At 70.4% G+C, this 98,042-nt stretch carries 101 protein-coding genes; 42 read left to right on the plus strand and 59 right to left on the minus strand.

The window, feature by feature from the left end:
- Positions 1-165: 165 nt before the first annotated feature.
- The 6 genes from ABT004_RS10905 to ABT004_RS10930 all read right to left on the minus strand — a co-directional run bounded on the left by ABT004_RS10905 (position 166) and on the right by ABT004_RS10930 (position 4,475).
- Positions 166-453 carry a hypothetical protein gene (locus ABT004_RS10905; protein WP_351334269.1) on the minus strand — a complete coding sequence of 96 codons (288 nt, stop codon included), beginning with the start codon at positions 451-453 and terminating at the stop codon, positions 166-168.
- 42 nt (positions 454-495) lie between these two features.
- Entirely contained in the window at positions 496-687 is a 192-nt protein-coding gene (locus ABT004_RS10910; RefSeq protein WP_351334042.1) for a hypothetical protein, read from the minus strand.
- On the minus strand, positions 684-2,084 hold the full coding sequence (locus ABT004_RS10915; protein ID WP_351334045.1) for a DUF2637 domain-containing protein: 1,401 nt from the start codon (positions 2,082-2,084) through the stop codon (positions 684-686). Before ABT004_RS10915 ends, ABT004_RS10910 begins: the two co-directional genes overlap by 4 nt.
- Positions 2,081-2,707 carry a WhiB family transcriptional regulator gene (locus tag ABT004_RS10920; RefSeq protein ID WP_351334048.1) on the minus strand — a complete coding sequence of 209 codons (627 nt, stop codon included), beginning with the start codon at positions 2,705-2,707 and terminating at the stop codon, positions 2,081-2,083. The genes ABT004_RS10915 and ABT004_RS10920 overlap by 4 nt, the downstream gene beginning before the upstream one ends.
- Before the next feature lie 146 nt (positions 2,708-2,853).
- Complete coding sequence (locus ABT004_RS10925; RefSeq protein ID WP_351334050.1) at positions 2,854-3,543, minus strand: zinc finger domain-containing protein; 690 nt, start codon at positions 3,541-3,543, stop codon at positions 2,854-2,856.
- A 5-nt stretch (positions 3,544-3,548) separates the two neighbouring features.
- Complete coding sequence (locus ABT004_RS10930; RefSeq protein ID WP_351334052.1) at positions 3,549-4,475, minus strand: helix-turn-helix domain-containing protein; 927 nt, start codon at positions 4,473-4,475, stop codon at positions 3,549-3,551.
- A gap of 712 nt (positions 4,476-5,187) precedes the next feature.
- Between ABT004_RS10930 and ABT004_RS10935 the strand changes: the two genes are divergently transcribed.
- A complete protein-coding gene (locus ABT004_RS10935; RefSeq protein WP_351334055.1) occupies positions 5,188-6,051 on the plus strand; it encodes a helix-turn-helix transcriptional regulator in 864 nt (287 codons plus the stop codon).
- Between the two features lie 35 nt (positions 6,052-6,086).
- Here ABT004_RS10935 and ABT004_RS10940 read toward each other — a convergent pair whose 3' ends face one another.
- The 3 genes from ABT004_RS10940 to ABT004_RS10950 are packed head-to-tail and all read right to left on the minus strand — an operon-like array spanning position 6,087 to position 8,865.
- Positions 6,087-7,277, minus strand: a complete 1,191-nt coding sequence (locus tag ABT004_RS10940; protein ID WP_351334058.1) for an amidohydrolase family protein — start codon at positions 7,275-7,277, stop codon at positions 6,087-6,089.
- A 17-nt stretch (positions 7,278-7,294) separates the two neighbouring features.
- Positions 7,295-8,476, minus strand: coding sequence for an MAB_1171c family putative transporter (locus tag ABT004_RS10945; RefSeq protein WP_351334060.1), 1,182 nt, complete (start codon positions 8,474-8,476; stop codon positions 7,295-7,297).
- Entirely contained in the window at positions 8,476-8,865 is a 390-nt protein-coding gene (locus ABT004_RS10950) for a hypothetical protein (RefSeq protein ID WP_351334062.1), read from the minus strand. The genes ABT004_RS10945 and ABT004_RS10950 overlap by 1 nt, the downstream gene beginning before the upstream one ends.
- A 1,021-nt stretch (positions 8,866-9,886) precedes the next feature.
- On the opposite strand from ABT004_RS10950, the gene ABT004_RS10955 reads away from it, so the two are divergent.
- Positions 9,887-11,314 carry a helix-turn-helix transcriptional regulator gene (locus ABT004_RS10955; protein WP_351334065.1) on the plus strand — a complete coding sequence of 476 codons (1,428 nt, stop codon included), beginning with the start codon at positions 9,887-9,889 and terminating at the stop codon, positions 11,312-11,314.
- A gap of 120 nt (positions 11,315-11,434) precedes the next feature.
- Positions 11,435-11,839 (plus strand): acyl-CoA thioesterase, encoded by a 405-nt coding sequence (locus tag ABT004_RS10960; RefSeq protein WP_351334068.1) that lies wholly within the window; start codon positions 11,435-11,437, stop codon positions 11,837-11,839.
- Between the two features lie 375 nt (positions 11,840-12,214).
- Here the strand turns inward: ABT004_RS10960 and ABT004_RS10965 are convergent, their stop codons facing one another.
- The gene (locus tag ABT004_RS10965; RefSeq protein WP_351334071.1) at positions 12,215-12,451 is read right to left on the minus strand and encodes a hypothetical protein; all 237 of its coding nucleotides are present in this window, start codon (positions 12,449-12,451) and stop codon (positions 12,215-12,217) included.
- A 107-nt stretch (positions 12,452-12,558) separates the two neighbouring features.
- Positions 12,559-13,314 carry a hypothetical protein gene (locus ABT004_RS10970; RefSeq protein ID WP_351334073.1) on the minus strand — a complete coding sequence of 252 codons (756 nt, stop codon included), beginning with the start codon at positions 13,312-13,314 and terminating at the stop codon, positions 12,559-12,561.
- Positions 13,315-13,459: 145 nt separating this feature from the next.
- On the opposite strand from ABT004_RS10970, the gene ABT004_RS10975 reads away from it, so the two are divergent.
- Entirely contained in the window at positions 13,460-14,587 is a 1,128-nt protein-coding gene (locus ABT004_RS10975; protein ID WP_351334075.1) for a hypothetical protein, read from the plus strand.
- Positions 14,588-14,839: 252 nt separating this feature from the next.
- Positions 14,840-15,409: a 2'-5' RNA ligase family protein gene (locus ABT004_RS10980; protein ID WP_351334078.1), complete on the plus strand. Its 570-nt coding sequence runs from the start codon at positions 14,840-14,842 to the stop codon at positions 15,407-15,409.
- Between the two features lie 111 nt (positions 15,410-15,520).
- On the opposite strand, the gene ABT004_RS10985 is transcribed toward ABT004_RS10980, so the two are convergent.
- Positions 15,521-16,438 (minus strand): hypothetical protein, encoded by a 918-nt coding sequence (locus tag ABT004_RS10985; RefSeq protein WP_351334081.1) that lies wholly within the window; start codon positions 16,436-16,438, stop codon positions 15,521-15,523.
- 193 nt (positions 16,439-16,631) lie between these two features.
- On the opposite strand from ABT004_RS10985, the gene ABT004_RS10990 reads away from it, so the two are divergent.
- From ABT004_RS10990 to ABT004_RS11000, 3 genes are read left to right on the plus strand one after another with little or no spacing between them, the layout of a single operon-like run.
- The gene (locus tag ABT004_RS10990) at positions 16,632-17,147 is read left to right on the plus strand and encodes a hypothetical protein (protein WP_351334084.1); all 516 of its coding nucleotides are present in this window, start codon (positions 16,632-16,634) and stop codon (positions 17,145-17,147) included.
- Entirely contained in the window at positions 17,147-17,605 is a 459-nt protein-coding gene (locus ABT004_RS10995) for a nucleoside 2-deoxyribosyltransferase domain-containing protein (protein WP_351334087.1), read from the plus strand. The genes ABT004_RS10990 and ABT004_RS10995 overlap by 1 nt, the downstream gene beginning before the upstream one ends.
- A 2-nt stretch (positions 17,606-17,607) precedes the next feature.
- Positions 17,608-18,021: a hypothetical protein gene (locus ABT004_RS11000; RefSeq protein WP_351334089.1), complete on the plus strand. Its 414-nt coding sequence runs from the start codon at positions 17,608-17,610 to the stop codon at positions 18,019-18,021.
- Between the two features lie 230 nt (positions 18,022-18,251).
- Here the strand turns inward: ABT004_RS11000 and ABT004_RS11005 are convergent, their stop codons facing one another.
- Together ABT004_RS11005 and ABT004_RS11010 are read right to left on the minus strand one after the other, a co-directional pair.
- Positions 18,252-18,653, minus strand: coding sequence for an ATP-binding protein (locus tag ABT004_RS11005; RefSeq protein WP_351334091.1), 402 nt, complete (start codon positions 18,651-18,653; stop codon positions 18,252-18,254).
- A gap of 8 nt (positions 18,654-18,661) precedes the next feature.
- Positions 18,662-19,090, minus strand: coding sequence for a hypothetical protein (locus ABT004_RS11010; protein ID WP_351334094.1), 429 nt, complete (start codon positions 19,088-19,090; stop codon positions 18,662-18,664).
- Between the two features lie 154 nt (positions 19,091-19,244).
- On the opposite strand from ABT004_RS11010, the gene ABT004_RS11015 reads away from it, so the two are divergent.
- From ABT004_RS11015 to ABT004_RS11025, 3 genes are read left to right on the plus strand one after another with little or no spacing between them, the layout of a single operon-like run.
- Complete coding sequence (locus ABT004_RS11015) at positions 19,245-20,348, plus strand: helix-turn-helix domain-containing protein (RefSeq protein WP_351334097.1); 1,104 nt, start codon at positions 19,245-19,247, stop codon at positions 20,346-20,348.
- Positions 20,349-20,362: 14 nt separating this feature from the next.
- A complete protein-coding gene (locus tag ABT004_RS11020) occupies positions 20,363-21,031 on the plus strand; it encodes a YdcF family protein (protein ID WP_351334100.1) in 669 nt (222 codons plus the stop codon).
- Complete coding sequence (locus ABT004_RS11025) at positions 20,973-21,776, plus strand: WbqC family protein (protein WP_351334102.1); 804 nt, start codon at positions 20,973-20,975, stop codon at positions 21,774-21,776. Before ABT004_RS11020 ends, ABT004_RS11025 begins: the two co-directional genes overlap by 59 nt.
- Positions 21,777-21,938: 162 nt before the next feature.
- Here the strand turns inward: ABT004_RS11025 and ABT004_RS11030 are convergent, their stop codons facing one another.
- Complete coding sequence (locus ABT004_RS11030) at positions 21,939-22,175, minus strand: hypothetical protein (protein WP_351334105.1); 237 nt, start codon at positions 22,173-22,175, stop codon at positions 21,939-21,941.
- Positions 22,176-22,274: 99 nt separating this feature from the next.
- On the opposite strand from ABT004_RS11030, the gene ABT004_RS11035 reads away from it, so the two are divergent.
- On the plus strand, positions 22,275-22,841 hold the full coding sequence (locus ABT004_RS11035; RefSeq protein ID WP_351334108.1) for a peptide deformylase: 567 nt from the start codon (positions 22,275-22,277) through the stop codon (positions 22,839-22,841).
- A gap of 125 nt (positions 22,842-22,966) precedes the next feature.
- On the opposite strand, the gene ABT004_RS11040 is transcribed toward ABT004_RS11035, so the two are convergent.
- Positions 22,967-23,245 carry an NUDIX domain-containing protein gene (locus ABT004_RS11040; RefSeq protein ID WP_351334272.1) on the minus strand — a complete coding sequence of 93 codons (279 nt, stop codon included), beginning with the start codon at positions 23,243-23,245 and terminating at the stop codon, positions 22,967-22,969.
- Between ABT004_RS11040 and ABT004_RS11045 the strand changes: the two genes are divergently transcribed.
- On the plus strand, positions 23,168-23,335 hold the full coding sequence (locus ABT004_RS11045) for a hypothetical protein (protein WP_351334288.1): 168 nt from the start codon (positions 23,168-23,170) through the stop codon (positions 23,333-23,335). The genes ABT004_RS11040 and ABT004_RS11045 overlap by 78 nt on opposite strands.
- A 499-nt stretch (positions 23,336-23,834) precedes the next feature.
- Positions 23,835-25,325 carry an MFS transporter gene (locus ABT004_RS11050; protein ID WP_502966955.1) on the plus strand — a complete coding sequence of 497 codons (1,491 nt, stop codon included), beginning with the start codon at positions 23,835-23,837 and terminating at the stop codon, positions 25,323-25,325.
- Positions 25,326-25,773: 448 nt separating this feature from the next.
- Here the strand turns inward: ABT004_RS11050 and fxlM are convergent, their stop codons facing one another.
- The 10 genes from fxlM to ABT004_RS11100 form a co-directional block, all read right to left on the minus strand.
- Complete coding sequence (fxlM, locus tag ABT004_RS11055; protein ID WP_351334110.1) at positions 25,774-28,122, minus strand: methyltransferase, FxLD system; 2,349 nt, start codon at positions 28,120-28,122, stop codon at positions 25,774-25,776.
- Between the two features lie 31 nt (positions 28,123-28,153).
- Positions 28,154-29,536 (minus strand): phosphotransferase, encoded by a 1,383-nt coding sequence (locus tag ABT004_RS11060; protein ID WP_351334113.1) that lies wholly within the window; start codon positions 29,534-29,536, stop codon positions 28,154-28,156.
- The gene (locus ABT004_RS11065; protein WP_351334115.1) at positions 29,533-30,378 is read right to left on the minus strand and encodes a class I SAM-dependent methyltransferase; all 846 of its coding nucleotides are present in this window, start codon (positions 30,376-30,378) and stop codon (positions 29,533-29,535) included. Before ABT004_RS11065 ends, ABT004_RS11060 begins: the two co-directional genes overlap by 4 nt.
- Positions 30,375-31,628, minus strand: coding sequence for a methyltransferase domain-containing protein (locus ABT004_RS11070; RefSeq protein WP_351334117.1), 1,254 nt, complete (start codon positions 31,626-31,628; stop codon positions 30,375-30,377). Before ABT004_RS11070 ends, ABT004_RS11065 begins: the two co-directional genes overlap by 4 nt.
- A gap of 62 nt (positions 31,629-31,690) precedes the next feature.
- Entirely contained in the window at positions 31,691-33,064 is a 1,374-nt protein-coding gene (locus tag ABT004_RS11075; protein ID WP_351334118.1) for an MFS transporter, read from the minus strand.
- 101 nt (positions 33,065-33,165) lie between these two features.
- Positions 33,166-34,734, minus strand: a complete 1,569-nt coding sequence (locus tag ABT004_RS11080) for an NUDIX hydrolase (RefSeq protein ID WP_351334121.1) — start codon at positions 34,732-34,734, stop codon at positions 33,166-33,168.
- Positions 34,731-36,593 (minus strand): ABC transporter ATP-binding protein, encoded by a 1,863-nt coding sequence (locus ABT004_RS11085; protein ID WP_351334277.1) that lies wholly within the window; start codon positions 36,591-36,593, stop codon positions 34,731-34,733. The genes ABT004_RS11080 and ABT004_RS11085 overlap by 4 nt, the downstream gene beginning before the upstream one ends.
- 500 nt (positions 36,594-37,093) lie before the next feature.
- Entirely contained in the window at positions 37,094-38,221 is a 1,128-nt protein-coding gene (locus ABT004_RS11090) for a YhaZ family DNA alkylation repair protein (protein ID WP_351334123.1), read from the minus strand.
- Positions 38,218-39,147 (minus strand): TauD/TfdA dioxygenase family protein, encoded by a 930-nt coding sequence (locus ABT004_RS11095; protein ID WP_351334125.1) that lies wholly within the window; start codon positions 39,145-39,147, stop codon positions 38,218-38,220. The genes ABT004_RS11090 and ABT004_RS11095 overlap by 4 nt, the downstream gene beginning before the upstream one ends.
- A 31-nt stretch (positions 39,148-39,178) precedes the next feature.
- A complete protein-coding gene (locus tag ABT004_RS11100; RefSeq protein ID WP_351334127.1) occupies positions 39,179-40,057 on the minus strand; it encodes an amino acid--tRNA ligase-related protein in 879 nt (292 codons plus the stop codon).
- A gap of 500 nt (positions 40,058-40,557) precedes the next feature.
- Here ABT004_RS11100 and ABT004_RS11105 point away from each other — a divergent pair, with 500 nt between their 5' ends.
- The 10 genes from ABT004_RS11105 (at position 40,558) to ABT004_RS11150 (ending at position 49,945) form a co-directional block, all read left to right on the plus strand.
- Positions 40,558-40,770, plus strand: coding sequence for a hypothetical protein (locus tag ABT004_RS11105; RefSeq protein WP_351334129.1), 213 nt, complete (start codon positions 40,558-40,560; stop codon positions 40,768-40,770).
- Positions 40,771-40,903: 133 nt separating this feature from the next.
- Positions 40,904-41,947, plus strand: a complete 1,044-nt coding sequence (locus tag ABT004_RS11110) for a fatty acid desaturase family protein (RefSeq protein WP_351334132.1) — start codon at positions 40,904-40,906, stop codon at positions 41,945-41,947.
- Between the two features lie 114 nt (positions 41,948-42,061).
- Positions 42,062-43,204, plus strand: coding sequence for an inosamine-phosphate amidinotransferase 1 (locus ABT004_RS11115; protein WP_351334134.1), 1,143 nt, complete (start codon positions 42,062-42,064; stop codon positions 43,202-43,204).
- Positions 43,205-43,259: 55 nt separating this feature from the next.
- Entirely contained in the window at positions 43,260-44,585 is a 1,326-nt protein-coding gene (locus tag ABT004_RS11120) for a JmjC domain-containing protein (RefSeq protein WP_351334137.1), read from the plus strand.
- Entirely contained in the window at positions 44,582-45,412 is an 831-nt protein-coding gene (locus tag ABT004_RS11125; protein ID WP_351334139.1) for a DUF3865 domain-containing protein, read from the plus strand. The genes ABT004_RS11120 and ABT004_RS11125 overlap by 4 nt, the downstream gene beginning before the upstream one ends.
- Complete coding sequence (locus ABT004_RS11130) at positions 45,412-45,846, plus strand: GFA family protein (RefSeq protein WP_351334142.1); 435 nt, start codon at positions 45,412-45,414, stop codon at positions 45,844-45,846. Before ABT004_RS11125 ends, ABT004_RS11130 begins: the two co-directional genes overlap by 1 nt.
- Before the next feature lie 132 nt (positions 45,847-45,978).
- Positions 45,979-46,845 (plus strand): dimethylarginine dimethylaminohydrolase family protein, encoded by an 867-nt coding sequence (locus ABT004_RS11135; RefSeq protein ID WP_351334144.1) that lies wholly within the window; start codon positions 45,979-45,981, stop codon positions 46,843-46,845.
- A 71-nt stretch (positions 46,846-46,916) separates the two neighbouring features.
- On the plus strand, positions 46,917-48,191 hold the full coding sequence (locus ABT004_RS11140) for a cation:proton antiporter (RefSeq protein WP_351334147.1): 1,275 nt from the start codon (positions 46,917-46,919) through the stop codon (positions 48,189-48,191).
- Entirely contained in the window at positions 48,188-48,757 is a 570-nt protein-coding gene (locus ABT004_RS11145; RefSeq protein WP_351334150.1) for a nitroreductase family protein, read from the plus strand. The genes ABT004_RS11140 and ABT004_RS11145 overlap by 4 nt, the downstream gene beginning before the upstream one ends.
- 84 nt (positions 48,758-48,841) lie before the next feature.
- On the plus strand, positions 48,842-49,945 hold the full coding sequence (locus tag ABT004_RS11150; protein ID WP_351334153.1) for an SAM-dependent methyltransferase: 1,104 nt from the start codon (positions 48,842-48,844) through the stop codon (positions 49,943-49,945).
- A gap of 79 nt (positions 49,946-50,024) precedes the next feature.
- On the opposite strand, the gene ABT004_RS11155 is transcribed toward ABT004_RS11150, so the two are convergent.
- The 15 genes from ABT004_RS11155 to ABT004_RS11225 all read right to left on the minus strand — a co-directional run bounded on the left by ABT004_RS11155 (position 50,025) and on the right by ABT004_RS11225 (position 61,670).
- On the minus strand, positions 50,025-51,341 hold the full coding sequence (locus ABT004_RS11155) for an NsdA family TPR-like regulatory protein (RefSeq protein WP_351334156.1): 1,317 nt from the start codon (positions 51,339-51,341) through the stop codon (positions 50,025-50,027).
- A gap of 189 nt (positions 51,342-51,530) precedes the next feature.
- Positions 51,531-52,181 (minus strand): hypothetical protein, encoded by a 651-nt coding sequence (locus ABT004_RS11160; protein WP_351334159.1) that lies wholly within the window; start codon positions 52,179-52,181, stop codon positions 51,531-51,533.
- The gene (locus ABT004_RS11165; RefSeq protein ID WP_351334162.1) at positions 52,178-52,660 is read right to left on the minus strand and encodes a LuxR C-terminal-related transcriptional regulator; all 483 of its coding nucleotides are present in this window, start codon (positions 52,658-52,660) and stop codon (positions 52,178-52,180) included. Before ABT004_RS11165 ends, ABT004_RS11160 begins: the two co-directional genes overlap by 4 nt.
- Positions 52,661-52,787: 127 nt before the next feature.
- Positions 52,788-54,041: an acyl-CoA dehydrogenase family protein gene (locus tag ABT004_RS11170; RefSeq protein WP_351334164.1), complete on the minus strand. Its 1,254-nt coding sequence runs from the start codon at positions 54,039-54,041 to the stop codon at positions 52,788-52,790.
- A gap of 54 nt (positions 54,042-54,095) precedes the next feature.
- Complete coding sequence (locus ABT004_RS11175; protein ID WP_351334167.1) at positions 54,096-54,737, minus strand: GAF domain-containing protein; 642 nt, start codon at positions 54,735-54,737, stop codon at positions 54,096-54,098.
- On the minus strand, positions 54,737-55,309 hold the full coding sequence (locus ABT004_RS11180; protein WP_351334279.1) for a GTP-binding protein: 573 nt from the start codon (positions 55,307-55,309) through the stop codon (positions 54,737-54,739). The genes ABT004_RS11175 and ABT004_RS11180 overlap by 1 nt, the downstream gene beginning before the upstream one ends.
- A gap of 67 nt (positions 55,310-55,376) precedes the next feature.
- Positions 55,377-55,796 carry a DUF742 domain-containing protein gene (locus tag ABT004_RS11185; protein ID WP_351334169.1) on the minus strand — a complete coding sequence of 140 codons (420 nt, stop codon included), beginning with the start codon at positions 55,794-55,796 and terminating at the stop codon, positions 55,377-55,379.
- Positions 55,793-56,308 carry a roadblock/LC7 domain-containing protein gene (locus ABT004_RS11190; protein ID WP_351334172.1) on the minus strand — a complete coding sequence of 172 codons (516 nt, stop codon included), beginning with the start codon at positions 56,306-56,308 and terminating at the stop codon, positions 55,793-55,795. The genes ABT004_RS11185 and ABT004_RS11190 overlap by 4 nt, the downstream gene beginning before the upstream one ends.
- A gap of 68 nt (positions 56,309-56,376) precedes the next feature.
- Positions 56,377-57,900: an ATP-binding protein gene (locus ABT004_RS11195; RefSeq protein WP_351334175.1), complete on the minus strand. Its 1,524-nt coding sequence runs from the start codon at positions 57,898-57,900 to the stop codon at positions 56,377-56,379.
- Positions 57,901-58,258: 358 nt separating this feature from the next.
- On the minus strand, positions 58,259-58,711 hold the full coding sequence (locus ABT004_RS11200) for a DUF6415 family natural product biosynthesis protein (RefSeq protein WP_351334281.1): 453 nt from the start codon (positions 58,709-58,711) through the stop codon (positions 58,259-58,261).
- Positions 58,712-58,761: 50 nt separating this feature from the next.
- Positions 58,762-58,947 carry a DUF5999 family protein gene (locus ABT004_RS11205; RefSeq protein ID WP_351334177.1) on the minus strand — a complete coding sequence of 62 codons (186 nt, stop codon included), beginning with the start codon at positions 58,945-58,947 and terminating at the stop codon, positions 58,762-58,764.
- A 52-nt stretch (positions 58,948-58,999) separates the two neighbouring features.
- Positions 59,000-59,461, minus strand: a complete 462-nt coding sequence (locus ABT004_RS11210) for a DUF6302 family protein (protein WP_351334284.1) — start codon at positions 59,459-59,461, stop codon at positions 59,000-59,002.
- Positions 59,461-59,931 carry an ATP-binding protein gene (locus ABT004_RS11215; RefSeq protein ID WP_351334180.1) on the minus strand — a complete coding sequence of 157 codons (471 nt, stop codon included), beginning with the start codon at positions 59,929-59,931 and terminating at the stop codon, positions 59,461-59,463. Before ABT004_RS11215 ends, ABT004_RS11210 begins: the two co-directional genes overlap by 1 nt.
- 187 nt (positions 59,932-60,118) lie before the next feature.
- Positions 60,119-60,364: a hypothetical protein gene (locus tag ABT004_RS11220; RefSeq protein WP_351334183.1), complete on the minus strand. Its 246-nt coding sequence runs from the start codon at positions 60,362-60,364 to the stop codon at positions 60,119-60,121.
- Between the two features lie 85 nt (positions 60,365-60,449).
- Entirely contained in the window at positions 60,450-61,670 is a 1,221-nt protein-coding gene (locus ABT004_RS11225) for a helix-turn-helix domain-containing protein (protein WP_351334186.1), read from the minus strand.
- A 175-nt stretch (positions 61,671-61,845) separates the two neighbouring features.
- Between ABT004_RS11225 and ABT004_RS11230 the strand changes: the two genes are divergently transcribed.
- Positions 61,846-62,478: an HAD-IA family hydrolase gene (locus ABT004_RS11230; protein ID WP_351334188.1), complete on the plus strand. Its 633-nt coding sequence runs from the start codon at positions 61,846-61,848 to the stop codon at positions 62,476-62,478.
- 845 nt (positions 62,479-63,323) lie between these two features.
- Here the strand turns inward: ABT004_RS11230 and ABT004_RS11235 are convergent.
- Entirely contained in the window at positions 63,324-63,512 is a 189-nt protein-coding gene (locus tag ABT004_RS11235) for a hypothetical protein (RefSeq protein WP_351334190.1), read from the minus strand.
- Positions 63,513-63,692: 180 nt separating this feature from the next.
- Between ABT004_RS11235 and ABT004_RS11240 the strand changes: the two genes are divergently transcribed.
- The 9 genes from ABT004_RS11240 (at position 63,693) to ABT004_RS11280 (ending at position 72,234) form a co-directional block, all read left to right on the plus strand.
- Positions 63,693-63,905, plus strand: coding sequence for a helix-turn-helix domain-containing protein (locus ABT004_RS11240; RefSeq protein WP_351334192.1), 213 nt, complete (start codon positions 63,693-63,695; stop codon positions 63,903-63,905).
- Positions 63,906-63,947: 42 nt separating this feature from the next.
- Positions 63,948-65,084: a tyrosine-type recombinase/integrase gene (locus ABT004_RS11245; protein WP_351334195.1), complete on the plus strand. Its 1,137-nt coding sequence runs from the start codon at positions 63,948-63,950 to the stop codon at positions 65,082-65,084.
- Positions 65,085-65,469: 385 nt separating this feature from the next.
- Positions 65,470-66,177 carry a TetR/AcrR family transcriptional regulator gene (locus ABT004_RS11250; protein WP_351334198.1) on the plus strand — a complete coding sequence of 236 codons (708 nt, stop codon included), beginning with the start codon at positions 65,470-65,472 and terminating at the stop codon, positions 66,175-66,177.
- 189 nt (positions 66,178-66,366) lie between these two features.
- Positions 66,367-67,029 (plus strand): thermostable hemolysin, encoded by a 663-nt coding sequence (locus ABT004_RS11255; RefSeq protein ID WP_351334200.1) that lies wholly within the window; start codon positions 66,367-66,369, stop codon positions 67,027-67,029.
- A complete protein-coding gene (locus ABT004_RS11260; RefSeq protein WP_351334203.1) occupies positions 67,026-68,585 on the plus strand; it encodes an AMP-binding protein in 1,560 nt (519 codons plus the stop codon). Before ABT004_RS11255 ends, ABT004_RS11260 begins: the two co-directional genes overlap by 4 nt.
- A 25-nt stretch (positions 68,586-68,610) precedes the next feature.
- Positions 68,611-69,525, plus strand: a complete 915-nt coding sequence (locus ABT004_RS11265) for a TauD/TfdA family dioxygenase (protein ID WP_351334206.1) — start codon at positions 68,611-68,613, stop codon at positions 69,523-69,525.
- Positions 69,526-69,528: 3 nt separating this feature from the next.
- On the plus strand, positions 69,529-69,858 hold the full coding sequence (locus ABT004_RS11270) for a hypothetical protein (protein ID WP_351334208.1): 330 nt from the start codon (positions 69,529-69,531) through the stop codon (positions 69,856-69,858).
- Positions 69,845-70,834 (plus strand): hypothetical protein, encoded by a 990-nt coding sequence (locus ABT004_RS11275; protein WP_351334210.1) that lies wholly within the window; start codon positions 69,845-69,847, stop codon positions 70,832-70,834. Before ABT004_RS11270 ends, ABT004_RS11275 begins: the two co-directional genes overlap by 14 nt.
- A complete protein-coding gene (locus ABT004_RS11280; RefSeq protein ID WP_351334213.1) occupies positions 70,831-72,234 on the plus strand; it encodes an MFS transporter in 1,404 nt (467 codons plus the stop codon). Before ABT004_RS11275 ends, ABT004_RS11280 begins: the two co-directional genes overlap by 4 nt.
- Positions 72,235-72,405: 171 nt before the next feature.
- Here the strand turns inward: ABT004_RS11280 and ABT004_RS11285 are convergent, their stop codons facing one another.
- On the minus strand, positions 72,406-72,804 hold the full coding sequence (locus tag ABT004_RS11285) for a VOC family protein (protein WP_351334216.1): 399 nt from the start codon (positions 72,802-72,804) through the stop codon (positions 72,406-72,408).
- Positions 72,805-72,901: 97 nt separating this feature from the next.
- On the opposite strand from ABT004_RS11285, the gene ABT004_RS11290 reads away from it, so the two are divergent.
- Positions 72,902-73,882 (plus strand): helix-turn-helix transcriptional regulator, encoded by a 981-nt coding sequence (locus ABT004_RS11290; RefSeq protein ID WP_351334217.1) that lies wholly within the window; start codon positions 72,902-72,904, stop codon positions 73,880-73,882.
- A 47-nt stretch (positions 73,883-73,929) separates the two neighbouring features.
- Here ABT004_RS11290 and ABT004_RS11295 read toward each other — a convergent pair whose 3' ends face one another.
- From ABT004_RS11295 to ABT004_RS11325, 7 genes are all read right to left on the minus strand, one after another.
- Complete coding sequence (locus tag ABT004_RS11295; protein ID WP_351334220.1) at positions 73,930-74,370, minus strand: DUF3237 domain-containing protein; 441 nt, start codon at positions 74,368-74,370, stop codon at positions 73,930-73,932.
- A gap of 17 nt (positions 74,371-74,387) precedes the next feature.
- The gene (locus ABT004_RS11300) at positions 74,388-75,224 is read right to left on the minus strand and encodes an ABC transporter ATP-binding protein (RefSeq protein WP_351334223.1); all 837 of its coding nucleotides are present in this window, start codon (positions 75,222-75,224) and stop codon (positions 74,388-74,390) included.
- Positions 75,208-76,500, minus strand: coding sequence for an ABC transporter ATP-binding protein (locus tag ABT004_RS11305; RefSeq protein WP_351334226.1), 1,293 nt, complete (start codon positions 76,498-76,500; stop codon positions 75,208-75,210). The genes ABT004_RS11300 and ABT004_RS11305 overlap by 17 nt, the downstream gene beginning before the upstream one ends.
- 23 nt (positions 76,501-76,523) lie before the next feature.
- Positions 76,524-77,396 (minus strand): ABC transporter permease, encoded by an 873-nt coding sequence (locus ABT004_RS11310; RefSeq protein ID WP_351334229.1) that lies wholly within the window; start codon positions 77,394-77,396, stop codon positions 76,524-76,526.
- A complete protein-coding gene (locus tag ABT004_RS11315; protein WP_351334231.1) occupies positions 77,393-78,343 on the minus strand; it encodes an ABC transporter permease in 951 nt (316 codons plus the stop codon). The genes ABT004_RS11310 and ABT004_RS11315 overlap by 4 nt, the downstream gene beginning before the upstream one ends.
- Complete coding sequence (locus ABT004_RS11320) at positions 78,340-80,013, minus strand: ABC transporter substrate-binding protein (protein WP_351334233.1); 1,674 nt, start codon at positions 80,011-80,013, stop codon at positions 78,340-78,342. Before ABT004_RS11320 ends, ABT004_RS11315 begins: the two co-directional genes overlap by 4 nt.
- A gap of 79 nt (positions 80,014-80,092) precedes the next feature.
- Positions 80,093-81,808, minus strand: a complete 1,716-nt coding sequence (locus ABT004_RS11325) for a CocE/NonD family hydrolase (protein ID WP_351334236.1) — start codon at positions 81,806-81,808, stop codon at positions 80,093-80,095.
- Between the two features lie 141 nt (positions 81,809-81,949).
- Between ABT004_RS11325 and ABT004_RS11330 the strand changes: the two genes are divergently transcribed.
- Positions 81,950-82,525: a TetR/AcrR family transcriptional regulator gene (locus tag ABT004_RS11330; RefSeq protein ID WP_351334238.1), complete on the plus strand. Its 576-nt coding sequence runs from the start codon at positions 81,950-81,952 to the stop codon at positions 82,523-82,525.
- Positions 82,526-82,662: 137 nt separating this feature from the next.
- Positions 82,663-84,117, plus strand: a complete 1,455-nt coding sequence (locus tag ABT004_RS11335) for an amidase (protein ID WP_351334240.1) — start codon at positions 82,663-82,665, stop codon at positions 84,115-84,117.
- A gap of 41 nt (positions 84,118-84,158) precedes the next feature.
- Here ABT004_RS11335 and ABT004_RS11340 read toward each other — a convergent pair whose 3' ends face one another.
- The 7 genes from ABT004_RS11340 to ABT004_RS11370 form a co-directional block, all read right to left on the minus strand.
- Entirely contained in the window at positions 84,159-85,724 is a 1,566-nt protein-coding gene (locus ABT004_RS11340) for an AbgT family transporter (protein ID WP_351334241.1), read from the minus strand.
- A 15-nt stretch (positions 85,725-85,739) separates the two neighbouring features.
- Entirely contained in the window at positions 85,740-86,687 is a 948-nt protein-coding gene (locus ABT004_RS11345; protein ID WP_351334243.1) for a CE1 family esterase, read from the minus strand.
- Between the two features lie 90 nt (positions 86,688-86,777).
- Positions 86,778-87,551 (minus strand): creatininase family protein, encoded by a 774-nt coding sequence (locus ABT004_RS11350; RefSeq protein WP_351334244.1) that lies wholly within the window; start codon positions 87,549-87,551, stop codon positions 86,778-86,780.
- Positions 87,548-88,246, minus strand: coding sequence for a FadR/GntR family transcriptional regulator (locus ABT004_RS11355; protein ID WP_351334245.1), 699 nt, complete (start codon positions 88,244-88,246; stop codon positions 87,548-87,550). The genes ABT004_RS11350 and ABT004_RS11355 overlap by 4 nt, the downstream gene beginning before the upstream one ends.
- A gap of 91 nt (positions 88,247-88,337) precedes the next feature.
- Positions 88,338-88,997, minus strand: a complete 660-nt coding sequence (locus ABT004_RS11360) for a response regulator (RefSeq protein WP_351334248.1) — start codon at positions 88,995-88,997, stop codon at positions 88,338-88,340.
- The gene (locus ABT004_RS11365; RefSeq protein WP_351334250.1) at positions 88,994-90,205 is read right to left on the minus strand and encodes a sensor histidine kinase; all 1,212 of its coding nucleotides are present in this window, start codon (positions 90,203-90,205) and stop codon (positions 88,994-88,996) included. The genes ABT004_RS11360 and ABT004_RS11365 overlap by 4 nt, the downstream gene beginning before the upstream one ends.
- A 5-nt stretch (positions 90,206-90,210) precedes the next feature.
- The gene (locus tag ABT004_RS11370; protein ID WP_351334252.1) at positions 90,211-92,382 is read right to left on the minus strand and encodes an MMPL family transporter; all 2,172 of its coding nucleotides are present in this window, start codon (positions 92,380-92,382) and stop codon (positions 90,211-90,213) included.
- A 216-nt stretch (positions 92,383-92,598) separates the two neighbouring features.
- On the opposite strand from ABT004_RS11370, the gene ABT004_RS11375 reads away from it, so the two are divergent.
- From ABT004_RS11375 to ABT004_RS11395, 5 genes are all read left to right on the plus strand, one after another.
- A complete protein-coding gene (locus ABT004_RS11375) occupies positions 92,599-93,390 on the plus strand; it encodes an ABC transporter ATP-binding protein (RefSeq protein ID WP_351334286.1) in 792 nt (263 codons plus the stop codon).
- A 348-nt stretch (positions 93,391-93,738) separates the two neighbouring features.
- The gene (locus tag ABT004_RS11380) at positions 93,739-94,119 is read left to right on the plus strand and encodes a cell division protein SepF (RefSeq protein WP_351334254.1); all 381 of its coding nucleotides are present in this window, start codon (positions 93,739-93,741) and stop codon (positions 94,117-94,119) included.
- Positions 94,120-94,283: 164 nt separating this feature from the next.
- Positions 94,284-95,450 carry an AAA family ATPase gene (locus ABT004_RS11385; protein ID WP_351334257.1) on the plus strand — a complete coding sequence of 389 codons (1,167 nt, stop codon included), beginning with the start codon at positions 94,284-94,286 and terminating at the stop codon, positions 95,448-95,450.
- Entirely contained in the window at positions 95,447-95,812 is a 366-nt protein-coding gene (locus ABT004_RS11390; RefSeq protein ID WP_351334259.1) for a nucleotide pyrophosphohydrolase, read from the plus strand. The genes ABT004_RS11385 and ABT004_RS11390 overlap by 4 nt, the downstream gene beginning before the upstream one ends.
- A gap of 194 nt (positions 95,813-96,006) precedes the next feature.
- Entirely contained in the window at positions 96,007-96,510 is a 504-nt protein-coding gene (locus ABT004_RS11395; protein WP_351334262.1) for a DUF6099 family protein, read from the plus strand.
- Between the two features lie 39 nt (positions 96,511-96,549).
- On the opposite strand, the gene ABT004_RS11400 is transcribed toward ABT004_RS11395, so the two are convergent.
- Together ABT004_RS11400 and ABT004_RS11405 are read right to left on the minus strand one after the other, a co-directional pair.
- On the minus strand, positions 96,550-96,738 hold the full coding sequence (locus tag ABT004_RS11400; protein WP_351334264.1) for a hypothetical protein: 189 nt from the start codon (positions 96,736-96,738) through the stop codon (positions 96,550-96,552).
- A gap of 216 nt (positions 96,739-96,954) precedes the next feature.
- Positions 96,955-97,878 carry an LLM class F420-dependent oxidoreductase gene (locus ABT004_RS11405; RefSeq protein ID WP_351334266.1) on the minus strand — a complete coding sequence of 308 codons (924 nt, stop codon included), beginning with the start codon at positions 97,876-97,878 and terminating at the stop codon, positions 96,955-96,957.
- Between the last annotated feature and the right edge of the window lie 164 nt (positions 97,879-98,042).

Genomic DNA, 98,042 nt, shown 5'->3' on the forward strand with positions numbered 1-98,042 from the left:
TGCAGTTCGAAGAGGACTACACGAACGCGACGACGATCATGCTGGAGCAGAACTACCGCTCCACGCAGACGATCCTCAGCGCGGCGAACCTACAACTTGCTTCCCGCGAGACGGAGTTGGTGTCGGCATCATCGGGGGTGTGGGGCTGGGGGTTGTTCGGGTTCGTCATCGGGTGCGGTTCCTCGTGGTGCGGATGCGGTGCTGGATCTCGGCGGCCAGATCGACCATGGCGGTCGCGCCGTCGAGGAGGCGGACGGGCGATTCGGGGCGGTGCTGGACGAGCCACTGGCCAGTGGGTGCCAGTACGGCTGCGTGCAGCAGCTGGTGGTGCACGAGTACGTCCGCCCAGGCGCCCGCTTCGGCGGTCGACGGGACGTGCGTGCGCGGGTGGTGGGCAGGAATGGCGGTCCCTCCGTGGCAGGAGCGGTGGCCCGACCGAGGCCGGGCCACCAGATGGATGGGGAGTCAGGCGCGTGACCTGCTTCTTTGCAGGTTTCAGCCGCACTCGGGGCATCGGTCAAGGTGCGTGTTCAGGGCCCGCGCCATGTTCCACTTCACCGAGACGGCGTTCTTCGCACTCGTCTTCGCCGGCGCGGATCCCTGGTGGCGCTCGGCGTGGCCGCGCAGGAAGCGAGCGTCTCGCTCGAACTCGTCCTTGATGGTGGCGAACCTGTGGCAGGTCTTCATCGGGCCGTGCTCCTTGTCGTGGTGGTGCCTGCCTCGGCTCGCAGCAGTTGCAGGAGCTGCGTGAGGTTCTCGTTCCGGCCGCCCGCGAGGTTCAGGGCGCGGAGGATCTCCCGCAGCTGGGGACGGGTGATGACCGCGTTTCCGTCGCGCTTCAGCAGTGCGGGTATGTGGGGGCGCACCAGCTCGGCAGTCTCTTCGAGGCTCAGTTGCTTCCGTCGAGGGCGCTTGGACTTCCCGCCACTCGGCCGGCTCCGCTGCGCCTTCGTCTTGGGCTTCGGCTTCCGGCGTACGGGGACGGTGTGGGGGCGGTCCCCTTCGGTCGCCGTCCCCGTTTCCGTGTCGGGGTGTTCGCGGTCCCCGTTGTTGTTGGGGACGGTGTGGGGACGGTCCCCTTCGGTCGCCGTCCCCGTTCCCGTGTCCGGGTGCTCCCGGCCCTCGTCGCCGTTGGGGACGGCTGCCGGGGACGGGCCAGCCCCCCGCTGTGCAGCGGCTTCGTGGATGCTGCCGCTCGCAATGGCGGTGCTGACCTCGGTTCCGGGGACGGTGATGTTGTCCTCCTCGGCCGTCCCCTCGCCCTGGTCGGATGGGTGCGACCCGTGCTCGTCAGCGTGGTCCCCGTTGTCGTTGGGGACCGTGAGGGGGCGGTCCCCGTTGGGCTCGGTCCCCGTCCCCGTCTCCATTTCTGTCGCGACCTCGACGGCGCGGTCCCCGACCGGAGCGGTGGCTCGGGGACCGACTTGCGGGACCGCGCTTGGGGACGAGGACGGGACGAGAGAGGACCGGTTCTCGGGGTGCGCGTCCTGGTCCCAGTCGGGATCGATCTGCCGACCCGGAGCCGTGGCGTGGTGGTCCGTGAGGCGTGATTCCGCCGGCTGGTTCGCTACCGCAGAGGCGTCGGCTGTGGCATCGCTGCGGTCGGATTTGACCGTGGCACCGAGATGGAGAGCAAGGGCAGCTGCGACTGGCGGCACGGCCGACACCAGGATCACCAGGAAGGAGTTGGACTTGAGGTGTCCCGTCGACACCAAGTGGCCGACCGCGTTGAGGACCACGGACATCGTCACGGAGCCGAGCGTCAGCCAGCGCCCCATTTTCTGGGCGGCGCTCGCAGAGAGCCACGCGAGTCCGGCGACGACGGCGAGCACGTCCACGCTGACGGGGAGCGCCCAGGCCATGGTCTCGCTCCATCCGACGGCTCGACCGAGGGCGGTGAGGGCATCGGCGCTCGCGATCATCGCGACGATGGCGACCACGGCGGCACCGGCGACAATCAGGTTGCGCTGTCCCGTACTCATGCGCCGCGCCGGTGGTTGCACGGTCGAGTGGTCATGGTGGCCGGGCGCTTCCACGGTCGGTTCCGCAGGGTGTGTGTGGCGGGTCGCGGCGATGTGGGTCATGCGGCCTTTCGGAGGGCGGCGATCAGGGAGTCGGTCTGCACCTGACGGGGCACCTGCACTGGCGCGGCGGTGTCCTCGCCCTCGGCGGTCTCGTCGTCGGTCGGCTCAATCTCCACGGCCTGGTCCCAGTAGCGGTCGCGGTCGGCGACGGCGTGTGCGGCGTTGCGCATCAGGTCGCGCGCCCAGTCGAGGTCGAGACGCAGCGTGTGGGCGAGGCGCTCGGGGCTCCATCCGCGGACATAGGCGTGGCGGGTGACGGCGTCTCGCTCGGCGTCGCTGAGGTGGATGTCGCGCCCTTCGAAGGCGGCCTTCACGCGGCTGTAGTCCAGGCGCTTGTTGACCTTGGCGTGCCATGGGCGGCGCTCGTCCTCGGTGAGCCCGCCCCACATGCCGTGGCGGATCTCGTTCTCCAGCGCGTAGTCGAAGCACTCCTTCCTCACCGGGCACTGGCCACAGATCGACTTGGCTTCGTCGATGGCCGCGCGGTCACGGGCCGCATGGAAGAACAGCGCGTCGATGTCTTCGGCCGGCAGACGATGGCACAGCCCGCGTTCCTGCCAGCTGTGGTCGGCGATGCCCCGGAGGATGGGGGTCGGGGTGTCGTTGGTGGTGATGTGGCGCAAGGCAGTCTCCGGAAGTCGCCTCGGGTGGCGCGGGTCGCTCGGCACCGGTGGTGGCTGGGGTGCGGCGGGGCGCTTCGTGGCGGGCTCGGGGTACGGCGGCGGGCCGTACGCAAGGCGGAACGTTTCTGTGGAGAAGCGGGCTGCGGTCAGGCGGCGGGCGCCTGGGCCTGCGCCGCCAGGGCGCGGTCGATGCGGCCGGGGTGGGCGGTGGCGCGCGGTGCGTTGCCCCGCGCAGAGCCGTCGAGGGAGATGCGCCGACGGCGGCAGGGCTCGCCCGTGTCGGCGTGACACCACTCGCACGGCACGGCGAGGACGTCGGGGCCTCCGGTGGCGATGGCGGCCTCGCGGGCGGCGCGGGCCGGGCGGTAGGGAGCCAGCTCGGCGCGGACGGCGGCCGGGATGTACGAGCCGACGGCGGCCAGCTGGTCCTTCAGGCCCGGCCGGTGTCGCCCGGCGGTGAGTTCGCGGTGCTCCGAGGGGGCGGCATGCCCGGCAGCCACAGCGTCGCGCCGCGCCAGCAGCTCTGCCCGCCAGGTTTCCGGGTCATCCGGGTCGGCCATCGGGGTCGGGTCGGTGTGCCGGGCCAGACGCTCGCGGTAGTACGTCTGCCATTCGCGGGCCACGTCGGCAGGCAGGATCGGGTACGGCGAACTCACGATGCGCTTGCGGGAGGTCTGGCGAACGTCCCAGCCCTGCCCGGTGGCCATCGGTACGTCTTCGAGCAGCTCATGCCATGTGTTGAGCTGGGATCGGGCCTCGCCTTCATCCGTGCGGATGAGTCGCGGGTCCAGGCGGCCGACGTAGGTGAGTACGGCAGCAACTTCGCGGCGGTCCAATGTAGTTACTCCGTTCCGGTCGGTTCGTCGAGGGCGGCCTTCAGTGCGGCCATGTGCAGGTCGGCTTTGGTCATGCCGGCCTGTGGCGCGGTGCTTCCGCCGGGCAGGGCGTAGAGGTTCGGGCGCTGGGATGTGGGGGTGTGCTCGCGGGCGATCCAGGACTGCCAGTCGGCAGCCCAGGCCGCGGCGGGGCGAGGGCTCCAGGCGGCGCGGTAGTGGCGCCACTTCGCGTCGGCGGCCTGCAGGCCCTGCTCGCCGAGGCGTGCGAGGTGTCCCTGCTGCTGGGCCCAGGACAGGCTCGCGTCGTCGACCTGCCAGTTGGTGGCGGAGGTGAGGTCGGCAGCACTACTGCTGCTGTACCTACGGTTCACCTTCGGTTCACTACTACAGTTCTGGGGGTCAGTTTCTGACCCGGAGTGGGGTCGGTTTCTGACCCGGAGTGGGGTCGGATTCTGACGAGGGGGTGCAGGTTTTGACCCGGTCAGATCCTGACGACGGGGGCCGGTTTCTGACCCTGCCTTGCGCCAGATGCGGTGCTTACGCAGCCGCTCCTCGTCCAGGTCCTCCAGGGCGGGGGCGGGGTCGGTGTCCGTCAGAGGGGCGACGTCCTCGGCACGCAGCTCGGGGTCGGGTTTCTGCGCAGCCGCGACCTTGGCAAGCCAGGCAGCAGGGCGCGGCATCCGGTAGACCGTGCTGTGCTGCGGGCCCTCGTAGCCGTTGAGGACCTCCAGCTCGCCGGCGTCCTCCAGCAGAGCCAGCGAGGTGCGCACGGCGTTGCGGCTGGCGTTCGTCCGCTCCATCAGCTCGGTGAGGGACGCGTAGGCGACGCACTGCACGTCGGGGATCCGGTCGGCGAGCGAGAGCAGGACCAGGCGGGCTGTGCCACGGCTGGCACTGCTCTCCCACACCCACTTGCGTGCCTGCCCGCTCATCGGGACACCGCCGTCTTGAGGCGGGCGTCAGCCCATGGCTGCGGCGCGATTGTGGCCGGCGGTCCGTCGGTCGATGAGCGGTAGGCCGGGTGGGCCAGTGGGGCTGCCGCGCTGGCCGAGGGCTTCGGCCTTTTGTGCAGGGCAGGCGACATGTAAGACTCTCCTCCGTAGTGAAGCCCGCGCCGGGGTGCCCGTAGGAAAGGTCCGGTGCGGTGAAGGTGGGTAAATCTCTCGCCCTTGCCGGGGCAGGAGTACCATTTGGCGTTCGGCGTCCGGGAGTTAGCGCTCCTTGGACGCCGCCGCTGTTTCAGGGGCTGTGTGCCCTAGCTGGATCGGGCGTTCTGCACTTCGCTCCTCGTGTCGTCGACTGCCGGACGTGGTGCCCGGCGGGGGACGACGAACATATGGGGGCCCTGCGGCAAGATCCAGACCTTGCTAAAGAACACTCCACAAGTCGCGTGAGGCTGACGGGTGGTCTCGGCTGGTCGCTCACGCTCGGAAGCGACGGTCTCGGCGGGCTGTCCACGCTGACTGCCGGTATCGGCTTGCGGAAAGGGGCAGGGCAGCACGAGCAGACTCCCGGGGCCGGACGGGCTCAGGTCGGCGACGAGGTGTACGGATCATCCCTCGTTCGCTAGGCTGAAACTATCCCAGTATCGGGATATGGGTCAACGGCCTGCGATTTCTTCAGTAGAAACAACCAGGGAGTGGAATGCCGCCTCGTCTCTTTGACGGTCGCCGCCTCTATGACGTGCGGCGCGCTGCGCATCGCACGCAGGGCGACGTGGCCCAGGAGCTGGGCGTATCGCCGTCGTCGGTCGGCAGCTGGGAGACCGGACAGTGGCCCCCGGACGCCGAGAAATTGCCGGCAGTCGCTGCTGCGGTCGGCCGGGACCTGGACGAGCTATTTCCGCGCCCGGGGCTCCCGGACCTTGCCGATCTGCGCTGCGACGCGGGCGTCTACCTAAAGCAGGTGCCGGAGCTGATCGGGACGAAGAGCGCCGGCCCTGTGTCGAACGCCGAGAAGGGCGTCCGGCGGCTCAGCGAGCAGTACGTCGCGCCGCTCGCCAGGGGCTACGGGGTGAGCGTGGAGGCGCTGCTGGCGGCGCAGGAGCGATCATTCGGGCAGGAGGCTCCGCCACCCGCCACGGAGGTCCCCAAGTCGTTGGCCGAGAAGATCAGCTATCTGCTTGCGCACTCTTATGCGGGCCCGGAGGCGCGGCCTTCGGACGAGGACCTTGCTCGCCAGGTCAACGAGCATGCAGGGGCCCCCATCGCCACGGAGGCCAGCATCTGCGCGCTGCGGACCGGCGCTGAGACCGCGGCTTCTCCCGTGCTCCGGGACGGGCTGGCGGCCGTGTTCGGTGTATCGCCGATGTACTTCCAGCCCCACGAGGCCACAGCGCGCCAAGTCGTCGAGGGACTGCAGCTCCTGGCCTCGGGAAATGTCGGCAAGGTGGCGGCGCGCGGTCTGGGCGAGGAAGGGCTCAGTGCCGACCTCCTCGCCTTCATCAACAAGGCTGCCGCCGAGCTGCAGCAGCGAGACCTGCCTGGGGCCGACGGCCCCAAGCAGTAGTCCTCGCTTCCGGTGCGAACGCAGCGTGTGACTGTCTATGCCTGGCCGGGGCGGTAGCTGCGGACGCCGCGGGCGAAGACGGCCCGGACGTCCTCCAGGGCGGTGAGGTCGGTCAGCGGGTCGCCGTCCACGACGAGGATGTCGGCGCTATAGCCGACCTTGATCTGCCCCGTCTGGTCGGCCACGCCCAGTGCGAGCGCCGCCTCGCTGGTGGCCATCTCCAGGATGCGGTCGTTGGACATGCCCAGGTGCTCGTAGAACTCCAGCGCGGCGATCAGCCCGTCGTGGCCCGCGCGCTGCACACCCGCATCGGTGCCCGCGATCAGGCGCACGCCGGCCTCGGCCATCTGCCGTACCGCGTCGAACATGGCCTGAGCCCGCTCCTGGCCGAAGAAGCGCGGCAGCATCTTCCAATGCGGGCTCACAGCCGGGCACACGTGGATGCCCTTGGCGACGATCTTTTCCAGGATGTCGTCGCGAACCTCGATGCCGTCCTCGGTCATCCAGGTGCAGTGCTCGATGGTGTCGACCCCGGCCCCGACGGCCGCCGTGATCCCGTCGACGCCGTGCGCGTGCGCGGCGACGGGCAGTCCGGCGGCGCGGGCCGCATTGACGAGCGCGGCGAGGTCGGCGGGGGCGAACTGGGTCTCGTGGCTCTTGGCGCCGCCCTTGGTGAGGCCCCCGCCGGTCTCCATGACCTTGATGACCTGAGCGCCGGCTTCGGCATTGCGCTGGACCAGCTCGCGGATCTCCTGCTCGCCGGAGACCTCGCCTCCCAGGAACCAGCAGTGCCCGCCGGGAGGAGTGACGGGTACACCCGCGGAGACGATGCGTGGCCCCGGTACGGCGCCCTGCTCGATCTCCTGGCCCAGGCGCACCGCGAGGTGACCGCGGTCACCCAGGTCGCGGGCGGTGGTCACACCGATCCGCACCATCTGCTCGGCTCGAGCCCGCATCCCTGCCAGCAGCGCCTCGTCGTCCTGCTGCTCCAGGGTGGTGACGGGGTCGGCGCCTCCGTCGAACGCAAGGTGCACGTGCGCGTCGATCAGTCCGGGCATCAGCGTGCCGACGGGGTAGAAAAGGCGTGGCTCGTCCGCCGACGCGAGAGCCTCGACCTCGTCCCGGCTGCCGACGGCTGCGATCAGGCCGTCTTTGATCAGGACCGCTCCGTCGGTCACATACTGGCCACGGTCCCCGGTCAGGACTCGTCCGGCGCAGATCAACATGCGTAACTCCCTTGTGCTTAACCGTGGTTCGCGGCCGTCATGGCCGACATGTTCCGAGGGGTGGCGCCACGCAGGGCATCCGCCAGTGCCACCAGCTGCTCGACATCGGCATCCGGACCCTGCTGCGAGGGCAAGGCCAGGGGAACCGCAGCCACTGGTTCCACTGTGCCTGATGTGCCGGGTGCTCCAGCGGCGAGCACGTCACGCAGGCTCTGGGCCAGCACCTCGGGCGGCGCGCTGTCCAGGGCCGCGTCACGGGCGCTCTGGCCGGGCAGGGCCGGCAGGTACGGGCTGACCTGCACCAGGCCGTCGCGACACTCCACCACGCGGCGGTGGTAGCGGCGGTGCACGCTCCGGGCGTTCCACATCTCCCGCCAAGACTTCGCAGTCGGCTGCAGCACGCTGTCCGGGTACGCCTCGGCCAGCAGTTCCCACAGGGGCTGTAGACGGTGGTGGATGCGGCGGTGGCGGTGCCAGATCCGTACTGCCGTTATCCGGGCCCGCGCGATCGGGTAACTGACGCCGACGACGAACAACATGATCGACATCACCAGAAGTGCGGCCACCGCGGCGTTCAGGCCCGAGGGAACCGTGCCGCCCATGCTCCGGAGGATCACGAAGACAGCGCGGATCGCGCAGGCGCATGCCATGGAGGCCAGCCCGACGGCGGTTGTCCACAGGCCGGTGGAGTGCGGCCGGAGGGAGAGCCGTGCGTAGCGGCGGGTCCACCAGAAGGCCGCTCCGAGCGCGTACATCATGTACAGGCCCGCCAGCAGGTAGAAGCCGGCTACCTGGGGAATGGTCATGTCCGCGGTGGAGAAGCTGCCGACCAGTACCTCGTGAGGGCCGCTCGCGACGATGGCCACCAACGCGGCGACCACCAGCACCAGACCGGCTGCCTCCCGGCGGGCGCGGCCTCGGCCGGTCTCCTCGTCGGCGGCAGAGTGCAGGTAGAAGCACATCAGGAAGAAGAGCGTCGCCAACAGCAGGACATTCTGCAGCAGTTTGGCCGCACCGTGTCCGGCGACAGCGTCAACTCCGGAAGCACCGCCCGGCATGGCCAGGGGGTACGACGCAGCGGCACAGACCAGGCACAGGGTGACCGAGCGCAGCGGCGCATTGCGAGGATCCCGGACTACCTGGCGGACCTTCCAGGCGATGGCCGCCGCGAGTGCGGCGAAAAAGGCCAAGGTCACCATCACAACCACCCTCGGGTGTCGCCGAGGGCGGAATTGACCCGCCGTACCGCGGGGTCCTGTGCGACGGCGGGAGTAGTGCGGTTCAGCACGGAGGACCACTGCAGGATGATTGTCGCGCTCAGCTCCACTTCGCATTCCTCTTCGGAGTCGTAGGTGCAGCGCTTGCGTACCCGGCGGATGCTGGCGGCGTTCAGGGCGGGGAGCATGCTGGCCCACCATCCTTCTGCCGGATCGTCGGGGTCCTCCGTTATGCCTTCGTCGTCGTTGGCCAGGATGTGCCCGACCTCGTGCAGGATGATGTGGTCCTGGTGCAGCCGCGTGGTGTGCTGCTGGTAGACGATGAGGTCGGCGGCGGGGGTGTCAACCCACAAACCCAGCGGGCCGGGCATCGGCATCGGGTAGGGGCGCAGCTCGATGTGTCGCCCCCGCTTCGCGGACAGCGCACGGCACAGCGCCGTCACATCCAGCGGCGGCTGGACGTCCAGGGCACGCAGCTGGTGCCGAAGGCGACGCTGCAGATCACGATCGCCGACTCTGAGGCGCTGAGCGCGGTGGGGGCGGAGCCCCCGTTCATCTACGGCTGCGGCAACCCGCTGGCGGGGCACCTTCAGGAGAGGCGACCTCGACTCGGCGAGTGGGCCGCTGTTTCGCCACCACATAGGTCTTCCTCTTGCTCGTGCCCCACTGCTGCGCCCGAAGGGCGTGACGCGCGTGAGGCTGGTCGTGCTGTGATGCGTAGCGGTCGTGCTGGCGCAGGGAGCAGGCCACGAAGCGGTCGCCTGCGGCTATGGCGGGGACGCGACTCCACCGCCATCTCCATCAGCGGGCTGGAGCCAGGTCCGGGGCACACGAGTCCCCACGCTGCACGGGATTCGCGATGACCTTCACCGCGCCCCGCAACGGTTTGTTGAACCCGCTGACAGAAGGATTCAAGCCAAACCACCGAGAGCGAGTCAACGGTTATCGTTTGCCCGATTTTGCGCCCATAGGTGACCCAGGTGGCAGACGCTCGTCTGTTCGGTCATGGATTCGCAAGTCGCTTGCCATGTAAGTGGAATGGGGTGATCCGGAGATCCGCCGGAAGGCCCTTCGAGGTCGGCCTGGACCGGTCGATTCGAGGGAGAGCGAAAAGCGGCAAACATTTGCCGCTTTTGCAGATTGATCATGAATCGTTGGTTGGGATGTCCCATTCGGCGGTGAATGCCCTTTGTTGATCCGGGGCGCGGATCCTGGACGGAACAAGATCGCCTGGCGGTTTGTGGCCCGCGCCACAACTGGTCAAGATCGTCTAAATGTTGCGTATCGTCGTTAGTGGGGAAACGGCAAGGCGGGGGGTCAGCGATCATGCTGACCTCCTCTTTCATGCCCGGAAACGGGTATCTCCCCGTTCGAGCAAAGAGGGAGAGTCTCATGGCCGCGAAGGAACCGGATTCCGACGGCACCGGTGATGCGGAAGCGGTTCCCGACGGCACCGGTGATGCGGAAGCGGTTCCCGACCGCGTGGGTGATGCGGAAGCGGAGATCTCCTCCGAGGAAGTTGTAGGTCAGCTCGCCGGCCACTTCATGGGGTTCGGCGCGATGCTCAAGCGCTGGCGGAAGGACGCTCGCGTCATCCAGGCCAAGGCAGCCCGTGCCCTGGGCATCAGTGTGCGCACCTACCGCGACATCGAAAACGGTGCGACACCACGGTTCTCTCAGGAGCAGTGTGACGCGCTGGCCGAGCTGCTGAAGCTCGACTCCGGCGAGCGCCACGCACTCCTGCTCTCCAACGTGGGCACCTACCTCCGGGCTGCGCCGGCGGAAGGGCAACCCGAGGTCGCCGCCGCACTGCGGCTCCTGATCGACAAGCAGATGCCCAGCCCCACGTACCTGAGCGACAGAAACTGGAACATCCTGGCCTACAACCAAGCCATGGCGGAGCTGTGGCCATGGGTGATGGAGCCGCGGGCCAACCTGATCCGCTGGGCTCTCACCACCGCCGAGGGCCGTGCCACGTACCACGACTGGCACAAGCACGCCATGGTCTTCGTCAGGATGTTGCGCTTCGCCCTGACCACCCACGGCGACGATGCCGACCTCCTGGAGCTGATCGAGGACGTCAAGAAGAACCCCGATATCCGGCGTATCTGGGAGTCCGATGCCGACCTGGTCGAGCACCGCGACGGACACGTCTTCCTCGCTTCCGTGCCGACGCTCGACTACCGGACGATCGAGATCGTCAGCCACGTCGCCTACCCGGCGATCATGCCCGACTGCCGTTTCGTAGTCATGACGTGGGTCGAGGCAGGCGTCGAAGTGGAACCGGACGCCACGCACGACGCACTTGGCGGCGTCCGCGATGCCTGGGCCGACGAAACGCACAACTCTGCGCAGGAGATTGACCGGGCGCAGGGGCGGATGGCCCAAGCCGACCGCCTGCGTGACGAAGACCTCCGTAGGGCTCGCATCCTGGTCAGCAGTCCGGAGGAGGCCGCGGCCCGGGCGGGCGAGGACAGCATCCCCTTGCCCGCGATCAGCTGCCGGATGGGGCCCGATGCGCAACTGGCTCTCTCGCCCTCAAAGCGCAGCGTCACCTGGGCAGTTGAGGAGGCCCCCGAACGCTGGGGAGTGACCGAGGTCGCCCCTCTCACGGTGCTCGCGCGACTTTCCTGGGACGATCTTGAAGGCCAGATCCGAGCCGAGGTGAGGGCCGTAGTCCGGGCTTCGTTGCCGACCGATCCAGAAGGTGCTGCTACGACGATTGCCCGCTACTTCACTGAGGCGGATGCATGGTTGAGCCTTCTCCACGAAATCCGGGCGGAGCTGCCGTCGCCCGATGGTGATCGGTCGAACCCGTAGGGCAAAACCGCCACCGAACCCCCGCCAGACTCCGCAAGGGCGATGCGCCGGATTCGCTGCGGCGGGCGTGGCCACCACCACGCCCGACGCGCTCTCTCCACCAGCAGAAGGAACACTCTCGTGCACAAGTACACCTACCCCTGCCCGCTGCGCTGGGCCGACGCGGACGCGTACGGGCACATCAACAACTCCATGTATCTCCGATACATGGAGGAGGCGCGCACACGCATGTTCCGGGAGGTTCTGGCGGCTGGCGAGGCTGGCCTTCAGAACGCGTTCGTCGTGAGCCGTGCCGCCATCGATTTCCGCTCCCCATTGCACTATCGCGAAGCCCCGGTCGACGTGCACGTCCGGGTGACGCAGAGCAGGGCGGTTTCCTTCGAACTGGCCTATGAGATCCGCGATGCCAACCTGTTGTACGCCGAGGGCACGACCATGATCGCTGCGTACGACCTCGGCTCCGGCCGGCCTCGACGCCTCACCGAAGCCGAGAGGGCGTTCGTCGCGCGCTATACCGACTCCTGAACAGGGAGCGTTGCCGCCGATGTCCGGGATCCGTGAGTTGCTAGTTCCCGTTGTGACGGTGCCTGCGTCCCGTAGACGGGCGGACAGAGTGAGCACCCAAAGGGGCCATGCTCGGGTGGTTCAACCGCAAGACGTTTCTCAGAACGGCAGCTTGCGTGGCACGTGCAGGTTGTCGTGGCGACCCGCACCTCAGACCTCGGCAGCAGAGACACGGGTGATCTGGACTCGCACGTTGGGGAAGCGGTGTACGACAGCGAGGCGGTGGGCACCGGGCTGAGAGGGCTCAGGCCGCCGCCTGGTATTGAACGCCGACGGTGGCTTGGAGGTGCATCCGGCTGGTGTCGAGGCACAGGTGCGCGAAGGCCGGCAGGCGGGTCAAGGCGATCCATTGGGGGTCAGTGCCCCGTCACCAGCTCGCCGGGACTCCCGGATCTTCAGCTGAGGGGACGAGTAGAGCAGGGCACTGTGGAGGAAGAGGTTGTACTGGAACTGCTTGCTCCACTCCAGGTCGCGCCTCGGCTGCGGGTCGGTGTCGGGCAGCGTGAGCTCAACGAACGAGCTGCCGTTGCGCAGGATGCCCTGGGACGTGATGCTTCCAGCGTGGCATTGCACGCATGCCCGGCGCTCGAAGACCGTCGTCTGGTTGGTACTGCACGCTCGGAGGTCAAAGCGCGACCGTACGCCTCGCGCACGGGCCCGGCCTCGGTCGGGCGAGCAGTTCACTGTCCGGTTGCCAGTAGCTTCCTCCAGGCCGTGGTCAGCGCGTCGAATTCCTGCCAGAGCTCGCTGAGGGCGTTGTCCCCCGCAACCGTCCCGGTGTCGATCACATAAACACCGTCCCTGAATTCTTGGAAGCCCACACGCTGCCACCCGGCCGCAATCTTGGCTGTCACCCGCTCCCACTCGGCGTCGTTCGACTCTGCCATGTGCTGCGGGTCGGAGATCCCAGGCGAACAGGCGACCACTTGCGCTCCCGGCGCCAGCCGTTTGATGGCCTCCGCGGCGAGGACCTGCCCGAGCCCGAATCCGCGCCAGGGCTCGTACAAGACCACTTGGTCCATGACCAGTAGATCGGAGCCGAGGCCGCAGAGCCCTTCGTCCAGATCGTCGACGAAGCGACCGGTCTCGGAATCGATCAGTACCTCGGCGATCTCGTACAGGTCCTGCGATTCCTCCTCCATCGCCCAGAAAGGGTTCATGCCTTCCTGCAGGTGGATCCGGTAGAAGACCATGCTGCCGACCTGCACACCGTCCTTGCAGAAGGCCGGGCACTCGCCCAGGCAGTCATCTGCGCCCGTCGGCCCGGTCAGCGTCGGGCACCGCGCATCGTCGTGGACCTCGAAGCCATGCCGGACTGCGACCTCCCACCGCTCGATGCACCGCTCATGCCCGCCGTCGCGCAGGCCGTGGCCGAAGGCGTAGGCCAGGTGCAGTTGGGCAGGGTCGGCGGGCAACTGGTGGGCAGCCTTGGTCATGTGACGATCGTAGAGGTGCGACGAAGGCTCCAGCGCACGATTGCTGCACAACTTGGCCGCATCTCAGTTAGCTTGTGCGGCACTCCGCACCGTTGGGTAGCGTGCCGATGTCGCAATGCATATCCCGACAAGGGAAGGCGGGGGCGTGGAGAGCTTCTTCTCTCCGAAGAGGACATGGGCGCAGGGCCCGTATCTGCACTTCGTGGCCAAGCTGGATGACCCGGCGTACGTGGAGTACACGCAGGCGCACCATGAACTGCTCGCCGAGTACGGAGACCAGGTAGGGACCGTGCCTGCCGAGTGGCTGCACTGGACGGTACTGGGTATCCACCACAGCCTGACTCGGGACCAGGTGGAGCGCGCGGTTGAGCGGGTCCGCAACAAGGTGGCCAGGGACAGCGCACGTGCGGACGTCCAGATGGGCCCGGTGTGGCCCGGCCCCAGTGCTGTGACCGTCGCGATGTACCCGGAGACGTCGCTCGCGCGCGTGAGCACCCAAGTCCGCGAGGCAGTCTCCAGCGTGGACGGCATCACCCTGCGGACGGCTCCGGACCGTCCGTGGCCGCACTCCACACTCGCGTACTACCGCACCGGTGACGTCCATGACGCCGACTTCAACCGTCGCCTTCGCTCGATCCGGCCGGACCGTGTGGACATCAGCGTCAGCAGCGTGCACGCCGTCTACATGCACCAGGACCTCGACGTCGGGTACTACCGGTGGGACCACCTCGCGGAACTCCCCTTGGGCCGCTCCGCAGTCCTGACAGTCGGCGCCCGCCTGGACGAGCTGGTGACGCAAGCGGAGCGGGAGGGCAACCCCCTGTGGGCCGAGGCGTGGCGGCAGACGCGCACCGTCCTGGCCCCCGTGTTCGGGGACGAGAAGTTCACTCCGCCCTGGTCCACCCTGGACGTCGGCTCCGACTACGTCGAGGCTGCGGGGGCTTTGGTGGTGAGCCTCTACCTGCTTGCCCGTGAACGCTCCGTGGCCCCGGCCGACATCACGGTTCAGGATCTGGACGAGTTGGCTGACTCGGCGACCGGCGCCGGGAGGCTGCGCACGCAGGAGCAGATCCGAACTCGACTCGTGGCGCTGGGCCACGCGTTGGACGATGCCGATGATCCCGTCGCGGTGCGCTGGCGCGCACTGGACTACGTACACGAGGAGCCCGCCTACGGGGACCTTGACGACAGTTCGCTGCGTGCCGGTCACGCGGGAGAGAACGGCCTGCGCCACGTCCTGGCTCCGTTCTATCGCGAGCGCATCCGATTCTGACCGGCAGCGGCACAGGTGGCTGGCGGGCACGTCCTCCCGGACGCAGTGGCCTGTCGTCCAGCGGCAGTTGAGGGAGATCTGGGAAAGCGGCACCCTGACCTGGTGCAGACGGTCACGATGGTCACGGGATGCCGAAGCGGCGTCCGTTGTAGCGGGGAGGAACGCGTGGAACCGTTCGTGCCGAAGTTTCGGGGGAGCCCGTGGGCGAGCGGAATGCGAGCCCTTCACGTATACGTGCTGCCTCGGCCTGGAGTGGATGACGAGCTGCTTGGCCTTGCTGAGACGTGCCGGCCGATCCTGGGTGGCTACCCGATCGATCCGCAGTGTGGCAGTGACCCCAGCGACGCCGGCCTCCTGCACCTCACGTGCGAGATGCTCGCCGATGCGCCGTCCGCCGAGTACGACGAGGCGGCCCTGACTGAAGTCGGGGACGCCTTGCGCGCGGAGCTGTCGGACGTGCCCGCGTTCACGACAGAGGCCGGTCCTCCCATCGGCAATGTGGCGGGTGCCGTCCTGGACGTCTGGCCGGAGGCGGACACTGTTGCCCTCATCGAGCGGACCCGGTCAGCGATCCGGAAAGCCCGCGGTGACGAGGCGCTCCATCACTCCGGCGGGCGCCCGCACATCTCACTCGGCTACAGCTACGGCACGGCTTCGTCCGACCCGCTCAACAGCGAGCTGCGCAACAAGGTGGTCCCGCGCCGCGCCACGCTCCTCGTCGACCGCGTACACCTCCTCGACGTGGCGTGGACCTTCGACGACGAACTCGGCCGGTGGCGCATGACGTGGGAACCGGTGGCGGAGATCCCGCTGGGTCACTGAACAGTTCGCCCGGGAGGGGCAAAGCCCGCTTGCAGCCGGGACTTGCCTCGCACCCGGTGAACGGAACTCGCCGAAGACCAGGGCCCGGGGCCGGATGCGCCGACGGCGTTTTCAGGACTCCTTGCGGCCGGTCGACCCGAGCCTCTTCCTGCCGCGGCCGGAGAGGAGCCAGTTGTATTGGTACGGGTCAGCTCCGCGAGACATGTCGGCGAGCGGGACGTACAGCTCCCCGGGAATGCTGTACGACCCCTGTACGGACGGCGCCACCCCGAGAGTCCGGGCCAGGGCAACGCGTACCTGCGCGGGATCGAGCTGCTTCCACCTCCGTCGCGTGTCGCATCCCTCGCAGTTGAGCGTGACCAGGGGGCCGTCGACGGTGAGACGTCGCGGACGCGAGGCGGCGCAGCCTCCACTGCAACTCGGGGGAACGAGACTGCTCCGTGAGGCCATGACGATCCCGTCGGACTCGACGTGCAAAGGTCCATCGCCAACGTCGGGAACGCTCGCGGGGCGGTCCCGGTGGCTGGCCTCGTACGTGCTCAGGTAGCCGACGAGCCGCTTGGCGGCGCGGTCCAACGGTGACGGGCCCGGAGGTACGGGATCCCACTCATCGGACCAGGGGATGGGCCCGCCGTACCGGTCCGAAACCGGGCCGAAGATCAGTCGAAGCGGCGGTTCCTCGTTCGGCAGGCAAGTGTCGTATTCCTGGCCCGTGGCCTCCAGGGCTTGCCGGATCTCCTCGGTGACGGGATTTTCGCCGGCGGACGGGTCGTCAAGCGCCTGGACCAGCTCCTCAACCGGAACATTCCGAGGTGTGCGGTCACCCGAGAATGTGCGGGAAAAGAGCAAGAAGGCCAGGGTGTGCAGCTCCGCCCAGCCGCTGCTGTACCGATCGCTCAGCAGATGAGCGGCCTCCTCGACGGCGCTGCGCCATCCAGGAGGAGCAGCGGAGCTGAACAGGAGGCTCAGTTCGACGTCGAGAGCGTACGGGTCCAAGTGAGCGTCGGGTGCGCGATCGGCGGCTGACATAGATCCATCGTGCCTGCCCACAGCATGTCGTGTACGCGGAATTCGCAGGCCCGAGAAGTGGGTGAGTCGCCGATGCGAGCGGGGTAGCGTGCCGTCGAGTGCTGGCGATCGGAGGGGCGGGTGTGGGGATCTCCCAGAAGCGCACGTATCCGCGTCACCGTGGTCTTCGGAGCAGGACGAAGGAGGGGGACACATGCGTGACTGGCTCGGCATAAAGGCTCGAGGGACCACGAGGGAGAAGAGGGCCAGGGAGCGGACACTGGCGTGTTCTGTGATGTGGGACGTCGCTACCCGCACGCCGTTCCTCCGCAAGGCCGAGGCGAGCGACCCGGATTCCTCGTACCACGTCGCGGAGGTCTTGGTCGACAGCGGCCCGCTCATCGACTCCCTCGACGCGCTGGGGCATGGCATCGTCGAGCCGAACGCGCCGTACATCGCCCCGCTGATTGAGGCAGCGCGAGAGGTGAGGGTGCTCGCAGAGATGCGCCCGGCCTGGATCCGGCACTGCGATGAGCACTCCTCTGCACCCAGGGGCATGCCCCGCGATACCGGCATGCGTTACATCAACGGCCCGGCCATGCGGGCATGGTCCCGAGTCGACGAGGCCAAGGCAGCCTCCGAGCGTGCCGAGCAAGCGTTGCGCCGGCTGTACCCCGCCCTCGTTGAGTTCTGCGGCTACGACGTCACCACCGGGCGGGGAGCGGCCTGATGCGTTACGTCGAAGCGCCCGAGGAGTTCGCAGGTTCCGGCTTCTGCCTGTTTCTCGCCGGGGGCATCTCTGATTGCCCCGACTGGCAGAAAGCCGCGACAGCCGCGCTCGACGACCTCGATGTCACGGTGTTCAACCCGCGACGCAGCAACTTCCCGCTGCATGACCCGAACGCGGAGGTGGCGCAGGTCGGTTGGGAGTACAGGCATTTGCGCCGCGCCCATCTTGTCGTGTTCTGGTTCCCGGAGTCGTCCACCAGCCACCAGCCGATCGCTCTGTACGAACTGGGGGCGCTCGTCGGCGAGGGCGGCGCTTTTGTCGTCGGAACCGATCCCGGATACCTACGCCGCACGAATGTGGTGACGCAGCTCGCCCTCGCCCGCCCGGAGCTTCAAGTCCACACCACACTGGCGGATACGATCGAAGCGAGCCGCGCAGCCATCCGGGCTTCACGATGATCGTGGGCTGGGTCCTGCTCGGGCTCATCGTCGCCTTGTTCATCGCCGGCGCCGTACGCGGAGCCGTACGTGCGGCGCGGGCTTCGATCAGGCAGGACTTGGTGACGTTGGGCGAGATGCAGCAACTCGCCGGCGCGTTGGCGCAGATGACGACCACCGCCTATGCCTTCGCGGCACCGCTCCTTAAGGAGCGGGAGTCCTGGATCGGCTGGCTATGGTGGCGTACCCGGATGGGACCGGACGGGAAGACCGAGCGAGACATGGGCTGGGCCCTGACGTACCGGCGGGCGCGGAAAGCCGCTGGGGCACCTCTCGACTGGCGATTGTTCAGCGGTAGCGAGGTCGTTGTTGTCCCCAGGGACGCGCGGCTGACGGCTGTGGAGGACCCGAACGGTGCTATCTCGCCGGAGCGTTGAAGCGCAGGATGAAGCGGGGACGCACGGCGCCGGCCAGGCCACCGAGCACGGCGGACAGTCGCCGCATCCGGGCCTCGTCCGTCTCGGCGGCGTCCGGGTGGTCAGGGCCGGAGTGTGAGTGATGAGGACGTGCGCGATCTCGCGGCTGTCCAGGCGGCTGCCGGGCCAGGTCCAAGCGGCGAGTGACGCCAGAAGCCGCAGCTCGGGGCAGGGCGGGGTGAGCGTGACGCTCATGGGGTCGTTCCTCCCGCAGCCTTGAAGCAGGACCAGACGATTTTCCCGATCGGGTTGCGGTCCTGGACTCCCCAGCCGTCCGCGAGCGCGTTCACCAGGACGAGTCCGCGTCCGGAGGTGTCGGTGGCGGCGGCCTGGCGGGCCTGGGGGTCCTGGCGGCGGCTGTCGTGCACTTCGAGGCGTACGACGTCCTCGTCGACGTCGAGCTTGACCAGGAAACCGCGGTCGGAGGTAGTGCCGTGGACCAGCGCGTTGGTGACGAGTTCGGAGATGCAGAGCCGGATGTCCTCGGCGCGGTCGAGCAGGCCCCAGTCGGTCAGTGTCTCGGAGGCGAAGGACCGTGCCTGGCCGACCGACTCGGGCCGGGCCTCGAAGAATCGCTGGGTCGTCTGGGGCATCACGGTCCTCATGACTCGGCGTCCAGGATGCGGGTGGCACCGGGGTGGCGGCTGCGGACGGGGCCGCTGCGGGAGACGGAGTGGTGGGCGGAGCGGGGCTTGCGGACCAGCAACAGCCGCGAGCCGGCCGCCTCGATCCGCCGCTTGCGTTCAGCGGCTATGGCCTTCGGCCCCAGGTGCGACATGGCCGGGGCGATCACGCCATAGACGTCCGGCAGCGCGAGCACGTCAAGGAGACCGGTGAACGCCGCCGACCCCGGACCGGAGCTTGTGTCGCGGTCGGTGAAGACGCCGGACAGCTGCAGTTCGTGGCTGCGGCAGTACTCGGCGAGCGAGGCGACCAGCGCGCCCTGCCGTGCTCGGGAGACCCGCACCAGCCGCAGAAAGCCGTACACGGCCGGGCCGCTGACCGGGCGATGCTCCGTGAGGGGTTCCATGCTCAGGACCGTCCAAAGGCTCGACAAGTGGTGACGCCTTGAGCGTGGCGTTCGGTCAACTCGCGGCCAATCACCGGCCGTTCTACTTCCGTTCCACTTCCGTCCCGCCGACTGCACTCACCGTGCTTCGATGATGTGTGGAAGGGAGTGACGCGTGGCGACCGTGCACCACTGGACTGGCCTGGAGGCCAAGGCCCTGCGGCTCGCCCTGCGACTGAGCGTGCGGGCCTTCGCCCAGCAACTCGGCCTGGCGGTTGCGACCGTGTCCAAATGGGAGTCCAAGCTCACCGACACCGAGCCCAGACCCGACACGCAGGCCATCCTCGACACGGCGCTGGGCCGCGCGGACGCCGCCGTCCACCTGCGCTTCGATACGCTCCTGTCCGAGATGACCAGCCCGGTGCAGAACGCCGGACGGCGCCGCGTCACCACCTCCGGCCCCAGAGCCTGGGAGTACGAGTCCTGGGCCGATGACCTCGACCGCGTCGTGGTTGCCTTGTCCCGGCAGAACTTCGCCTTCGCCGCCACCCTCCTTACTCGGTGGCTCGGCCGGTTCAAGGCTCCCGAGCTGGACGAGAAGGGTCTGTATCTCTTCGCCCGCTCGACCGCCCTGCTCGGCGACCTCAAGCGCGACCAGGGGGTCGTCCTCGGCCCGCTGTCCGCCCAGCACTCCTATGCCGGCGCCCGATCCGTGTTCACCCAGCTCGACATCCCCCGCCGCGTCGCCCAGCTTGACCTCTCCCTCGCGGTCGTCACCGAGATGTCCGGTAAATTGGAGATCGCCGCCCGCGACTACGAGTCCCTAGCCGTCGACGACCGGCTCTCCCGTCGCGACCGGGCAAGAGCCCGCCTGTGGGTGGGGACCGCGCTGAGCAAGGACGGCAATCACGACTATGCGACCCGCGTCATGCAGGCCGCGACCCGCGACTTCGAAGATCTGACCGAACCGGACGACTGGTCGGTGGCCCACCAAAAGCTCGCCCTCGCCCGCCGCGGCGCCGGCGACCTCACCCAGGCTCTGCACTTCATCGACATCGCCCGCAGCAGCGGGACGACCGAATCACCGATGCAACGCGTGCGACTGGACACCGCTCATGGCCACATCCTGCTCTCCGACACGGCGACCCGGGATGATGGACACCGCGTCCTCGACCAGGCCGCCAAAGTGGCCGCGCAGTACGGACTCGTGCACCAACTGCGCAGTATCGAGGGCATCAAGGCCATGAGCGAGGGGCTGACCGGCCCCCGGCAACGGTGACCAGGGAGAAACGCGTGCGCAACGACCAGCAGGCCATCACCGAGGACCAGTGGCACCAGGCCAAGCTGATCTGGGACTACCACCAGATGAGCCACGAGCTGCGGCCCGTCAACGTGGCGATCGGGCTGGGCAGCCACGATCTTGGCGTCGCGACCCATGCCGCCGAGCTGTATCGCTCCGGGCTCTTCCCGACCCTGGTGTTCACCGGCGGCAACAGCCCCACCACCAAGGCCCGCTTCCCGCGTGGGGAGGCTGTCCACTTCCGCGAGCACGCCATCGACCTCGGCGTCCCCGCTGAGGCAATCCTGCTGGAGCCCAACGCGTCCAACACCGGGCAGAACATCACGCTCTCCCGCGAGGTCCTCGCCGCCGCAGGCATCCACCCCACGACAGTGCTGCTGGTCTCCAAGCCCTACATGGAGCGGCGATCGTTCGCGACCGCCCGCAAGCTGTGGCCCGACGTCGAGATCCTCTGCGCGTCGGAGCCGCTGGAGTTCGACGACTATCTGAAGTCCATCGGCGACGAGAAGCTCGTCCTGGACATGCTCGTCGGCGACCTCCAGCGGGTCATCGAGTATCCGAAGCTCGGATTCGCCATCGAGCAACAGGTCCCGGAGGACGTGCATGCCGCGTACGAATCCCTCATCCGCGCCGGCTTCACCAGCCGACTCATCGCCTCGTGACCTGCCCGAGCCGGGCGGGCTGTGTGCCGTTCACCAGCCGAACTTCCTGCCCCGGCTGACAACGCTGGCCAAGCTCTTCGCGGCGGACTATTGGATCGTCCTGGACGACGTGCAGTTCGCCCGCCGCGACTACCAGCACCGAGCCCGCCTCGCTGACCTTGACGACGCGGCCCGTCAGCAGTGGCTCACCATCCCCACCCACCTCCCCGGCGGACGGTCCACCCTCATCCGGGACGCCGTGATCGACGACCCCGGCCTCGCTCGCCGACGGACCGCCGGGATGCTGCGGCAGCACTTTGCCACCAGCCCCTACTGGCCCGCCCTAGCGAAGGCCCTGGACCCCGTGCTCGACGCCTTTTCCATCGGACGGACCGCGGCCGTAGCCCAGATGTCCACCCACGTCCTGCTGGACCTGCTCGGATGGCGCGGCCAGGTCCTCACCAGCAGCCAGCTGCCGGCCCGGCCGGGCCGGTCAGTCCGGCTGGCCGACCTGGCCGTCGCGACCGGCGCCCGCACCTATCTGTGCGGGACCGGCGGCATGACTTATCTCGACCCTGCCCGGTTCGCGGCCCAGAACATCGCTGTCGTCCCGTTCCGGCCGCCGACCACCGGCATCTGGTCCTCCGGCCGCCGCCTCAGTGCCTTGTGGGCCCTGACCGCACTCGGCCCCCAAGCCTTGGCCGCCCGCCTCCAGGCTCTCCCCGTCGGTGCCGTGCCGATGCCGCTGATGCAGCTCGACGCATAAGGGGACGCGCCACTGAACGTCTCCAATCGCCTACGGACTTATGTGCTCAGCCGTCCGTTCGACTCGGCGGCGGGCTTGCCAGTGAATGCCTGAGTGGGCCGCTAAGCATGCTGGAGCGCAGTGAGGCGCAAGGGAAATTTCTGGGTCCCCGGAGTGCGTGTGTTACTGGGCCATGGAACGAATGGCCTCTATGTCGCCGTTGTACGTCACCACGTCTTCGTCTTCAGCGGGCGGTTCGAACCGAGCGCAGAAATCATCCAGGGCCTGGGGCGATGCGGCGAGCGCGTTGGTGTCGTCGCGCTGGTTGTGCATCTCTCGGCGGCGCAGCAACTCGGTTTTCTCCACGGGCAGGTAGACCAGGACCGGGCGTCCGCCTGCGGCCTGAACGGTCTTGTCCATGCTTCGCGGTCGGCACCACACCGGCCAGCACGCCCGATATGGTCTGGAGTGGCGCTTTCGGGTGTAGCCCGAATGAGACGTAATGCTAGGGGAGTTCAGGTGATTGAGGTGCGTCCCAGCGAGCAGATGCGTGACCTTGGCGTTGTGCAGCACGGCGCCCCCGTTCTCGTCGAGCCCGCCCGCCCCCTCGACCTTCCCGCCGGCCGCGAGAAGGCGGAGCAGGTCATCGAGCAGTTGGTCAATGCGATGGAGCGCATCAGCCAGGTCCACCACTTCGCCAAGGGTATGGGCATCGCCGCCCCGCAGATCGCCATCACCGGGGCCGTGGCCGTCGTCCAGTCCGCCGAGCCCTCGGCGCCGCCGATCGTCCTAATCAACCCGCGCATCACCGCCCGCTCCGACGAGACGGACGAGCAATACGAGGGCTGCCTATCCTTCTTCGACGTCCGTGGCCTGGTGCCCCGCCCGCTGCGGATCACCGTCGAGAGCACGACGCTGGACGGTGAGACGGCCACCACCGCGTACGAACTCGGCCTCGCCCGGCTCGTCCACCACGAGATCGACCACATCGACGGCCACCTCTACACGGACCGGATGCGTACCGGTGTCGATCCCATCCCGGTCGAGGAATACCGCCAGACCGGCCGCGCCTGGGCGTACGAGTAGGGCCCGCGTTCTCAGCCGCCACGACGTCCCCCAGCCGCTCGCTGGCGACCTCGCATTCTCCGCAAGAGCCGTCCGCGCCGTACGGACCGCCGTCAACAGGATGGACGCCCAACTCCACCCGGCTGTCAACGGATACGGCATCGACGCGTTCCTCCTGCTGACGGCAGCCCCCCCGGCCGCCTCACCTCCGTCCCGAATAGCCCGTTGGGTAGCTCGTCGAGCGGCCACCAGGCCCAGTCCCCGACGCTCTCGTCCGGCTGGGTGGCGGGTTCGCCCTGCCAGGCGGTGACGAGGGCGCCCACGGTGACGCGGACGACGTCGCCGACGTGATCGACCAGGGTTCCCAGGAGGGTGACGTCCTCTGGGTGCGGGGACAGGCCAGTCTCCTCCGCCAGCTCTCGCACGACCGTCTGCTGCAAGGCTTCGCCGACCTCAAGCGATCCGCCGGGGCGGACTGGGCGTTGTTGATGAGGATCTATGAATTCGGCCAGTGATGCTCTTCCTTCCCCCGTTAGTCGCTGTCGGCAACGAGGGTCGGGGGCGCCGGTAGGAACCGTGTCACCAGCCGCAAGAGAACGGTCAGGGCTTCGTAGCCGCAGCCTTCTCGGCTGGGCACGGCGCGATCTTTGCTTGTCGAAGCGTGAGGAGCCCGTCCCCAGGCGCTGGGTAAATCCGTTTGCGTCCCCGGCTGGCTGGCCTACTCTGTCGGAGGTCATGTGCGGCGGGGCCCCCGCCGCACCATTCGGCGCGTTCGGCGTCGATGCGTACCGCGTGCCCGGCCAGGAGGAGGTGGGAAACATGGACTGGAACTGCACAACGAGTGTTGCGGCCATAGTTGCCCCCGGCCGTGTGCCCCCGTTCGGCGCGCGGTAGGACTCTCCCCCTTGCGGCACCTCATGGTGGTGTCCGCTGCTCTCGCGATCCCTTGTGTCGCGTCCCGGGGTGTAGGACCGCGCGTCTGCTCCTACACCTCCGACACAGAATGTGATCGCCTTGACTGAGAAGTCCTCCCCCGGGGACACCGTGCCCACGCCGGTCCCCCACACCACCGCGAACGCGGCCGAGTTGCCCGATCCGAAGCGGTGGTGGGCCCTCGCCGTCATCGCAGGCGCCCAGCTCATGGTGATTCTCGACGGCACGATCGTGAACATCGCCCTGCCCTCCGTCCAGAACGGACTGGGCATGTCGGATGCGAACCGGCAGTGGGTGATCACCGCGTACTCCCTGGCCTTCGGCGGCCTGCTCCTCCTCGGCGGCCGGATCGCCGATCTGGTCGGCCGCAAGCGCACCTTCATGATCGGCCTGGTCGGATTTGCCGCCGCCTCCGCGCTCGGCGGTGCGGCCGACGGCTCCGGGACGCTGTTCGCGGCGCGGGCCCTGCAAGGGGCCTGCGCGGCCGTCCTGGCCCCCTCCGCACTGTCACTGCTGACGACGACGTTCACCGACCCCGCCGAGCGCGGCAGAGCGTTCGGGATCTACGGCGCGCTCGCCGGGGGCGGCAGCGCCATCGGGCTGCTGGTGGGTGGCCTGCTCACCGAGTACGCGACCTGGCGCTGGTGCCTGTACGTCAATGTCCCCATCGCGCTGGCCTCCCTCGGCGGCGCACTGGCCCTCCTCAAGGACAGCCCCGGCCAGCGCGGGGTGCGCCTCGACGTCCCCGGCGCGCTGCTCGCCTCCGTCGGGCTCGTGGCGATCGTGTACGGCTCCAGCGACGCCGAATCCGCCGGCTGGGCCGACCCGTTGGTCCTGACCCTGTTCGCGGCCGGTGTGGTCCTGCTCGCCGTCTTCGTGTGGTGGCAGTCCCACGCCAAGCATCCGATGCTGCCGCTGCACATCGTCAGGGACAGAACCCGTGCGGCGGCGCTTGCGACGATGGGCCTGGCCACCGTCGCCATGTTCGGCGCCTTCCTGTTCTTGACCTACTACCTCCAGGCCATCCTCGACTACTCACCCGTACGGACCGGACTGGCGTTCCTGCCGATGTCCGTCACGATCGTCATCGGCGCGACGCAGATCGCCGCCCGGCTCCTGCCCCACACCGCCCCCCGCAACCTGATGGCCCCCGGCATGCTCCTCGCGGCTGTCGGCATGCTGCTCCTGACCCGCCTGAGTATGAACTCCGCCTACACCACCGGGGTGCTGCCCGCGCTGGTGCTGCTCGGCCTGGGCATGGGACTGACGTTCATGCCGGTCTACGCGACGGCGACCGCCGGGGTCGTCCCGAAGGACGCCGGAGTGACGTCCGCGACCGTCTCCACCTTCCAGCAGATCGGCGGCTCCCTGGGCGCCGTCCTGTTGAACACGATCGCGTCGTCCGCCGCCACCCGCTACATCGACGCCCACCCGTCCCGGAGCCGGGGCCTGGGCCTGGGGGCGGGGGAGGGTATGGTGCACGGCTTCACCGTCGCGGCCTGGTGGTCGGCGGGCGTCCTGGTCCTCGCTGCGCTGGTCGCGGCCATGGCCAAGACGCCTGAGAAACCCTGACGAAGCGATCTCCGAGGTCGTTGGGCCACTCCGGATCGGATGGTGGTCCAGGGCATCCCGTTCGCGCTCCCCGCCGGGATCGCTTGGGAGCACCTGCCGCAGTAACTCGGTGTCGGCACCGGCATGACCTGCTGACGCCGCTTGGCCAAGTGGTCCGAGTGGACCGACGCAAGAATGTGGTCCCGGCTGCACGAGGGCCTCCTCGCCGAGCTCCGCAGCGCGAACGCCGCGGACTTCCCGGGCCGCGATCGACGGCTCTCCCGCACCCGCGTTGAAGGGCGAGTCAAGACCGGACGAAGTCCCGTCGACCGGGGCGGGCGGGGCGGGCAGCAAGCATCACCTGATGCGCCCCGCGCCATGTCGGCGACTTTCAAGTGAGGAGACAAGGTGAGCAGGTCTGTCCCACCTTCGAGCGCAGGGTGGGGAAGTTCAACGAGCCTCATCATTGTCAGGCACGGTCGCCTCCGGTGAGCGCGGCGGCCTGGGGCTGCTGGGTAGGGGGCGGGGTCGGCCACTGGAAGACGAGGCGGGAGGCGGTCTTGTCCACGATGAAGCCGTTGGCGGGGAGGTCGTGGTCGGGGGTGGTGGCGGGGTGGATGGTCATCGGGGGGTAGCCGGTGGGGCGGATGTGCCGGTCCCAGTCCGTCACGCACTTCGCCAGGCGTTCGGCCATAGCGGGTCCGGCCGGTCCGTGCGACCAGACCACGAACTCGTGCCGGGACTCCTGCGGCGTGGCCCCCTGGTGTCGGGGGATGCAGGTCAGGTAGGCCAGGGACCCCTCGGCCACGAGCGCCGGCAGGTGCTCGGCTCCGGCGGCGAGCAGCGGGGTGTCGGTGGCGCGGTTGCAGGTGAGAGCGCAGGCGCCGGACAAGGTGGTGGCCGCGTAGATCTGCAGGGTGTCGTACGGGCTCTTGCCCGGGAGGAACACCCCGGTGGGCAACTCGTGCCGCTCGGCGTGGAGCGCTTCCTCCAGGCCGTCGGTCTGCGGCGGGGGACCGTCGTGGACGTGCAGCTGCACCCGCCCGTCCGCCAGCACGAGCACCGGGCTGGGACGGGTGGCGACACCGCGGTCGCGGACGAATCCGCACACCGTCCAGCCCTGCGCGTGCAGCAGATCACCGTGCCGTTGGAGTGTGACGGCGCGTGTGTAGCCGTGGATCGCCAGCGGCAGCACCAGGTGGCCGCCCTCGGCGAGTTGCTCGCGCCAGGCGGGGGCGACGTCCCAGCAGTTGTAGGTGATCATGCTGCCGTCGAAGCCGCCGCGCGGTACGAGGTGGGCCGGGGCGCCGAGGGCCGCGTCGCCTTCGAGGACGCTGACGCGTCCGCTGCCGGCCTCCGCGGTGAAGGCACGGGTGCGGCGTACGACCCACGGGTCGATGTCGACGCTGACCACGCGCCCTCCGGCTCCGGCGACGTGGGCGATCAGCTCGGCGTTGTACCCGCCGGAGCCCGCCTCGAAGACGCTCGCGCCCGGCGTCAGGCGCAGGCTCTCGATCATGTCGGCCTGCAGCCACGCCGCGGAGACTGAGCTGATGGCCGTCCCGGTCTCGTCGCGCCGGGTGATCACGGCTCGGTCGCCGCCGTCGTACGCGGCTGCCACGCTTGCTTCCGGGGCGAAACGGTGGCGGGGCACGGCCCGCAGCGCGTCGCGGACGGGCTTGGACGGGGCCCAGCCACCGTCGATCACCGTCTGGGCCATCGCCTGCCGCAGCCGGACGGCCTCGCCCGGCTCACCCGGCACGGGCGGCCGCTCGGTGGCGAGCGGGTAGGAGACCACCGGCGGCAGGTCCGGGATGGCGCCGGGCCACACGCTGTCGATCGCGAGTGCGGCTGGGACGAAGACGTCCCCGACGCAGTCGAGAGCGTGCAGGTCGAAGAACTCCCAGCGGTCGAACTTGTCCACCTCCGCAGTGGTCAGGGTTCCCATCCACGCGGTGATGCGGACGACGGCCGTGAGCCGAGGGATGCCGTGGCTGTCGTCGACCAGCATCGTCACTACGTGCGCGTCCCTCGGGTCGGCGACCAGGCCGGTCTCCTCGGCGAGTTCGCGCACCGCGGCGGCGGCGAAGTCCTCCGGGCCGGTGGTCTTGCCGCCGGGCAGCTCAAGCATGCCGAGGCGGGAGCGGCCTAGCAGGACCCGGCCGGCGTCGTCGGTGACGACGGAGAGGGCGCCGGTCAGAGCGTGGCCGGTGGTCGGCCGCTTCTCGACGGCTCGGGTGTCGAGGTGGCACGGCCCGCGCAGAACCAGGAAGGCCAGTCCGTCCGCGTCCAGCCGCTCCACCGTCTTCCAGCTGGCACCGAGGAGCGTGAGCTCGTCCTCGTCCAGGGCGATCCCGCGCCGCTCCGAAGGGGTGTTCTCGACGGTCGGGGTGATGACGACGAGCGCGCCGCCGTCGCGCAGCCGCTCGCCCAGCCCGTGAACGATCCGGCCGCGGTCGCTCATGAACGGATACGCCAGCCGCATCGTGATCAGGTCGTACCCCTCGGGGTGCAGCGGGGCCGGGTCGTCGCGCTCGATGTCCAGCTGCAACCAGCGCACGCCGTCGATGCTGGCGTGCTCCTCGCGGGCCCGGGCGATCGCGCTGTCCGTGAAGTCGACGGCGTCCACGGTGTAGCCGACGTCGGCCAGGTGGGCGGCCAGCTCCCCGGTCCCGCAGCCCACGTCCAAGGCCCGGCCCCCGCCCTCGGGTGCCGGGGCGTGCTCGGCGAGGAGTTCCTGCTCGCGCTTCCCGAGTCGGCGCCACCCCTTCCCCTCGCCGTAGTGCTGCTCCCACTTGTCGCGCTCTGTGTACGTCAACGTGCTGCTCCTCGTGTCGGGCGGGCAGGGGTCAGGGGCGCTGCGCGGTGCGCAACCGGGCCAGGGTGCGCAGCCCGCGCTCCACCAGCTCGGGGTCATCGTGATCGCTGCCGTAGGCGATGCCGGAGACGGCGTCGCGGACGGACAAGACCGTGAACTGGGCCTCTTCCTCAGGCGTGAAGCGGCGGCCGTAGCCGCCCATCACGGCCTGGAAGAGGTCGGGCCGGCCGTGCCAGGCGTCGGAGAGCCTTACGAAGTCCCGCACGGCCGGGCCGGGTTCCGACCGTTCGAAGTCGATCACGTAGAGGGCGTCGGCCCCCTCGTCCCAGCGCAGATTGCGGAGCTGAAAGTCACCGTGCGTGGGCACCGTCTCCAAGGAAGCCAGACCGGCAGCCCTCCCGGCCGTGGCGCGGATGAACTCCTCGTCGCCGAGCGCGAGATGAGGCAGGGCCCCGGCCAGGTGCCGCTCCAGTTTCGCCACCGGCAGGCTGTCGGCGGCTGGGCGGGGCGGGGTGCTGTGGTGGATGGACGCGGCGAGCTGCCCGATGCGGTGGAAGATGAGGCGCTGCTGTTCGGGCGGGTGGACGGCGCCGTGCAGGCTGCGGCCGCCCACCGCGGTGAGCACGACGGCCCGCAGCGCGAGGTCGGCGGCCACCAGCCGGGGCACGGCCGCGCCGAGACCGGGGACCCAATCGCGGAGCGCGTCCACTTCACGGTGGTGGAAGCGGTCGTTCTGGTGGATCTTGACGTACCACTCGCCGCCCTCGATGCCGGCCGCCCGCCACACGCGGCTCTCCTCCCGCGCCCAGGACACGTCCGTCCACGCGGTGATCCGGCCGACCGCCTGCTCGACGAACGCGCGCACCGCCCGCTCCGGGACCGTGCCGCGGGCGGCGGGTTCGGAGACCAGGACCAGCCGGTCGACGGACCGGTCGTAGGCGATCGGGTCGCCGGGCTCCTGGAAGTGCACGGCCATGCGCGCGCCGGCCCGGTAGGCATGCAACCCGGCCCGGCAGTACGCCACCATCGGCTCCGGCAGGGCGTCGAAGGAGAACCACCCCATGGCGTCGCAGACCAGAGGCTCCCTGACCTCCGGGGCGCCCTCCCACCGCCGCACCTCGAAGAACACCCCGATCCGGGCGTCGCCGGCAGGGGAGCGGTGGTGCACAGTGACGGCCGCCCGGACCTCGGCCGGGTCGATGACGACACCGGACTCCTCCCGGGCCTCGCGCACCAGGGCGGCGACCATGTCCTCCCACGGGCCGTCCAGATGCCCCGACACCAGGTGCCAGCTGCCGGCCGCGTACACGCCGCCGGCCCGCCGGGACAGCAGCACCTCGGGCCCGGCCGCGCCGTCGCGTACGGCGAGCAGGTGGACGTCGAGCGGCTCGGTGTGCCGCTGGGCGCCGCTCACGCAGCGCCGCCGGGGCGGCGCGCGAGCAGCACGGTGAACACCGCGTCCTCCGTCAGGACGCCGCCGACATGGGCCTGGAGCAGTCGGAGAGCGGCGGCCTCGAACTCGTCATGGCAGCCGCCGAACAGGGCGGGGCGGGCGAAGCTGGTGGTGCGCAGATAGCCGATCACGTTCTCGGGCGTCCAGGTACGGGTGACGGGGAAATGGTGCTCGGTCACCTCGCTGAACGCCGATTTGGCCAGATCGTCCTGGTAGGAGCGGCCCGGCCCGGCGTAGGTGCCGCGGGTGCCCGCGCGCCGGTCTTCGCCGAGATAGGTCTGGATCAGCTCCCGCAGGGCGGCCGTCCAGTCGGCCTCGTGGGTCCAGAGGCTGCCGTCGCCCATGATCGCCACGACCGCGTGCGGCGCGGCGACCCGGTCGGCCATGGACAGGACCTCCGGGCGGGCCATCCAGTGGAAGGACCGGCAGCAGGTGATCAGGGTGGGCGCCCGGCCGGGCTCGGGGGCGAAGGTGTGGGCGGCGCCGGTGAAGACGTCGACCGTGCACGCTCCGCGGACCGGTTCGAGTACGGTGCGGGCCGCCTGAAGCATCGACGCGTTCACGTCGACCAGGTCGATGTGCACCAGTCGGCGCAGGACGGGCAGCAGCGCGCGGGGTACCTGTCCGGTGCCGGTCCCCAGGTCCAGCAGGACCGGGGCGGGCACGCCGTGCTGGGTGGCGGCCAGGAGGTGGACCGCGGCGTCCGGAAGGCCGGGCCGGTAGCGGGCGTAGTCGGCGGCCTCGGGCCCGAACAGGGCATCGTCCGAAACCGCCGCGGAGGCCGGCTGGTCGGGACGGGTCATCGTGCATCTCCAGTCTTGCCAGGGGAAATCTGCCAGGTCAGTGCGCCGTTCGGGCTGGTGGCGCGCTGGCCGCCGTCGGCGTCGAAGTGGATCCGGTAGACGTCCGGTTCCCCGGCCGCCCGCCACCGGCCGGCGACATCCTGGATCTCCGTCCAGATGTCGCGGGGCCCCGACGTCGTCACCTCCCACCGGCGGTCACTGACGGCCCGCACGCGCATCCACGACCGGCACTCGGGCGCGCCGATCGTCAGGTCGTCGGCACCGAAGTGGCGCACCAGGCCCGGATGCAGGTGGTCCAGGGCCAGCCACATGCCGCGCGCCGTGTCGGGAGGCGGCGCGAGCATGCTGCGCTGCGTCCACCCGTCGGCCGTGGTGATCTCCTCGCGGAAGGCGGCGGACAAGAACAGCCGGTCGAAGCCGGCACCGGCCCGGTGACCGAACTCGACCGCCCGCAACTGGGCCTCCACGCTCCCGTCCCGTCGTCTATCGATCACGGCCAAGCCCGGCCACGATGGCGACGACGTGCCGAGCGTCATCAGCGCGCGGCCGCCCGGCGCCAGCTGCTCCACCAGGGCCTGCGTCACGTGGCGGACGGCGAAGGAGACGAAGATGCGGTCGTACGGGCCGCTGGCGGCCCACCCGGTGGTGCCGCCCCCGGTCACCGTGGCCGGCCGGTAGCCGAGGGCGGACAGCCGCTCGCGGGCGGCCGCGGTGACGTGCGGGTCGATGTCGAGGGTCACGACCCCCTCGTCGCCGCACACGAAGCAGGCCGCCGCCGCGGTCACCCCGGCGCCGGTTCCCACGTCCAGCACCCGCTGCCCGGGCCGCAGGTCCAGCTGCTGCAGCAGATCCGCGGTCAGGCCCATGGTGCTCGACATGGCAGTGATCGCGCCGCCGCGGCGCGACCCGGGAGGGCGGCCGAGGATCGGCTCGCCGTCGTGCTGGGTCGCGACGCTGTCCCCGCTGTGCAGCCGCTCCAGCAGTTCCTCCCGGTCGGCCGGACGGGAGAAGTCCAGCAGATCCCAGCGCGGCGGCTTCTCGTCGGCGGCGCTACGCCGTACGTACGCCTGGGGCATCAGGATCTGGCGCGGCAGCGCGAGCAGGGCCTCGCGCACCGGTCCGGGGCCGAGCGCTCCGCTTTCCTCGAGCCGGGCGACCCTCGCCGCCCGGGCCGCCACAGCCTCCACGGTGGCGGCAGCCGACTGCGCCGGAAGGAGAGGCGCGGCAGGCGAAGTGGAGTCGCTCAGCACGGTGCACTCCAGGGGATCGGGTCGTGCGGCAGCAGGAGTAGTCGTCGAGTTCGGTACCTCGGTCACGAGGCATCGCCCCCGAGTGCGCGGTCGTGCGGAGCGTCGTCCGTGCGCGCCGGAGTGGGTACGGCGGTAGGGGACGTCCGGGCTGCGGGCGGCTTCGGCAGAGGGGCGGCAGGCGGGTCCGGCATCTGCCGTAGGGCGCGGATCGGGGAGCGGGCGAGGACGACGAGCGGGATCAGCAGCAGGAGGGTTCCGGCGGTCAGTGCGGGCCGGACACCGATCCACGTGCCCAAGACGCCGGCGAGGAGCGCGGCCACGGGCCGGGCGCCGGACGTCAGCCAAGTGCTCACCGCCTGCATCCGCGCCTGCATCCGGGCCGTGGTGACGATCTGCCGAATGGATCTTTGGGTAGTGCCCGCGGCACCGGCGCAGGAGAGCTGCAGGAAGAGCGCCGCACCGATCGTGATCTGCCAGGCAAGGCCGGGGGAGGCGAGCAGCAGCGGAAGCTGGGTGACCGGTGTGATCGCGAGCGCGGCCAGCATCATCGGCCCCGGGCCGTACCGGCGGGCCAACGCCGGCGCGGTGAGCGCTCCGACGGCCGCGCCCAACGCGCCGAGGCCCAGCACCACGCCGAACGCGGTCGCGCTCATCGCCAAGGACCTCAACAGGTACAGCGCCCACAGGGTGTTGAGCAGCCCGAGGCCGAACGAGGTCGTCGCGTTGACCAGGGTCAGGGTCCACAGCCGGTCATCACCGCGCACGTATCGCAGGCCCTCGCGGATCTCGCCGCGCAACTGGCGGGTCTCCGGGCGTGCGCGCACGGGTTCGGCGGTCTGGATGCGAGCAGTGCAGATGGCGCTGATCACGTAGGAGGCGATGTCGCCGAGCAGGGCCCGGGCCGGGCCGAGCAGCGCGGTCAGCGCGGCGCCGAGGTGGCTTCCGGCCGTCGCGGCGACCGCGAACAGCGCGCCGACCCGGCTGTTGCTCCGCTGGATCAAGGACCGGTCGACGAGGCTGGGCAGCAGGCTGATGGCCGCCGCGTCGTGGAGCACGCTCGCCGCCCCCTGGACCACGGCGACGATCATGAGCTGCGCGAGGGTGAGCGTGCCCAGCGCGGCCGCCACCGGCACGGTGGCGAGGACCGCCGCGCTCACCAGGTCACCGGCGATCATCTGCCGGCGCTTGGAGTGCCGGTCGGCGCGCGCGCCGGCGTGCAGGGCGAGCAGCGCGGGAGGGAGCTGTCCAAGGAATGCCAGCCAGGCGACCTGGGCGGTGGTCGCGTCCAGGTGGAGCACAGCGAGCACTGGCAGCGCCATCTGCGTGATCGAGCTGCCGGCCACGCTCGCGGCCTGCCCGGTCAGGTACCGGCGGAAGTCCCGGTGCCGCCACAGCGAAGTGCCGGAGGCGGAGGAGGTCTCAGCGCAGGGCGGCACGGAGTACCTCCCTCTGCCCCACCAGGAGCCCCCGCAGCACGTGCGTGGGCGTGGCCTGGGCCCGTCGGCCGTGTCCGCCACCGGTCGGTGTGCTCACCTGCTCACCAGCCCAGCTGGGAGTAGGGACGGCCTTCGGAGATCGCGGTGATGGCCGTGCGGGTGTAGGAGACGATCTGGTCCGGGAGCTCGTGCCGCGGCCACCACCGCCAGGTCAGGCACTTGTCGGGCTCGCGAACCTCGGGGGTGCCCCTCCACCGGCGAGCCCGGAAGACGAGCTGCATCAGGGGCAGGCTGCCCGGGGCGTCGACGACGTGGACGACGTGCGCGAGCTCCACGTCCGCGGGGTCGATCACCAGCCCCGCCTCCTCCCATGCCTCGCGGACCAGGCACGCGAGGGCGGACTCCTGCTCGCACCGTCCGGCCAGGTAGTGCCAGGTGTCGCCCGCGTACTTCGACTCGGGGTGACGCAGACCGAGAAGCACCCGGCCCTCGGCGTCTTCGAGGTGGAGGTGTACCCCGACGCCGTTCAGCACCACCCGGCTGCCCCCGTCCCACACGGGAGGAGCCGCGGCCGACTTGTCGTCCGGGGGGTTCTCGGCCGCGTGCCGGCGAATCAAGTCCCCGGTAGCGGGGCTCAGGCGCAGCCGGTCCAGTTCGTCGGGCGCGAACCAGCGCAGCAGCACACCCTCATGCAGCCGGAGCCGGTCGGGGTTGCCGCGCCACTGGCCGGCGAAGATCTGGATCGGGACGCTGAGGCCGTCGACGCTCGTGGCGGCGTCCACTGCGTACGGCTTCAGATCCTGGAGGCGGAGGCCGGGTACCTCCTCGGACAACTCCCGCAGCAGCGTGCCCTCCAGGCTCTGGTCGCCGTGCGTGCGACCGCCGCCGAGAAGGGCGAACGCCCCCGACTCCCAGACGACGCCTGGCTTGTGATCGCGCAGATGAAGCAGGTAGCTGCCCTGGCCGTCGTGGATTAGCGCGGAGGCGTTGACGGGCTCCGGCCTCCCGTCCAGACCGCGAGCGTGGGCCTCCAGGAGCTTTGAGCGCAGGGTCGAGGACCGGACGTCGGCGAAGTCGAGCCAGTGGGAGCCGGAGACCTCATCGTCCTGCAAGACGAGCCGGGGGCGCTGCTCGGGCACGAGGTAGAAGACGAAGCGGAAGTCGAAGTGCTGGTGGGCGCCTTCGCCCTTGGCGGAGTTGGCGTCGATGCCGTGGACGTCGATGTCGATCGGGGCGCCGAGGAACTGCGGGGTGAGACAGAGGTCCCCCGGCCGCAGACCGGTCTCCTCGCACACTTCCCGCAGCGCCGCCGCCAGCAGCGTTCGGTCCTCCTCGATGTGGCCTCCCGGGTTGAGGAGCAGCCCCGTGCCCCGGTGACCGATGTGCAGCACGCGCTGTTCCCTGTCGATGACGGCCGCGCTGCACGTGACGTGGCCGGGGAGCGTCGCGCGGTCGGCCGGGTGGTCGTCGCCGTCCAGGAGGGACAGCAGTCCGGCGAGGGAGTCCCGTTCGCGCGGATGCCGGGCCAGGTACGCCTCGGCGGTCTTGCGGATGTGGGAGCGGCTGAGCGGCACGTCATCACCTCGGTGCGGCAGAAGAGGAGCGGGGATCTCCGCAGCGGTGGCGGTCGTTTCGGCGAGGCGCGCGGAGGTGGCGCCGGGGCGGCTCACGCGGAGGTCTCGTGTTTGTCGCCGTCCGGTTCGGACGTGATCTGATAGGACAGCAACTGCTGAAATAGGCCCGGCTGTTGGGAGAGCTGGGCGTAGGTGCCCTCCTGGACGATCTTGCCTTCGTCGAGGACGACGATGCGGTCGGCGATGGCGACGTTGGTGATGCGGTGGGTCACCAGCAGCACCGTCCGGTCCCGGGCGAGGGTCCGCAGCCGCTGGAAGATCCTGTACTCGGCGCGGGGGTCGAGGTTGGCTGTTGGCTCGTCGAGGACCAGCAGACCGGCCGGGCGGAAGAACGCCCTGGCCAGGGCAATGCGCTGCCACTGACCGCCGCTGAGTTCTTCCCCGTTGAGCCACTCGCGGGCCAGGAGGGTGTCCAGGCCGGCACCGAGCTTGTCGACGACCTCGTCGGCGTCGGCTGCCTCGCACGCCTCACGGACCGCTGCGTCGCCGCGCACGGTGGGCTGCCCCTGGGTGACGTTCTCGCGCACGGTCAGCGGCCAGTGTGCGTAGTCCTGCGGCACGAGGGCGACCTGCCGCCACAGGGCCTGCGGGTCGGCATCATCGGTGGGAACGCCGTCCCAGAGCACTTGCCCGTCCGTTGGGAGGTAGAGGCCGCTGACCAGCTTTGACAGCGTCGATTTCCCCGAGCCGTTGAAGCCGACCAGCGCGGTGACCTCGCCGCGGCGCAGGGTGAGGGAGACACCGGACAGGGCGTCGCGGTCCTTACCGGCGTAGCGGTGGGTGACGGCCTTGACCTCGATCGTCTCCGGCGGCGCGGGGTGGTGAGGGCCGCGGCGCATGCGGAAGCCGCCGGCCTTGTCGAGGAACCCGGTCCAGTCGTCCATGTACAGCCCGGTGCGCACCGCGCGGGCGCCGACGGCCACCAGGCCGCGGACCGACATGCCGACCGTCTGCAGGGCGAAGACGGCCGTGCCGGCGTGCCCGACGGTGATCCGGCCGGTCGCGAGCAGCCATACGACCGCCGCCCACACCACGGCCGACCCGACTCCTCCGCACATCGCGCCGAACAGCGACATGCGGGCGCCCTGGTCGGCCGCGGCCCGGTCCTCGCGGTTGATCCGGGCGACGGTGCTGCGGTAGCGGCCGGAGAGGAAGGGGGCCATGGTGCCGGCGCGGATCTGGTCGGCGGCGTCCTTGGTGTAGATGTGCCAGCGCAGCACGGACAGCATGCGGTTGTCGCCGTTGCTGCGGAGGTTGGCCAGATAGCGGGCGCGGGCGGCGCTGACCTGAGCGAGGGCCTGCGGGAGGCTGGCGGCAACTAGGAGGGGGAGGAGGACCCAGTGCACGCCGGCGAGCACGATGGCTCCGGCGAGGAAGGCGGCGGCCGAGGCGATCAGGTCCTGGCCTTCGTTGATCAGGTCGCCGGTGACCTGGGCCCCCCGGTCGGCGGCCTCGCGGTCGCGGTTGAAGTCGGGGTCGTCGTAGGCGCACAGCTCGACCTCGGCGCAGCCGGTGAGCAGCATCTGCTCGGCCTCGCGGGACATCAGCGGGCCCAGCCGGGAGGAGAGCCAGTTGACGGTGATGCCGAGGAGCGCGCGTACGCCGGCGGCCCCGGCGAGCAGGGCGACGGAGGGCCATGCCTGAAGGAGGCGGTGGTAGACGTCGCCGTCGCGCAGCAGGGCGGTCAGGGTGCCGGCGATGGCGACCAGTCCCAGGGCCTGCATCACGCCGGTGATCAGCTGGCACAGCAGGAGGCCGACGGTCGCGCGCCGGTCGACGCGCCAGGCCAGGGCCAGCGAGCGGCGGACCAGCTGCGGCAGGCGCCGGGCCATGTCGCGCATCCGGATGGAGCGACCGGCCGCCTCGCGGCTGCCGGTCAGGTCGACGTACCGCATCTGCGCCTCGGGCGCGGTGGCCGCCGCCGAGGCGGCAGAGGCGGGGGCGGGGGACGGCGGGGTGGTGGTGCGCGGTCCCGGAATGCTGTGGGCTGATGCATCGGTGGGCTCACTCATGCCGCCCACCCCGTATCCGGGTGTTCTGAGGTGCGCGTGCCGTCAACGTTGTGCACGAGACGGCCGGGCCGCTGTTCGATTCTGGGAGGCTGCGGCAACGGGGTGAGGGTGGGGTGCATGGCGTCCTCCGTCTGGGCGTCGGTGTGGCACTGATGCTCTAGAAACGCGGTGGATCTGGTCCCGTCACGGCCTTTCGGAGGGCATTTGGTGAACGTGAGTTCTAGTGCCGGGGTTGGGCCGTGCTGGTTCTGGAGTGTCGTCGTTCAAACTCGTTCGATCAGGTCGGATCACCCCTTCGGGGGGTTGCGGGCAGCACGAACCGGGGCCGCGGCGTACGACGGCGGCCTGGGCGGGTGATCGGGTTGGAAGGGCGGGAGCGCGGGTTAGGTGTCGAGGACGGTGAAGGCGACCGCGGGGAAGCGGCGGCCGTTGACCTGGAGGGCGAGGGAGTAGGAGCCGGGGGAGACCTTCCAGCGTGCGGTCGAGCGCAGTGGGTGCGCCTTGGCGAGTCGTAGTTCCTGGCCCGGCTCGGCGGTGGCGCGGCGCACGAAGGCCACCTTCTCGCGTGGCCGCCCGCTCGGCCCCGTGGTGGCGATCACGATCATCACGTGGACGGGGGTGGTCGCGGTGGCGGTGAGAGCGGCGGAGAAGTCCAGGGTGTCGCCGTCGCGGAGTTCGGTGCGTTTCAGGACGAGCGGGGTGAGGGCGATCGGTGCGTCGTGGAGGTAGCCGAGGAGGGCGTAGGCGGGCGGCCAACCCTCCTTCAGCCGGTTCATCAGGGCGTTGCGGGCGAGGAAGGCGAAGTGCTCGCCGGTGACCAGGCCCGAAGCCTTCCACCGGTGGAGCGTGGCCAGCACAAGGTCGGGCTGGGTGGCGGCGATGTCCCCCAGGTGGTTGGCCACAGAGGTGCGGACGTAGAGGTGCGGGTCGTCGTAGAGGGTCTCGAGGACCGGGAGGCCCGCGTCGGCGGGGAGCGCGATCCGTGGGGCCCAGGGCAGCAGGGGCCGGGTGGCCTCGCTCGCCAGCCGGCGGACTCGGAAGTCCTCGTCGCGGCTCCACGCGTCGACGGCCTTCATCGTCTCGTCGGGGAAGTCGGCGAGAAAGTGCCGCACCGGGAGCTCGGCGGAGAAGTAGCCCGTCATGCGGGCCAGCGCGGCGAGCGACCGGTCCAGGTGCTCGGCGGTGCGCAGGTACCGGGAGACGTAGTCGGAGTGCGGGCTGTAGACGTGCAGCCCGAAGTCGTTGGTCACCCCGGCGGCCGCGGGCGTCGGGGGCAGCGAGCGCAGCAGGACGTCGAGCGCGTCGGGGCCGCCGACCGGGAGGTGGTCGTGCAGGCCCTGGCTGGTCCGGGCGATCCGGGCGCTCAGCTCCAGCCGGGGAAGGTCCGCCATCACCGACGCCACGAAGCCTTCGGCGTCGAACTCAGGGCAGGCTGCATGGACTTCGCGGCCGATGCGGGCGATGCGCTCGGCGTTGAGAGCGGTCTCTTTCAGGGGAACCTTCGCGGTCATGGGCAAACCCTAGGGCCGGCTGCGGGGCATCCCTCGCGTTCTCGCCGCCGGTCATCCGGCGGTGTGAACGCGGGGGCTTTCGGCCATCGGACGCCGGCGCGGTACAGCAGCCGGCGGTGCCGCGAGCTGTCGCAGGGAGAGGCGGTGTGAAGGGTGGCGAAGTTGTCCCACACGACCATGTCGCCCTGGCTCCAGCGATGTGCGTAGACGTACGGCGCGCTGGTCGCGTGCTCCAGCAGCTCCTCCAGCAGCGTCCGGCTCCCCTGCTCGGTGAGCGTGGTGATGCCGCTGATCACCATGGAGCCGAGCAACAGGGATCGGGCCCCGGTAACGGGGTGGGTCAGGACGAGCGGGTGTTCGACCTCCGGGCTCGCGGCCAGGCTCCCGGCCACGATCGACGACTGCCCGCCGCTGGCCTGGCTCTGCAGCGCGCCGAGCAGCTCGAGAGAGTGCCGCGCACGCATCGGGTCGATCCGCTGCCGCACCGCATCGGGGAGGTCGGCGTAGGCCCGGGTCGCGTCGGCGAAGCGGGTCTCTCCGCCGTGCTCGGGGGTGATGACCGAGTAGAGCATCGTCGCCGAGGTGAGCTGGGGCTTGAAGCTCTTGTCGGCGTGCCACTCCTCCTCGTTGTCCCCGTCGTAGACGCCGATGTGCTCGCCGTCCTCAACGATGTTGCTGATGACGGTCAGGCCCGGGAAGCCGCCGACGGCATACCGGCGATCGACGCTGGTGTCGATCGTCCCGAAGCAGGAGGCTACGGTCAGCAGGTCGGCGTGGGTCAGGTGCTGGCGGGGCACGAGCAGCAGCCGGTGCTGATGCAGGGCCGTGGCCAGCTGGGGCGCCAGGCGCTCGGCGTCGGTAGCGAGGTTGGCGTCGACGACAGCGCCGAAGCCGCTCTCGTCGAGCGGGCGCAGCGACAGATCCATCGTCACTCCTTCCGGACGGTGATTGGGGCGGTCAGAAACGGGGCGAGGGCTGGAAGACGCTGATGTCCTTGACGCCGGAGGCGGCCATGCACAGCCGCTCGATGCCGATGCCGAGTCCGACGCTGCCGGCGGGCACGCGTCCCGTGTCGATCGCTTCCCTGGCCAGCGCCTGCTCGTCGTCGTGCAGGTCGACCGCGCGGGCCCGGTCGACGAAGGCGGCTCCGTCGGGTTCGTCCTCGTAGCCGTGGACGACCTCGATGCCGTCGACCAGGACCTCGAAGCGGTTGAGGACGGCCGTCGTGCCGGGCGTCAGGCGGGCGCACGGCTCGTCGCCGCCGACCGGGTACTCGGTCAAGAACAGCGCGGCGCCGGCGCTCTGGGCCTCGACCTCGCGCTCCACGTACTGCCCGAGCACCGTCTTGAACGGCACGTCCGCGCTCATGCCCAGGTGGGCGGCCATCCGCGCGGGCAGGTCACCGAGGGGCTCGCGGTTCAGGTCGACACCGAACTGGTCACGGATGTGGCCGGCGACGGAGACGCGCTGGGGGGCGTAGGGGAGGTGCGGGCGGATCAGCCTCTCGGCGAGCGCCAGGAGGAAGTCGAAGTCCTCGCCGGCGGCGTAGAGGTCGAGCATCTGGAACTCGGGCGCGTGCAGTTCGTCGGGCTTCTCGGGCCGGAAGCACGGGCCGATCTCGAAGATGCGCGGGTGATGCTCCAGGTTCACGCGCAGGGCCGGGCCGATCATCGCCCGCAGGAACCGCCCGCCGTCGTGGTCCACGGGCAGACGGCGCCCTGGGCCGAGGTCGGCTCGGCGCATGGTTGGGGTGATCACCTCGGCGAAGGCTTCGGTTCGCAGGGTGTCCCGGAGGGTGAACAGCAGGTCGGATTTCATGACGACGGGGTTGAGCACGGAGGCTCCTCAAGGCCGTTGTTTCCGGGCGGAGTTCGCGGGTGGCCGGGTGCCACGGTGATCTGGGATTCGGGTCCTCGGCGGGGCCACAACGTAGCCGTGCCCCGGCGAGCAGCAGAAGCCCTTCCGGCCGTCCGGCCGCGGCCAACGGGCCCGGAGCGGGGCCCGTCCAGGAACTAACCTTGGCATAAGTGCAGCTCAGGCAGGGTGTGCGTGCAACGGTGACGCAACGGCCCCGTGCAACCGGCGCAACGGCCAGAGCCGTTGCGGCCCTCCTCGGCCGAGTTCTAGCGTGACTGGCCAAGCGCCCGGCGTGACCGCCACGCAACGCTCCACAGGTGGAGGGGACGTGCTGCGGCGCGGCCCTCTCCAACGGCGTGCGCCCACGCCACGGCGTGCCGAGCCGGCGGTTCAGCACCTCACCGGACCCGCGGCCCGGCAGTTCCACAGCCCGATCACCCGGACTCGCGGATCACCCGCGACCGAGCAGGGAGAACTCGATGACCGCTATCGCTGGAATGACCCCGGACACCGACCTGAAGGCCGGCATGCGCCCCGACGCCGCGGACCTGAAGCTCGGGATGCGCCCCGACGCCGCCGACCTGAAGGCCGGCATGCGGCCGGACGCCGCGGACCTGAAGCTCGGGATGCGCCCGGACGCCGCCGACCTGAAGGCCGGCATGCGCCCGGACAGCGCCCTCGTCGCCGCCTGACCTGCGGCTGATCCACCTCTTCGTCGTGCTCCGGCGCGCCCGCCAACGGCAGGCCGCCCGCGCAGCCCGTCCTGCGGGGGCGCGCCGGAGTACGGCCCCGCTCTCATCCGCACCGCGTCGACTGGAGAACCTGATGGGCAGCCCCGCCGCCGGCAGGAACCGCAACGGCACCGGAGCCTCCGGCCCTGTGCGCAAGGCCCTCGGCCAGGAGCTCGTCGCCGACCTGGAGAAGCTCTGCGGGCGCCCGACCATCGCTCTGTGGGACGTCGCCTGGGACCTCATGGCGATCGCCGCCGCAGCGATCGCCGGCCATCTCCTCGGTCACGTAGCCGGCCCCCTGCTCGCGGTCTGCTACATCGGGGTGCGCCAGCGTCACCTGTCCAACCTCGGCCACGAGTGCGTGCACTCCAAGCTCATGGCCACCCGCCGCGCCAACCGGGTCGTCGGGCACATCCTGACCGGTCTGCTCGGCGAAGGCTTCGAGCCCTACCGCAGCAGCCACTACGTCCACCACGCCAAGCTCGGCTCCGACGACGACCCGATGTTCCAGTCCTACCGCGCCGGCAACATCCGGGCCGCGGGCCGGGCGCCCAGCCGCCGCGCCTTCGTGCTGCGGGTCATCGTGCGCAACGCCCTGTGGCGGCTGCCGAAGACCGCGGTGCTGACCCTGCTCACCCGCGCGCCGGGGGAGACCTGGCGGGCCCTCGCCGCCAGGACCGTGCTGTGGGCGGGGGGCGTCGCCGCACTGTGGCCTGTGGGCGGCGTGCCGTACCTCCTGCTCTACTGGCTGCTTCCCCTCGTCCTGGTGCGGCCCGTCGTCACCTGGATCACCGATCTCGGCAACCACGCCGGGCTGATCGAGAACGGCGACATCCTCCTGCAGACCCGCGGCTGGACCTCTCACTGGCTCACTCGGCACCTGCTCGGCGGTCACCTCGACGACATGTTCCACCCCATCCACCACTGGTGCCCGCAGATCCCCTGGCGGCGCCTTCCCGAGGCCCGCGCCCTGGCCGCCGAGCACCTGCCGCGCTTCGGTGAAGTGCCATGGTGCTCCGGCTACTTCTTCCGGCGCCGTGCCACCCCCGACCAGCCGTGCGTGATCGAGGACATCATCGCCCGTCTCGCCGCCGCCCCGGTCGTCTGCACCCGGGCCCGGCACGCCTCGGCCGCCTGACCTCGTCCTCGCCCGACCTCCGAACCTCGTACGGCACCGCCCCGTCCCGGCCGCGCATTTCGCGGGCCGGAGGCGAGGGCGCGCCGTCGCCCGCCGCCGAGGAGGCGGCCCACCATGCCCCAGCCCGCGCCCGTCTCGCCGGCCCTGAACAGCTTCGACGAGTTCACCCGGCTCGAAGAGGTCGTCCTCGGCCGCGCCGACCACTACGACGCCCACCACACCGACACCTCGTGGCGGCTGTTCTTCTACGACAACGTCGCCCCCGTCCTCGCCGGGCACACCAGCCAGACGGGGGAGGAACTCCTGCCGATCCCCGCGCAGCTGGTCGACGAGCTCAACGAGGACATCGCCGGCCTGGCCGACGCCCTGACCGGATGCGGGGTGAAGGTCCTGCGACCCGCCGCCCCGGGCAAGGACGTCGACATCCGCTCCCCGCACTGGGACGCCCGGGCCACCCCGCCGCTCAACGTCCGAGACCAGACCATCATCCTCGGCAACACCATCGTGGAGACCGCCCCCCACGTCCGGGCTCGGATCTTCGAGAACGACCTGCTCAAGCCCGCGTTCTACGGCTACTACCGGGGCGGGGCGAACTGGGTGAGCATGCCGCGCCCGGCCCTGGCCCGCGGCTCCCTGGACACCTCCTACTTCACCAGCCAGGACCTGGACGTCAGCCGCGCCACCGACGGCGAGAGCGCCGGCGCGATCGAGGGCTTGGGCCTGGAGATGGTCTTCGACGGCGCGCAGTGCATGCGCCTGGGCCGTGACGTCCTGGTCAACGTCGCCAACCACAACCACGAACTCGCCCTGCGCTGGCTGAGGAACAACCTCCCCAGCCTGCGGTTCCACCGCCTGAACGCCATGGCGGACAACCACATCGACAGCGTCTTGGTCCCGCTGCGCCCCGGCCTGATGCTGCTGCGCTCCCCGGCCTACCTGAAGTACCTGCCCAAGGACATGCAGTCCTGGGACGTGATCTACGCCCCCGACACCGACGACAGCAACTTCCCGGACTACAGCGACCTCGGCTTCGTCATCCCCATCGGCAGCCGGTACATGGACATCAACCTGCTGTCCATCGACGAGAACACCGTCGTCGTCAACTCCCTCTACCCGGAGCTGATCGAGGTCCTGGAGCGCCGTGGGTTCACCGTTGTCCCCGTCCGCCACCGCCACAGGCGGCTGTTCGGCGGCGGCTTCCACTGTTTCACCCTCGACACCGTCCGCCGCGGCGGCCCCGAGGACTACCTCAGCTGACCCCGCCACCGCGCCCGGCCCCACGGCTGTACGCCCCGACGTCAGGAGATCCTTGATGGACACCGCCTATCCCTGGCCGCCCGACCGTGCCTTCTGGAACGGCACCTTCCCCGACCACACCGCCGGGCGGACTACGCCCTTCCTGTTCAAGGGCATCATCCCCGCGATCGCGGCCGGACCGGACGACGTCCTGGCCGGATTCGAAGCCATCCGCCGGGCCCACACCGCCGGCACCGGCATCAAGGCGCACGCCCGCGTCTACGTCGGCGAGGACCGCCGCGACGACCTCCTGCCCCAGGCGCTGACCGCCCCGACCTGGGACGGGGGCGTGGACGCCTTCGTGCCGTGGATGCAAAACCTCGCCGGCGCCGAGCGGTTCTCCCTGGTCATCAACAACCTGGAGACCGTCAGCCCCGCCCTCGCCGCCGGTCTCGGCACCTTCCTCAGGACCCTCATCGACGGGTGGGGCCTGCCGCTGGGCGGCGCCGAACAGGTCGCCTTCGCCGGGAACTACGCCGGCACGGCCTTCGGGATCCACGAGGGCTACGAGGACGCCTTCCTCGTCCACCTCGGCCCGAACGCCAAGAACTTCTACTGCTGGCCCGCCGAGCAGTACGAGAAGCTCACCGGCGGCAAGGAGCCCACCTTCGGCGACTACCGCGCGCTGCTGGAGCAGGCCGAGCACTTCCTGCTGGAGCCGGGCGACGCCCTCTTCCTGCCCCGTCGCGTCTTCCACGTCGGCACCCAGGACACCTTCTCCGTCTCGGTGGCCATGCCGCTGTACACCTATCCGTACGCGCAGCTCCTGCAGAGCCGCATCATCCCGGACGTCCTCGCCGCCCTGGCCGGCGACGGGCCCGACGACCCGCTCAACGAGCCCTCCGCGATGGCGGACACCGCCGCCGGGCCCGGCGCCGTCGCCGACCGGCTGGCCGGCGTCGGCCGCGAACTCCTCACCATCGCCGCCGACCACGTCCGCTCCGCGGCCCGCGAGCACACCGAGCAGCGGTGGGCCACGCTGCTGAGCAACGGCGGCTGGGAGCTCGTCGAGGGCGACCTCTCCCGCCAGGAAGTCGCGGACGCCTTCGACCCCGAGCAGGTCACCCCGGGCGCCGTCATCCGCCTGATCGCCCCCTACCAGGTCACCACCCTCCTCGACGACGACGGCGACTCCCACCAGGTCCTGCTGCGCGGCCACCAGCCGGGGGTCGCCCTCGACGGCGCGGGCCTGGACCGGGACACCGTCACCGCCCTCAACCGCGGCGACAACCTCGTCCTGCCCGCCAACGCCGAGCTCCTGACGGCCGTCCGCGCCCTGGGCGCCACCGGCGGCCTGCACTTGACCCCCCGCCCCTCCGACACCAAGGACGCCGACGCATGACCCCCGACAACAGCCTCGTCCACGCCTACTTGAAGACCCACCCCGAGACGCAGAGCGCCGTAAACGGCACCCTGCTGGGCAACTTCACCTCTGGCACCGCCCTGGTCACCAAGCACCTGGCTCCGCTGGTCGAGTGGGTGTACGCGCGGATTGCCGAGAAGGTCGGCGCCGCCGACCTCAACGAGCGCCAGGCCCGGATGTACATCGAGGAGCTCTCGGTGTTCGCCCGCTACAACGCCCAGTACCTCAAGGCGGCCGCCGCCGCCGTGGAGGGCCACTGCCCCGAGCTCGCCCACGAGCTGCGCCGCAACCACCTGGAGGAGGGCGGCGAGCGCGGCAAGGTGCCCGCGCACTACGTCCTCTACACCAATGCGCTCCTGTCCGACCTCGGCCTGCTCGTCAACGGACACGTGCCCGCCCCGGAGACCGAGACGCTGGTCAATCTCCACCAGTGGATGGTCGGTTCGCACATGTCCAGCCTCATCGCCGGCGCCTACTACGCCACCGAGGCCGTGGCGATCGCCGAGACCGAGATCCTGCGCGACATCACCAACCGCTACGGCGAGCTGACCGGCGCCGGCAGCGGCGGCGAGCTCAAGGCCCTGAAGTACTACTACGACCTCCACCTCGACGAGGGGCATGAGGCCGCCCAGGTCGGCGGCATGAGCGTCGAGGCCGCCCACATCGAGGGCCTGGCCCGGTTCATCAAGGAGAGTGAACTCTTCCACATCGACCTGCCCCAGGCTCTCGACGGATGGCTGACGATCATGGAGGGAATGACAAACTGGTGGGCTCAACTCGCCCACCGTGCTTCGGAGATGAACTGATGAACGCCACCCCCGACATCGTCCCCGCCGCCCAGAAGCGCACCGGCGGATGCCTGTGCGGAAAGATCCGTTTCACCGTCAAGGGCGAGGCCGTCTACCCGCACACCTGCAGCTGCCCGCACTGCAAGCGCCTCGGGGGCGGCCCGATGATGTGGTGGGCCGGCTTCGCCCCGGAGAACGTCATCTGGACGAACGGCGTCGAGCCGACCTGGTACACCACGTTCGAGGGTGAGGCCCAGCGCGGCTTCTGCCCGAATTGCGGCAGTCGCCTCGCGGCGATCGACAAGGACGTCCCCGAGCTCGGCATCGTCGTCACGGCCCTGGATGACACCAGCGGAGCCGATCTCGTGCCCGTCAACCAGTCCTTCCGCGACGACGCCGTGGCCTGGCTGGACCAGGTCCCCGACACCACGGAGAAGAGCCCCGTCGGCTGACACCCGCGAGACCTCCCGGGGGCCGGCAGCCCTGATCCTGCCGCCCCCCGGACCCCGCACCCTCCTGGGACCGTCTGCGCCGCGTCCGGCTCACCTCCGACCCGTCCCGCACCCCGCCCAGGAGAGTTGATCGTGCTCACCCCGCACGCCACCAGCGAGTACGGCGCCCTGCGCCACGTCGCCATGCGCCACGCGAGTGACGTCACCCCCGACCTCGACGGCCTCGACGTCCACCCCGTCCTGACCCGCCAGAAGACCACCAGCTCCTGGCAGCCGTATAATCCGGCCACCGTCCGCACCCAGCAGGACACCCTCATCGACCTCCTCCGCGGCCGCGGCACCGAGGTGACCCTCCTCGACGCCGCGCCGGGCTGCCCGGTCCAGCACTACCCCCGCGACATCGCCTTCGTCATCGACCACGTCCTGGTCATGGCGCGCCTGAACGCCACGCACCGCCGCCCCGAGGCCGACTCGCTCGCCCCGCTGCTGACCAGCGCCCCGCACATCGCCCACCTGGACGAGGGCACCATCGAAGGCGGCGACGTCGCCCTGCACACCGGCACCGTCCTGGTCGGCCTCGGCGAGGAGACCTCCCCCGCCGGCGTGGAGGGGCTGCAGCGGGCGCTCGCCCACCACGGCGTCGACCGCGAGGTCCGCCAGGTCCGCTTCGCCACCCGCGGCATCGTCCACCTCGACGACCACTTCACCATCGTCGCGCCCGGCACCGCCCTCATCCACCGCGCCGTCTTCCCGCCCGCCGAACTGGCCTGGTTCGCGCAGCACTTCGACCTCATCGACATCACCAGCGCGGAAGCGCGCGCCGTCCAAGCCAACGTCCTGGCGATCGCCCCGGACACCGTGATCGTCGCCGCCGGCAGCGACCGCATCACGGAGCAGCTCGCCGCACGCGGACTCGAGGTCCTCACCGTCGACTACCACGAGGTCACCCGGATCCCTGGCTCGCTGCGCTGCACCACCCTGCCGCTGACCCGCGCCTGATCCCTCCCGCCCCGTCCCCCTGCCGCCATGCCGCGCGCCGTGCGGTCCTTCGCCCGACTCCTGGAGCTGTCGTGTCCGACCCGCTGCTGCCCGTGCTCCTCGCCGTCCCGGTCGTGGTCCTCGCCTGCCAGGTCGGCGGGCGCGCCGTCCGGCTGCTCGGCCAGCCGCCGGTCATCGGCGAGGTACTGGCCGGAATCCTGCTCGGCCCCTCACTGCTCGGCTGGCTCGCCCCCACCGTCCAGCACCACCTCCTGCCCCCCTCGGTCCTGCCCGTCACCTCCGCCCTGGGCAACCTCGGCCTGATGGCGTTCCTCTTCCTGATCGGACTCGAACTCGACCTGCGCAGCCTGCGCACCACCCGCGGCGCCGTCGCCGCGGTCAGCCTCACCGGACTCCTGCTCCCCATGGCCCTCGGAGCCGCGCTGGCCGCTGCCCTCTACCCGCACTTCGGCCCCGACGGCGTCGGGCGACTGCCGTTCACCCTGTTCGTCGCCGTCGCCCTGAGCATCACCGCCTTCCCGGTCCTCGCCCGGATCCTCGCCGACCGCGGCCTGGAGACCACGCCCCTGGGCGCCTTCGCCCTGGCCTGCGCCGCCACCGACGACGCCCTCGCCTGGTGCCTGCTCACCGTCGCTGTCGCCCTGGCCACCACCGGCACCGCCATCTCGGCCCTGACCACCCTCGCCCTCACCGCCGCCTTCGCCGTCGCCCTCGCCCTGATACGCCCCCTGCTGCGCACCCTGCTCGAACGCGCCGGCCGCACCGGCGATGAGCTCGTCCTGGCCCTCCTGTTCGCCGGACTGTGCCTCAGCGCCTACGCCACCGACCAGCTCGGCGTGCACCCCGCCTTCGGCGCGTTCCTGTTCGGCGCCGCCGCCCCCCGCGGCCTGCCGGCCGTCGAGCGCAGCGCCGCGCGCATCCGCGCCGTCGTCCTGCCTCTCCTGCTGCCGCTGTTCTTCGTCGACGCCGGCCTGCACACCGACTTCTCCAACCTGCCCGCCGGGCAGTGGGGCTGGGGCGCGGCCATCCTCGCCGTCGCCGTCGTCGGTAAGTGGGGCGGCGCGGCCGGCGCGGCCCGCCTCACCGGCTCCGACTGGCGCTGGTCGGCCGCCGTCGGCACGCTAATGAACTGCCGCGGCCTGACCGAACTCGTCGTCCTCGGCATCGGCCTGCAGACCGGCGTCATCACCGAGACCCTGTTCACCCTCCTGGTGATCATGACCGTCATCACCACCGCGGCCACCGCCCCCATCCTCCGGCGCGTGGCCGGTGACGACCCACGAATGACCCCGCCGGCACCTCACGACGATCCCGAGCGCGCCCCGGCCCGGGAGACGACCCGATGACCCGGTCCCCGAATCCGGTCCTGGACGCGGTCCTCACCCGACGCAGCGCCTCCCAGCTGACCGAGCCCGCCCCCGGCTCCGCCGACCTGGAACGCGTTGTCCAGGCTGCGGCCACCGCCCCCGACCACGGGCGGCTTCGCCCCTGGCGGCTGGTCGTGGTGAGCGGGGACGAGCGGGCCCGGCTCGGCGACGCGCTTGCCGAGGCCGCCGACACTCCGGAGCAGGCCCGCCGCGCCGCTGCCAAGCCCCTGCGCGCGCCCCTGCTCCTGACGATCGTGCACCGTCCCGTGGCCGACCACCCGAAGGTCCCCGAGTGGGAGCAGCTGGCCGCCACCACCGGCATGGTCACCACGCTCTCGCTGCTCCTGCACAGCCACGGCTTCGCGTCGATCTGGCGCACCGGCCCCGCCGTCCAGGCCCCCCAGGTCCGCAAGCACCTCGGCGTCGACGACGACGAACAGCTCCTGGGCTGGCTGTACGTCGGCACCCGGATCGCCTCCGATGTCGCCGACCGGCGTTCGCTCGACACCCCCGCCAGGATCACCTGGCACACCGCCGGCATCTGAGCCCACCACCCAGCACGTGGCGCGCCCGGCCGCGGAGGCAGCGGAGCCGAGCGCGCCGCCGAACCTCGCGGCGAAAGGCCAACCATGCGCGATATCCAGCACATCGAGATCCCCGGACACGCCGTGAGCGTCCGCGTCGACCCCGGCCCCGGACGCGATGGCCGCCCCGCCCTGTGGCCGAGCGTGGGGGAGTACCCGATCTACGACCCCTTCCTCTACACGACCATGACCACGGACGACGAGCGCAACCGCCGCTTCCGCGCGGCGCTGGCGCACCTGGCACCGGATCGGCGGATCCTGGACCTCGGGACGGGACAGGACCTGCTCTGGGCGCGCGAAGGCGTGCAGGCCGGAGCCCGGAACGCCGTAGCCGTCGAGGTCATCGAGGACGCGTTCCACAAGGCGGCCGCCAATCTGCTGGCCCTCGCCTCCCCGGACCGGATCACGCTCCTGCTCGGCGAGTCGACCGGCCTCCGCTTCGCCCCCCGCGCCGATGTCTGCGTCGCCGAGATCATCGGCTCCCTCGCCGGCGCCGAAGGCGCGGCCGCCGTCCTGGCCGACGCCCGCACCCGCCTGATGGAGCCCGGCGGCATGGTCATACCCCACCGTGCGGTCACGCTGGCCGCCGCAGTCCGCCTGTCCGACCTGCTCCCCGACCAGCCCGTGGCGTTCGCCGAGGCCGCGCTCCCCTACCTGCAAAGCATCTTCGATTGGCACGGCAGCCCCTTCGACGTACGGCTCAGGGTCGAGGAGCCGCCCGCCGACGCACTGCTCTCCAGGGGCGCGCTCGTCGCGGCGCTCGACTTCAACGGCGACCTGCAGACGCAGCAGCGTAGGACCACGCGCTTGGCCATCACGCGGCCCGGCCTCGTGGATGGCGTGCTCACCTGGCTCAACCTCTGGTGCTTGCCGGACGACGAGCCGCTCGACGCGCTGCGCATGAAGACGAACTGGGCCACCATCTACCTGCCGCTCTTCGACAGCCCCGTGCCGGTCGAGCCCGGAGACGTCCTGGAGCTCACCTTCGCGGCCGCCCTCAGCGACGACCGCGTGCACCCGGACTACCAGCTCCAAGCCGTCCTGCACACCGCCGACGGGCGACAGCACCGCGGCTCTCTCGTCTCCCCACACCACGGCGGCGTCTTCCGGTCTCACGCGGTCTATCGGGAGCTCTTTCCCGCGGGCTGACCGGCTACCGAGCCAGACGCCCTGGTCACATCGCGGCCTCGTCCGCAGGCTGCCGGGGCGCCTCGGCGGTCCGGGAAGGTCAGAAGTCCCGTAGCGGCTGGCCCGTGTTGAGGTGGTCCAGACGCTCGGAGAGTCGTCGGCTCATCAGGTGCTGTGACGCCTGGGAGGCACGTCTCGCCGCCGCCGTGTGCTCGGCCGAGTCACCGCGCAGCCGCGCGAGTTCGGCCTCGGTGATCAGGAGCTCCACGGTGTCGCGGGTGCGGTCGGAGGGAAGGGCCGACGCCTCCTTCAGCGCCTGGGCGCCTTGCTCAGCCAGGCCGGCGACGGCGAACGCCCACGCCGCCTGTCCCTCCAGCTCACGCAGATCGAACCACTCCAGCCAGGACGGGCCGGAGCTGCTCTGCGCGCGGACGAGGAACTCGCGGGCCTGCTTCACCGCCGCCACGACCTGGTCCGCCTGGCCGTTGAGCGCCCAGGCCCGGGCCTCGGTCACGCACGCGTAGGCCCTGACCAAGGGCGGCGCGCCCTTGGCTGCCAGCACGGCACTTCGCGCGTGCGCGAGCACGTCGGTCTGCCCTCCCTGCGTTGCCGCAAGCCGGGCTTGGTGGATGTGGACCCGGGTGATGCGGGCGCGGTCGCCGATCGCCTGGGCCAGCCGCATCGCCTGAAGGTCGTAGCGCTGGGCGAGGCCGGGAAGCTGGTCGTCGTAGGCCATCGACGCCATCGCGAGGACGGCGTCCACCACGCTGCCGTACAGTCGGCGCCCGGTCCGCGCGGAGAAGGTCCCGTTCAGCATCGGCGTGGCGTGCGTGTCCATCATCGACGCGAAGACGCCGCGGAACTTGCCCCCGCCGTGCTGGGAGTCGAGCTTGCCGTACAGGCGCGTCTGCTCGTCGAGGAGGTCGATGTCCGCTTCGGTCACCTTGTGCTGCCCGAGCCCGCCGAGCACGGCGTCGGCCGGCATGACGAGCGCCTCCCTCGAGGCGGGACCGAACACGCCCGGGGAGAACGCGCTCTTGACGACGTTGCGCCGCCGCATCGCGTCCAGGGCCCACAACTTCGAGAGCATCCGCACGGCGTGAGGGACATCCAGGTACTCCAGCGACTGCGCCGCGACCAAGCCGGTGTCGGACGGCCAGCCCAGACTCTCCGGCGTCACCACCCGGTTCAGGGCCTTGGACAGCACGTGGCACGCGGTGGCCGCGAGGTCGTCGCTGGGGGTCGCACCCTTGCACCACCGGGAGACCGTACTCGTTACCACCGTGTAGGGCAGGTGGATGGCCTCGCAGCGCGCGGCGATTCGGCGGGCGAAGCCGCTGATGGACCACTCCAAGGTCTCCAGGTGCTTGAGTAAGACCTCGTTGCGCTCCGCCTGCGCTGATCTCGGCCTCGTCATCGCGCCGTCCATCGAGGTGAATTTGGCAACGAGGACGACATCGCCTCAAGCGGAGTCGCGGTTGTGGACATGGCCTCCCGCGTTGAGGTGGGAGGGGCAGAGGGGAGTCCGCTCGGGTTCGTCATCGCCGAGAGACCGCGCGGGCGATCAGTTCGCGGGCGAGGTTGGGGCGCTGGGGGGCGGCGGTCGTCACGCGCTGCCCCGATCGTCCGGGGCCGTCTCCGGCGCGTGGACGCGGCAGGCGATGAGGGAGCTCAGCCTGGACCGGTGCTCGGCGGCGAGTTCGAGGCGGGCGACTCGGTCACCCTCGCGTCCTGTGCCTGAACCTCGGATGTTCCAGCCCATGTCGGTGAGCCGCCGCAGAAGGGCGGCGATGGGGTCGGCGTCCAGGGGGTGGTGAGTGAGGGCCTCGGCGCGTACGGCGGGCAGGTCCTGCCGGGCGGCGAAGTCGGAGGCCCAAAGGGTGATCAGCCGCGTGATGTCGTCGGGGTGGTCGGGCAGGGTGTGGACGCAGCCGAGGAAGAGGCAGGGGCCTTCGCCCCAGCCGAGACCGGGGTCGCGTTGGGGGATCAGGCAGGCCAGCAGCTTCCCGTCCTCGAACAGCCCGGCCGGCCTCGTCTCCGGGCCTCGGAAGAGGGCCGGTACGTCGGCTTGAGCGGGCACGGGGAGGCCGCGCAGGGTGAGCCAGCGCTGGCGGTCCTGGACGAGGGCGGCGGCTTCCTCGCGCTCGGCGTCCGTGCGTAACGTGCGCATCTCGTACACGGCGACCAGGGGCGCCGTGGTGAAGGGTGCCGCAGTTGGCCGGCCCTGGTCGGCCGTGGAGGCCGGGTGCCGGTTCACTGGCTCGCTCCGACGCGCGTCGGCTCAGCCGGCAGCAGGTTCCAGCCGTGCGCCAGGATCACCAGCTGGGTGCTGTCCTTGGCGCCCGTGTCGGCGAGCAGCTGATCGAGCGCGGCGCGCAGGTCGGCGGGGGCGAGCTTGGCGGCGAGGGCGATGCCGCGGGGGTCGCTGTGCTCGGCGACGGCTCGTAGCAGCAGCAGGTCCTCGGGACGGAGCTGGGGCGCCGGCCTGTCGGCCGTGGGGACGGCCACCTGCTGGGTGGCGAACAGGCGGTGCACGATCACCGGGAGCTTGCAGCGCGGCGGGCAGTGAAGGCTTTCGCGGATGTCGCGCATGTATTGGCGGACGGTTTCGGTCGACAGCCCGGTCTGCGTGCCGATCTCCTTCGGCGCGAGGCCGCATGCCAGGTGCTGGGCGACGCGGAGAAGGGTCGGCGTCAGCGGAGTGATGGGTGCGCTGGTCGTTTCGGACAGGGTCACGATGGCTCCTTCTCGGCTGGGATGGACAGTCACTGGGGGAGGTGCCGCCGGTCCCCGCGGGGGACGGGGCCGGCGGCACGGACCCGTGCGCGGCGGTGCGCATCCACGGGCTGCCGCGCACGGGGGTCTAGGCGGCGGTCGGGCCGTGGCGGGCCCAAGCGGCCTCGGCGGCCAGGCGTTCGGACCACTGGATGTGGTCCTCGTCGAAAGCGGCGTCCGCCAGGCGTATTCGCTGAATTTCGCCGGTGCCGGCCGGTGGGTAGGTGTGCTGGATGTCGCGCCACAAGCGCTGGAGGACGTACTCGCCGTCGAGGGCGTGGGCGCCGTGCAGCTCCATCGCGTCCTGGGCGGACTGCGCGGCCCACTGGTGGCCGAGGTACTTGGAGTTGATCAGGTCGGCGTCGCAGGGCAGGCCCTGGTCGAGAAGGTGCACCGCCTGGTAGGCGAGTATCCGGCCGGCGCGCAGTCGGGCCTCCATGGCGCCGACGCGGTCCCGCAGAACGGGCAGGTCGGACAGGGTGCCCCGGTAGCGGGGGCGGGTCTTGAGCCGCGTGGTGGTGGTCTCCACGACGGCCTCGTGGACGCCGAGGCTGACAGCGGCCAGGTTGGGGCGGCCGTACAGGATGCTGCTGCTCTGGGACACAGCCAGGCCCTGGCCGACTTCGCCGACCATGTTGTCCTCGGGAACGCGCACGTGGTCGAGGTCGAGGCGGCCGGCGGAGAAGCCGTGCAAGCCGAGAGCGGGTTGGTGGCCGGGGACGGACAGGCCGGGGCGGTCAGCTTCGACCATGAACGCGGTCAGCGCCTGGGAGGTACTCACGCCGGGCTCGGAGGTGCGGGCGACGACGAGGTGGGAGCCAGCGAGGTGGCTGTTGCCGATGTGGATCTTGCTGCCGGTGATCACCCACTCGTGGCCATTGCGTTCGGCGGTGGTTGCGATGCCGCCGATGTGTCCGCCGGCGAGTGGTTCGGTTACGGCGATCGACAGCAGCAGGGAACCGTCCGCGACCCGGGGCAGCCAGCGGCCCTTCTGCTCGTAGGTGGCGAAGTGCAGCAGGGCGCCGACGGGGATCAGGGTCGCTTGCAGGATGGCCGCGGCAGCCGCCGAGACTCGCGCGATGCGGTGGATCATGATCGTCCTGGCCACGTGCCCGTCGTCGAGTCCGCCGAAGGCGGCCGGGACGGTGACGGCGAACCAGCCCCGGGCGGCCATCAGGTCGGCGGCCTTGCGCTCCACCTTGTCCGGGGCGGCCTCCATCCGTGCAGCGCGCGGCGCGATGTGTTCGGCCGCGAAGGCGTCCGCCTCCTGCCACAGCAGGTCGTGGCGGGCGGTGAGGTAGGGACGCAGCGAAGGCGGCGGTGCGGTAGGTGTGGCGGACATGGTCTCCCTCTCCCTGGGTGAAGGTCGCAACGCGGAGCGGGTGGGGGGAACGCTCTAGCGGACGGGGGCGCGGGCGATGTGGTCCATCACCTGCGCACTGGCGTTGATGACGATGTCCCGCAGTCGTCGCGCCTCGGCCAGGGGCCGCTTCTCGGGGTCGATGACGCACACCGTGCCCAGCACGGTGCCGCTGTCGTGGATGAGCGGGGCGCCGAAGTAGGAGCGGATACCGACGGCGTCGACCACCGCGTTGCCGCTGAAGCGGGGGCTGGCGTGCACGTCGTGCAGCGGGAGGGCCTTTCTGCGGGACATGACCTCCGGGCACCAGCCGTGGTCGCGGCTCATGGTGCGGCCGACGATGACATACCCGCTATCGGCGGGCGGCTGGTGCAGCCCGACGAAGGTCTGTTCCTCCAGGAACAGGTTGACGAACCCGTAGAGGAATCCGGCCTGCGTGGCCATGCCGCGGGCCAGGTCGTCGCAGTCCTCGTTGGCTGCGGTGGTCACGCCCAGGCGCTTGAGCAGCTCGTACCGCCGCGTCAGTTCGGCGGCTGGCTGGTCCTGCGGGCCGGTCGCGGCTGCGCTGACCGAGACCGACTGTCCCGGGGCGGTCTCCCGCATGTTGCGTCGCGGCGGAGACAGCGTGGGCGGGGCGGTCTGAGATACGGGTTGCGGATCGTTGGGCTGATATGCCATCAGGCGTCCTGGAGGGTGGTAGTGGATGTGAGGCGGTCGGGGTCCGCCGGTGCGTTCTCGGCGTGGTCGACAAGGGTCAGCAGGACGCCGGCGACGTGGTTCGGATCGCGGGCGTCGCAGGTGACCACCGGTACGGAGTAGGGGAGTTCGAGGGCAGTGCGGACCTGTTCGGGGTGGTAGCCGTGGGCTCCGTCGAACTGGTTCAGGGCGACGACAAAGGGCAGGCCGATGTCCTCGAAGAAGCCGATGGGGGCGAAGCTGCTTTCCAGGCGGCGGGTGTCGACGAGGACGACCGCGCCGACGGCTCCGCGGGAGAGGTCGTACCAGAGGTCGACGAATCGGTCCTGGCCGGGTGCGCCGAACAGGAACAGTTCCAGGGGCACGAGCGCGTCGGGCAGGCTGAGGCGGCCGAAGTCGAAGGCGACCGTGGTGGTCTGCTTGGCCTCGACGCCGTACAGGCTGTCCACCTCCTCGCTCGCCTCGGTCAGGTACTCCTCCGTGCTCAGCGGCGTGATCTCACTGACGACGCCCACGGCGGTGGTCTTGCCCGCGCCGAAGCCACCGGCGATCACCACCTTCAGTACCGTGGGTGCACCACCGGCCTCCGGGCTTGGCGGAGTCCGCAGGCCCACAGCCGGGTTATCCGGCCTGGGAGTAGGCGATGGCATCGGGCCACTTCCTTTTCAGGCCCGCAGATAGGGCCGCCAGCAGTTGGGGGGAGGGACGTGTATCCGCATCCGCGTCCGCATCGGATGTGGCATAGGGGGCGGTGACGGGGACGACCAGGGCGTTGGCGTCCAGGAGGTCCGAGATGAGGATCTTGACGGTGGTGACGGGGCGGCCGAGCCGCCCGGCAAGCTCGGTTACCGAACGCCGATGCTCCCGGCACAACGCGAGGATCTCTTCGCATTCCTCTGCCTGACCTGGGCCAGGCCGCCCAGGTCCGGCATCGAGGACGGTTTCCAGGCCCAGCAGGTGCGACGGTCGGGTGCGCCCGCGCGTCAGCGTGTAGGTCCGGACGAACGTTGAATCCTCGGCCGTGCCGCCGGGTGTGCTCACCGGACCTCATCGCCCGTGCCGACGCGGACGGGGATCTGCATGTAGGGGGCGAACTTCTGCACCAGGCGCCCCATTTCGAACCCCGCGGTGCCGGCGTCGGCGTCGGGGGTAGCGATGACGGCGAGGACGGTGTCCACCACACCGCGTTCGTTGCCGGGGTGGTTGTCGAAGGCTGTGCTGCGACCGGCGCTTTGGACGAAGAACAGGCAGTCGTCTCGCTCGATGACGACCTGCCTCGCCGGCCGCTTCTGGTGGCTGGGGCCGGTGATGTTCGATGCGAGGGAGGCCACTCCGCTGAGCGCGGCCGACAGTTCGTCCGCCCAGTCCTTGTTGACCTCGCTGTCGAGCAGCCTCAGCCCGTCCCGCGACAGCAGGACGGCGTGCGTCACGCCGGGAACCTCGGCGGCGAACTGGCGCAGCAGCCAGGCCATGTCCTCACGCTGGCCGCTCGCTGATGCCTCGGATCCGGGCGCGACGTTGGTCACGGTGTTCATCTCAGGGTGTGTGCTCATAGGGATCGCTCCAGAAGGGGGAAGGGCCAGCGGATGTATCGGGCCACCGGGAACGCGTAGGGGGATGGTCAGGGCCTGGACTGCTCCGCCGAAGCGGGGAGCGAGCCACCGGTCCCGCCGGCCTCGATCCCGCTACGGAATGCGGCTGCGAGTCCTGGCGAGGCCGCGGTCGCAGGGGCTTGCTCCCGCTCACGGGGTGGACGGAACGAGCCGGCCTGACGCCTGCGTGTGGGAAGGGGGGGAGCATCCGCAGAGTGCTCCGACTCGTCGGCTCCCGGTGCCCCCATAGCGATCGGTCGTGTGACCTGGCCTGTCGAGGGCGTGACCGTCGCTGCGGCAGCCTGCCTCGGCGGCGGGGGCGCGGAGAAGCCCGTGCTGCTGTGGCGGATGCCCGTGTCCCCGACAGGATCAATTGCTACGAGGAGCCGCGCCGGAATGACGACCAGAGCAGTGGTGCCTCCCGTCACGTTCTCCTGCAGGACAACGGACAGCCCATGAGACTGAGCGATTTTCGCGGCGACCAGCAAGCCGAGCTGGCCTGCTCGTACCTGGCCGCTGACATCGACCTCGTCGGGCGCTTGGAGCAGCCGGTTCATTTGTGCGCGCGTCTGCGGATGCATACGGATGGCCCGGTCCTCGACCTCGACGGCCAGCCCGTTCGCCACCCGCTGCGCGCGCACCATCACCTTCATCGCCGGATCCGAGCACTCGCAGGCGTTCTCGATCAGCTCGGCCAGCAGGTGCGTCAGATCCGGCCCCACGTGCCCCGGAAGGCCCAACTCGCCACCGACGGAACCGGCCGCGACCGCCACCCGCGGGTACTGCACCACTTCGGACATCGCACCGCGCAGCGCGGTCGTGACAGGAACCGGCTGGCGCACATTGCGCAAGGACTGCCCGCCCAGCACCGCCGTACTCTCCACCTGACGACGCATCCGCGTCACGAGGTGATCGATCTCGAAGATCTTCGACAGCAGCTCAGGGTCGTCGGTCTGCCTCTCCAGCTGACTGAGCGCCTCCAGGGCCTTCCCGACCAGGGCGTGCTCCCGCATGGCCAGACGGCGCAGCACTTCCAGAAGGACGACGGACTGGGACTCGTCGTGCACGCGTATCAGCGCGGCGACGGCCTCCACCTGGAGCGCGCTCAACGCCTTGTCGATCTCTGCAGTCGGGCTGGCCGACTGCAGCATCTGCCTGTCCGGCAGCGGCGGCCGTGCCCCTCGGCACAGCTCGTCCGCCGACCACTGCACCGACTTCTCGATCGCCGCCGCAACTCCCGCGACCCGCGTCAACTCCGCTGCCCGCCACTTCTCGGCGGCCGTCTGCACGGCAATTGCGGTCGTTCGCACTCCCTCGGCCGCCACCAGCGCGACTGCGGTCAGCCCGCAGACCAGGCCGACCAGGAGCCAGCCGGGAGCGACCGCCGACGTAGACCAGACGACGAAGGCAGCGCCCAGCAACGCCCCAAGAAGCACCAGGGGCAGTGCCACGGCACGCCGAACGCAGTGCACCGTGAATGCGTCGATCCGTGGGGGGCGCCGTAGGCGGCGGCCGGTCGCGGCCGGCCGTGTCGGGAACGCGCTGTCAGACATGTGAATCCTCGTCAGTGGGTGGGCCGGCTAAGCGTGCTGTGGCGTCGGGTTGTGAAACGTCTGGCGCGGCCTGGGGGGGACGATTTGAGCGTGACGCTCAGCCAACTCGCGGCCAATCAACGGCCGTTCTACTTCCGTTCTACTTCCGTCCCGCCGACTGCACTCACCGTGCCTCGGTGAAGGGAGGGCCGCGCCGACAGCAGATTCGCTCTGCCGTGTTGTTGAGACCTCGCTCAGCGGAGCGGCTCGGCCGGCTGCTCGACCACCGCGCAGGATCAGCCACGCCATGGGGCCGAGAATCAGCGCGATGAGAACTGCCCCCGTGACGGTCATGGCCGGGGCACCGACGCGGCCAGAATCAAACAGGCGAACGCAACCGCGAAGACCGAGCCGCGCAGCACGCTGATCCCCGGCTCCGCCAACGCCGTCTCCGCGTGGGCTTCGCGAGGTCAACACCGTGAGCTTGCACGGTTGCGACAAGCGCCTGGGTTGCCTCGGCCAGCTTGACCAGATGCACCCTGCTGGGCATGTAGCCGTCCGGGACACCCGCGGAGGCGAGCTGCTGCGCGCTGCGCAGCCCGGACGCTCCCGGCGGGACCACGAGCCCGAGTTGGCTGATGTGACCGCGAAGGCGCTGTGCGAGTTCCTCCACGTCGTCAGCACTCTCCGGCAGTGGGGCGGCCTCGTCCAACACGAGCGCCACCGTCTCCAACGCAGCTGCCGACGGATCACGCTGCGGGCCCGGCTCGAGGCTGGCCCCAACCGGCTTGCCAGGGGCAAAGAGTCGACGGGAGGCCCGGCGGGCAGCCATCGGAAGACGCACGACACAACTCCTGTTCACATCCGGCCTGCCGAGCGTGCTCACGCCGCCATCACCCGGTGCGGGCTGATGACCAGGCCGTTGGGCAGGAGCTCACCGGTGTCCTCGAAGAGCAGGACGCCGTTGCAGAGCAGGCTCCAGCCTTGTTCCGGGCGGTGCGCGACGAGGTGCGCGGCCTCCCTGTCGGGAGCGTCAGCCGTGGGACACGGCGGGGTATGCGCACACATGGTGCTCGTCCTCTCGGGTGCGGGGCGGGAAAGTTGATCTCTCTTCAGTCGGCTACGAGGTCGTGGGGGAGCACGCTTCGGAGATGGCTGAAAAGGGTGTCCGCGGGTGCTGCCGCACAAAGGCGGCGATGGCGTCTTCGCTGTAGCCGTAGAAGCGGCCGAATACTGTGTCGTCCTCCCACCAGTCGGGTGCGGGGGCTCCCCACTCGACCGTGTGGCAGGTGTCGCGGTACGGCGACCAGCGGACGCGGAGGTTCGGGAAGCCGGGCTGGTTGTCGAGCAGGTCGCGGATGGACATGGCCAGCGTCAGCAGGTCGAAGGACATGTATCCGCCGAGGCGCGGGCCGCCGACCGGCACGGCGAGCAGGGGTGCCCGGAAGATACGGACGGCAACGGCTTTGTTGACGATTGCGGGCACGGCGAGTCGGTCACGGAAGTATTCGAAGTCGTACGCCTCGGCGGCCGGGCACAAGGAGACGGCGAACGACGGCGTCGGCGCGGCGATGTCCAACATCAGCACGCCGCCAAGTTCAGTTCGCACCACGTGGTGGCACCGCCATCGCTGACGCCCCACGTGCCTTCTCGGCTGCGCGCGATCCCTCGGACGACGGCCAGACCGCGGCCGTTCTCGTCGTCGTCGATCGGGTTCCGCATGGTGGTGAGCCAGGAGTCGGCTACGCCATCGTGCACTCGGATTCGCAGGACGCCATCGCGGACTCCAAGGGTCAAGCTGACCCGCTGACCGCCGCTGTGGTTGATCGCGTTGGTGATCAGCTCCGAAACGACCAGCGTGGCGTCGTCGGCGACACAGGCCAGACCACAGGAGACGAGGCGGTGCCGAGTCAGGCGCCTCATGGCGGCGACGCGCAACCCGTCTATGCGAGAGAGGAGTTCGCCCGGCCGGCGCCTGGTGATCGGGAATTGTTCCTCGACCAGGCCGCCGTCGCCGACTGCGGTCAGGCGCTGCGGCGCCGGGGCGTTCAACGCTCCGTTCCGTTCCGAGCATCCCCGTTGTTCGTGGGGTTCGAGGCACTGAGCGAGGACACCAGGCCGCGCGACCGGTGCCGCTGAGCCGGGACTCGCCTGAGCACGCCGCTCAGGGCGGGGAGGGGGGTGATGGAAGCGTCGGCCAGATTGCGGCGGCGCTCTCGGTCTGCGGGGGTCCGTGTGGTCATCGGGCCTCCTCCTCGATGGGGAAGAGAGCGCCGAGCTTGGTGTGCAGAGCAACCGCGTCATCGGCTGTCAGGACCAGGGGGATCGTGGCGGCCTCCGCGGCCCCCTCGCGCAGGTCGAGGGGAACCGCGAAGCGGCCGGCCTCCGTCGGCTTCACCTCGGCCTCGCGGACGAGGCGGAGGTGACGCTTGGCAGGCACAAGGGGCGCCGCACCAGGGTCCTTCTTCGTGTGACTCGTCGTCATGACCCGTAAACGTAGGGCCAGTTCGGCGGCTCACCCCTGAGGAAAAATCAGGGCTGAGTAACGCTCAGGGTTGGATGGCATATGCCTAAGCTGCGAGCCCGATGTGCGCAGCAACGGCGCGGAGGTCTTCGCGCCACATCGGCTTCTCGCGCTTTAGCAGGTCAGCCACGGCCTCCCTCACCAGCGGAGAGAATACGATCTCCTCCGGCGACTGCTTTAGCAGCTTGCCGAGGATGTGAACCGTCGCGTAGTCGTCGCGTTGAATCCGGTTGAGGTTCATCACCTCGATCAGATACCGGGTTCGACGTTCGAGCGGAACTTCGGGGTTGACCTGGACGTGGTCGGCCGCTCGGAGCGCTTCGCTGGTGTCGCCTTCCTCCGCCTTCAAGTGCACCTCGTGCATGGCGAAGTTGGTCGGTCCGAAGCACGTGTGCCAGTGGTTGAGGTCTGCGCCGACGCGCTGCACGGCCTGTTCCGCACCGCGGTACAGATCCCAGGCCCGCGGGCCCTTGGTGGCGCGTACTGCGGCGACGGCACCTTGCAGATGCAGCGCGCCGTACGCGGACCAGTGCTCGGGCCCGGAGTCGTCATCCGGGCGGCACTGGGCGATGGTCTGTTGGGCCAGCTCGTAGCTGTCGTCCACATCTCCCGCGGAGGTGAGGACGCAGGCCAGGTTCCAGGCTGCCGCCGCCAGCAGGGCCGGGTCGCCGGCATTGTCCGCGAGGGCGAGTCCCCGGTCGGCCGCGATGCGTGCCAGGGTCGGTTCGCCGACGCGGCGCAGCCAAATCTGTTGCAGGCCGTAAAGGCTGATCAGCTGTCGGAGGACGGCGCCCTCCTGTTCTGCCGAGGCATCGCGCAGTGCAGCATGGCCCTGGCGCAGCAGGCCGGGCAGCCGTGCACCCACATCGCGGTAGCGGTCGTCGGCTTGCGTCTCGTAGACCTTCCAGGCATCGGTGACAGACGCCTCGAAGTCATCTGCGCTAATCGAGCTGATGCGCAGCGGAAGCAGCGACGTGGGCAGGGACAGCGCCTGCCGGATGAGCGGGACGTGCTCGTGCTCGACACCGTCGGTGGCGATTCCAGACACGTAGCCGCCGGTCAGTTCCTCCAGGCTGCACCGCAGCGTCTTACTGAGCGCGATCAGGATCGGAAGCCGATCCAGAGGCATCCGGTCATTTTCGATCTTGTAGACCCAGTTCTCTGACCTGCCGATAAGGTCCCCCAGCATCTTCTGGGACATCCCTCGGCGCTCGCGCCACCACTTGATCCTCTGCCCGATGCTGAACAACTCACCGTCATATGTCACGGGTTGACCCTCCGTCGTAGGGGACAGGGCACTCGTGTCAAGCGTATGCCCGGGCGCTGCGGGCAGAGGCGATACTGGTGGTCTCTCCCCCTGGGGAGGGCACTCAACGGTCCCCTGGCCGCTCGACGGCCAGGGGACCGCGTACACGTATGAGCAGATCGGCAAGGAGGCCGCTTTGACCGCCCCATACCGTGGCCTGATTCTCGACTTCGGCGGTGTACTTACGACCCGCATGAGACTGAACGGGCAGGCATTTGAGAGGTCGGAGGGGCTGACTCCCGGTGCCTACTTCGCAGCCCTGAACGAACATCCCGACGGCGTTGCCATCTACGCCGCGCTTGAAGTCGGGGAGGCCACGCAGGAGGACTGGAACCACGTCATCGGCGGCATCCTCGGTATCGACTCCACCGACCTGATGCGGCGAGCGCTGGCCAACCTGCAACCGCAGCCCGAGATCGTTGCTGCAGCGAAGCGCGCTCGCGCGGCTGGTATCAAGGTGGCCATGCTCAGCAATTCGTTCGGCATCGAGCCGTACAACCCGTACGAGGACAAGGGCATCTGGACGGACTTCTTCGATGCTGTGATCCTCTCGGAGCTGGAAGGCGTGCGGAAGCCGTCCTCGCTCATCTATCAGCGGACGCTCGACGCTCTGGAGCTGACCGGCCCAGAGTGCGTGTTCGTAGACGATCACGCGGAGAATCTGCCTCCCGCCGAAGCCCTGGGCATCCGCACGGTGCACCACACCACGAAGCCCGCCGCCACCGCTGCCCTCTTGGATTCCCTTCTTCTGGATCGGACCCCCGCCTGATCGGACAGGGAGGAGCCTGCAGGAGACCGCCGCGGTCGAATACTCGGCGTGCGCACACTGTGCCGGGCCGCCTCGGTTCGGCGACGGCCCTGCCGACCGGAGCCGACCCGACGCCCCTTCGCGAGATGCCGCCAGAATCGGTGGTCGGCACAATCGCTGCTCGCCGCGCAGCCCAGCTCCGTACCCGTTCCCTCAACTCACCGTCCGCCCGCTACGTGGCAACCTCGACACGCCCAACGCCTGCTTCGTGTCGAGCGAGGCGTCTTTGGCGAGCTGCGCGGCGACTGCCACACGGCTTGCTTCGTACATGCCATGTATGACGAGGCCGGATCCCAAGTGCAATTCACCGTAGCGGTGTTCGATCTGGACAGCGGACCTGCGGGGAACGTGACGGCCAGCCGCCCCGTTGGCGATGACCAGGCTCTGATCGACGAGGTGGTGCAGCGGCTCCGCGCCGAAGGCGCCGGACGCCTCCTCCCGCTGAGGTAGCCGGGTCACACCGTCGCAGGCCCATGGACGGATTCGCCCATGGCAGACGAGAAAGATCCTCAGAGGACTGGAACCACTTCCGGAGACATGTCAACGTACAAGCTCCCCGGAAAACACCAGGTCAGAGACGTTCTCAGTGGTCCGGGCGCCAGCGTGCCAACGCTGGCCCCCCGTCTCACGTCTCGCGCCATGGCCCTAGCAAGGAGACCCACCTGCCGAACGCCGCACTCCGATCCGCCCGTGTCACCGCTCCGATCCTCATGGCGCTCGGCGCCATGAACGCCTGGAGTGCCCAGACGAATGCGGACTACGCCGCCCTCTCCACGGCCTTGTGTCTTTGTGTCTGCGCCGCCGGCCTATTCGGCGAGGACTTGGTGCAGCGCGGACATGGCCAAGACCTGGCGGTACTCGCCTACGTCGCGGCCCACCCAGGTGCCGAGGCACGTGCCATCGCCCGAGCCGTAGGCACCCCTGAACGTGTCGTGGACCGCAATCTCAGTCGCCTCACCGACGACGGGCTGGTGGCCTTGGTCGACGACGTGCACCCTGCACTCAGGTCCTACCGGCTGGCCTCGTAGCCCTCGACGAGGGGGGCGCAATATAGGCGACGATCCCCGGTTACCGAAACCGGGGATTCTCCGGATGGTTTAGGGAGTTCGCACCGACTACTTGGCGGTGGATCGCTGCGGACTGAGGTTGTCCTGCCCTACCCATCGGAGCCTGCTGTGTGCGAAAAATTGCTATCGATACAGAGCGTTGCGGAAATATTGGGCGTAAGTCGACGTTCGGTGTATCGGTACATAGCCCTAGGGGAGCTCTCAGCGATCGATCTGCGTACGGGTACCGAGCGCTCTCGCGTGCGAGTCTCCGGAAGCGACGTGAAGGCTCTTGTGGAGCGACGCACTTGCACTTCCCCCTCTCCGTCACTCGGGCGATGAGCCCAATGCGTGCAGATCTTAAGTGAGTTGAGAAAGGGAAATATGGCATACCTGCGTAAACTTCCGTCGGGGAAGTGGCAAGCGACCGTATGGACACCGACGGGCAGTCGAGACACTGAGACGTTCCCACTCAAGGATCAAGCACGGGACTGGGGGAATGAGCGTGAAGCCCAGTATCGGCGGCGCGTGCACCGGGACCCGCGTGGCGGGAAGATCAAATTCCGTGAATGGCATGATCGCTGGTGGGATGCGCGTGTTGTCGAACCGCATACCCTGCGCGGGGATGCTTCCTCTATACGCAACCATGTCATGCCGTATTGGGCGGACTGGGAGATGCGGGCGATAGGCCGCATTGACGTGCAGGCGTGGGTTCGCAAGCTGATCCACGAGAAAAAGGGCGCGTCGGCGATCCGCCGTTCGTACAACCTCGTGCACTCTCTTATGCAAGCTGCAGTCGATGAAGATCTTATTGCAGTTACGCCGTGCCGACGCATTGACTTGCCGCCGGAAGTTGTCAAGCCTCCGGAATGGTTCACGCTTAGCCAGGCCCAAGCGATCCTCGATGAGCTAGCGCAACCGTGGCAGACCATGGCCCTGTTGGGTTTCTATACCGGTCTCCGGTGGGGCGAGTTGTCCGGTCTCCATGGGAAGAGGATTGACTGGGCGAGGTCACGGCTGTTCGTCGTCGAGGTCAACACGAAGTCGGGTATCAAGGAGTATCCCAAGACTGCAAAGAGTCGTCGGGAAGTCCCCTTGCCGGGCCACGTACTAGAATCCCTGTCGCGCCACGTGCACGGGAAAGACCGTGGTGATGTCGTCTTTACTACCGTCACCAAGGGGAGATCTGGACGGTTGCTCGACGACGGGAATTGGCGGCGTCAGACGTGGTGGCCTGCTGTCCGCGAGGCTCTCTTTCTTGATGATGCCGGCAGGGCGCGGCATGTGCCCGATTATCCACCGCACTCCATGCGTCACACGTGCGCGTCGTGGCTCGTGCAAAAAGGCGTGTCCCTATACGAGGTTCAACACCTTCTGGGGCACGAGAGTTATCAGACGACACAGCGATATGCCCACCTGGCGCCCGATGCACACGAAGCGGTGCTTGGCGCATGGACGCGCCTCGAGTCGCAGCTCGTCGTGCCAACCGAGACAGCTCTGTCTATGGCCGGAGCACGGTGACCGTAAACCTTGATACTTCGTCAGCCCTGCTGGTTCACTCGAACCAGCAGGGCTTCGTGCTGCTGCAGCTGGGGCCAAGAAGCTCACTTGTAGGCCGGTTCGGCGTGGTCCGCACGTGCGTGCGAGGGAATCGCGTGACGCACGTATGACGCACGAGGGCCCTCCTGCGCAGGGGGACGATGGCTCCTGACCTGCATGTTCTCTTGTGAATTGCCAACTACACATCTTCCCGATGACGCACCACGTGGAGTGCGTGGCGATCCTGGAGCCGGTCAAGAAGGACGCCTGACCTGCCGCGCGTCGAGCTTCAGTATCTGGCCAAAGAATCTTGACCCTGCATTGACCAACTGTCGAACTTTGACGATTGGTCACGCATAATGCGTCCATGCGAACGACTCAACGTAAGGCGCAGGAAGTTGCGGAGCGTGACCGGAAGCTGGTGGATGTCGCGCTCGACATGGTGTGTCGCGACGGCTTCCACAATCTGACGCTGGGGAAGCTGGCCGACGAGGCCGGCTACTCCAAGGGCACCGTCTACAACCACTTCACCTGCAGGGAAGACCTGCTCATCGAGCTCTCCGCGGAGAGTGCGCGCCGCCAGCTGCGCTACTTCCAGGCGATCGCCGATCTGCCCTGGGACGGGGTGCGCTCCGTGTACGGCATGGCGCTCGCCTATCTGCGGCACGCCGAGGTGGCTCCGGTGCTGTTCGAGTGCAGCATCACGGCGCGCACCGACGCCGTCTGCAAGGTTGCCTCCGAGCAGCGGCTCAAGCGGCGTGACCTGGTCGAGGCGCAGATGTCGCAGGTGGTGGGGTACGCCGTGGAGCGCTCCGTCGCCGAGGGCTCCTTCGAGAACGCCGATGTGGAAGCGGCCGTCGCGGTGGACGCCCTGCGCGCCTACATCCTGGGCTACGCGGCCATGCACCTGCTCTCGCGGCGCTTCCTGTGGGCCGGCGACGAGGATCGCGACGCCCGCCTGAAGGTGATGACCTCCATGGTCGGCGGCCTGGGTTGGGAGCGTCTCGCCGCCGACGACGTGGCGCGGCTGTCGCGCGAGGTGGCAGGCATCGTCGACGCGATCGCCGCACAGTAGACCTCTGATAGTCGCTCTGAGTAGGCAACGCGCCCCGCGGGGGAAGCGGGTTGCCTCGTTCCGCATTTCGGCATTCACACTCCGTTCATCGACATCGACCTTGAACCAGTTGTCAAAAATCGACGACTCGTCATAAGTTGATGGAGCGCCCGGCCGATCGGTCGGGCCGTGATGCGGAACGGAGGGGCAATGCGCATCAACATCGCTCGCCGCGGAAGTGCTCTGTGGCACGCGTGTGTCGATCTGGCCCGGGAGCGCTACGCACGGGACTACGACGCACGGATCGCACCGTCACCGGACAGCTTCATCGCCCTGTGCTCGGACGAGGGCGAGGGGGCGGGCAGCGGATCGGATGTCGTCCCGCTGGCCTGTGCGGGACTGACGTACGGAGGGGAACGCAGCCTCCTCATCGAGAACTACCTGGGAGACGAGGTCGGCAGCGCCATATCCCAGTACACGCGCACCGCATGCGAGCCGGCCGGTCTTGTCGAGGTCGGACCGCTGGCCTCCAGCGAGCCCGGCGCGGGCCTGAAGCTCATCGGCATGGTGCCCGCACTGTGCTGGTGCAACGGCGCCTCCTACCTGCTGTGCACCGTCACCCAGCCGCTCGCCCGCACCCTGGCGCGGATCGGACTGCGGTTCACCGGCCTCGCTGAGGCCCGCGAGGACGCGCTGCCACCGGAGCAGCAGGGCAACTGGGGCTCGTACTACGACACGAAGCCCGTGGCCGGGTTCATCGACCTGCGGGCGTTCGACGCCGGCATCAACCGTGAGGCCGAGTCCGGCTATCACCTCGCCGTGACCTGGGCGCAGGAGGCACCGCTCGCCGTGCAGGGGGCGGGTGCCCGATGAGGAAGATCCACGACGGTCTGTACGCACCCGAGCGGCGTGACCACGTCCTCGTCGAGAGGCTCGCCGCCGACGGCTCGGTCGCCGACCTCTTCACGTACGGGGATCTCGCGGGCTGGAGCGGGCAGATCCGGCGGCTGCTCGCCGATCTCGGCGCCGACGCCGGCGCCACGATCGGCGTCGTCGCGGGCAACGGCCCGGAATGGGTCGCCGCCGATCTCGCGCTGCTGCTCGGCGGGTATGTCGAGGTGCCGGTGCCGCTGGCGTTCTCCGGCGAGCAGGCCGCCTCGCTGCTGAAAGAGGTGCGGCTCTGCCTCGCCGACGAGGCCGGGGTCAGCAAGCTCGCCGAATGGGGCCTGGACGGCGCCGTCACCGTGCTGCCGATCGCGGCGGACAGCGGCGCCGGGAACCGGGTGGCCCAGCCGGAGGACCTCCGGCTGCCACCGGACGAGCGGATCATCAAGGTCATCCACACCTCGGGGACGACCGGTGCGCCCAAGGGCGTGAAGATCCGGTCGAAGGCGCTCGAGGCGTTGCTCGTCTCCCTCGACTCCGTCTCGCCCGACGGGGTGTACGCCCGCTATCTCTCTCTGGTGCCGTTCAGCCTGCTCATCGAGCAGGTCACCGCGGTCTACCTGCCGATCATCAACGGCGGCCGGATGATCCTGCTGCCCGAGGACACCGCGCTGCTCGGCACGGCGGGATCACGTGCCGACGACGTGGTCACCTGGATGCGCGCCGCGCGGCCGACCGCCGCCGTGCTGCCGCCGGCCGCGGTGAGCGCCCTCGACAAGGCGGTGCGGGGCGCCGAGGCGGGCCCCGTGCTCGGCGAGGGTGTGCGGCCGTTCCTGATGGCGGGCGGCGCGCCCGTCGACGTAGCGGCTCAACTGCGCCTGGACGCGGCCGGGTTGCGGGTGCACGAGGGGTACGGGCTGTCCGAGAACAGTTCGGTCGTCTCGTGGAACACCCCCGAGCACTGGCGACCCGGAACGGTCGGCAGGCCGCTGCCGCACTGCGAGGTCCGGCTCTCCGAGGACGGGGAGCTGCTGGTGAGGTCGACGTCGCTGTTCGCCGGATACACCGTCGAGGACCCGACCAGCCGCCCCGTCGACGAGGACGGCTGGCTGCACACCGGGGACCGCGGCGAGATCGACGAGGACGGCTTCATCCGCATCCTCGGCCGGCTGAAGAACGTGATCATCACCAGTCACGGCCGCAACGTCTCGCCCGAGTGGGTCGAGGGCAGCCTGCGCAGCTGCCCCTCGGTGGTGGACGCCGTGGTGTTCGGCGAGGGCCTTGAGCACCTCTCGGCCCTGCTGATCACCGGCGAGGCCTTCGACGCCGGCCTGGTCGAGGAGGTGCGGCGGCAGGCACGCGCGTACGCCGAACGGCACCTGGCGGAGACCGACCGGCCCGAGCGCTTCTTCGTGGTGGCCGACAGCAGCGACTTCCGCCGCACGTACTTCACCGTCACCGGCCGGCCGCGACGCCAGAAGCTCTTCGACGACCTGATCGCGGTCACGAGCGAGTACGGCCACCGGGACGACCACAACATCTGACCTGCACACGAACGGGGACCCAGCCATGACAGTTGCCCAGAACACGCTGCGCCTGACCAGCATCGGCGACGGCGACGGCATGATGATCACGCCCACCGGCATCGACGCCGACTTCACCGAGCTGTACCAGGCGGGCCTCGACGGCCTGCTCGCCGACACCGGCCACCTCCTCATCCGCGGATTCGCCCCGGGCGTCGAGGAGTTCAACGAACTGGTGCGCCGCTACAGCTCCCGCACCACCCTCGACCCGGCCCGCGCCTTCCACGGCAACGCCGCGCAGAAGGTCGACTCCGGACACGACCCGATCGGCCTGCACCTGGAGAACGGGGCCACGCCCTTCGCCCCCGACCTGCTCTGGTTCCACTGCGTCAAGGCCGCCGCGTCCGGCTCCGAGACGACCGTCTGCGACGGCTTCCGGGTCTGGGACGCGCTGTCCGAGCGGGCCAGGAAGGTCTTCGCCGGCAACCCGGTGACGTACGCCCGCAGCAATGTCCCGCGGACCATGTGGCAGCGGCTCGCCGCCCACCTCACCGGCCCCGACGCCGACCCGGACGACATGACCGTCGACCACCTCCGCGCCGTGTCCAACCAGGGCGCCGACGCCGTCTTCACCGAGGCCGCCGACGGCTCGCTGACCTACGAGTACCGCGTGGGCGCCGCCCATCCGACCCGTACGTCCGCGCGCACCGCGTGGGCCAACAGCATCCTCGGCCCCTCGTTCAACTACGAGGCGCCCGAGATCCGCTTCGCCGACGGCTCGCCGATACCCGACGACGTGATCGCCGAGTACACCGAGGTCTCCGAGAAGGTCACCGAGGAGATCCAGTGGGAGGACGGCGACATCGTCCTCATCGACAACACCCGTGTCATGCACGGCCGCCGGGCGATCACCGACCCCGAGCGCACCATCCTCAACGCCCAGAGCTACGCCAGGAGCTGACCCATGAAGTACGGCATCGTCATCCGCTACGAGTTCGACACCTCCTGGCTGCGTCTGAGCCGCGAGCAGCGGGGTGAGAAGGAAGAGGTCTTCCAGAAGGAGATCGTCGGGCCCTTCGCGGACCGGATGTCCGTCCGGCACTTCGACGCCGAGGCGTTCGCCACGGACTACTCCGACTTCCTGTTCGTCGAGACCGACGACATCAAGACCTACTACTACTTCATCGAGAAGCTGCGGGACAGCGAGTTCGTCGCCCAGGGCTGGGTGCGGCTGCGGGACATCTCCATCGGGCTGCAGGACGGCTACAAGGAGTTCGAGAATGACCAGGTCTGACCAGTTCGACGGCATCGCGGAGGCCGTCCGCACCGAGCTGGCCTCGGTGACCCGGCTCGCGCACATCAACACCTTCCACCCGGGCGCCTTCGACTGGAGCGAGGCCGGCACGCGGGCCGAGCGCGAGTTCGCCTCCGTCGTCGCGTACGGGGAGACCGGTCACGAGACCGAGGCCGTCGCCTACCTCACCAAGGAGCTGGCGCAGCTCGCCGAGATCGAACGCCACGTCAGTACTGTCATGGCCATGGTGATGGGAGAGCTGCACGACCTGCGCGACCCCATCAACCTCGGGCACGAACTCCACCACGCCCTCTCCTGCTTCGCCGCCGAGGAGATCCAGCACGCCAACACCTTCTACCGGTACGTGCGTGCCCTGTCCGGCGCCGAACCCCGCGTGGAAAAGGCCCTCTTCGACGAGCGCCTCGACGTCTTCCGCACCGACGACCACCCCTACGTCAAGCTGGTCGCGCTGTGCTGCTCGGCCTACGTCGGGGAGTCCGTGATCACCGTGTTCGAGCACCGCACCGACGCGCTCGACCCCGACCGGACCCGCTTCTTCACCCGCCTCCTGCACACGCACGGCCTCGACGAGGCCCGGCACGTGAAGATCGACCACGTGGCGATGAAGCTGATCCACCCGGCGCTCACCGCCGAGCAGCAGCAGCGCGTACGGGCACTCCTCGACCAGATCGAGGAACTGAACCGCACCCTCGCCGCGACCTTCGAAGCCCGCACCCGGCAGCTCCTCGACGTCGACTTCGTCACCGGCAACCCGGCGGCCGCCGTGCAGTTGGAGATGACGAAGGCGTTCGGGCGGAAGGTCTTCGCCGACGACGGCACGCTCCACAGCGTCGACGAGATCCTCGACGACGAACTGGCGGGACTCATCACGGAGTTCTCCGGTGTCGGCCGCGTGCACGCCGCGGCCGTCGCGGCGCCGACGAAGGCGCTGAGCACATTGGGGAGCGCGTCGTGACGTCCGCGGCCGTCGGTTCGGGCACCGTCGCACCTGCCCGTCCGGCTGTGGCCGGGGGCAGGGTCGCGGTCGCCGCGGCTGTGCTCGCCCTGCTCCTGGCCGCGATGGACGCCACCGTCATGGGCACCGTGCTGCCCAGCGTCCTGTCCGACGTCGGCGGCGGCTCGGGCGGCGGATACGCCTGGCTGGTATCCGGGTTCATGCTGGCGCAGGTGGCGGGCACCCCGCTGGCGGGGTGGGTCGCCGACCGGCTCGACGATCGAATCCTCGCCGTCGGCTCGACGCTGGTCTTCCTCGGCGCCTCCGTGCTCGCCGGGGTCGCGGGTTCGTTCGGCGTGCTGGTCGCCGCCCGCGTGCTGCACGGCCTGGCCGCCGGCGCGATCGTCGTCTCCAGTTACGTGATCGTGGGCCGGGTCTTCGGAGCCGAGCGGCGCGCCAAGGCCCAGTCGATGCTGAGCACGGTCTGGGGCGTGGCCGCCGTCCTCGGCCCCGTCGTCGGCGCGGCCGTCACCGAGGTCTGGGGCTGGCGCTGGGTGTTCTTCCTGAACGTGCCCCTGTGCGCCTTCGTCGTCCTGGCCGTCCTGTTCGCCCTGCCCAAGCGGCAGGCCACCTCGGGGGCACGGGCACCGGCACGGGCACCGGGCTCCGGCTTCCCGGCGGGGGAGTACCTGCTGGTCACCGGCGGTTCGGCGCTCGTCCTGGTCGGATTGCAGGGCGGCGAACTCGGCCTCGGTACGATCGGCGGCGCCCTCGCCGCACTCGCGGGCATCGTGGCGCTGGTCCTGGTGCGCCGCTTCGGCGGCGGCCTCGTACCGCGCCGGATCCTCGCCCGGACCCCCTCGGCGGGCGCGGCCCTGGCCACCGTCGGCGCGTGCGTCGTGATGTACGCGACGGTCACCGTGCTGCCCGTACGGCTCGCCGCCTCCGGCACCTCGACCACTCGGATCGCCGTGGTCGTCGGCCTGGCCGCACTCGGCTGGGTCGCCGGAAGCGCCGTCACCGGCGCGACAGTGGCCAAACACGGCTATCGGCCCTTGCTGTTGGCGGGCGCGGTCGCCCTGCTGATCAGCGCCGTGCTCAGCGCCACAGGCGAACTCGCCTGGCTGGCCGGCGTGACCGCGGGGCTCGGCACCGGAGCCGTCACGGCCACGACGCTCGCCCTCATCCAGGACCAGTCGCCGCCCGAGCAGTTGGGCGTGGCCACCTCGGCCGCGACGATGCTGCGCAACCTCGGTTCGGCGGCCGGCGTGAACGGCATCGCGGCCCTGACCGCGACGCTGGCCACCACCTCCCATCACGGCCAGCAGAACCGGGCGTTCTGGGTCCTCGCCGCAGTGGTCCTCGTGACCGTCCTCGCCCCGGCGGTCACGGCGCCCCGCCGGCGCGCCACCACCGGGTGACAGCTGCGGCAACAGCTGGGGCAGGGGCGCTCGGACGCCCCTGCCCCGGTCGGCCGCGAACAGAACGGAACACGATGACCCCGACCACGACGGCTCCTCCCGCGCCGACCGGGGCGAAGGCGCCGCATCCCTGGCTGAGCGCTTCGACGGCTGTCGCGGCCGGTACCGACGTCACCGCCCGAACTTCTCGACCGCCTCCGCCGTGACCGGCGTGAAGAAGTTGACCAGGTTGCCGTCGGGGTCGCGGAAGAGGAGGGAGCGGTTGCCCCAGGGCATGGTGGTGGGCTCGGTGACGAAGTCCGTGACGTAGCCGGTCAGGTCCTTGTGGGTGCGGTCCACGTCGGCGACGAGGAACTCGGTGATCACGCTGTGGTTGGCCGCCGGGCGGGCCGAGTCCGGGGCGAACAGCGGGACCGTGCGGGTACTGGCGATCGCGAGTGTGGCGGCCGGTGTGCGGAGTTCGGCGAAGTCCTCGGTCGCCCACGTCGCCTGCACGCCCGTGGCCCGCTCGTAGAACTCGACGAGGCGTGCGACGTCGGCCGTGATGATGCGGATCGATACGAAGTCCATGGGGTGGGGCTCCCTGAGTCTGGGCGGGGTCGAGTGCTTCGCAGGCTAGGGGAAATAGGGGACAGAATCGGTCCGGTATCCGCGTTAGTGTTCGAGCATGTCCCGACCCGCAGGGCGCGTGCTCACCCTCCTCGAGTTGTTGCAGTCGGGCGGCACCCGGACCGTCGCCGAACTCGCCGACCGGCTCGGCGTCGACGGGCGTACCGTGCGGCGGTACGTCGACCACCTCGTCGACCTCGACGTGCCCGTGGAGTCGGTGCGCGGCCGCTACGGCGGGTACCGGATCGGTCCCGGTCACCGGCTGCCCCCGCTGATGCTGGGCGACGACGAGGCGCTGGCCGTGCTGCTCGGCCTGATCGCCGGTCGGCGGGCGGGGCTGACGGCGGCGGGGAGCACGGCGAGCGAGACGGCCGCGGCGAAGATCCGGCGGGTGCTGCCCAAGCCGCTCGCCCGGCGGCTCGACACGCTCCTGGACTCGCTCTCCTTCACGGACCGGCCCGGCGAGCAGGCCCCCGCCCCGGACGCCGGGGTGCTGCTCACCGTCGCCGACGCGGTGCGCCACCGTCGGCCGGTCTCGATCCGGTACGTCGACGGGGAGGGGCGGCGCAGCGAGCGCACGCTCCATCCGTACGGGATCGTCGCCCACGTGGGGCGGTGGTACGTCACCGGGCGGGATGCCGGGCTCGGTGAGGACCGGACTCTTCGGCTCGACCGGATCGTGGACGCGCGGTCGCTGCCGGGTACCTTCGAGGCGCCCGAGGAGGGCGACGGGCCCGAACCGGCGCAGCGCGTGCTGACCGGGCTTGCCACGGCCCCGTACCGGTACGAGGTGACCCTGCGGATTCACGGAACCGTTGAGCAGATCCGGGGTCGACTCCCCGCGAGTGTCGCGGTGTTGGATGAGACGGAGGTCGAAGAGTGTTGGCGGCGCGTCGAGCTGCGGGCGCAGCGGCTCGACTGGCTGCCACCCGTGCTGGCCTCGCTCGACCGGCCGTTCGTCGTCGAGCGGCCCGCCGAACTCAGCGACCTCGTAGGCGAGTTCGCCGAGCGGCTCGGCTCGTACGCCCGTCGAACCTGACGTCACTCCCTCGGCGTGAGCGAAGGTGTCGGCGCCGGGCCCGGTGCTCAGTCCACGCTGTAGCAGCGGATGGCGATGGTGACCCCGTCCTCTGGGTTGCCTTCGTCGCGTGCGAGGCCGACGAAGACCGTGCGGGTGAGCCAGAGGTGGGCGGGGGTGTCGGTGCGGAACGTCGGCGCCGTGCGGAAGTAGCCGGAATCCTCCACGTAGTAGCCGCGGTTGACGATGTCGATGACGGCACCGTCGTCGGCCCGCAGCAGGTAGCGGGCCTCCAGCTCGCAGACGCCGCCGCGGGTGTTCGACCAGTCGCCGCCGCCGGACAGCACCGTGCCGCTCAGGCGTGGGCCGCGTACGGTGCCGCCGGTGATCGGGGTGAAGTCCGTGCGTTCGCCGGCGCCGTGGCCGATGTGCAGGGGTTCGGTGACCTCGGCGCGGATCTCGAAGGCGTAGGAGAGGCGGGGGGTGGTGGGGGATGGAGCGGTGGTCATGGGGTGTGAACCTCTCGTCAGTGGAGCGGTGTTGAGGTCGCGCGGCTGCGGCTCGGGCGCCAGCCCGGGCGCGGGACCGAGTCGAGCAGCGTGCGGGTGTACGTCGCCGTGGGCTCGGCCAGTACCGTGCGGGTGGGGCCGCGTTCGACGATGCGGCCCCGGTGCATGACGGCGATGTCGTCGCATACGTGCTGGACGATGCCCAGGTCGTGGGTGATGAACAGGTAGGCCACCGAGGTCCGTTGGCGGATCTCGCGGAGCAGCGTGAGGATCTGTGCCTGCACGGAGACGTCGAGCGCGGCGACCGCCTCGTCGAGGACGAGGATTTGGGGCGCTACCGCCAACGCCCTTGCGATTGCCACGCGTTGGCGTTGGCCGCCGGACAGGGCGTGGGGCCGGGAGGCGGCCTGTCGGTCGTCGAGGCCCACCTGTTCCAGGAGCCCCGCCACGCGTCGGTCCAGGGCCGAACCGCGCAGGTCCGTGTGGAGCGCGAGAACCTCGGCGAGGCAGTCGCGAACGCGTTGGCGGCGGTCCAGGGAGGCATATGGGTCCTGGAAGACCATCTGGATCTCGCGGGCGGCCCGGCGCCGCTGGGCCGTCCGGCGGGGTGGGCCGTGGCGTTCGCGTCCGGCGAGGCGGACGGTCCCGGCCGTCGGGCGTTCCAGACCGGCGACCATCCGGGCGGTGGTCGTCTTGCCGGACCCCGACTCGCCCACGACAGCCAGCGAGCCGCCCGGCGCCAGCGTCAGGTCGACGTCCTCGACGGCGACGAGCTCGCCGAACTCCTTGCGCAGACCGCTGACTTCCAGCACGTAGGGCCCTTGAGGGCGGGCCGGTTCAGGCGTCGAGGGCATCGGCGGGCTCCACGGGGTAGTGGCAGGCGGCGAGACCGTCGCCGACGGGGCGCGGCTGTGGGCTCTGCGCGCGGCACAGGTCGCGGGCCGCGGGGCAGCGCGGCGCGAACGCGCACCCCGGCCCGGCCTCGAACGCGGACAACGGGCGGCCGGGCACGGCCCGCAGCTCCCGCGCGTCCGCGCCCGGCGCGGGGCGGGAGGCGAGCAGCGCCCGGGTGTACGGATGGCGGGACGACGTGTGCAACCGGTCGCCGGGAAGCTCCTCCACCACGGAGCCCGCGTACATCACGGCGATCCGGTCGCACACGGCGGCCGCGAGCGCCAGGTCGTGCGTGATGAACAGCAGGGCGAGACCGCGGGCGGCGCGGGCCTCGTCGATGATCGCCATCACCTCGGACTGCGTCGTGACGTCGAGCGCCGTGGTCGGCTCGTCCGCCACCAGCAGCCGGGGGCCGCCGGCGAGCGCCGCCGCGATCATCACCCGCTGGAGCAGCCCCCCGGACAGCTCCGGCGGACGCTGCCGCAGCCGGCGCTCCGCGTCGGGGATCCCGACGTCCCGCAGCAGCCCGGTCACCGTTGCGGTGGCCTCGCGCGGCCGGGTGCCGTGGGCGATCAGGCCCTCGGTGAGGAAGTCGCCGACCGTGCGGACCGGGTTGATGTGGGCGCGCGGGTCCTGGTGGATCATCGCGACGTCCTTGGCCCGCAGCGCCCGCAGTTCGCCCGCGCCCATCGCCGGTACGGACACGCCGTCGACGAGCACATCGCCCTCGACGCGGGCGCCCGGTGGCAGCAGTCGGAGCACGGAGCGCGCGGTGAGCGACTTGCCGGAACCGGACTCCCCGACGAGGCCGAGCGCCGAGCCGGCCGGTACGGAGAGGTCGACCCGGTGGATGACCGGGCGGTCGACGCCGCCCACGGGGAGGGTGACCCGCAGACCGCGGATGTCGAGGAGCGCGGTCGCCGGCCCACCGCTCTCGGCGCCCGTCGGCCCGTCGCTTTCGGCGCCCGTTGGCCCGCCGCTCACGGTGCCCGTCGGTGCGTCGCTCTCGGTGCTTGTTGGGCTGTCGCTTTCGGCGGTCGCCGGGTCGTCGCTCACGGTGCCCGTCGGCCCCTCGCTCTCGGCGCCCGTCGGGCTGTCGCTCTCGGCGCCCGTCGGCCCCTCGCTCTCGGCGCCCGTCGGGCTGTCGCTCTCGGCGCCCGTCGGGTCGTCGCTTTCGGCGCCCGTCCGGTCGTCGCCCGCGGCTCCCGCCGGACCTCGTCCTCTCCCAGCGGTCATCGGGGTTCCCCCTTGCCTGGTCGTCATCGGCCGCCCTCCTCTCCCAGCAGCCGCCGTGACAGGCCGTTGCCGAGCAGCGTGCAGGAGATCACGAACACGACGATCACCAGGCCCGCGTACAGCGACTGTTCGGCCCGCCCCGCCAGGACGCCCGACGCGCCCTGCGCGACCATCAGCCCCCACTCGGCGGTCGGCGGCTGTGCGCCCAGGCCGATGAACGAGAACGCCGCCACGTCGAGCAGCGTGTAGCCGAACGACACCGTCACCTGCACCAGGATCAGCGGCAGCAGCGCGGGCGTCAGGTGGCGCAGACAGATCCGCCGGCCCGGCACGCCGAGCATGCGCAGCGCGGACACGTACGGCAGGTGGACCTCGCGCAGCGCGGCGCCGCGTACGGTCCGTGCGACGTACGGGAGGTAGGCGACGGACAGTGTCACGACCGCCACCTGGAGGCCCGCGCCGAAGACGGCCGCGCCGACCACGGCGAGGATCAGGCCCGGGAAGCCGAACACGACGTTCAGGGCCGTCGAGACGACACGGTCGTACCAACCACCCAGCCACGCCGCCGAGATGGCGATCGCCGTGCCGACGACGCTCGCGACGAGCGTGACCACGGCGGGTGCGAGCAGGCTGAGCCGCGCCCCGTACAGGACACGCGAGAAGATGTCGCGTCCGGTGTCGTCGGTGCCGAACCAGTGGGCGCTCGTGCTGCCTTGGTAGACGGCCATCGGGTCGACGGCCTCCGGATCGTACGGCGCGATGAGCGGTGCGCACACGGCGGCGAGGGCGACGAGCGCGACGACGGTGGCCGCGGCGATCAGCAAGCCGTTGCCGCGGACCAGTGAGCGTGCGTGCCCCGACAGGCGGGTGCTTACGATGAGTTGATGGGTCGTCATGCGGTGGCCTCCAGTGGCGTACGCCGGTCGAGGAGCGCGGAGACGACGTCCACCACGGTGTTCACGCCGACGAACAGCACGACACTGATCAGCGCGAGAGCCTGCACCACCGCCAGGTCCTGTTTCGCGGCGCTCTGCACGAGCAGTGCCCCGATGCCGTTGATCCCGAAGGCCTGCTCGACGATCGCGCAGCCCGCGATCAGCCCCGCCACGGCCACCCCGGAGACGGAGAAGATGGGCGCCGACGCGTTGCGCAGCACGTGCTTGCGCACCACGAGCCGTTCCGGCAGGCCACGGCCGCGCGCGGTCAGTACATGCTCCGAGGCGAGTTCGGCGCGCACCGCGGAGCGCGTCACCTGGGCGACGTACGCGAGCCAGGTCGCGGCGAGCGCGAGCGCGGGCAGCGTCAGGTGCTCGAGCCGCCCGGCGAACCCCGACCCGCTCCCGTACGCGGGGAAGAGGCCCCAGCGCACCGAAAGCCACCAGATCAGCAGCACCGACATCACAAACGTCGGCACTGCCATCAGTGTCGTCGTCACGACGGTCACCACCGTCTCGCCCCAGCCGCCGCGCAGCGCCGCGAGCGTGCCGAGGGCTACACCCGCCACGATGATCAGGACGGCGGCGAAGGCGACGAGGAACAGGGTGTTGCCGAGCCGGTCGCCGACCAGGTGCGAGACGGAGTCACGGTAGCTGAGGGACTGTCCGAGATCGCCGTGCAGGAGCGCGGTGAGCCAACGCCAGTAGCCCTGGAGGAACGGGTCGTCGAGGTGGTACTGGTGGTGGATCTCGGCGAGCAGGCGGGCGCTGGGCGGCTTGCCGCCGCCGACGAGGAGCGTCGCGGGGTCGCCCGGCGAGACGAACAGCGCCCCGTACACGGCGACGCTCGCGATGAGGGCCGTCATGGCGAGCATCGCGGCGCGCCGGGCCATGAACCGCCAGATCATGATGAGGACTCCGACCCGGAGCCGGCGCTCTCGCCGGTGCCGCCGATGTACGCAGCCCACGGCATGTTGATGTAGGCGAAGGAGGCGGGGGTGCCGCTGATCCGCTTGTTCAGGAACATCCGCTCGTACGGGCAGGCGATGGGCACGATCGGGTAGTCCTGCGCGTACAGCGCCTGCGCCTTGGTGAACTCGCGTGCGGAGGTCTTCGGGTCGTCCGTGCCCTTGGCGGCCCGAACATGTGAAGTCACCTCGCTGTTGCGGTAGTTGACCCAGTTCATCGGGGACTTCGGGTCGGTGAGCATGTCCGCGTACGCGAGCGGGTCGGGGATGTCCACGTATCCGAGGGTCATCGTGGCGTCGAGCCCCTTGCGCAGCGCCGGGTTGGAGAACAGGCCGGACATCTGGGTCGGCTGCAACTGCCGGATGACGATCTTGAGGCCGATCCGCTTGGCGGAGGCCTGGAGGAATGTCAGGGTCTGCAAGGACTGTTGGTCGCCGGCGGCCATGGCGACCGTGAGCGTCCGCCGCTTCGGGGCGGCCTCCGCGACGAGCGTCTTCGCCTTCGCGGCATTCGGTTCGGGGGAGGCGGGCAGCGCGGCGTACCCCTTGGCGTACACGTCCTTGGCCGGGCTGTTCTTCCAGACCAGGGAGGGGATAAAAGTCTTCTGGCGCTGGGCCGCGCCGTCGAAGACGTTCTTGATGAGGGCGTCGCGGTCGAGGACGAGTGAGAGCGCGTCGGCGATACGGCGGTCGGCGAGCGGCGAGGTGGGGGAGGTGGCCCCGAGGAACACGGTCTGCGCGGAGGGGCCGTAGTGCACGCTCCCTTCCTTCGAGCCGCGCAGCGCCTTCGCGGAGGTCGACGCGAGCTCGTAACTGCCGTCTATCTGACCGGACATGAGGGCACTGGTGAGCGTCCCGTTGTCGGTGATGAACCGGAAGGTGAGCTTCTTGACCTTGGGGCGCAGGGACGCGTCCCAGTACGCGGGGTTACGCACGAGGGTGATGGAATCGCCGGACCGCCAACTGTTCAACTTGAACGGCCCGGTGCACATCAGGCCACCGCGCGCCGTGCCGTACGCGGGGCCCGCCTTCTTCAGGTACGAGGCCTTGTTGACGGCGCCGAACCCGTTGACGAGGTACTTCAGGAACAGCGAGTCGGGCGTGCGGAAGCGCACGGTGACCTGGTGTCCCGAAGTGGCCTTGATAGTGGTGACGTTGGCGAGCACGGGGGCGTTGACGCTCTGCGTTGCCGGGACGCGCTGCCGCTCCAGGCTCGCGACGACGTCGGTGGCGGTCATCAGGCTGCCGTCCCAGAAGCGGACGCCGCGCCGCAGGTTCAGGACGAGGGTCTTCGGGTCGGGCCGGTTCCATGAGGTGGCGAGGCCGGGGGCCGTCGAGTAGTCGGCCTTCAGGCGGATCAGCGGGTCGCAGACGTTGGACGCGACGGTGCTGGGCGAGTAGTCGCCGACCTTCGCCGGGTCCAGCGTGCTCGGCTCGCCCATCGGCAGGTTCCACGTGACGTGGTCGAGGGTGCCGCGCGCGGTGGGGGTGGTGGCCGTGAGCTTGATCGCGTCGGTCGTCGTGGTAGTTCCGGAGGAGGAACAGGAGGTCAGGGCGAGCGTGGTGGCCAGCGCCGCGAGAGAGATGACGGTGAGTCGGGGAGCGTGCATGAGGGTGCTCCTGAGGAGGATGGAGTGCTGAGGCGGTACGGGGTCCTTCGCTGTGGGGGGTGGCGGTGCGGGTGCCGGGTCAGGCCCCGGTGGGCAGGACCGAGAGGGTGAGGCGTGAGGGGTGGGCGTCGCCTGTGCGAAGCGTCTGGACGGAGGACTTGGCCGCGGCCGTGGTCCACGGGTTGTCCTCACTGCCGGACGACGGCAGGAAGAGCGGGTAGTCGCTGGACGCGAGGAGTACGGCGAGCCGGTGTCCCGGGCGCACCCGGTAGCCGGTGTGGCCGAGGTCGACGCGGATCTCGTCCGGGGCGAGGTCGGGGCGTATACAGGCCTCGCCGCGCGCGATCAGGTGGGCTCGCCCGTCGGGGCGCACGTCCACGAGCTTCACGAAGACGTCGAACACCGGGGCGGTGCCGGCGACATGGAGGTGCAGGCCCAGCGGCCCCACCAGGTCGAGCGGTTCGGTGAGCGCCGCCGCGGAGAAGACGAGCACGTCGTCGCGGGAGGCCGTGCCCGCCAGATCGGGGTAACTGTGCAGATACTCGAAGGAGTTGAAGGTGTCCGACGGCACCAGTTCCTCCGGTTCGTACGTCCACTGCGCCGAACTCGGCGCACCCGCAGGGGAGTCCGTGAGCGTCCCGCCCGGAAGCGGTCCCGCCGCCCGCTCGGGCCTCTCCAGCCAGAGCGTGCGCTCGACGGTTCCGGGCGGCGGCCAGCTCGTCGACGTATGCCACTCGCCGTGCCCCAACTCCCAGTGCACCTTGGACAGTTCGCCGACCGGCCGGACGCCCTTCAGGAACACGTCGAAGAACTCGATCGCCGGGTCGACGTACTGCGGAAGCATCCGGTCGAGGGCCGCCGGGTTCGCCCCGTGGTCCGTCCCGGCGGTGGCGGGCGCGTCGGCGAGGCGGTAGTTCTCGTGGTCCACCGCGCCCGCCCACAGGTACTGCACGGCGTCCCAGCCGGGCCGGGCCGCGAGCGCCAGATAGTCGCGCAGGTGCGGGATCAGGATGTTGTCGAACCAGCCCACGCAGTGCAGCACCGGTACGGGGCGCGCGTCATAGGGGTGCCTGCCGCGCGCCGGGAACAGGTCGGTGAAGTGCGGAACGAGCGCGTCGAACCAGGCCGAGCGGGCGCCGATCGCGCGGAACGCCTCCTCGAACTGCTCGACGACCGGGCGCACCGACCGATCCGGCTCGTACGCGTACAGGCCCTGGTCCACCCAGTAGTGGGCGTAGTACTCGATGCCCTCCAGCCACACGGGCCGGCCGACGCCCGGCGGGTCGTGCGGGCCGCTTCCCTGGGTCGTCGCGTTGAAGTCGACCGTGGTCACGCGCGGCACGACGGCCCGCAGCGCCGGATGCTGGGAGGCCACCGCCGCCCACTGCGTGTAGCCGTAGTACGAGTCGCCGAACATGCCCACCAGCCCGTCGGACCAGGCCTGTTGGACGATCCAGTCGATCGTGTCGTAGCCGTCGTCGGACTCGCGCAGGAACGGCAGCGTCTGCCCCTCGGAGCGGAACTTGCCGCGCACGTCCTGCACCACGACGGCGTAGCCGCGGGCGGTGAAGCGGGCGGCGATCTTGTCGAAGTACACGTAGCGGCTGTTCTTGTCGTACGGCAGGCGTACGAGGACGGTCGGGACCGGCACGTCCGCGAGGTCCGCCGGGTCCGCGGCGCCATCGGGTGGATACACGTCCGTGGCGAGCCGGATCCCGTCGCGCATCCGTACCCGGTACTGGCGGGCCCGCTCGGACACGGGAGCCGGGCCGACACGCGTGAAGCGAAAGGTCATGGAGGGGTCCCCCAAAATCTCCTGGAAACAGGGCTGGAGAGGACGAGTGAAGGGAGAGCGGCGCCGTGATGAAACGGCGTTGTACAACAACATTGCAGCTCCGTGTGAACGCGGTCAACCCATTGGGTTAAGGTCGGCGACATGCCGATCGAGGTAGACGAGGCCAAGCGGCTCGACGAGATCGCGAGCGCCACCATCCAGGTCGCCAGGGATCGCGGCGTGCGCTCCGTGACCATCCGGGCCGTGGCCCAGCAGCTCGGTGGGTCCACGGCGATGGTGACCAACTACGTGTCCAGCCGCGCCGCGTTGATGATCAACGCGCTGCGCCGCGCCGGGGCCGACTGGACCCGCGAGCTGGAGCGGGCCATAGAAGGCGCCGAGGGTGAGGACAGGCTGCGCGCCGCGGTCCGCTGGATGTGCACCACCGAGCAGGACGACGAGGTGGTGCGCCGGCTGATGATGGAGATCGCCAGTGCGGGGCCCGGCGCCGAGGTCGAGGACATGCGGCGGTCCACCGCGCGCGGCGACCGGGAGGGCCTCGGGGAGCTGGTCGCCGAAGCGGGGCTGCCCGACGCGGAAGTGAGCGGCGACATCCTCCATCTGATCCTGCGTGGCTACTGGCTGGCGACGCTGGAGGACCCCGAGAGCTGGCCGGCCGAGCGCGGCGAGCGGGCGATCCTGGCCGTGATCGACAGGCTGCGGGAGTCCGCGGACTGAACGCCCTTCCGCGGAACCGCTGTTGACATCGGCGGGTGCCGGGCCGCAGTCTGTGCGCGAAATAAAACGCCGTTGTATCTCACGCTCGCGCCGCGCCAGAAGCAGCCAGAAGCAGCTGGAACCGGAAGAGGTGCCCCATGGGAAGTCCCGGCCAGAACACCGAGTTGTGGCAGCGCCCCGCGGCCGAACTCGCCGCCGCCGTAGGCGAAGGGGAGGTCTCCTCGTACGAGGTCGTCACATCGTGCCTCGACCGCATCGACGAGACGAACCCGAAGGTCAACGCGCTGGTGGAGGTCCGGCGTGACGAGGCGCTCGCCGCCGCGCGACAGGCCGACGCCGACCTCGCGGCCGGTGCCGAACCCGGCCCGCTGCACGGCGTGCCCGTCTCCATCAAGGTCAACACCGAGCAGCGCGGCCACGCGACGACCAACGGTCTGGCCGCGCTCGCGGGGGAGGTCGCCGCCGAGGACGCGGCCTGCGTCACGGCCCTTCGTGCCGCCGGGGCGATACCGCTCGGGCGCAGCAACGTGCCCGCGTTCTCGCTGCGTTGGTTCTCCACGAACGACCTGCACGGGCGGACCCTCAACCCCTGGGACGCCGCACGCACGCCCGGCGGCTCCAGCGGGGGAGCGGCGGCCGGGATCGCGGCCGGGATGACGCCGCTGGCGCAGGGCAACGACATCGGCGGGTCGATCCGTTTCCCGGCGGCCTGTTGCGGCGTGGTCGGGCTGCGGCCCACCGTGGGCCGGGTCTCCGGCTGGGCGCCGCCCGCGTACGCCGACACTCCGCAGGGCCGGATGCCGCTCGACCTCCCGCCCACCGTGCAGGCCTGCGCGGTGCAGGGGCCGCTCGGCAGGACGGTTGCGGACGCGCGGCTCGCGCTGCACGCCATGAGCACGCCCGACCTCCGCGACCCCTATGGCGTCCCGGCGCTGCCCGAAGCGCGCGGCCAGGCCCCGACCCGGGTCACGCTCGTCCGGGGCAACGACGGCGCGAAGAACCACCCTGCCGTCGACGCGGCCCTCACCGACGCCGCCGCCCGCCTCGCCGACGCCGGGTACGAGGTCGACGAGGTGGCGGCCGAACCACTCCTCGCGGAGGCCGCCCGGCTGTGGCTGCTCCTGCTCACGGAGGACACCAGGCCGTTGCTCCGCGTGGTGGACCGGATCGGCGACGACGCCATCCGTACCGCACTGGCCCGGCACTTCAAGGCGTCGGCCGCCGTGTGGGGCGCGGCGCCGGACCTGGAGACGTACATCAACGGCTGGGGTCGGCGCGGCGCACTCGTCACTCGGCTCCAGCAACTCCTGGGCACCGGCCGCCTGTTGCTGACCCCGGTGTGCGCCGAGCCGCCCTTCGAGCAGGACGCCGACATCGCGGACGAGACGCGTGGCCTGGAGCTCTTCCCGGCGATGTGGCCGATGACGTCGGTCCCGATCCTCGGCTTCCCGGCCGTCACCGTCCCGGTGGCCGCGCACGACGGGCTGCCGATCGGGGTGCAGTTGGTGGGCGGCCGGTTCACGGAGGACGGCCTGCTGGACGCCGCGCAGGCCGTCGAGGAACGGTCGCCGGTACTGAGGACGTGGGCGTAGACCCACCCGCGCATTGCTCGTGGCCCCCGCCCACACATTCCTCAGCGCACCGGAGCCCCCGGCCCCAGCGGAATCCCGAGCGCCCACCACGCGAGGAACAGCAGCGTCCATGTCGCCGTCATCGCGATGGCGAGGGGCAGCGTGTACGCGGCGAGGGTGCCGATGCCCGCGTCCTTGCGATAGCGCTGGAGGAAGCCGAGGGCCATCACGAAGTACGGGCTCATCGGGGTGATCGCGGTCGACCCGGAGTCGGCGATGCGGAACAGGGCCTGCGTCGTCTCGGCCGGCACGTGCGCCAGCATCAGCATCGGTACGAGGACGGGCGCGGCCAGCGCCCACATCGCGGTCCCGCTGGTCACCACCACGTTCACGACGGTCAGCAGAAGCAGGATCAGCAGGAACACCACGACGATCGGCATCCCGCTGTGCTCCAAGAGTTCCGCCGCCCGCACCGCCAGGACGTCGCCGATGTGCGTCCAGTCGAAGTAGGCGAGGAACTGGGCGATGGCGAAGAACAGCACCAGCACGGGCGCCATCTGCTTCACGCCCGCCGCCATCAGCTTCGGTACGTCGCCGGGCTTCGCGATCGACCCCGAGCGCGCCCCGTACACGATGCCGGTGAGCGCGAACAGGATGGCCACGACCGCCGCGATGCCGTCGATGAACGGGGACTCGACGATGCTGCCGCCGTCCCCGCGCAGGGGCGAGGACGTGGGGACGAGCGCCGCCACGACCAGCAGCAGGCCGCCACCGAGCGCGAGCAACGCCCGCCGCAGCGCGGACCGTTCGCGCTCGCTGAGGTCCAGCGTGCCCAGGTCCTCGACGTCGGCGTCCGGATCCGGGTCGAGGTCCGGCCGCTTGGCCAGCACCCACCGCGTGACCAGCGTGATGACGGTGGCGAGCAGCAGGGAGGAGGCGATGTTGAAGAACCAGTTGGACAGCGGGGACACGTACGCGGCGTCGCCGCCCGCGATCTTCGCGGCCGCCGTCGTGATGCCCGCGAAGATCGCGTCGTTCGGCGTCGGAATCGGGCTCGCGTCGTAGCCGGAGGCGATCGACGTGTACGCCACGACGATGCCGAGGATCGGGGAGCGGCCCACGGCGCGGAAGGCGAGGCCGCCGAGCGGCACCAGGATGATGTACGCGGCGGCCGACGCGACGTGCGCCACCGTCCCGGCGAACGCGACGGCGAACACCACCCACGACGCGGGCACCCGCGCGACCCCGACCTTCATCGCGGCGGACAGGAACCCGCTGCGCTCGGCGACGGCGACGCCCATGATGACGACCACGATCGTCGCCATCGGCGGGAACTCGGCGAAGTTCGACACCATCGTCGACACCGCCATGGCGAGCCCGTCGCCGCTGAGCAGGTTCTGCACGACGACCGTCTTGTGGTCGGCGGGCGACACCACGGACACGTCGAACCCGGCGAGCACGGCGCTGACGACGGCGAGCACCGCCGACAGGATCCAGAACAGCCAGAACGGATGCGGCAGCGCGTTCCCCGCCCGCTCGACGACGCCGAGGGCGCGGATGACGAGGGGCAGCCGCGCCGCATCGGCTCCGGTCCCGCCCGACGGGGGCGCTTCTCTCTGTACGGTCATGATGTCGGCTCCGAACTAGCGTGGAGGGGAGGGGAGTTGGTGGTTGCGGAAGAACGCCCACATCACCTTGTGGGCCTGGATCGTCTGCGTCGTGTAGCCGCCGCCGCTGTAGCCGTCGGCTCCCGGCCAGGTGTGTCCGCCGTCGGTGACCGCGACGTGCGCCACCTCCGCGCCGTCCGCGCAGCCGGTCCACCGCGACGTCGTGATGTCGGGCTCGGTCACCTCGTCAGGCGTTCGGGCGCGGCAGCCGTCCCGGTCGGCCCACTCGCGCACCCAGTCCTGGATGGCGGGCAGCCCGCGGTCGGTGTCGCCCGCGTACGGGATGGTGGTGTCACCGGTGCCGTGGAAGTCGAGGACGGGCATCGGGCGGTCCTGGGCGCAGCCGCCCTCGCGCGTGCCGGGGTAGAAGGCGCCGGCGACCGGTGCGACGGCCGCGAAACGGTCGGACATCCGGCAGGCGAGCAGGCCGGTGAACCCGGCGCCGTTCGACTTGCCGGTGGCGTACACTCGCCGCTCGTTCACGCACAGCGAGCCTTCGAGGGAGTCGAGGAGGTCCCCGGTGAACGCGACGTCGTCCACGCCGGCCGCCGCGTACGGGGCGCCCTGCCAGGCCTGCCGCTGCCCGTCGCCGGTGCCGACGACACCGTTCGGGTACGCGACGATCGCGGGCAGCGTGGAGAGGCGCGAGAACGCCTCGGTTCCGGCGCCGGTGTTGCCCCGCCCGTGGTACGCGATGATCAGCGGCCAACTCCGGTCGGGTGTATAGCCGTTGGGAAGGTGGAGCTGGTACGTGCGCTCGCGGCCTCCGCTGGTCATGGTGTGCGGGACGCTGGTGCCGGGTTGCTGCGCGGTGGGGGCGTCGCAGCCGGTGGGGCGGGCGGCAGGGGAGGCCTGGGCCGGGGCGAACGGTACGGTGACGAGCGCGGCGGCCAGTACGCAGGCACGCCGAAGTAGACCCTTCATTGCGGCTCCTAAATGAGGGTTGCTCAGGGGGACGGGTCAGTGGGACGGGTCAGTGGGACGGGCCAGGGGGGGCGGGTCAGGGGGCTGGAGCTAGAGGTCGAGCCATTCCTCGACGAAGGCGGACACGCGGTCGACGGCGGCGGCCACGATGGCCTCGCCGTCCTCGGCCGTGACCGAAGTGGGGTCGCCGAGCACCCCGTTGGCGCTCAGCTCGTCGTACGGCAGGGTCAGCGTCGGCTGCGAGAAGGAGCGGGCGAGGCGCGCCTCGGGCTTGAGCCCGTCGACGGCGACGGACCCCGGCTCCAGGCGGTCGCGATGCACCAACTCCGGTGCCAGGTGCAGCATTTGGGCGGTCTCCGCCTCCCCGCTGTGCCCGCTGACCTCGCTCACGCCCATCTCCCCGATCACGTCGGACGCGAGTGAGGTGACGGGCGTCCAGGCGAACCGCACATCGGGGTGGGACACGAGCAGGTCCTGCGCCACGGTGGTGAGCGTCGCGTTGTTGCCGCCGTGTCCTGTGAGCACCAGGAACCGCCGCCAGCCGTGCCGCCGCAGGCTCTCGACGTACTCGCGCACGACGGCGGCGAACGTGGTCGTCGTCAGCGTCACCGTCCCGGCGAACGCCATGTGGTGCGGCGAGACGCCGACCGGGAGCGGCGGGCCGATCACCACGCGTCCGGCGAGCCGGGCCCCGACGAGGTCGGCGATCCGCTCGGCGCGGATGGTGTCCGTGGCGATCGGCATGCCGGGGCCGTGCTGCTCGTAGGCGCCGGCGGGGATGATGACGACGGGTGCGCGGGTGACGGCCTCGGCGGCCTCTTCGGTCGTCAACTCGGCCAGGTGCAGGGGCTGTTCGGAGCTCACGAGAGCTCACCTCCGTCGGGGAAGTCGGCGCCGAGCACGGTGTCCCGGATCGCGGTCAGGTGTTCGCGGGTGATCCGCTCGGCGGCCGGCGCGTCGCCTTCGCGTACCGCCTCGACGATCTGGAGATGCTCGGCGTGGTCGCGCTCCCGGTCGTTGTACCGGTGCCGGATCTCGACCTGGTCGCGGGCGCGGACCTGGAGCAGCGCCTCGACGGTCTCCTTCAGCAGCGCGTTCCCGCTGGCCGTCGCGAGCGCCACGTGGAAGTGCACGGACCGGCGCAGCGACTCCTCGGGCGGGAACAGGGCGTTGGCCGCCGCGTGCTCCAACTGCTCGACCCCTTGCGGGAGTCGAATGCGCGCCGCCTCGGCCGCCACCGCCGGCTCGACGACGAGGCGGGCCTCGACGAGTTCGAGCACGGACCGCCGCGAGGTGCGCGGCCGGTGCGGATTGGCGAGCAGCCGCCGCTCGATGCCGGGCCCGACGTACGTCCCCGAGCCGTGCCGGAACTCCACGACCTGCATGGCCTCCAGGCGGCGCAGCGCCTCCCGGACGGTCGGCGTCGTCACCTCGAACCGCTTGGCCAGCTCGCGCGAGGAGGCCAGGGCGTCTCCGGGGGAGAGGCGCTCGGTGCGGATGATCTCGACTATGTCGTCCGCGAGGCGCTCGGACAGCGAGGGTTGGTCGACGTAACTCATGAAGTGAATAGATCACTTGGTTGGTGAGGGTGTCAACGGTCGTGCACGGCTCCGTTTCACCCGGCCGCGACGCGCCCTTCAGTACCCCGCCCTACAGCACCCCGCGCTCCATCGCGACGACCACGGCCCGCGTCCGGTCGCCGACGTCCAGTTTCGCGAAGATGCGCAGCAGATGTGTCTTCACGGTCGCCTCACCGATCACGAGGCGCTTCGCGATGTCCGGGTTGGACAGGCCGTCCGCGACCGCCGTCAGGACGTCCACTTCGCGCGCGGTCAGCGCCGTCTGCGTCGGCCGGCGCAGCTTCGCCACCAGCTTCTGGGCCACGCGCGGGGCCAGCACCGTCTCGCCGCGTGCCGCCGAACGGATCGCGTCGACGAGCTGTTCGCGCGTGGTGTCCTTGAGTAGATAGCCGATCGCGCCCGCCTCCACCGCGCGCTCGATCTCGGAGTCCGTGTCGTACGTCGTCAGGATCAGCACGCGGGTGCGGCTCGGCCCGGCGACGATCCGCTCGGTCGCCGCCACCCCGTCGAGCCCCGGCATCCGCAGGTCGAGCAGCGCCACGTCGGGGCGCGACTCCTCCACGAGCGCCACGCCGGACCGGCCGTCGTCCGCCTCGCCGACGACCTCGATGCCGGCCTCGGGTGCGAGCAGGGCGACGACGCCGGCCCGCATCACGGTGTGGTCGTCGACCACGACGACCCGCAGCATCGCCGCATCACTCACGCCACTCACGTCACTCGTGCCGCTCATGCTCGCTCCTCTTCGGTCCGGGTGCCGGGCAGTTGGGCCAGAACGCGGGTGCCGTCCCCCGGGGAGCTCGTGACGGTCAGCTCGCCGCCGAGCTCGGCGAGCCGCTTGCGCATGCCGTCGAGGCCGAAGCCGCGCGCCGAGGACACGTCGAAACCGCTCCCGTCGTCGGTGACCTCCAGATCGATGGCGCCCGCGCCCTGCTCCAGCACCACGACGACGGTCGAAGCGGCGGCGTGCTTACGGACGTTGGCGAGCGACTCCTGCGTGCAGCGCAGCAGCGCGATACGGGTCTGCTGGTCGCAGTCGACCTCGGCCAGCTCGGCTTCCACCGTGATCCCGGTGTCCTCGGCGAACCGGTCGAGGGTGCGACGCAGTGTGCCCGCCACCGGGCCCTGCGCGCCGCCGCCCGGCGGGGGCGTGGCGCCGACGAGAGCGCGCGCCTCCGCCAGGTTCTCCCGTGCCGTCTGCTCGATCGACGTCAACTGCTGCGCGGAGCGCGCCGATTCTGCCGGGAGTCCCGCGCGGGCCGCTTCCGCGAGGACGATGATCGAGGCGAAGCCCTGGGCGAGCGTGTCGTGGATCTCGCGGGCCATCCGCTCCCGCTCGTCCGCCGCACCCTGCTTGCGCTGCGCCGCGTCCAACGCCTGCTGGGCGTCCGCGAGTTCGTGGCTCAGTTTCTTGGTGCGGGCCTCGCTCTGCTCCGTCAGCCGGTGTACGAGGAGGCCCACCGTGGACCCGGCGGCGTACCCGGCGAGGGTGAACAGGACGTTGCCGCCGAGCAGTTGGGTACCGGACTCGCGTCCGGCGATGGTGCCGGCGGCCGTGAGCGCGGCGGCCGCACCGCTGAGTGCGAGGGCGGCGCCCGGCCCGGACGCGTAGATCCAGAAGTGCGGCAGCGACACGATGAACAGGGCGGCGCCGCTGCCCATCGTGTACGACACCGCGCCGACCCCGGCGGCCAGCAGCGCGAGGTAGGCCGTCGGCCGCAGCAGCTCCCGGCCGGGGAACATCGCCACGGCCGCGTACGCGCAGGTCATGGCGGACAGCAGCACGAACGTCGGGTACTTCGTCCCGGCCGGGGTGTCCGCCACCGCGAGGGCAGGCGGCACCAGGCCGCACAGCACCCACACCACTGCGTTCCACCGGTGGAGTGCGGGCACGACGGTCGTGGGGCTGGGGGCGAGGAGAGGCGCTCGGCTGCTGTCCACGGTGATCAGCCTACGTTCGCGAGCGGGCGCTCGGTCGTGGACGTCGCGGCCCGCAGTGGCCCGCGCGAGGGCCACCAACTCCGCTCGCCCAGAAGCAACATGAGCGCGGGCAGGATCAGCACCCGGATCACGAAGGCGTCCAGGAGCACCGCCACGGCCAGGCTGAACCCGATCTGCTTCATCTCGATGAAGTGCAGCGACACGAAGCTCGCGAACACGGTCACCATCACGAACGCCGCGCTGGTCACCACCCCGGCCGAGCTGCCGACCCCGTCGAGCACCGCCAGCCGCGTCGGCACCCCGCGCTCGGCGGCCTCCTTGATCCGGCTGATCACGAACACCTGGTAGTCCATGGAGAGCCCGAAGAGGATCACGAAGAGGAACAGCGGTACCCGCGAACCGATCGTGCCCGTCGACTGGAAGTCGAGCAGCCTCTCGGCCCAACTGTTCTGGAACGTCAGGGTGAGCACGCCGAGCGACGCGGCCGCCGACAGCAGGTTCAGGACGACGCCGACGAGACCGAGCAGCACGGACCGGAACGCCCACACGGTCATCGCGAACGTCACGAGCAGCAGCGCCCCGATGATCAGCGGCAGCTTCTCCTTCTGGTGCGCGGGATAGTCGGCGTAACGGGCCACGTCACCGGCGACGGCCGCGTCGACGCCTCCCCCCAACTTGCCGACAGCGTACGGGAGATACTCGGTACGCAGCCGCTGCAACGACTCCTGAGCAGGCTTCGTACTGACGTAGTGCGGGACGGGCAGTTCGAGCGACGTGACGCGGTGGTCGGCGGAGCCGCGCAGGGTGTACGTGCCGTTCAGGCCCGGGTCGTCCTTGGCGTCGGCGGCGAGCGAGCGCAGCGCTCCGGCCACCTCGTCGGCGCGCTCGGCGCCGGCCCGTACGAGCACCTGATGTGAGGCCTTGACCTCGGGGAACGCGGCGTTCAACCGGTCGAAGGTGGGCATCGACCGGGTCTGCCGCGAGTGCGTCTCACGGCCCATGTCGGTGAGCTTCAGGCCGAGCAGGGGAGCCGCCAATGCCATCATCGCGAGGACCGCGACGATCAGCACGGCAGCGGGCCTGCGGGCGGTGAGACGCAGCAGGGCGTTGCGCCGCACGGGCTTTTGCGGCCTCGCCTTTCGTGGCTTGCGTGCGGCGTGGCGCTCGGCCCGCGCGCCGATCTTCACGAGCAGCGCGGGCAGCACCGTCAGTGAGCTGACCACGGCGACCAGCGTGACCAGGATCGCGGCCGTCGCGATCGACGAGAAGATCACGTCGTCGGCGAGGTACAGCGTCGCGCTGGACACGGCGACCGCGAACCCGGAGAGCACGACCGCACGGCCGGACGTGGCGGCCGCGATCTCCACCAGGGCCCGCGAACTCAACTCGCCGTCCGAACGCGCCCGTTCCTCCCTCTCCCGCTTCAGATAGAACAGTGTGTAGTCGACGCCGACGGCGAGCCCGATCAGCAGAATGATGTTCGTGCCGACCCCGGCGTCGGGGAAGACGTGCGAGGCCAGCATCGACAGGCCGATCGACGCGACGATCGCGGACAGGGCGAGCAGCAGCGGCACGGTCGCCATCGCCACCGAGCGGAACACCAGCAGCAGCGTGAGCAGCGTGATGGGCAGCGCGATCATCTCCGTACGGGAGAGGTCGCTGCCGCGCAGCTCGTCGACGCCCTGGCTGATGGAGGGCCCGCCCGTCTCCTCGACGCGCAGCTCCGGATGCGCCTTCTGCGTGGCGGCGGTCTGCGCCCGCAGCGGATCGACGTGCTTCTTCCCGTCGAGTTCGGCGCCCTTCATGGTGACGTCGACGCGGACCGCCCGGCCGTCCTTCGACCACACGGGCTCGCCCACGGACCGCACCTCGGGCAGCCCCCGCATCCGGCCGACGACGTCATCGGCGACGGCGCCGCCCACCGTCCGGTCGAGGCGTCCGGAGGCACGATCCTCGATCAGCACCCGCTCCACGGGCCGCTGCGCGAGCCCGCCCTCCCGGGCGATCGCCTCGCCGCGCCCCGCCTCACCGACACCGAAGTCGGCGGACGTCGCGGCGTCGCCGCCCACGGTGATCCCGGCACCGAGGCACAGGACGACGAACAAGAACCAGCCGGCGATCGCCCTCCAGGGGTGCCCGGCGCTCCAACGAGCCATGCGTACGGTGTAGTTGGTCATGGCGTCCATGCTGGTCGCGGGGGTACGGGCGCGGACAGCGGCGACCGGTGGAACCTGGGGTCCACCGGTCGGTGGACACGGCCGCTGCGTCCACGAAATGGACACCGGCCGGGATAAATGCAACGTGCAGCTATCCTGCGTCGCAGACGCGATGAGGCAGGAGGCGCCGTGAGCGAGAACCAGGGCCGGACCGTGGCCGCCCTCGACGGCGTGGGCATGCGCCGCCACACCACCGGCCAGGCCATCCTCGACGACATCGACTGGACCGTACGGTCCGGCGAGCACTGGGCTCTGCTCGGGCCGAACGGCGCGGGCAAGACCAGCATCCTGCGGATCGTCGGCGCCACGAACTTCCCCACCACCGGCACCGTCGATGTCCTGGGTCACCGGCTCGGCCGCGTCGACGTCCGCGAGCTGCGCGCCCTCATCGGCCACGTCTCCACCTCGCAGCGCGTCCCCCAGGACCTGCCGGGCCACACCGTCGTCCTCACCGGCCACAGCGGCACCGTCCAGCCGCTCTGGAAGACGTACGACGACGAGGTGCGCGAGCGGGCCCACGCGCTGCTCGCCGAACTCCAGATCAAGGAGCTCGCCGACCGCCCCTACGGCGTCTGCTCCGGCGGCCAGCGCGCCCGCCTGCTGATCGCCCGCGCCCTCATGGCGGACCCGGCGCTGCTCCTGCTCGACGAGCCGTTCAACGCGCTCGACCTGCCCTCGCGCGAGGACCTCATCGATACGATGCGTCAGCTCGCGGCCGGACGGCCCGAGTTGGCGACGGTGACCGTCACCCACCACCTGGAAGAACTCTCCCCGGCCATCAGCCACGCGCTGCTGCTGCGCGAGGGCCGCGTCCTCGCCAGCGGCACGGTGGACGACGTACTCACCAAGAACCTGATGACGTCCTGCTTCGGTCGCCCCATCGAGGTCACGCGGCACGCGGGGCGGTGGCTGGCGCGCTCGGGCGACCTGGGCCCTTCTGACGGGCCAGGCTGGATCCGGGAGGCGTGATCGAGCGGTGCCGGTGAGCGGGGGCTGGTGCGTGCAGCTGCAAGGCGGAGGGGGGGCGTCAACGCGGAGCGTTGGCAACCGACGACAACGCGGCAGATGTGCGTGCCAGGGCACGCGACTCCAGCAAGGCCCGTCAGAAGGACCCTGGGTGTGACGGGGCGCACGGGGGCGGGGCCGTGTCGGTGTTGGGCCGAATGGGTTACATGGCGTAAGAATTGGGCGGTGCAGACAACAGTGCGAGCCCGAACGGGGTGGGGGCTGCATCCGGCCGGGGGCAGCCCCGGCACCCCCGGCCGGAAGAACAGGGCAGCTGTCATCCCTGGCGCCGACACCACGAGGACAACCTGAGTGAACAGCCACGACGTCACCGACGAACAGTGGGAAGGTCTCGCCCAGGTCGTGCCGCTGCGCAGCCGCAACGAGTGGCCGTCAGCCGTCGACCATCGGGCGATGCCGGAGGCCGACACCGAACCGCGCCGACGCTTCGTCGTCCTGCGTATCAACGTGTTCGGCGACGCGCGCGAGGTCGCGGAGACCGTCATGTCCGGCATCCCGGTGCTGCTCGACCTGTCCGGCGCCGAGACCGAAGTGGCCAAGCGGGTCCTGGACTTCAGCAGCGGCGCCGTCTTCGGCCTCGGCTGCGGCATGCACCGCGTCGACCGCAACGTCTTCCTGCTGGCCCCTCCGGGCACCGAGGTCCAGGGGCTCGTACAGGGCGCGGTCTCGTAAGCGCAATATCAGCCCCGCCGGCGTTTGAGGCGCGGAGCCCCGAGGCCGTAACGCCGGTCGACCGCGGGGACGCGCGGGCAAGCCCGACGGGCATAGTCGCTCTTTCGTAGGAAGCCCTTCGCACGCAAACGGTTCTGCGCACGCGGGCCACCTACGTTCAACCCATGACCGTGCTCCAGCGGGGCGCACCCCCGCTCCCCAGCGCGTCCCCTGACCGCCCGCGCGTCACCCGGCTCAGGCTCGCCGCCTTCGCCCGCCACCGCGGCACGACCGTCCCGCTCGGACCGTTCACCGCCGTGGCGGGCCCCAGCGGCAGCGGCAAGACCAGCGTGCTGCGCGCCTTCGCGGCGCTCGCGGGGCTTGGCGGCGGGGCACACCTGGCGGACGTCTTCCCGGACCCCCACGCCTACGTTCCCGAACGCGCACGGCCCGACGCCGAACGCCGCCGCGGGTTCCACATCGGCTGCACCGTCGACGGCCCGGTGGGACCCGTACGGCTCGACCTGGCCGTCCAGGCGGAACCCGAACTCCGGATCGTCGGCGAACGGTTGACGGGGCCCGGCATCACGTACCTCCAGACCGCCCTGCGCGACCCCGGCCGCCGCGACGTCCAGGCCGCCTGGCACACCGCGGGCTCGGTCCCCGTGACCCGCGGGCCGCTCCCCGACGACCTGCTCGGCACGGCGATGCTCCCGCTGCGCGTCGCGGGCCGCACCGAAGGGCAGCGCCAGGTGCTCGCCGCGGCCGAGCAGGTCGTCGTCGGCCTGCGCTCCACCTTCGCCTGTGACCCCGACCCCACGCGGATGCGCACCCCGGCGCCCGCGGCGGCGGACCGGCTGCACGGCGGCTGCGACAACCTCGCCGCCGTGCTGCGCCGCACCGGAGCCGAGTGCAGCACGAGGCACGCGCTGCTCGTCTCCGCTGCCCGCGCGGGTCTCGTGGGACCGGTGGCCGACGTACGCGCGGAGACCGCGTCCGACGGGACCGTGTGCGCCGTCGTGGACCGCGGCGGCGGGGCGACCAGTCCCGTCGAGCGGCTCGCGGACGGCGAGTTGAGGTACCTCGCGCTCGCGCTGGTCCTGCTCACCGGGCCCCGTGTGCTCGCCGTCGACGCGGCGGCCGAGGTCCCGGAGGCGTACCAGAGCCTGACCGTCCTCGCGGACGGCTTCGACCGGGGCCTCGACCGCGCCCAGTGCGCCGAACTCACCGCGCTGGCCGCCCGGATGTGCGCCCGCGGCCACATCCGGCTCGTCGCCGCGGTGGGCGAGGGCTCCGAGGCGGAGCGGGGGGCGCGGGCGGAAGGGGCGGCGATGGTAGACCTGGGACGATGAACGAGGAACGTGAGGAAACCCGCCCGCTCGACGTGGCGGCCCTGCAGGCGCGCCTGGCCCGGTTCGCGGTCGCCCGGGACTGGCAGCCCTTCCATACGCCGAAGAACCTGGCGGCCGCGCTGAGCGTCGAGGCGTCCGAACTGGTCGAGATCTTCCAGTGGTTGACCCCCGAGCAGTCGGCCCGCGTGATGGAGCACCCGGACTCGGCCCACCGTGTCGAGGACGAGGTCGCCGATGTCCTCGCGTATCTGCTGCAACTGTGCGAGGTGCTGGGCATCGACGCACTGGCCGCGCTGTCGGCGAAGATCGACCGCAACGAGCGGCGGTTCCCGGTGCGGGGCGAGGGGACCGGGTCCGAGTAGGCGGAGGGCCGGGCTCCGTCAACCGCCCCTCAACTGCCCCCCACGGGGACCGAATGTCACTCTCCGGAGTCACTGAGTTATCCACATCGAACGTTGTGTCCACAAATTTCTGGCTTCCCCTAGCTTTTTATCGCATCTGCCTTCACTCTGAGTAGTGGACGAAGGAGTTCGGGCGGGAGACGGACGGGGACGCGATGGATGCGGTGCGGCTCATCGGGGTCGGCCGACGGGCCCTGGCGGAGAGCCAGGACCCGCGGGACATCATGAGGGAGGCGTGGCAGGCACAGGCCTTGGCGCAGGCGATCGGGAGTCGCCTCGCGATGCAGGGGCCACCGGAGTTACGAGGCGAGGCGGTGGGGCTGAGCGAGGCGGGAGCGCGCGGCAGCGGAGGCGCGGCGACACCGATCGTGGGGGCCGGCGGGATACGGGCGGCGCAGCTGACCGAACTGGGCGATGTGCACCGGGCGTTGATGGATCTCGGCGTGCTGCTCGGTGACGTGGGGATCGCGCTCGTCGGGGTGGCGAGCGCGTCGTTCGAGGAGGGCGCCTATTGGCAGTGCATGGAGGCGATCGACGCGGCGGACGAGTCGCGGGACAGAATCCTCGAGATACTGCGGCGGCTCCCGGAAGGCTGCCGCGCGCTTCCCCTCGCCGACCGGGAGCCCACGCCGGAGCCGGACACGGACTCGGCGGCCTGAGCCCGGCGGGAGTCTGGCGTTTTTTCGGCGGGTGGTCGTTCAGATGTTCTCGGCGGCCGGTGGTGAAGTCCTGGGCGGCTGTTGGAGGTCGGCGTCGAGCTGCGTCAGGTCGGCGTTGAGCGCGGCCATCAGCTCTTCCATCTGCTGCAGCAGACCCTTGGGTGCGCCTTCCTGCTCCGGCGCGGACGTGTCGTGCACGGCCTCATCGGGCGCGGCTTCCTGGGACATTGCGGCCTCCTCGGCCCTGCCTCCCGCACGGGGAGGCAGTTGACGCAATCGTGACGCCCGGCAGTGACCGCCGGCGCGGGTGCCGGGCGGTCCGGCTCCGCCCGAGTCAACGATCAGGGCCGGGGCCGGGTCACTGCGCACCCCCGCCACCACGCGCCGGGTTGACGCGATTTCACCCGACCGTGGCAGCAGGAGACCTATCCGTCGCGGTACGCCTCAGCTCAGCTGCGGCGCCACCTCCGAGGCGATCAGTTCGAGTTGGTCCAGGTCGTCGAGGTCGAGCATCTGGAGGTACATCCGCTGGGAACCCACGGCTTGGTAAGCGGCGAGGCGTTCGACGACCTCGGCGGGGGAGCCGGCGAGGCCGTTGGCCTTGAGCTCGTCGACGTCGCGGCCGATGGCGTCGGCGCGGCGCTTGACCTCGGCGTCGGTGCGGCCGACGCAGGCGAGGAGGGCGTTGGAGTAGGTCAGCGCGTCCGGGGCGCGACCGTGCTCGCCGGCCGCGGCCTTCACGCGCTTGAACTGCTGCTCCGTGTCGGCGATCGAGGCGAAGGGGATGTTGAACTCGGTGGCGAACTTCGCGGCGAGCGCGGGGGTCTTCTTGGCGCCGTGGCCGCCGATGAGGATCGGGACGCGCGGCTGGGTGGGCTTGGGCAGGGCCGGGGAGTCCTTCAACTGGTAGAAGGTTCCGTCGTAGTTGAAGCGCTGGCCGACCGGCGTCTCCCACAGGCCCGTCACGATGGCGAGCTGCTCCTCGAGGCGCCCGAACTTCTCCTTCGGGAACGGGATGCCGTACGCGGAGTGCTCCTCCTCGTACCAGCCGGAGCCGAGGCCCAGTTCGACGCGGCCGCCGGACATCTGGTCGACCTGCGCGACCTGGATGGCGAGCACGCCGGGCAGCCGGAAGGTACCGGCCGTCATCAGCGTGCCGAGCCGGATCCGCCGGGTTTCGCGGGCGAGCCCGGCGAGTGTCGTCCAGGCGTCCGTGGGGCCCGGCAGGCCGTCGACGGGGCCCATGTGGAGGTAGTGGTCCGACCGGAAGAACGCCCCGTAGTTCAAGTCCTCGGCGGCCTTGGCGACGCGGAGCAGCGTCTCGTAGGTGGCGCCCTGCTGCGGTTCGGTGAATACGCGAAGATCCATGCGTCCATCATGCGGGTCATGGGGCGAGTGTCCTGCGTAGTCCGCGCCTGAAAGACCGGGGCTCCGCCCCGGACCCCGGGCCGCCAAAACCCGCCGGGGGGGGGAAAAAAGCCCTGGATCAGACGGGGGGGGGGGGGGGGGCCCCGGGGCCACCCCCCCGCGGC

It is taken from the genome of Streptomyces sp. NPDC002790 (assembly GCF_040295505.1).
Taxonomy (GTDB): Bacteria; Actinomycetota; Actinomycetes; order Streptomycetales; family Streptomycetaceae; genus Streptomyces.

Coding starts and splice junctions, on each gene's coding strand:
- ABT004_RS11205 (WP_351334177.1), bottom strand. CDS start 58,947: ATGTGTGCGCATACCCCGCCGTGTCCCACGGCTGACGCTCCCGACAGG.
- ABT004_RS11150 (WP_351334153.1), top strand. CDS start 48,842: ATGCGCGATATCCAGCACATCGAGATCCCCGGACACGCCGTGAGCGTC.
- ABT004_RS11260 (WP_351334203.1), top strand. CDS start 67,026: ATGAGGAAGATCCACGACGGTCTGTACGCACCCGAGCGGCGTGACCAC.
- ABT004_RS11090 (WP_351334123.1), bottom strand. CDS start 38,221: ATGACCGCGAAGGTTCCCCTGAAAGAGACCGCTCTCAACGCCGAGCGC.
- ABT004_RS10940 (WP_351334058.1), bottom strand. CDS start 7,277: ATGTTGATCTGCGCCGGACGAGTCCTGACCGGGGACCGTGGCCAGTAT.
- ABT004_RS11340 (WP_351334241.1), bottom strand. CDS start 85,724: ATGACCGTACAGAGAGAAGCGCCCCCGTCGGGCGGGACCGGAGCCGAT.
- ABT004_RS11355 (WP_351334245.1), bottom strand. CDS start 88,246: ATGAGTTACGTCGACCAACCCTCGCTGTCCGAGCGCCTCGCGGACGAC.
- ABT004_RS11245 (WP_351334195.1), top strand. CDS start 63,948: ATGGCATACCTGCGTAAACTTCCGTCGGGGAAGTGGCAAGCGACCGTA.
- ABT004_RS10915 (WP_351334045.1), bottom strand. CDS start 2,084: ATGACCCACATCGCCGCGACCCGCCACACACACCCTGCGGAACCGACC.
- ABT004_RS11295 (WP_351334220.1), bottom strand. CDS start 74,370: ATGACCACCGCTCCATCCCCCACCACCCCCCGCCTCTCCTACGCCTTC.
- ABT004_RS11405 (WP_351334266.1), bottom strand. CDS start 97,878: ATGGATCTTCGCGTATTCACCGAACCGCAGCAGGGCGCCACCTACGAG.
- ABT004_RS11220 (WP_351334183.1), bottom strand. CDS start 60,364: ATGACGACGAGTCACACGAAGAAGGACCCTGGTGCGGCGCCCCTTGTG.
- ABT004_RS11275 (WP_351334210.1), top strand. CDS start 69,845: ATGACCAGGTCTGACCAGTTCGACGGCATCGCGGAGGCCGTCCGCACC.
- ABT004_RS11085 (WP_351334277.1), bottom strand. CDS start 36,593: ATGCGGTACGTCGACCTGACCGGCAGCCGCGAGGCGGCCGGTCGCTCC.
- ABT004_RS10995 (WP_351334087.1), top strand. CDS start 17,147: ATGCGTTACGTCGAAGCGCCCGAGGAGTTCGCAGGTTCCGGCTTCTGC.
- ABT004_RS11300 (WP_351334223.1), bottom strand. CDS start 75,224: ATGCCCTCGACGCCTGAACCGGCCCGCCCTCAAGGGCCCTACGTGCTG.
- ABT004_RS11330 (WP_351334238.1), top strand. CDS start 81,950: ATGCCGATCGAGGTAGACGAGGCCAAGCGGCTCGACGAGATCGCGAGC.
- ABT004_RS11030 (WP_351334105.1), bottom strand. CDS start 22,175: ATGGACAAGACCGTTCAGGCCGCAGGCGGACGCCCGGTCCTGGTCTAC.
- ABT004_RS11265 (WP_351334206.1), top strand. CDS start 68,611: ATGACAGTTGCCCAGAACACGCTGCGCCTGACCAGCATCGGCGACGGC.
- ABT004_RS11250 (WP_351334198.1), top strand. CDS start 65,470: ATGCGAACGACTCAACGTAAGGCGCAGGAAGTTGCGGAGCGTGACCGG.
- ABT004_RS11360 (WP_351334248.1), bottom strand. CDS start 88,997: ATGAGCGGCACGAGTGACGTGAGTGGCGTGAGTGATGCGGCGATGCTG.
- ABT004_RS11335 (WP_351334240.1), top strand. CDS start 82,663: ATGGGAAGTCCCGGCCAGAACACCGAGTTGTGGCAGCGCCCCGCGGCC.
- ABT004_RS11025 (WP_351334102.1), top strand. CDS start 20,973: ATGCCGCGTACGAATCCCTCATCCGCGCCGGCTTCACCAGCCGACTCA.
- ABT004_RS11190 (WP_351334172.1), bottom strand. CDS start 56,308: ATGAGCACACACCCTGAGATGAACACCGTGACCAACGTCGCGCCCGGA.
- ABT004_RS11290 (WP_351334217.1), top strand. CDS start 72,902: ATGTCCCGACCCGCAGGGCGCGTGCTCACCCTCCTCGAGTTGTTGCAG.
- ABT004_RS11400 (WP_351334264.1), bottom strand. CDS start 96,738: ATGTCCCAGGAAGCCGCGCCCGATGAGGCCGTGCACGACACGTCCGCG.
- ABT004_RS11010 (WP_351334094.1), bottom strand. CDS start 19,090: ATGGAACCCCTCACGGAGCATCGCCCGGTCAGCGGCCCGGCCGTGTAC.
- ABT004_RS11270 (WP_351334208.1), top strand. CDS start 69,529: ATGAAGTACGGCATCGTCATCCGCTACGAGTTCGACACCTCCTGGCTG.
- ABT004_RS11110 (WP_351334132.1), top strand. CDS start 40,904: ATGGGCAGCCCCGCCGCCGGCAGGAACCGCAACGGCACCGGAGCCTCC.
- ABT004_RS11145 (WP_351334150.1), top strand. CDS start 48,188: ATGACCCGGTCCCCGAATCCGGTCCTGGACGCGGTCCTCACCCGACGC.
- ABT004_RS11175 (WP_351334167.1), bottom strand. CDS start 54,737: ATGGCATATCAGCCCAACGATCCGCAACCCGTATCTCAGACCGCCCCG.
- ABT004_RS11390 (WP_351334259.1), top strand. CDS start 95,447: ATGAACGAGGAACGTGAGGAAACCCGCCCGCTCGACGTGGCGGCCCTG.
- ABT004_RS11170 (WP_351334164.1), bottom strand. CDS start 54,041: ATGTCCGCCACACCTACCGCACCGCCGCCTTCGCTGCGTCCCTACCTC.
- ABT004_RS10935 (WP_351334055.1), top strand. CDS start 5,188: ATGCCGCCTCGTCTCTTTGACGGTCGCCGCCTCTATGACGTGCGGCGC.
- ABT004_RS11005 (WP_351334091.1), bottom strand. CDS start 18,653: ATGCCCCAGACGACCCAGCGATTCTTCGAGGCCCGGCCCGAGTCGGTC.
- ABT004_RS11370 (WP_351334252.1), bottom strand. CDS start 92,382: ATGACCAACTACACCGTACGCATGGCTCGTTGGAGCGCCGGGCACCCC.
- ABT004_RS11120 (WP_351334137.1), top strand. CDS start 43,260: ATGGACACCGCCTATCCCTGGCCGCCCGACCGTGCCTTCTGGAACGGC.
- ABT004_RS10945 (WP_351334060.1), bottom strand. CDS start 8,476: ATGGTGACCTTGGCCTTTTTCGCCGCACTCGCGGCGGCCATCGCCTGG.
- ABT004_RS11095 (WP_351334125.1), bottom strand. CDS start 39,147: ATGGATCTGTCGCTGCGCCCGCTCGACGAGAGCGGCTTCGGCGCTGTC.
- ABT004_RS10990 (WP_351334084.1), top strand. CDS start 16,632: ATGCGTGACTGGCTCGGCATAAAGGCTCGAGGGACCACGAGGGAGAAG.
- ABT004_RS11065 (WP_351334115.1), bottom strand. CDS start 30,378: ATGACCCGTCCCGACCAGCCGGCCTCCGCGGCGGTTTCGGACGATGCC.
- ABT004_RS11125 (WP_351334139.1), top strand. CDS start 44,582: ATGACCCCCGACAACAGCCTCGTCCACGCCTACTTGAAGACCCACCCC.
- ABT004_RS11385 (WP_351334257.1), top strand. CDS start 94,284: ATGACCGTGCTCCAGCGGGGCGCACCCCCGCTCCCCAGCGCGTCCCCT.
- ABT004_RS11375 (WP_351334286.1), top strand. CDS start 92,599: ATGCGCCGCCACACCACCGGCCAGGCCATCCTCGACGACATCGACTGG.
- ABT004_RS11130 (WP_351334142.1), top strand. CDS start 45,412: ATGAACGCCACCCCCGACATCGTCCCCGCCGCCCAGAAGCGCACCGGC.
- ABT004_RS11195 (WP_351334175.1), bottom strand. CDS start 57,900: ATGTCTGACAGCGCGTTCCCGACACGGCCGGCCGCGACCGGCCGCCGC.
- ABT004_RS10910 (WP_351334042.1), bottom strand. CDS start 687: ATGAAGACCTGCCACAGGTTCGCCACCATCAAGGACGAGTTCGAGCGA.
- ABT004_RS11395 (WP_351334262.1), top strand. CDS start 96,007: ATGGATGCGGTGCGGCTCATCGGGGTCGGCCGACGGGCCCTGGCGGAG.
- ABT004_RS11305 (WP_351334226.1), bottom strand. CDS start 76,500: ATGACCGCTGGGAGAGGACGAGGTCCGGCGGGAGCCGCGGGCGACGAC.
- ABT004_RS11310 (WP_351334229.1), bottom strand. CDS start 77,396: ATGACGACCCATCAACTCATCGTAAGCACCCGCCTGTCGGGGCACGCA.
- ABT004_RS11115 (WP_351334134.1), top strand. CDS start 42,062: ATGCCCCAGCCCGCGCCCGTCTCGCCGGCCCTGAACAGCTTCGACGAG.
- ABT004_RS11285 (WP_351334216.1), bottom strand. CDS start 72,804: ATGGACTTCGTATCGATCCGCATCATCACGGCCGACGTCGCACGCCTC.
- ABT004_RS11210 (WP_351334284.1), bottom strand. CDS start 59,461: ATGTTGGACATCGCCGCGCCGACGCCGTCGTTCGCCGTCTCCTTGTGC.
- ABT004_RS11105 (WP_351334129.1), top strand. CDS start 40,558: ATGACCGCTATCGCTGGAATGACCCCGGACACCGACCTGAAGGCCGGC.
- ABT004_RS10985 (WP_351334081.1), bottom strand. CDS start 16,438: ATGTCAGCCGCCGATCGCGCACCCGACGCTCACTTGGACCCGTACGCT.
- ABT004_RS11255 (WP_351334200.1), top strand. CDS start 66,367: ATGCGCATCAACATCGCTCGCCGCGGAAGTGCTCTGTGGCACGCGTGT.
- ABT004_RS11155 (WP_351334156.1), bottom strand. CDS start 51,341: ATGACGAGGCCGAGATCAGCGCAGGCGGAGCGCAACGAGGTCTTACTC.
- ABT004_RS11315 (WP_351334231.1), bottom strand. CDS start 78,343: ATGATCTGGCGGTTCATGGCCCGGCGCGCCGCGATGCTCGCCATGACG.
- ABT004_RS10950 (WP_351334062.1), bottom strand. CDS start 8,865: ATGCCCGGCCCGCTGGGTTTGTGGGTTGACACCCCCGCCGCCGACCTC.
- ABT004_RS10970 (WP_351334073.1), bottom strand. CDS start 13,314: ATGACCAAGGCTGCCCACCAGTTGCCCGCCGACCCTGCCCAACTGCAC.
- ABT004_RS11325 (WP_351334236.1), bottom strand. CDS start 81,808: ATGACCTTTCGCTTCACGCGTGTCGGCCCGGCTCCCGTGTCCGAGCGG.
- ABT004_RS11345 (WP_351334243.1), bottom strand. CDS start 86,687: ATGAAGGGTCTACTTCGGCGTGCCTGCGTACTGGCCGCCGCGCTCGTC.
- ABT004_RS11200 (WP_351334281.1), bottom strand. CDS start 58,711: ATGGCTGCCCGCCGGGCCTCCCGTCGACTCTTTGCCCCTGGCAAGCCG.
- ABT004_RS10955 (WP_351334065.1), top strand. CDS start 9,887: ATGGCCGCGAAGGAACCGGATTCCGACGGCACCGGTGATGCGGAAGCG.
- ABT004_RS10930 (WP_351334052.1), bottom strand. CDS start 4,475: ATGAGCGGGCAGGCACGCAAGTGGGTGTGGGAGAGCAGTGCCAGCCGT.
- ABT004_RS11320 (WP_351334233.1), bottom strand. CDS start 80,013: ATGCACGCTCCCCGACTCACCGTCATCTCTCTCGCGGCGCTGGCCACC.